Consider the following 111,677-nt stretch of genomic DNA (forward strand, 5'->3'; position numbering starts at 1 on the left):
CATGCGTTCCAGCAGGCGCATCAGGGTATTGGCGCAACCGTGCACATCACCGATCAGGTCATAACCGCGGGACGGATCGAGCTGCATCAGTCGCCTCCGCCGAGTCGGCTACCCCAACCCAGCTTGGTACGGCAGACCTCGTAGTAATTGTGATCCAGTGGATGGATCAGGCACAGCTTCTGGGATTTCTTGCGCACCGTGATGGTGTCGCCCGGCGCGCAGGTGAAATGGTTCTGGCCGTCGCACGACACCTGCGGGTAGAGCTGCAGGTCCTTGGAGACGACGATCTTCAGCTCGCTGTTGCCATCGACCACTATGGGCCGGCTGGACAACGTGTGCGGGTACATCGGCACCACCACAATGGCATCGAGCTTGGGGTGCATGATCGGCCCGCCGGCGGACAACGCGTAGGCCGTGGAGCCGGTTGGCGTGGCGACGATCAGGCCGTCGGCTTTCTGGCTGCAGACGAACTGGCCGTCGATATACAGCTCGAACTCGATCATCCGGTTCGACTTGCCCGGGTGCAGCACCACATCGTTGAGCGCATCGCCCTGGCCGATGGCCTCGGAATGGCGGCGCACTTCGGCTTCCAGCAAAAAGCGGTGTTCGGTCAGGTAGTTGCCTTCCAGCACCTCGGCGACCTTGGATTCCAGCTCGTCCGGGCGGATGTCGGTGAGAAAGCCCAGGTTGCCGCGGTTGATGCCCAGCACCGGCACCTTGTGACGGGCCAGGGCGCGACCGGCACCGAGCATGCTGCCGTCACCACCAACCACGATCACCAGATCGCAGAACTCGCCCAGGTGCTTGCGCGCCGAGGTCTGCAGGCCGTGGCCCGGCAGCACCTCGGCGATGGTGTCGTCGAGAATCACGTGCAGCTGGCGGTCGAGCAGGAACTTCTTCAGGCGGCGGATGGTATCGAGCACCTGGGTGCTGCCCAGGCGGCCGATGATGCCAATATTACGAAACTGCTCCATGGGGCTCCCGCGACGCTCTGGCTCTAATGGCATGGATTATGGGCGAAGGCACCCTGCGCCAGCAAACCCTGACGCCGACGGCCCTGGCAGGCCGTTGAAAAACGTAGGCGAGGCAGCCAGTGCAAGGCCTGGGCGGCCCCACAAAACAGCCGAAAAAGCGGAGTGTACGAGTTGTACATGAGCATTACTCGCTTCGGGCCGCACTGAAGTACGTTAGCTGCGAGCAGCTTGTTGAGGCTGCTTTTAACGCAGCAATGGCAACGTAGGTAGTTTTTCAAGAGCTTGCCAAACGCCTATGCTGCAGCGATGAACCCTTTCACCGCGCTTGCCGACCTGCCCCGCCACCTCAGCGAACCTGCCGTGCGCGACCTGGCCTGGACGCTGCTTTCGCCGCCCCTGCTCGCCCATACGCCCTGGCCGCAGCGCCACCCGCTCATCGCCAGTAGCTGGGCAGCCGAGCCGGGCCTGCTGGCCGACTGGCTGCAGCGTCAGGATGAGTACCCGCAAGCACTGCACGAATGGCTGTCGCGCAGCTCGGTGCGACGCCTGGGGCTCTACTACGAGCGCCTGTGGCAGTTCGCCCTGCAGGCGGCGCCCGGTATCGAAGTGCTGGCGGCCAATCTGCCGATTCGTCAGGGCGGCCATACCCTGGGCGAGCTGGATCTGCTGCTGCGCGATGCCAGCGGCGTGCATCACGTCGAGCTGGCGATCAAGCTGTACCTGGGCCAGCCGCCGGGCGCGCTCGAACGCTGGATCGGCCCGGGCGGTCGTGATCGTCTGGATCTCAAGCTCGATCATCTGGCCACTCACCAGCTCCCCCTGTCGGCTTCGCCCGAAGCGCGGCAAACCTTGCATGCGCTAACCGACGCGCCGATCCAGGCCTCGATGTGGCTGGGCGGCTATCTGTTCTATCCCCACGGTCTGGATCATCCGCCGCCGCCCGGCGCCGAGCCCGCGCACCTGCGCGGGCGCTGGCTGCACCGTCGGCAATGGTCGGCGCTGCAGGCCGAGTACGCAGATGCCCGCTGGCAACCGCTGCCGCGCAGTGCCTGGCTGGCATCGGCTAAACTGCAGGCGACGCAGAGCTGGTCCGAGGCTCAGTTGCAGAGCTGGCTGCAAGCGCTGCCTGCGGACGCCGGCGCCCAGTTGCTGGTCGATCTGCAGCCTGATCGCAATGGCGAACTTGCCGAGCGCCAGCGCATCTTTCTGGTCGCCGATGACTGGCCCACCAGCGGCACCGAACCCGGTGGCGCTCCGCCTTCAGCGCGCTGAATCTGCCATGAGAGCGGCGCGACGGCCCTGCAGGCCGCCGGTGTGCACGAAGATCAAGCGCGTGCCTGCCCTGATGTCGCCTCGCCCAAGGGCGTCAAGCAAGGCCAGGAGCGCCTTGGCGGTATATAGCGGCTCCAGCGGAAAGCCGCTCTGCACCTCGCACTGCGCCATAAAGGCCAGCAACTCGGCATCCTGACGCGCGAAGCCGCCGCGGCAAGCGTCCAGCAACTGGTATCCGATGTCGTCGCGCCCCGCCTCGGTCAGTAGCGCACGCACCTGTTCGGGCACGCCATGGTCCAGCGGCACGGCCAGGGCGCCGTGCACGGTGCGCTCCCCGCCTTCGCCAATCACCAGCCCGGCCAGGGTGGTGCCGGTCCCCGCAGCCAGCCACCAGCCGTGATAGTCGTCCCAACCCAGCGCCGGCAATTGCGCAGCCACCATGCTGGGCAAATCCGCACAGCCCAGCGCACCGGGTAACCCTCCACCGCCCTCGGGCACCGGCATAAAGCCTGGATAGCGCGCCTGCCAGGGTTCCCAGAAATCGGCCCGATGCCGCTCGCGGTAGCCGCCATAGCCCAGCCAGTGCAGCTGCATGCCGAAGCGCTGCAAATCCTGAACGGTCGGAGTGTCCTGGGGGTGGCCGCGCAGCAGGCCGACCGTGGGGAACGAAAAGCGCTGCCCAGCGGCCGCCAGTGCATGCAGATGATTGGAGTGGGCACCGCCGAGACTGAGAATGCCGCCGGCGCCCTGCTCAGCGGCAAGGCGCAGATGGGGCGCGAGCTTGAACCACTTGTTGCCGCTGATCAGCGGATCGATCAGATCCAGACGAAGCACCGCCAGCTCGACGCCTGCCAGCCAGTCGAAATGCAAGCGCTGCAGCGGCGCCTGGGGATGCCAGGTGCTGATAGCAGAGAGTGGAATCGTGGTCATGAACAGGCGGCCCGGAAAAGGCCGCAAGTTTAGCCCACGGTGCGCAGCAGCGCGCTTTTGTGCAGCATGCAGCAGTTGGAGTCACCGGCGACAAAACGCCCGGGCGTCTCGACCCGTTCGAGGGCCGCGCCGCAACGCTCACCATTGCTTTGCAAACCTTCGCAGCGCGGGCGCTGGTAGTGCTCCAGCCACTGGCGATACTGGCTCTCCGGCACGAAACATTTGCTCGCGGCATAGGCCAGCGGGCTGGCCAGGTAGCGGTCGACATCCTGCAGCGGCACGGTCAGGTGCCCGGCGCCTGGGTGGAAGACCACGAACACCACGCCCTGGGCGGCCAGGCGCTCAAGCACCTGACTGGCGCCGCGATGGGCGGCTTCGTTCTCACGGCGGCGTGCTTGTTCCTCGGCAACGGCCTGGGTGGCCAGAATGCGGGCGCGCAGTTCCTCGTCGAACTGCTCACGCAGAATCTCCCGCTCGGTGCGCGCGTGACGCTCGGCGGCGCGCACCCGCACCGCCATCTCCTCGCGTTCGCTCTGCAGCACTTCCAGCTGCTCGGCCAACTGAGCCTTGAGGTTCTGATTGAGCCCTTCCTGCTGGCGCAACGCCTGGCGCAGTGCCTGCATCTGCCCCTGCAGCTCGGTCAATTGCGCTTCGCTGCGGGCGGTCACGCGGGCCAGCTCGGCCTGGTGTTCGGTGGCCAGGGCCGATAGCCGCTCGCGCTGCTGGCGAACCAGCTGCGCGGCCTTCTGGCGGTAATCGTGGGAGAGCCGCTCGGCCAGTTTTTCGGCCATGTCGCGGGCGGGATCGACGGCGTACCACTGATCCTCGGACGCCACCTGCAAGCGTTCCGGCGTCACGGCCGCGGCCTCCTCTTCCTGCAGCACAATGCCGAGGCTGTTGGCGCGTACCGTGTCGCGCAGGGTGGCCAGGTCGTTATTGCCGGGCACCAGGCTCGGGTCCCAGAGGTGCATCTGGTGCCAGGACACCGGGCACTGGCTGCGGCAGGCCAGACGGATTGGCCCGCCACCCAAGTCAGGGCCACGCCCGGCACGCTCGGCCATTTGCTGCAGAGGAATGTTCCAGCCGGCGTCAGGTGCGCCGTGTTCGTCAAAATCCAGATAGAAGAACACTGCCGAGCGAATCTGCAGGCGACCGCTGATCACCACGTAGACCGCGCGCACCTGCTCGTCGGCCAGGGTCGGCATCTTCACCAGGCCATCGAGCAGGGTCTCGAACTCGGTGTAGAACATCTGCTTGCCGATGCTGCCGTCCGGGGCGAAGAACATCACGGCCTCGATCAGTTGCGGCTTGCTCATCGATGTTCTCCACAGCTAATGACGGTTTCGGGCCGCCGCAATAGAGCGGCAGCCAGGCAAGTCTAGGCGAGAACCTGTGACAGGCTGTGTGACCCGGTTGGCAGTCACTCGGCCACAGGACGAACGGTACGACCGAAGTGTGACCGGTTCGGTGGAGATCGGCCGAAAGTGCAAATTAGAGCCTGTTCACGATCGTTCGGCTCGGCTGCAGCGCTTTGACTGCAAAGTGGTGGGGACGACCGATGTGCGGAATACTTTCGTAGGAGCGGCTTTAGCCGCGAGCTCTTTGCGCACACCAATATAGCTCGGGGCTAAAGCCCCTCCTACATGCTCACCGACCGTTTCGGCCTTGCAGCAGCCTCTTTAATGTCGCCCACCAAGACCGCAAACAGGTTCCTAGAGCTCCGCCGCCAACCGCGACCCTTGGTTGATCGCGCGTTTGGCATCCAGCTCGGCAGCCACGTCGGCGCCGCCGATCAAGTGCACGGACTGGCCAGCCGCGACCAGCGCGTCCTGCAGTTCACGCAGCGGCTCCTGGCCGGCGCAGAGAATCACCGTATCTACCGGCAACACCTGGGGCTCACCTTCGCCGACGCGGATATGCAGGCCCTGGTCGTCGATCTGCAGGTACTCGACGGCGTTGATCATCTGTACCTGCTTGTTCTTCAGGCCCGCGCGGTGGATCCAGCCGGTGGTCTTGCCCAGGCCGTCGCCGACCTTGCTTTTCTTGCGTTGCAACAGGAACACCTGGCGTGCCGCCGGCTCGACCTGCGGCTGCACGCCGGCGACGCCGCCGCGGGCTTCAAGGGCGAGGTCGATGCCCCACTCCTTCCAGAACGCTTCGCGATCCAGGCTGGTCGCAGGCCCTGCGTGGGTGATGAATTCGCTAACGTCGAAGCCGATGCCACCGGCACCGATCACCGCAACGCGCGGGCCAACCGGCTTGCGCCCCAGGATGGCGTCCAGGTAACTGATCACCTTGGCATGCTCGACACCCGGAATCGCCGGTGTGCGCGGCACGATGCCGGTGGCCAGGAGAATCTCGTCAAAGCCGCCGGCGATCAGCTCGCTTGCACTCACCCGGGTATTGAGGCGCACATCGACGCCGGTGGTTTCCAGCTTGCGCTTGAAGTAGCGCAGGGTCTCGAAGAACTCTTCCTTGCCCGGAATGCGCTTGGCGACGTTGAACTGCCCGCCAATTTCGACCGCAGCATCGAACAAGGTCACGCTATGGCCACGCTCGGCGGCCACGGTGGCAGCGGCAAGCCCGGCAGGCCCGGCGCCGACCACGGCGATCTTTTTCACCGCCGTGGTGGGAATGTAGTTGATTTCGGTTTCATGGCAGGCGCGCGGGTTGACCAGGCAGGTGGTCAGCTTGCCGCCGAAGGTATGGTCCAGGCATGCCTGGTTGCAGCCGATGCAGGTATTGATCTCGTCGGCGCGGCCTGCGGCGGCCTTGTTGACGAACTCGGGGTCGGCCAGGAACGGCCGCGCCATGGACACCATGTCGGCATCGCCTTCGGCCAGCACCTGCTCGGCCACTTCCGGGGTGTTGATGCGGTTGGTGGTGCACAGCGGGATGTTCACTTCACCCTTGAGCTTGGCGGTGACCTTGGTGAACGCGGCGCGCGGCACCTTGGTGGCGATGGTCGGGATGCGCGCCTCGTGCCAGCCGATGCCGGTGTTGATGAGGGTGGCGCCGGCCGTCTCGATGGCCTTGGCCAGGGTCACGATCTCGTCCCAGGTGCTGCCGCCCTCGACAAGGTCGAGCATCGACAGGCGATAGATGATGATGAAGTCGCGGCCGACCGCTTCGCGCACCCGGCGCACGATCTCCACCGGCAGGCGCATGCGGTTGGCGTAACTGCCGCCCCAGCGATCGGTGCGCTGGTTGGTGTGGGCGACCAGGAACTGATTGATGAAGTAGCCTTCGGAACCCATGATCTCGACGCCGTCATAGCCGGCCTGCTGGGCCAGCGACGAGCAATTGACGAAGTCGGCGATCTGTTTCTCGATGCCCGCCTCGTCCAACTCCTGAGGCTTGAACGGGTTGATCGGCGCCTGGATGGCGCTCGGCGCCACCTGTTTGGGGCTATACGCATAGCGCCCGGCGTGCAGGATCTGCATGCAGATCAGCCCGCCCTCCTTATGCACCGCCTCGGTGACGATGCGATGCTTGTCGGCTTCCTCAGGCGTGCTCAGCTTGGCCGCGCCAGCGTATACGCCGCCCTCCTCGTTCGGCGCGATGCCGCCGGTGACCATCAGGCCGACGCCGCCGCGGGCGCGCTCGGCGAAATACGCCGCCATACGCTCGAAACCACCCGGTTTCTCTTCCAAGCCAGTGTGCATGGAACCCATCAGGGTGCGGTTCTTCAAGGTCACGAAGCCCAGATCCAGGGGTGCGAGCAGGTGCGGGTAGGCAGTCATGGTGTCAGTCCATCGGCGTCGGTCACGGAATTGCCGCAGCCTGCGCGGGCAGCGGTCGTATGGCATAGACGATAGTGAAGCAGACACACCCACTCAATGATCTTAAATGACAAATCAATGATCACGAGTGACAGCACAGCTGGCGCGTTACCAATCGCCAAGCTACGCTGGCGAACCTATTCACATGGCACGCGCCGATGAAACCTGTCGCAGTCCGCCTGGGCGATCTCTCCATTGGCTATTTGCACAGCCTGGCCGATGCCGTCGAGCACTTGGGCCACGCCGCCCAGCCACTGCTCGAGCATTACGGATTCGATGCCGCGCGCCTGGCCGAACCACGGGCGCGACTGTCAATTCCGCGCTACATGCACCTGGGCCACGCCGCCACCGTGCTGACCGGTGAGCCGGCTCTGGGCCTGGTGATGGGCCGCTTCGCCTACCTGCATCGCCTGGGCCTGGCCGGTATCGCGGCCACCCAGGCACCCACCTTGCGCGAGGCTGCCCGCACCTTGATCCGTTTCGAGGCGCTCTACGCCTCGAACTACCGCGGCCGCTCCAGCCTGGCTGAAGACAGCAGCGGCGCCTGGCTGCGCTTCCACTCCATCGGTCCTTACAACGCCTACAACCGCTTTGTGGTCGATTCGGTACTGGCTACCTGGCTGCGACAGCTGGGCGCCCTAGCCGGCACATCGCTGACCGCCCAGGCACTGCAGATAGAATTTGCAGCGCCTGATTACGCCGAGCGCTATGCCCTGGAGTTCGGCTGCGCTCCGGTCTTCGAAGCCGACTTCAATGGCCTGCGCCTCGACCAGCAGGCGCTCAATCTGCGCAATCCCCTGTATTGCCCCGGCACATGGAATGAATTGTTACAACTTTGCGAGCTGGAGCTGCAGAGGCTGACTCGCCCGCAAAACATGCGTGATCGGGTCATTCAACTACTCGGCCCGCGCCTGCATGGGCGTGAGCCGGACATGGCCGATATCGCCCGCCAATTGCAGCTGCCGAGCTGGACGTTACGCCGTCGGCTGGGCGAAGAAGGCACCCGCTTCAGCACCATCGTCAACGAGACGCGCCGCGATCTGGCGGTCGCCTACGTACGTGACACCGAGCTGAGTTTCGGCGAGATCGCCTACCTGCTCGGCTTCGCCTCCGCAGAGGCGTTTCAGCGCGCCTTCAAGCGCTGGCTCAAGCACCCGCCCGGAGAAATGCGCCGCACCCTGCGGCGGAGCAACAGCGTATCTGAATCTATAAAATAACTATTTTCATTTGCGGCTGCGGGTTTTAGGCTTCTCATCCGTCCTAGTAGATAACTGATCCAAGCGTGCCCGCCGCGGCGAGCGCCTCATCGGTTTGCTCATCTCGCTGGCTGATAAGCCGGCGAGGTTTCGCTCGTACCTAAATCGCGCCCCGTGCAACGCCCGAGGCGCTCAGACAAGACTGATATTCATGTCCAAGAAGTCGCGTTCAAAAATCTGGTTCCTGGTGCACAGCTGGCTCGCCCTGCCGATCTGGTTCTTCGTGCTGATCGTCTGCGTCACCGGCACCCTGGCGGTGGTCAGCCAGGAAATCGTCTGGTTGGCCAACCCCGACGTACGCGCCAGCAAGCCCTCCGACGATGCCGAGCTGCTGACCTTTGGCCAGGTGCTGGCCGAGATCAAGAAGGCCGAGCCGGATCTGGTGGTGCAGTCCATCACCCGCCCGGACGAATCGCACTTCGCCCTCACCGCGCGGGTCAGCTACCCGGACGGCAGCAATCCGACCATCTACGTCAACCCCTACACCGGCGCCATCCAGGGCGTCAGCCCGGAGTTCGACTTCCGCCAGTTCACCCGCGCTCTGCACGGCTGGTGGTTGGTGCCCTTCACCAACGGTTTCAGCTGGGGCTGGTACCTGGTGTCGATGATGGGCATCCCGATGCTGCTGTCGTTGATCACCGGCCTCGTGGTCTACAAGAAATTCTGGAAGGGCTTCTTCAAACCGCGCCTGCGCTTCAACCAGGGTGCACGGATCTTCTGGGGCGACTTCCACCGCCTGAGCGGCATCTGGTCGATCTGGTTCATCGCCGTGGTGTCGATCACCGGCATCTGGTTCCTGATCCAGGCGATCCTGTTCGACAATCAGATTTCCATCTCCACCGAAGGCGTGCCCGCCGTGGTCGCCCGCGAGGACGTGCCCATCGTGCGGCCCGGCGAGCCGATCCCGATGCTCGACGTGGACGAAGCCGCGCGCATCGCCATCGGCAAGGTGCCGAGCCTGGACGTCAGCTTCACCCGCCTGCCCAGCAACGCCTACGACCACATCTCCGTGGGCGGGCGCGGCTGGTACCCGCTGATGATGCAGAGCGCCTCGATCAACCCCTACACCGGCGAAGTGGCGCAGCAGCGCCTGCTCGAGGATCGCTCCAAGCTGGAGTTCGTCACCGAATCCATGCGCCCGCTGCACACCGGCGATTTCGGCGGCCTGTGGGTGAAGATGATCTGGTTCTTCTTCGGCCTGGTGCTCAGCATGATGGTGCTCAGCGGCCTGCTGATCTGGACCAAGCGTACCGCCCAGGCCACCGCCAAGGTGATCAAGCGCCCGGCGCGGGTGCGTGAGCTGCAAACCGCAAGCGACAACGGGGAGGTTCAGGCATGAGCAAGGCCATGGCAGCACAACCCGCCTCGCCGCTGAGCCGCTTCTGGCACAAGTGGCGCTTCCACATCAACATCCTGCTGGTGCTCATTCCACTGGGCTTCATGCCTCGCTATTTCCACGACGTGGCACTGTTTCGCGGCACCAGCGGCCTGGGCGAGCGCACGGTCGGCGAAGTACCGGTCGGGCCCTGGTCGATCACCCTGGCCGAATTTCGCGCCGCGCCACCGGAGCTCGACGGCCCGGCCGGCTACATGAAGACCTTCACCGGTGCGCTGTGCAAGGAATGCAGCAGCCAGGTCAAGGCCACCTACCTGCGCATCGGCAAGCCCCGCAGCCTGCGCGCCGCCGGCGGCATCTTCTTCGGCAGCGCCTACCGCATGGGCGCCACCGTGCCGTTACCGCCACGCACCAAGCCCGACGCCGAGCTGTGGATCACCATGGAGGGCTGGGACGGCTCCGTGCACCAGGCCGCCGTACCGCTCGAACAGGCATCCCCATCCACCGTCGCGTGGCTGCAGAAACAACAAGGAGGCAAACCATGATCAAGCCCAACGTACTGCGCAGCGTCGCAAGTATCGCCCTGCTGTCGGTCAGCGGCCTGGCGATGGCCCACAACCCGATGTGCCAGTGCGAGGAAGTCGATGCCGAGAACATCCGCTGCACCGGCGGTTTCTCCGATGGCAGCGGTGCTGCCGGCGTGACCCTGGATGTGATCGGCTATGACGAGAGCATCCTGGTGCCCGGCAAACTGGCCGACGACTCGACCCTGACCTTCAAGAAACCCGAAGGCGAGTTCTACGTGCTGTTCGACGCCGGCCCTGGCCATATCGTCGAAATCGACCACACGGAAATCGAGGCTCCATGACGGTTCAGGTCGTAAGGCCGGCCGGCGCCGGCCATGAAACCCTCTACGTGCTCGTCCTGTGTCTGGTCATCGTGCTGGTGGCGGGCTCGGTGGTCGCCTGGCATGGCGAAACGGACAGCGAAACCGCCATCGCCAGCCACCAGATCGATGCCCGCCGCGACCTGACTGCCGCCGAACAGGGCATCTATGCCGACCTGCGCGTGGCCGCCGACGAAATCCGCATTCGCCGCGACGAAGAGCAGACCCTGCTGAGCCCCGCCGAGCTGGCCGACGAAGGCTTCCCGCCGTTCGTGAACGATGCCAGCGCCACCAGCCGCGGCAGCCACGGGTGGAAATTGCTGCCCGGTGACGAGGCCGCCTACTTCGGTGCCAGCCAGGCGCTGGACGTCGCTGGTTCGCTGCTCATGCGCCTCGACGCCGAGGGTAAGCAGGCCGACGTGTGGCTCAACCGCAACACCGCCAGCGCGCCCGCCAGCCTCGACGCGCCGGCCCTGATCGCTGCCGGCTGGCAGCAGATCGCCTCCCAGTACGACGCGGGTGTGACCCGGCAACATCGCCACTGACACCTCCGACTCATCCGACAGAAGACCGCCCGCCCATGCCCATTTCCCGCCTTTTCCGCGCACGCCACCTGCTGTTACGCCTGAGCATCGGCGCGACCGCCCTGCTGCTGCTCGGCGCTGCCAGCGCGGCCGATGCCAAGCTGCGCATCGGCATCACCCTGCACCCCTACTACAGCTACGTGAGCAACATCGTCGGCGACAAGGCCGAGGTGGTGCCGCTGATTCCGGCCGGCTTCAACCCCCACGCCTACGAGCCGCGGGCCGAGGACATCAAGCGTATCGGCTCGCTGGACGTGGTGGTGCTCAACGGCGTGGGCCATGACGACTTCGCCGACCGCATGATCGCCGCCAGCGAGAAGCCGGATATCGAAGTGATCGAGGCCAATGCCAACGTGCCGCTGCTGGCCGCCACCGGCATCGCCGCCCGTGGCGCCGGCAAGGTGGTCAACCCGCATACCTTCCTGTCGATCAGCGCCTCCATCGCCCAGGTCAACAATATCGCCCGCGAACTCGGCAAGCTCGACCCGGACAACGCCAAGACCTACACCCAGAATGCCCGCGCCTATGGCAAGCGCCTGCGCAAGCTGCGCGCCGATGCCCTCGCCCAGCTCACCGAAGCGCCAAACGCCGACCTGCGCGTGGCCACCGTGCATGCGGCCTACGATTACCTGCTGCGCGAGTTCGGCCTGGAAGTCACCGCGGTGGTGGAGCCGGCCCACGGCATCGAGCCGAGCCCGAGCCAGTTGAAGAAGACCATCGACCAGTTGCGCGAGCTGGACGTCAAGGTGATCTTCTCCGAGCTGGACTTCCCGTCCACCTACGTCGACACCATCCAGCGCGAGTCCGGTGTGAAACTCTACCCGCTGTCGCACATTTCCTACGGCGAATACAGCGCCGAGAAGTACGAGAAGGAAATGGCCAACAACATGAACACCGTGGTGCGCGCCATCCAGGACGCCGGCCAATGACCGCAGCCGAGAACCTGAGCGTGGCGGCCATCGGCCCGACGCTCGACTTCCAGCAGGTCAGCCTGGTGCTGGGGCGCACGCAGATCCTCGACAACGTCAGCTTCCAGGTGCGCCCGGGCAGCGTGCATGCCCTGGTCGGCCCCAACGGTGGCGGCAAGAGTTCGCTGATCAAGACCCTGCTCGGCCAGATGCCCCACCAGGGCACGCTCAGCCTGGCCTGGCAGGGCGAGGTCGGCACCATCGGCTACGTGCCCCAGGCGCTGGAGTTCGACCGCGGCCTGCCGATGACCGTCGACGACTTCATGGCTGCCATGTGCCAGCGCCGACCGGCCTTTCTCGGCCTGTCGAAGCATTACGCCAAAGCGATTGACGACGCCCTGGCCCGCGTCGGCATGCTGGAGAAGCGCAAGCGGCGCATGGGCGCACTGTCCGGCGGTGAGCGCCAGCGCGTGCTGCTCGCCCAGGGGTTGATTCCCGCGCCGCAGTTGCTGGTGCTCGACGAGCCGATGTCGGCCCTCGACGAAGCCGGGATCCAGGTGTTCGAGCGCCTGCTCGGCGACTGGCGCCGCGCTGGCATGACCGTGCTGTGGATCGAGCACGACCTGGAGGCGGTCAAGCGCCTGGCCGATCGCGTCACCGGCCTGAGCCGCCGCGTGCTGTTCGATGCGCCGCCAGGTGAAGCCCTGACCCCCGAGCGCCTGCTCAGTCTGTTCTCCACCCATGCCCGCACCGTGGAGGCCGCCCAGCCATGATCGACTATGAACAGCTGCGTCTGTTGATCCAGGGCTGGGCCTCGGCCGGCTACCTGCCCGCCGCGCTGGCCTATGGTTTCGTGGTCAACGCCCTGCTCGCCGGCCTGCTGATCGGCCCGGTACTGGGTGGCCTGGGCACCCTGGTGGTGGTCAAGCGCTTCGCCTTCTTCTCCGAGGCGGTAGGTCACGCCGCGCTGACCGGCGTGGCCATCGGCATCCTGCTCGGCGAGCCCTACACCGGCCCCTACGGCGCGTTGTTCGGCTACGCGCTGTTGTTCGGCATCCTGCTCAACTACCTGCGCAACCGCACGGGCCTGGCGCCGGATACGCTGATCGGCGTGTTCCTGTCGGTGTCCCTGGCCATGGGTGCCAGCCTGCTGCTGGTGCTGGCCGGGCGCATCAACGTGCACATTCTGGAAAACGTGCTGTTCGGCTCGGTGCTCACCGTCAACGGCACCGACCTGCTGGTGCTGCTGGTGGTCGGGGGCCTGGTCATGGGCCTGGCGCTGCCGCTGTACAACCGCATCATGCTGGCCAGCTTCAACCCGCAGCTGGCCGCAGTGCGCGGCGTTGCCGTGAAGACTCTGGATTACCTGTTCGTGATCCTGGTGACGCTGATCACCGTGGCCGCGGTCAAGGTCATCGGCGCCATTCTGGTCGGCGCCCTGCTGGTGATTCCAGCCGCCGCCGCACGCCTGCTCAGCCAGTCGCTGAAAGGCTTCTTCTGGCTCTCGGTGCTGATCGCCACCGTCAGCACGCTGCTCGGCATCCTGTTGCCCATCGTGCTGGATCTGCCGATCCCCTCCGGCGCAGCGATCATCATGATCGCCGGTATCGCCTTCGCCCTCGCCGCCATAGCGCGCGGCATCGTACCAAGCTTGAAAGGGAACCTGGGATGACCCATCGACTCCATCAACTGGGCCTTGCCCTGCTCCTCAGCCTGCCGGGCCTCGCCCTCGCCAAGGACGTGACCGTGCTGGTTTCGCAGCCAATCACCTTTGGCCTGGCCAGTGATCTGCTCGACGGCACCCAGGTGCACATCGAGCGCGCCGCGCCGGCCAATCTGCCGGCCAGCCGCCAGGTATCGTACTTCGCCGGGCGTGGCGCCGCTGCGCTGCAGAAGGTCGCCGTCGATGCCGACGCGGCCATCGCCCTGCGCTCACTGTGGTCCGAAGACCCGCTCTACCCCATGGCCCGGCGCAGCAACATCCGTATCGTCGAGATCGACGCCGCCCGCCCGGTGGACGGCGCCCTGCCAGGCATCGCCACCCAGGCCGAAAGCGCCGGTGACAACGACCTGGCCAGTTACCCGTGGCTGGCGATCAACAACATGGGGCGCATGGCCGACGTGATGGCTGCCGACCTGGTACGCCTGGCGCCGGACGCCAAGGGCAAGGTCGAGCAGAACCTGGCGGCACTCAAGCAGCGTCTGCTCAAGCTCAACGCCCACAGCGAGCGCGAGTTGGCCAAGGCCGACAACCTGTCGGTGTACAGCCTCAGCGATCGTCTGGACTACCTGATCAGCGGCCTCAACCTGGATCTGGTCAGCAGCGACAGCCGCGATGACCGCGAGTGGGACGCCGAGGCCCTGAAAGCCCTGACCGGCGCCCTGAAAGCCGATGACGTGACCCTGGTGCTGACCCACCGCAACCCGCCCAAGGCGGTGGCTGATGCAGTGCAGGCCGCCGGCGTGCCGCTGCTGGTGCTGGCAACCGACAGCGACGACCCGGTGGCCGAGCTGGAAGGCAATGTCGATGCGCTGGTCAAGGCGCTGAGCCAGTAAGGGGCACCTCTAAAAACTACCTGCGTTGTCATCGCCGCGTTGAAAGCAGACTCAAAATGCTCATTTACAACTCGTAAACTCCGCTTTTTCGTCTGCTTTCGCCTTGCGCTGACTGCCTCGCCTACGTTTTTAGAGGCGCCCTAGGGGGTTGCCGCTGTAACGAAAAAGGCCCGATGCATGTGCATCGGGCCTTTTGTTTTGATCGTGGTCAGGGCTCGCCCCCAACTTTTCAGCGAGCCTAGAGCTCGGTGGCGTCTTCGGCAAACTCGGGCACGTCCTGTTCCAGGGCACGGGACTCGAGCAGCTCTTCCTGATAATCGTCCATCGCTTTCTCCTTTCTCTCTCTTCGGTCTCGTACCGATTCTAGTGGATCCCCGTGACCTTCCTGTGACAGGGATCAGCAACCGCTGCGTTCAGCGCTCGCCTGGGACACATTACTCCCAGGCTCGACACTGCGCGTCAACCAGACGTTACCGCCGATGACAGAGCCCTTGCCGATGGTGATGCGCCCCAGGATGGTCGCGCCGGCGTAGATCACCACATCGTCCTCGACGATCGGGTGACGCGGCTGGCCCTTGTGCAACTGGCCGCTCTCGTCGCTGGTGAAGCGCTTGGCGCCCAGAGTCACGGCCTGGTAGATACGCACGTGGTTGCCGATGATCGCCGTCTCGCCAATCACCACGCCGGTGCCGTGATCGATGAAGAAGCTGTGGCCGATCTGCGCACCCGGATGGATGTCGATACCGGTGGCGCCGTGGGCGGTCTCCGCCGCGATGCGCGCCAGCAACGGCAGCCCTGCGCGGTACAGATGATGCGCCAGGCGGTGATAGATCACGGCCAGCACGCCGGGGTAGCACAGCAGCACTTCGTCGACGCTGCGCGCCGCCGGGTCGCCGTTATAGGCGGCCACCACATCCTGATCGAGCAAGCGGCGCAGCGCCGGCAATGCGGCGGCAAAATCACGCACGTTGGCGACCGCCTGGCCATCCACGTCATCGCCGAACTCACCGCGCTGGCGCGCCGCGTAACGCAACTCCATGCGCACCTGGGTCACCAGGGCATTGAGTGCGCGGTCCAGAGTATGACCGACGTAATAATCCTCGCTTTCCTCGCGCAACTCCGTAGGCCCCAGGCGCATCGGGAACAGCGCTCCACAGAGGCCCGTCAAGATTGCCGCCATGGCCTGGCGCGATGGCAGCTCGCGGCCCCCCAACTCGGGGTGACGGCCCGAGCGGTTGCGCCATTCGGCACGCGCCGCGCGCAGGCCGGCCACGGTCTGTTCCAGGTCCCAGTTGACGGGACGGGAGCAGTAATCAACCTCGGCGCCATCGTCATTGCGGATGGCAAACTCGCCGTTCATCGACACCTCAACTCGACAGGTGGCCGGCGCCAACGGCCGGCCAGAACACGGACAATACGGCGCACCCGCAGGTGCGCTCAACTACTCGCAGGTTATGAGCTTAGTGCGCAAAGGCATATCGCTCAGCCGTCCAGAGGCGCGATACCCGGCGCCATGCTGGCGATACGCAGCGCCAGCCCCTCATAGGGCTCGAGCTGGATGTGCAACTCGCCATCGGCGGACAGATCGCCCATCAACCGTTCGTGGATGATGTCCACCACCGGGCCCGGCTCGACGTGCTCCAGCGTAATCACCTCGCTGAGCGGCTCGGCGCCGAAATTCAGCGCCGTGACCTGGATGCCGCGCCCGGCCGGCAGCTCGTGCACCATGATCAGCAGCGCCGGATGCTCGGTGACCGGCACGGCGATCTGTCGGCTGGAGGCGACACCGTGGGAGCGCCGCGCCGCGAACAGCCGGCGCGCCTGGGAGGCGAACGACTGCGGGTCCTGCAACTGCTCGCTGAGGCTGCCGTACAGCTGGCGTGAACGCGGCAGACCTTCGGCGGACAGCAGCGCTTCGGGGTCGAGGTCGACCAGGTCGTAGCCACCGCGGTTGATCCAGCGCGTGTCGCCATCGGCGATCAGCTCGGCCACCTGCTCGGCCTCCAGCGGCAAGGCGCCGACCAGATCCCAGCCCGACAGCGCCACCACGCCCGGCTGCATGGCGTTGAACATCAGCAGCAACAGGTGCACGCGGCGGATCTGCTCGATGTCGGCGTCGGTAATGGCGTTCAGGTCACGGATGCCCAGCGCCGCGGTGATGATGCTCACCGTGGTGCAGGCCACGCCATTGGTGACGAACTTCAGGTTGTAAGGCGCGTGGTCGCCGGTCAGGCGCTCGTACATCTCGCCGCGAATATGCTCGCGCAGGATGCTGCCCGGCAGGCTCTGGCCACGGAACACGTAGGTGTCGTTGGCATGCAGCGTCCAGAAATGCACCAGTTCCAGGGTCAGTTCGTCGTGGTTCTGCAGGGCGTGGATCAGCGACGCCGGGTCGATGCCGAAATCGTGCATCTGCTGCAGCATCAGGCGCAGGAACTCGACTTCCCCCGTCAGCAAGGCGTGCTGGTAGGCCGGCCGGGTGATGAAGTCGTAGGACAGATCCGCACCGCCCTGGGACATCGACGCGATGTCATCCAAGGTAAGGTTCAGCTCCTGGAAACTGAAGGCGCCGGCCTTGCGAATCATCCCGGCGAGCAACTGGTTGCCGGTCAGCGACAGCGGGTGGCTCTCCGACCAGGCATTGCCCTGGCTACGCCGCTCGACGCCAAGGAAGCCGTTGGCATCCAGACGCAGCACCCGCGAGCCGATCACGTCGATGGCGTGCAGCGACTCACCGGTGACCAGTTGCTGGGCGGCAAAGGTCGGGTCCAGCCAGTTCAGCGACGGCTGGCCTTCCTTGAAGTAATGCAGGTACACCCAACGCCGCACCTTGCCATCGACGCCGGTGATCTCGCCGGTGGCGCTCCAGTCGGTTTCCTTGACGCCCGGCTCGAAGAAGATCACCCGCTGCAACTGGCCGACGATGTAGTGCTTGTCGCGCAGCGCATCGACGGCGGCCGGCGACAGGTTCACCGAATCGCGGCCTTCGGGCAGCGGCGGCAGCAGCTCCCAGTCGGCCTCGGCGATTTCCACCATGTGGTAGAGGCCGGGATAGTCGCCATAAGCCATTTCCGCCAGGCGGAAGTCCGCGCCCTTGCCGGTGTGCGACGGGATCGAGTCATCGATGGTCACGGCGTTGTGGGCCGCAGCCACGCGGCTCAGGTGCACCAGCTCTTCCTCGCTGCCGAAGCGCGGGTCGATCTCCAGGCTGATGCGGTCGAAATTGCCGTCGACGGTGGGCGTGTACTCGCGCCCCTGCAAACCACCCGAACGGCGCAGCGGCCCAGTGTGGATGCCCTGAACGCCAAGTTCGGAGAGTGCCGCCCACAAGCGCTCGTCGCCGAGCGCCTGCAGTACCGAGCCATCGGGCGACGTGATGATCGAGGCGGGATAGACCGCCAGCCACACCGAGGCTACCGCGGTGACGCTGCGCGGCCGGGCCAGTGCATAGGGTTGCTGCCACAAGCGGGCCTGGCCCGAATACAGGCGCATGCGTTGGCGGGCGGTGTGCAGCATGGACTGCTCGACCAGCCAGTTGATCTGTTGTTCATCTGCCATAGCGATCCCGGGGTGCGAAAGGGAGGATCGCGAACGGCCAGGCCGTCCGCTGGTTCAATTTCAGAGCCAGCTGCCGGGCCTTCGTTCAGATTGATTGCTGCCGCTCAGTGATCCTGCTGAGCCTTCAGATATAGCAGCAGGCCATCGATCTTGTCCTGATCGCCAATGCCCCAGAAGCGCATCTTGTTGCCGGGCACCACGCTGTCGGAATCCTTGATGAAGGCGCTCAGGGTGTCGTGATCCCACACCACGTCCGCCTGCTGCATGGCAGGCGAATACTTGTAGTCCTGGGTGGCGCCAGCGTGGCGGCCGAAAATCCCGTTGAGCTGTGGCCCGAAGGCCGCCCGCGCGCCCGGCCCGACGTTGTGGCAGTTGCCACAGACGCGCTTGAACAGTGCCTCGCCGGCAGCGATGTCGGCTTCGGCCAGGGCCGTCTGGGTGAACAGCGCGCTCGCCACGATGAGCAAGCCGTGACGCAGGAGGCGCCGGCCCGGCAGGTGAGTCAGTAGAGAAACGGTCATTGGCACGCAGAAGGTCGATGCGAAGAAGCCGCCAGTATGCACCAGCACCCGCACCGATTCATTGATCTGCGCTAGCGAAAGATCAGCGACTGATGCGCCCCCGCCCCTGCCCGTGCACCAGTGCCCACGGCAAGCGCTACGGAACCGGCAGCCAATGCTGCATCGCCGCAGGCGAATACGCCCGGCACGCTGGTTTCCTGAGTTTCCGAGGTTTGCAGGTAGAGTCCCATCGGCCCTTCCAGCAGCGCGCAGCCCAGCTGGGTGGCCAGCGGATTGTTCTGGTGCGTACGCGGCATCACGAACAATCCGTCCAGTGCCACGCGGCGGCCGTCAGTCAAGTTGAGGTCCACGCGCTCGCCGCTGATCGATTGCACGCGGTCCGGCTCGACCACCACGCCGCGGCGCGCCAGCTGCTGCAGTTGCTCGGCATCGGGCACGAATGCACCGTTGAGAAAGAACGTGGTGCTGCCCCAGTCCGGCAGCATCATGGCGTGGTGAATCGACATGGGCGACACGGCCAGCACGCCGATGCGGCCCTGATCCAGCTCGTAGCCATGGCAATACGGGCAATGAAACACATGACGGCCCCAGCGCTCGGCCAACCCGTCGATGGCGGGCAGCTCGTCGCGCACGCCTCCGGCCAGGATCAGTCGCCGGGTGGCATGGGCCTGACCACCGCGCAGCCTGACCACGAAACCGTCGCCCTCGCGCTGCGCCTCGGCGGCTTCTCCGACCTGCCAGGTGACGCTGGGGTAATCCATCAACTCGGCTCGCCCGTCGGCGGCGATGTCGTCGGGCGCCCGCCCATCCTGGCCGAGAAAACCGTGGGAATGGCTGGCAAAGCGGTTGCGCCGCACGCCGGCGTCGATCACCAGCACGCGGCGTCGGGCGCGGGCCAACTGCAGGCCGGCGGACAAGCCGGCATAGCTGCCACCGACGATGATTGCGTCATAACTCATGGCGTTGCTCCTCCATGCGCGACTCGGGAGAAGACCGAGCCATCATGCAACACCATAAGTTACATACAATCGGAGGGTCAACCTCTCGTAACTTCATTCATTACGAATCATACTCTGCACGACTGCCTCCACCTCGAGACGCCCATGAGAAACGACACCCGGCTGTCCCGCATGCTGCACGTGCTGATCCATATGGACCGCCACGCGCAGCGAACCACCTCGGAGACCATCGCGCGCATGCTGGAAACCAACCCGGTGGTGGTACGGCGCACCATGGGCCTGCTGCGCGACCAGGGCTACGTGACCTCGGACAAGGGTCACAACGGCGGCTGGTCGCTGGCCAGGCCGCTGGCCGAGATCACCTTGCTGGACATCCACCAGGCGCTGGGCTCGCAGTCGATCTTCAGCATCGGCCTGGCGACCGATAACCCTACCTGCCTGGTCGAACAGGCCGTCAACCAGGCCCTTGGTCAGGCGTTCGACGAGGCCCAGGCGCTGCTCCTAAAGCGGCTGGCGTCGATCAGCGTGGCCTCGCTGGCAGAAGATTTCGACGCGCGTTACCAGGCCCTCGGGCAGCCCTGCAAGAACCTGTAGACGAGCTCAAAGATCGCGGAACAGGTCATGGGCGTTGAGCAGTGCGTAGGCGATTTCCGGGCGGCGCTCCAGACCGCGGCGGATGGCGGCCGGGATCGCCTGGCGGGTCTTGCGGCAAAGACCAGGAAAGTTGCGCACCTCGATGGCGATGCCGCGCATGCTGCGCACTTCGTTGAAGCCCGGTGCCACGTCGACGCGAATGCCCAGCTGCTCGAACATGCGCTGCTGCATGCGTTCGAGGTCTTCCAGGTTGGCGAGATTTTCCAGGCGCTCGAGCAGGCGCTTTTCCTCGGCCTTGGTCAGCAGCAGGATGCGCCGATCCGCCTCGGGCTGTTCCAGCAACTGCTCGCGCTCGCAGTCGCAAGCGCCCGGTGGGCAGGGATGACGGATTGGCAGGGAGGCATTCATGGCCTGCATCATAGCCACGCCGGCGGGGGGGGGGGGGGGGGGGGGGGGGGGGGGGGGGGGGGGGGGGGGGGGGGGGGGGGGGGCGCCACCTCGCGGGCCACATGGGCCTGCTGCTCCGAAGCCGTGGCGATCTGCAGGTTGCGCTCGTTGATCATACCGATGGAATCGACGATCTGCCCCAGGGCGACGCGCGCCTCGTCGGCCACTTGCAGGGTGTTGGTGGCCTCCTGACTGCTGCCGCGCATTGCCTGCACGGCCTTCTCGGTGCCGGCCTGGATCGCCGCGATCATCTGCTCGATCTCCTGGGTCGAGGCCGAGGTTCGGTGGGCCAGCCCGCGTACCTCGTCGGCCACCACGGCGAAACCGCGGCCATGGTCACCGGCACGGGCAGCCTCGATGGCAGCGTTGAGGGCCAGCAGGTTGGTCTGCTCGGCGACGTTGCGGATCACGTCGAGCACCTTGCTGATATCGCGCGCCTGATCGGCCAGGCCTTGCACCTGATCGGAGGCCTCCATCACGTTACCGGACAGATTGCGGATTGCCGCTACGGTGCGGGCCACATGCTGGTTGCCGGCATTGGCCGAAACCGTCGACTCGCGGGACGCATCGGAGGCGCCGCTGGCGTTGCGTGACACTTCATCGACAGCCGAGCTCATCTGCGTTACCGCCGTGGCGGCCTGGTCGATTTCGGCGTTCTGGCTCTGCAGGTTGCGAGTGCTTTCCTCGGTGACCGACGCCATTTCCTCGGCAGCAGCGGCCAGCTGAGTGGACGACTCGCTGATCTGACGGATCGCATCATTGAGGTTCTTCTGCATGGTTGCCTGGGCGGCCAGCAGGCGCGAGGCTTCGTCCTTACCGCTGACCAGCACGGCGCGGGTCAGGTCGCCGGACGCGATGGTCTCGGCGCTCTGCAGCGCTTCCCTGATTGGCGCGGCGATGGAGCGGGTCAGCAGGGTCGCCAGCAGCACGGTCAGCAGCACCGCGATACCGATGGTGATCAGTACGCCGTTACGGCCATGGTCGAAGATGGTGCTGGCATTGAGGCCCGCCTGCTTGGCGCCCTGCATGTTGTAGGCGGTCAGCTCGTCGAGCTGGCTCTGTAGCGAATTGCCGTCGTCACGCACCTTGCCGTTGGCCAGTTCAAGCGCCTGGGGCAGCTGCTTCTGGTGCAGAAACTGGACGATCTGCTGCTGCCCGTCGAGGTAGGCCTGAGCACTGGCGCTGATGCGGTTGAACATGGCGCGCTCGGCCTCGGTGGACACCATGTGGCGATCGTACTGACCGAGCACCTGCTGCAGGGCGCCGCGGTATTGCTGGGCGACGCTTTCGTCAATGGCCTGGCCGGTGTTTTCTACCACGGCGAGCATGCGCAAGGTCTCCAGGCGGATATTGAGCAGATCTTTCTGCATTTCGCCGGAGGCCTGGCTGCTGACCATCCAGTTGGTTTCGATGTCCTGCTCGGCGTCGTAGAGATCGGCGAGTTTGAACAGTGAGAAGATGCCCAGCGCCATTACCAGCAGAGTAATGAGCGCGAAGCACAGAGCAGCACGGGGGGCGATATTGAGGCTACGAAGATTCATGGTGGCACCATATAGGGAACGTTTTACCAACCACTCCCTGTTGGCCCAGCACACACTTTCTATGTTCTGGCAGACACGGCCGAACAATATCAAACAGCCATCATCTTGTGCGTTAAATAAATCTATCGCCCACCCACAACAGCCTGCATAACTGCAATCGATCCTGACCAGCTGGCCAATAACTGGGTACTGGCGCTTTGCCGTGCAATCTTTATCATCCGCGACGCGAGTATGGGGAACTCCAGCCCACCGCCCTGGTGTCGAACCCGAGTCCGATGCCAGGCGTGCCGCCACAGCCGCCCGGCCCTTTTACCCCGTCAAAGGAACGATTGATGAGCATCCACAGCACCGCGGGCCAACTTCCCGACGAGCACAGCCTGGTCAACCTGCCTCGCCTGGTGGCGCGCTACTACAGCGAACGCCCGGACCCGAGCGACCCCGCTCAGCAGGTGGCCTTCGGCACCTCTGGCCACCGCGGTTCGTCGCTGAAGAACAGCTTCAACGAATGGCACATCCTCGCTGTTACCCAGGCAATCTGCGATTACCGCCGCGGCCAGGGTATCGACGGCCCACTGTACATCGGCATGGACACCCACGCGCTGTCCGAGCCCGCTTTCGTTTCCGCCCTGGAAGTGCTGGCCGCCAACCGCATCGAAACCCGCATCGATGCCGGCTGCAGCGAAACCGCCGGCGAGCCGGGCTACACCCCTACCCCGGCGATCTCCAAGGCGATCCTCGATTACAACAAGGGCCGCAGCAGCGGCCTGGCCGACGGCATCGTCATCACCCCGTCGCACAACCCGCCGGCCGATGGCGGCTTCAAGTACAACGCCACCAATGGCGGCCCGGCCGACACGGGCGTGACCAAGTGGATCCAGGAGCGCGCCAACGAACTGCTGGTGGCCGGCCTCAAGGGCGTGCAACGCATCGACTACGCCAGCGCCCTGAAAGCCCCGACCACCCAGCGCCACGACTTCATCGAACAGTACGTCGGCGATCTGGAGCAGGTGCTCGACATGCAGGCAATTCGCGGCTCGGGCCTGAAATTCGCGGTCGACCCGCTCGGCGGCGCCGGCGTGCATTACTGGACGCGCATCGCCGAGCGCTTCGGCCTGCCGCTGGAGGTGCTGTCGACCCGTATCGACCCGACCTTCCGCTTCATGCGCGTCGACTGGGACGGCAAGATCCGCATGGACTGCAGTTCGCCCCACGCCATGGCCGGGCTGATCGAGAACAAGGACCGCTTCGACGTGTCCTTCGCCTGCGACACCGACCACGACCGCCACGGCATCGTCGCCCGCTCCGTGGGGTTGCTCAATCCCAACCATTACCTGGCCGTGGCCATCGAGTACCTGTTCACCCACCGTCCGCAGTGGGCCGCCCAGGCTGCCATCGGCAAGACCCTGGTGTCCTCCTCGATGATCGACCGCGTGGCCAAGGGCATCAGCCGCGACGTGGTGGAAGTGCCGGTGGGCTTCAAGTGGTTCGTCGACGGCCTGATCGAAGGCCGTTTCGGTTTTGGCGGTGAAGAGTCCGCCGGCGCCTCGTTCCTGCGCAAGGACGGCAGCGCCTGGTCCACCGACAAGGACGGCATCATCCTCGGCCTGCTGGCGGCGGAAATCACCGCGGTGACCGGCAAGGACCCGGGCGAGCGTTACCAGGCGCTGACCGAGCGTTTCGGTGCGCCGGTCTATCAGCGTATCGACGCCCCGGCGGACCGTGAACAGAAAGCGCGCCTGAGCAAGCTGTCGGCGTCCCAGGTGACCGCCAGCGAGTTGGCCGGCCAGCCGATCACCGCGATTCTCACCGAGGCGCCCGGCAACGGTGCGGCCATCGGCGGACTCAAGGTCGTGACCGACAATGGCTGGTTCGCCGCCCGCCCGTCCGGCACCGAAGACGTTTACAAGATCTACGCGGAAAGCTTCGAGGGCGACGCGCACCTCAAGCGTATCCAGAGTGAGGCCAAGGCGCTGGTCGACAGCGTGCTGGCCGGCTGAGCAGTAGCCCAAACAAAACGCCCGGCTGATGCCGGGCGTTTTGTTTAAGAGCCTGTTCATGATCTTTCAGCCCAGGCTCGTCGACTTTGGCAGCGAAGTGGCGGGAGCGGCCGCTCCTCTATCCCGTGGGAACGGGCGGGGACGCCCAATCCATGCCCGTGATTTTTTCGCGGGCATGGCCCGCTCCCACAATGTATCAGTGACGGCTGCTTCTCCCTTGTAGTTGCCGCTTCATGCGCATAAGGATCGTGAGCAGGTTCTAACTCGCTTCAGCGGGCCTGGACTCAGGATGAATACACCTGCCCCACCTTGACCCGGCGCACGGCCTGCTGTCGGCTCATCTGCCGCTGCACCTGCGCCACCGCGCCCAGCACCTGCTGCGCCCACTGCTGGTCATCGGGGCGCACCACCACCACGCGAAAACCATGGTGCTGGCCTTCTATCTGCACGCCTTCGGAGTCATCGACATGCAGGTCGATATCGAAGGCCGATGGCAGTTTCGAGGGCGCGTGGGACAACCCGCGCGCCGTCAGTGCATGCTTGTGGCGCACGCTGTTCACCACGCCATCGACGTGAATGCCGTGGAGCATCAGCCAACGCCGTATGTATGCAGGCGTGCGCCCTGAGGAGGTGTAGATCCACACGCTGCAGTTCTGCCGACGCAGCTCGCGAATCAGCGAGCGGGTGCCGATGCGCAGCGGCTCGCCGAGCCAGCGATGGACGAACGCCGGCAACCTGCTCGGCTCGGCATCGCTGTGCAGGGCCTGGCAGGCCAGGGTGTCGTCGATATCGAAGGAAATACGCAGGCGCTGGCGCTTGAACGAAGCCAGCGGCACCAGAGCTTTGAAGCTCTGCAAAGTCGGCAGATCAGTGAGGTGAGACAGGCGAGCTGCAAAACGCTTGTTCATTACGCCTCCCACCGCTGCTCGGCAGCGAGCTTCTTCTCGCTGAGGAAGAATTTCTTGCGCTCGGGCGACTGGTCTTCCAGAAAGGCGGCGTATTTCTTCTTGATCTTGGGCAGTTCGTACAAGGCCTTGACCCCGTGCTTGGCGGAGTTGCGGATCACCGACGAGGGGTTGAAGTAGCCCTCGGCATTTTTCAGGGTCAGCACGAAAGGCGGTTGACCATCGCGCATCAGCAGGTAGCTGACGATCAGCGAGCCGGTGCGATTGTTGCCCTCGATGAACAGCTGCGGCTTGCTGAGAATCCGCACATAGACGCCGGCGGCACGCTTCCAGACCGACTCGCTGCGGTGTGCGCAATACCAGTTGAACACGTCTTTGATCCCGCCTTCGATGTTGTTGAAGAAGTGCGCTTCAGTCGCCGCCAGGTGCTGGGCGAACTCCTGCCGATGTGCCGCGTTCTGCCCGCAGAGCACGGTGGCATTGAGCTCCAGCATCAGGTTCAGATTCTGCAACTCGAACAGATCGATACCGCGGGCGACATAATCGTCAATCAGCGCGTAGCCCTCAAGCACGTTTTCCAGCACTTCGTCGGTCAGCGGATCACGGGGCTCGGTGAAGTGCCGGCTGAGCTCGGCGAAGCGGCTCTGCACCTCACGCAGGGCGTGCTCCACAGCAGGTAAATCAAGGCGACGCTTGGCAGGCATTGGCATTCCTGAAAAAAGTCTTGAAACGGTAAAACGGCCGGATACCCGTTCGAGCCTTTCGGGCTCGTGCTGGCATGCGGCCTGCAACGATTGGCGGCGCTTAGCTGAACTTGCCGCTGATGTAGTCCTCGGTCATCTTCTCTTTCGGGCTGCCGAAGATCTGCTCCGTCGCGCCCATCTCGACCAGGTAACCGGTGCGGGTACCCTGGGAGATATCCACCGAGAAGAACGCCGTGGTGTCGGCCACCCGGATGGCCTGCTGCATGTTGTGGGTCACCAGGGCGATGGTGTAATCCTTCTTCAGCTCGACCATCAGTTCCTCGACCCGGCGCGTGGCGATCGGGTCGAGCGCCGAGCAGGGTTCGTCGAGCAGCAATACTTCCGGCTCGGTGGCGATGGCGCGGGCGATGCACAGGCGCTGCTGCTGGCCGCCGGACAGCGACAGGCCGCTGACCTTGAGCTTGTCCTTGACCTCATCCCACAGCGCTGCGCCTTGCAGGGCGTGTTTGACGCGATCACCCAGGTCGCCCTTGTAGCGGTTGAGGCGCAGGCCGAAGGCGACGTTGTCGAAGATGCTCATCGAGAACGGGTTGGGCTGCTGGAACACCATGCCGATGTAGCGGCGCACCACCACCGGATCGACGCCCTTGCCGTAGACGTCCTGGCCGAGGAAGTGCACGTGGCCCTCGAAGCGGAAGCCTTTGACCAGGTCGTTCATGCGGTTGAGGCTGCGCAGCACGGTGCTCTTGCCGCAACCGGACGGGCCGATGAAGCCGGTGATCTTGTTCTTCTCGATCGGCACATGGCTGTCGCGCACGGCCAGGAAGTTGCCGTAGAAAATCTTGTCCAGCTTGCAGTCCATGACCACGGGTGCGTGGGTTTCGGACGGCGCGGCGATTGGTGCGGATAACTGGTTCACTATCAGAGTGCTCCGATTCTCAATACTTGGGCTTACCGAAAATACGGCTGATGACATTCACCATGAGCACGATCAGCACCAGGACCAGCGAAGCGGCCCAGGCGAGCTCAAGCTGGTTGTCGAACGGCATGCCGGAGAAGTTGTAGATGAGCACGGCGAGCGAGGCCGTGGGATTCATCACGGCCAGTTCGCCGTCGTGATAGATCCAGTAGTTGCTGAACAGCGCGGTAAACAGCAGCGGTGCGGTTTCACCAGCGGCGCGGGCCACGGCCAGCATCACGCCGGTCAGGATCGCCGGCAGGCCGGTCGGCAGGATGATCTTCCAGATCACCTGGGAGCGGGTGCAGCCCATGCCGTAGGCCGCGTCCTTCATGACCTTGGGCACCATCTTCATCGCCTCTTCGGCGGTCAGCACGACGATGGGCAGCATCAGTACCGCCAGCGCCACACCACCGGCCGGGGCCGAGTAGGTGCCGGTGGTGACGACCACCAGCGCGTAGGCGAATACCCCGGCGAGAATCGACGGCAGGCCGGTGAGCATCTTGGCGGCGAAGCGTGCGGCATTGGCCAGCTTGCTGTGCGGGCCCAGTTCGGCCAGGAAGATCGCCGCCAGAATGCCGACCGGCACGGCGATGGCCGCCGCGATGCCGACCATCACGAAGGTACCTGCCATGGCGTTACCAAAGCCGCCACCTGTCTCGAAACCGGTGGGCGGCAGTTCGGTGAACACTTCCAGGCTCAGGCGCGCGCCGCCACGGGTGATCAGCATGTAAAGCACCGAGAGCAGCGGCACACTGGCCAGCAGCGCCACGACCCAGACCACGCTGGTCAGCATCAGGCTGCGCAGCGCACGGCCCTCGAAGCGGCGCTGCAGGCTCGGCATTTCAATGGGAGGAACGGTCAGGTTGGTCATTGTTTATTGCCCCGCTGGGCGTAGACCATCAGCATCGAGCCGATGATGTTGACGATCAGGGTGATCAGCATCAGCACCAGGGCGGCGTACATCAGCACCTCGACCTCGCGCGGCCCGGCTTCCGGGAAGTTCAGGGCCAGCAGCGCGGCCAGGGTGTTGGCCGGGGCGAACAGCGACAGGGAGATGCTGTTGGCGTTACCGACCAGCATGGCCAGGGCCATGGTTTCCCCCAGCGCGCGACCAAGGCCGAGCACCAGAGAACCGAAGATGCCGGTCGCGGCGGACGGCACCATCACCTTGAGAATCGCCTCCCAGTGGGTGGTGCCCATGCCGTAGGCGGCCTGCTTGGTCTTCATCGGTACGCTGGAAAGCGCGTCCTGAGAAACCGCTGCGATGGTCGGCAGAATCATGATCGCCAGCACCAGGGCGGCAGGCAGCAGGCCCGGGCCGCTCAGCGAAGTGCCGAAGAAAGGGATCCAGCTCAGTTCGGTGTGCAGCCAGGTGGTCAGCGGGCGGATGGCCGGGATTACCACATAAATACCCCACAGGCCGTACACGACGCTGGGGATGGCCGCCAGCAGCTCGACGATGGTGCGAAACACCGCCGCGAGCTTGGCAGGCAGAAAATCCTGGGTCAGGAAGATGGCCATGCTGATACCGAAGAACCCGGCGATCAACAAGGCGATAAAGGCGCTGTACAGCGTGCCCCAAATGGCAGGAAGAATGCCGTACTTGTTCTGATTGACATCCCAGACGGTGCCGAACAGTACGTCGAAACCATATTCCTGCATGCCGGGCAGCGCTTTGCGCCCAACCTCGAACACCAGGGCGAAGACCACGGCCAGAATCAGAACCACGCCCACTCGGGAGAGTGCGCGGAAGGTCCGGTCAACCAGAAAATCCTTCGTAGAAGGCGGCTGACAGGCAGAGTCGGGGTTGTCTGGAACAACGAAAGGGCTGGTCATTGGCTAATTCCAACGCAATTGCAGGCCCCTTGCGGCTTGCACCGCAAGGGGCCGGGCGAGCATTACTTGATGTTGGCAGACGCTTTGCGAACCTGATCGACGACCGATTGCGGCAGCGGGATGTAGCCCATCGAGTCGGCGATCTTCTGACCTTCGGTCAGGCTGTACTCGACCATGTCACGCAGGGCCTTGGCCTTGGCCGGGTTGCCGTTGTCCTTGCGGAAGATCATCCAGGTGTAGGTGGTGATCGGGTAGGACTTGGCACCGTCCGGGTCCGGCAGCCAGGCCACCAGGTTTTCCGGCATCTTCACGGCGGCGAGCGCCTCGGCACCGCTTTCCGCGTTCGGCACCACATACTGGCCGGCCTTGTTCTGCAGCACGGCGAAGTCGACCTTGGCGAGTTTGGCGAAGCCGTATTCGATGTAGCCGATGGAGCCCGGGGTCTGGCGAACGGTAGCGGTCACGCCATCGTTTTTCGGCGACTTGATGAACTTGTCGCTGCCTGGCCAGTTGACGGTGTTGCCCTCGCCCAGCTCTTTCTTGAAGTCGGCGTTGATGGCCGACAGGTGCTTGGTGAATACGGCGGTGGTGCCGCTGGAGTCAGCGCGCACAACAACGGTGATCGGCAGGTCGGGCAGTTTCAGCTCAGGGTTGGCCGCGGCGATCTGCGGATCGTTCCACTTGGTGATCTTGCCCAGGAAGATGTTCGAGTAAACGTCGCGCGGCAGCTTAACGCCCTTCGGGTTGCCTGGCAGGTTGTAGGCCAGCACGATTTCGCCTGCCGTCATCGGCAGCAGCTGCACGCCTTCGGCGACCTTGGCGATATCGGCGTCCGACATCGCCGAATCGCTGGCAGCGAAGTCGACGGTCTTGTTCAGGAAATCCTGTACGCCGGCACCGCTACCCTTGGATTGGTAGTCGACGGTGACGCCGGGGGTGTTCTTGCTGAAGTCCTTGAACCAGCTCAGGTAGATCGGGGCCGGGAAGCTGGCACCGGAGCCGGTCAGGCGCACGTTTTCCGCGGCGAAGGAGACGGAACTGGCACAAAGAGAAACCGTGACGGCGATGGCGGCAGACTTGAATAGCTTTTTCATTAGGGACTCCTTGTGAGCGGGAGTCCGCACTTTGCATCAATCCTGTGACGCTTTTGTGACAGGTGCTGGCCCATCGCCGCACTCTGCTTTTCAAGAGGTTAGAAGACTGTCGAGACATCACGAAAAAGCCCCGCCGAGGCGGGGCTTTTCTTGAGCCGGTGGTTCAGAGTCAGGCGGTGGCGCGGTAGCTGCCATCACGGCCACGACGGGCCCACATCATCTTGGCGGCGGTCGGGTTAATCGGCGCGCCGGTGAAGGTCGGCAGGCTGCGATCGATCCACTGGGCGCCCTGCCCCTTCCAGTTGATCTCACCACTGATCAGCTTGCTGTCACGCTGAATCTCATGCAGCAGCGCCTGCACTCGGGTTTCACAGAAAACGGTCTGGCGGTCGATGGCTTTGACGAAAGCCACTTCACCATCCTTGCGCAATGTCATCAGCAACATCCCGTCGGGGCGCTTCTTGAAATCGATGGCGTAGTCCGGGAGGCTTTCGATCAGGTGCTGGATGGCGTATTGCATGGCTCGTACCCTCTGAGTGGTGTTCCTTGTACGAGGGATATTGCAGAGTGCATGCCAGCTATTAATAAAAGCTAAGAGCCTGATTTAAAAGGACTATTTAGATTAAAAAAAGAAATGAACTTTGCATCCTGCACGATAACCAGATTCTGGTCGTGCAAGATGCAATGTCGAATAGGAGAAGGATTACTGTATAGATAGGTAATAGGCGCAGAAGTGCCCTGCCTCCCGACACAAGGTAATCCATGACTAAGCCCACCCTGATCATCATCGACATGCAACGCGGCATGCTCGAGCCGGCCGCCGGCGAGCGCAACAACCCCGACGCCCCGGCGCACATCGCCGAACTGCTACAAGCCTGGCGTCTGGCTGGCGCACCGCTGGTACATGTGCGGCATATCTCCAAGTCACCGCGCTCACCGTTCGCGCCTGGCCAGGCAGGCGTGGAGTTTCAGCCCGCGCTACGGCCGCTGCCCCATGAACATGTGGTCGAGAAGAACGTGCCCGATGCCTTTATCAACTCCGGGCTGGAGCGCTGGCTGCGGGTGCGGGACATCCAGTCGCTGGTGATCGTTGGCGTCAGCACCAACAACTCCGTTGAAGCAACCGCACGTTCGGCAGGCAACCTGGGGTTCGCCACCCACGTGGTCGCCGATAGCTGCTTCACCTTCGCCAAGACCGACTACCACGGCGTGCGGCGCAGCGCCGACGAGGTGCATGCCATGGCCCTGGCCAATCTGCAGGATGAGTACGCGCAGGTAATAGAAAGCCAAGCAGCGCTAGCACTACTCAAGCAACTATAAGAAAGGATTGAGGCGGCCATGAACGGCCGCCTCGGCATGAGGATCAGAAGCGTGGCTTGAGCGCCTTCCAGCTCGGATCGTACTTCTGCATCTGGGTCACGTCATTGCGCGAGCGGATGCCGCAGGTCAGGTACTGGTCGTTGAGCTTGGCCAGCTGGTCGTAATCCAGCTCGACGCCCAGGCCCGGCGCACGGGTCAGCGCCACGCAGCCGTCGACGATGGGCAGCTTGCCGCCCTTGATCACTTCTTCGTCCGGCTCCTGCCACGGATAGTGGGTGTCGCAGGCGTAGGACAGGTTCGGCACCGCCGCCGCCACATGGGTCATGGCCATCAGGCTGATGCCCAGGTGTGAGTTGGAGTGCATCGACACGCCCAGGCCGAAGGTGTCGCACATGCGCGCCAGGATCTGCGTTTCGCGCAGGCCGCCCCAGTAATGATGGTCGGCCAGCACGATCTGCACGCTACCCAGCGCCACGCTGCGGCGGAACTCGTCGAAGTCGGTAACCACCATATTGGTCGCCAGCGGGATACCGGTACGCTTGTGCACCTCGGCCATGCCTTCCAGGCCGGGGCACGGGTCTTCGTAGTATTCCAGGTCATCGCCCATCAGCTCGGCCATGCGCAGCGAGGTTTCCACCGACCAGTTGCCATTCGGGTCGATACGCAGCGGCGCCTCCGGGAAGGCCTGGCGCAGCGCCTTGATGCACGCCACTTCATGCTCCGGCCCAAGCAAGGTGCCGGCCTTGAGTTTGATGCTCTTGAAGCCGTTCTCCTCGATCATGGTGCGCGCCTGCGCAACGATCTGTTCGGGGCTGATGCCCTCGCCCCAGCGGTCTGGCTTGTAGGGCGAGCCCACGTGCTCGGCGTACTTGAGAAACAGGTAGGCGCTGAACGGCACGCGATCGCGCACCGCACCGCCAAGTAGATCCACCAGCGGCATGCCCAGGGAACGCGCCTGCAGATCGAGAAAGGCCACCTCGAAAGCCGAATAGGCATTGGCCACCTGCTTGCTCGGGTGCGAGCCCGGCGCCAGTTCGGCGCCCGCGGTGCCTGGCTTGAGCGTGGCCACGGTCTTCACCACACGAGCGCGCAGGCCGTTGAGGTCGAATGGGTCCAGGCCGACCAGCGACTCCTGCATGGCCTGCAACACACTGAGCACCGGCGCATCGCCGTAGCTTTCGCCCAGGCCGATGTAACCGTTGTCGCTTTCCACCTCGATGATCGAACGCAACGCGTAGGGCTCGTGGATGCCGCTAGCATTGAGCAAAGGTGCATCGCGAAAGGCGATTGGTGTGACACGTACCTGTTTGATCTTCACGTTCTGAGCTCCTTGACGCGGCGCAGGGCTATGGCTGGGTACTGACTGAAACGGCGTTGGCGATAGGGCCTTGAGTCAGCTTTTCCAGGGGCGCCTTTTATTGAGGAGACGATCATGTACGGCAGTCATTGATCCCGTCTAATCTATATTGGCATTCGATTGATACCTGGATTAGATCAATGTTCGAGCTTGCTCAACTGCGCTGCTTCACCACCGTTGCCACCGAACTCAACTTCCGCCGTGCCGCCGAGCGGCTGAACATGACCCAGCCGCCCCTGAGCCGGCAGATCCAGCTGCTGGAGCATAGTTTGGGCGTCGAGCTGCTCACCCGCAGCACGCGCAGCGTGGCGCTGACTGCTGCAGGCCGGGCGTTCTTTATCGAGGCGCAGAACCTGCTGGAGCGCGCCCATCAGGCCGCCGCCTCGGCACGGCGCTTCGCCGCCGGCGATATCGGCTCGGTGAGCATCAGCTTCGTCGGCAGTGCGGTGTACGAGTTCTTACCCCGGGTGATCGCCGAAGCGCGCCTCAATCAGCCTCAGGTGAAGATTTCCCTGAGCGAGATGAACACCCACCAGCAACACGAAGCGCTGCGCACCCGGCGCATCGACCTGGGTATCGTGCGCCAGCCGCTGCTACAGACCGGCTACGAAAACGAATGTCTGGTACGCGAACCCTTCGTGCTGGCCATCCCCCGCCAGCACCCGCTGGCCGCGGTCGGTCAGGTGAGCGTCCGGGATCTGGATGGCGCGCCCTTTCTGATGTACTCCCACGCCGCCTACCCACCTTTCAACGAGCTGCTGACCGGCATGTTTCGCTCGGCCGGTGTGGCCCCGGAATACGTGCAATGGCTGGGCTCGTCACTGACCATCCTGGCCCTGGTCAACGCCGGCATGGGCCTGGCCCTGGTGCCACGCTGCGCCACCAACGTGGTGTTCAAGGACGTGTGCTTTCGTGAGATTGATCTGGGCGAAGGTATCCAGAGCGAGCTGCACCTGACCTGGCGCAGCAACAACGACAACCCCGCCTGCCTGATGCTGCTCGAAGCGATCAGGGCGGCGGTGGCGGCGGAGATGCATTGAAGGTCGGGATTTGCTCAGTTGCAGTGGTCAGTGAAGCGTCCACTGGATGCGAAAGAGCAGCGACTGTGGAGTATGCGAAGAATGTGGGAGCGCGCCATGCGCGCGAACTCCCATCAGCTGCCCCAGTTATCTGAACAGGCATACCGAGTCGCTGTAACTGCCTCTCGCGGGCATGGACTGGGCGCCCCCGCCCTCTCCCACAGATAGGACAGAGGTCGCGGACCGCTGAATCCTTCGCCTATGCGAAGCGCGAAGCTCTAAAAGCCTACCGACTCAAATCCACTGATCATTACGCTTACGACGCACGCGCAGCATGGTCGGCAGAATCAGGCCGAGCAGCAGGCCGGCGCCGGCGATGCTGCCGCCGTAGACCATATAGCGCATCAGCACCTGTTTCTGCTCGCTGCCCAGCTGGGCCTGGGCTTCGCGCAGTTCCGAGCGGGCCTGGTTGAGTTCGATATCTTGGGCGCTGCGGCTCGCTTCCAGTTCGTCGATCAGTTTCTTGCGCGAGTCGAGGGTCTCCTGCATGCCCTGCACGCGGGTTTCCCAGGTTTCGTTGATGTTCTTGAGCTCGGTGCTCAGTTCGGTGACCTTCTGCTCCAGCGCCGGCAGTCGCTCGGCCTGGCCGGGCACTTCCTGCAGGTCGCTGTTGGGAATCCACACCGCATCGCCGTTCTCGCCACGCACCTGGCTGAAGTCGCCCTGGGTGCGCAGCAGCTGCACGCGGGTACCGGAGCTCAGGGTGCCGACGATGCGGTAGCCCTCGGTCGGGCCACTGCGTACATAGGTGTTCAGTTTGTCGCTGACCCAGCGCACGTTGTCGCTGGCTTGTTGGGCATGGGCTGGTGCTGCGATCAGCAGCAGGCCGGATAGAACACAGGTCCCCAGCGCGCGAACGGTCGGCAGGGAAAAGGATGCAGAAAAGGGGCGGGCTAGGGACATAAAAACCATCTTCACTCGGCGGTGGAACACAATGCGACGCAGCGCGCGAACGTCGGCCAGGCGAATTGTTGTAACCGGCGCGAAAGTGGCGCAACGCCATGCCTGCCACCGGTTTGGCCGACTGCTGAAAGACCGCAGCAGATCGGTCGGGTTCCTCAGCGCCCAGCAGATTGGCGGCGCACCAGCGGATGATCGGCGCGCCGCCTTCGTCCCTTACTTGCCGACGGCCAGCCCCCGTTCACCAGCCGCGCGCCGCCCGTGCCACAGCGCGAGCAGCAGCGCCAACGCCGGAAACGCTGCGCCTGCCAGCGCCGCGCCCTGCCAGCCGTAGCTCTCGTAGATCGGGCTGGCGATGGCCGAGCCACTGGCACCGCCAATAAAGATGCTGGTCATGTAAAGCGCGTTGAGACGCGCTCGGCTGTTCTGCTCCAGGGCATAGACCTCGCGCTGGCCAAGCACCATGTTCAGCTGCACGGCGAAATCCAGCAACACCGCGCACAGCACCAAGCCGATCACACCTGCCAGCGGGCTGGCCAGGGTCAGCGCGAAGGCCAGCGGCGCCAGCACCAGGGCTACCCGCGTGGCGCGGCGGGTGTGACCGGCATCGGCCAGGCGCCCGGCAATCGGTGCGGCAATAGCGCCGATGGCACCGACCAGGGCGAACAGCGCCACGTGGGTCTGGCTGAAGCCGTAATGGCGCACCAGCTCCACCGGCGCCACCGTCCAGAACAGGCTGAACGAGGCGAACATCAGGCCCTGGTACAGCGCGCGCTGACGCAAGGTAGCGTAACGGCGCAGCAGGCCGAACAGCGACAGCAGCAGATGGCCGTAATGACCGCGGTTATCCGGCGCATGACGGGGAATGGTGGTGGCGATCACCGCCACGATACCGAGCATCAGCGCCGCCGCCATGAAGTACACCGCGCGCCAGCCAAAATATTCGGCGATCAGGCTGGCCACCGGCCGCGCCAGCAGAATGCCCAGCAGCAGACCGGCCATGATGTTGCCCACCACCCTGCCCCGACTCGTCTCTGGCGCCAGGTGCGCGGCCAGGGGAATCAGCATCTGCACCGATACCGAGCTCAGGCCGATCAGCAGCGACAGCGCGAGAAACACGCCGGGTGTGCTCGAAAAGCCTGCCAGTAGCAGGCAGACCATCGCCGCCAGAGTGGTCAGCAGCATCAATCGGCGGCTTTCCAGCAGGTCGGCCAGGGGCACCAGAAACAGCAGGCCGACGGCGTAGCCGATCTGGGTCAGCGAGACGATCAGGCTGGCCTGGTGCATCGACAGGCCGACCGCAGGCGCGATCAGCTCGATGATCGGTTGGGCGTAATAGAGGTTGGCGACGATGGCGCCGCAGCAGAAGGCGAACAGCAGCACCAGCGCCGGCGAAAGGCTGTGGGGCTGGCTGGAGGATGATGTGCTCATGATGACCTCGCGATGAGACGGCCCGGACCGGGCGCGGATCGCTCAAACAGATGAAGAATCAGTGGAGCCCGGGCGCTGCGCTTCGCGATTGCCCAGGGTTGATGAAAGGTTATGACGCCTGCCGCCTCGGCAGAATCCACCAGCGGCGCAACGCTGCGTTGCACCAGGTCGAACACTGCCGCCGCTGCTCAACCTGCCAGCACCTCGCGCAGGAACTCGACGAAAGCAGCCACCCGCCGCGAGCCACGCTGATTGGGCAGATACAGCACGCTGATCGCGCCACTGGCCGAGCCCGGGCTGACAGCGTAGGACTCCAGCACGCGCCGCAGCCGGCCGCTGGCAATATCCTCGCGGACCAGCCAATCGGCCAGCAGCGCCACGCCCTGCCCAGCCAGCGCCGCCTCACGCAGCACGTCGGCGTTGTTGCTGTGCAGGCGACCGCGCACCGCCACCTGCTGTATCTCCCTGCCGGCGCTGAACTGCCAGCTTTGGCCGGCAGCGCCGTAATCGAAGCGCAGGCAGTCGTGCGCCAGCAGGTCCTGCGGCGCGCTGAGCGGCTCATGGCACGCCAGATACTCCGGGCTGGCCACCAGCCAGCGCTGGAACTGGCCGACACCGAGGCTGACCACATCGTCGCTGACCAGCGTGCTACCCAGGCGCACCGCGACATCCACCCGCTCGCCGAGCAGGTCGACCACCTCATCGCTCAGGCGCAGATTCAGCTCGAGCTGCGGATGCCGGTCGAGCAAGCGCCCGAGGCGCGGCGCGATGATCCGCCGCCCGAACTCCACCGGCACGCTGACATTCAACCGGCCCCGCGCCTGGCTACCGCGATCGGCGATGGCAGCATCGGCTTCTTCAAGCGCCTCAAGAATCGCCACCGCTTTGGTGAAATACGCCTGCCCGGCCTCGGTCACGCTGACCTGCCGCGGGCTACGGTTGACCAGCACACTCTGCAGCTCGGTCTCCAGGCTGCTGACCAGCCGGGTCACCGACGAGGTCGCCACGCCAAGAGACCGCCCGGCCGCGGAAAACCCGCCACAGCGCACGGTTTCCACAAAGGCTTTCAAGGCCATCAATTTATCCATACCTGCCTCCCCACCTCGCTCGGCGGCAATTTGCTCGGGCATCGTCCGCCACGGTCACAAGGACTCGACGAGAAAATCGATCAGCGCCTGCAGCCGCGCGGTGCGTCGCTGACGGGCCGGCACCAGCAGATTGATCGGCGCACCGTCGAACGTCCAGTCCGCCAATACGCGCAACAAGCGCTGACTGGCGATGGCCTCGCTGACATCCCATTGCGAGCGCAATAGCAGGCCTTGATCCTGCTCGGCCCACTGGCGGGCGACGCCACCATCATTGCTGAGCATCGCCGGCTCGATCCGCAGGGTGCGCAACGTGCTGCCCTTGCGCAGGTGCCAAAGCGTTACGTCATCGTCGTTTTCACGAATGCAGATGCAGCGATGCTGCGCCAACGCCTCGGGCTCCAGCGGAACGCCGTGCCGCTGGAGGTAGGCCGGGCTCGCACACAGCCAGCGCTGATTGTCAGCAAGCAGGCGAGCGGTCCAGGCCGAATCGTCGACATGGCCGATGTGGATGACTGCGTCACTATCGTGCCGGTCCGGCCACGGCGCCTCACGCAGATCCAGTTGCACCTGCACCTGCGGATGCAGCCGGGCGAAACGAGCCAGCACCGGTGCCACGCGTTTGCGGCCGTAGCCAAAGGGCGCGGCCAGACGCAGGGGGCCAGCCAACTGGGCGTCTGGCTGGCGGAAGGAATCGGGCAGCATGTCGAGGCGTTCGAGCAGCGCCGTGCTTTCCCTGGCAAAGCGCTCGCCTTCCAGCGTCAGGCTCAGGCGCCGCGCGTCGCGATTGGCAAGGGCCACGCCCAGCCGAGCCTCGAGTTTGCGCAAACGCATCGATAGCGCCGGCGCCGAGACGTTGAGCGCACGAGCCGCGGCACTGAGTGAGTCAGCCTTGGCCAGGGTGGCCGCCAGGCGTAGATCCTCGATGGCGATCATTAATCAGCACTTAATGAAAGATGACAGATGATTTAACCACAGGCTTGGCTCACCGCCCTAAAGTGCCGTCACTACCCGCCCGGAGTTCATCATGATCACGCCTCCCGCAACGTTGCAGACGCCCGCCGCCCTTCTCGACGTGCCGCGCCTGGAACGCAATATCCAACGCATGCAGGGGCGCATGAACGCCCTCGGCGTGCGTCTACGCCCCCATGTCAAAACCAGCAAGTGCCTGCCGGTAATCGCCGCGCAGATCGCTGCCGGCGCCACGGGCGTGACCGTTTCGACGCTCGGGGAAGCGCAGCGGTGCTTCGAGCACGGCATCGACGACATTCTGTATGCGGTCGCCATGGCCCCGGACAAGCTGCCTCAGGCCCTTGATCTGGCGCGCCGTGGCTGCCGGCTCGGGCTGCTCACCGACAGCCTGCAGGGCGCCCAGGCCATCTCCCGCTTCGCCAGCGAACAGGGGCAAGCCTTCGACGTCTGGATCGAGATCGATTGCGACGGCCACCGTGCCGGCCTACGCGCCGACGATCCAGCCCTGCTGGCAGTCGCCAGGGTGATTGCCCAGGGCCAGCTGTCGCTCGCTGGCGTACTGACCCATGCCGGCTCCAGCTATGCATTGAGTGATCCCCAAGCACTGGCGCAACTGGCCGAACAGGAGCGCCTGGCCTGCGTCACCGCCGCCGAGCGCCTGCGCGCCGCCGGGCTGCCCTGCCCCGAGGTCAGCGTCGGCTCCACCCCAACCGCCCTGTCGGCTCGCGAACTCGACGGCGTCACGGAAGTGCGCGCGGGCGTCTACGCCTTCTTCGACCTGGTGATGTACAACATCGGCGTCTGCCAGGCCGAGGAGTTGGCGCTGAGCGTCCTGACCCAGGTGATTGGCCACCAGCCGGACAAGAACTGGATCATCGTCGACGCCGGTTGGATGGCCATGAGCCGCGACCGGGGCACTCAGCATCAGCAGCGCGACTTCGGCTATGGCCAGGTGTGCACGCAGGCGGGTCACTGGATCGACGGCATGCTGCTCAGCGCGGCCAATCAGGAGCACGGTATCGTCACGTTGCCAGGGTTGGCCGGTGCCGAGCTGGCCAGGCGATTTCCGCTGGGCACTCGCCTGCGCATCCTGCCCAACCATGCCTGCGCAACGGGCGCGCAGTTTCCCCATTACCAGGCGATCAACGCCTGCAGCGAAGCTCATCGGTGGAGTCGCTTGCATGGCTGGTAAGCTGATAACCCAGGTGCACAGCAACCAGGCGGCGCCTCCCGGAGGCCACTATGCCCAGGCCATCGGCCATGCCGGCCTGCTCTACGTATCTGGGCAACTGCCGGTTAGGGCCGACGGCAGGCACCAGCCCGAGCAGCCGTTCCTGGAACAGGCCCGGCGTGCCCTTGGCAACCTGCTGGCAATCCTCGATGAGGCAGGTTCCGGCCCCGACGACCTGCTGAAAGTCACCGTGTATTTGGTGGGGGTGGAGCACTGGCCGGCCTTCGACCAGCTGTACCGGCAACTGATCGGAAGCCATCGGCCGGCTCGCGCCGTGGTACCGGTAGCCGGTCTGCACCATGGTTACCTGGTGGAAATAGATGCCATCGCCCGCTGCGATACCACCTGAGCTAGCGCAAGGCGAGCTGCATGTGCGTGGTTTGCCAGACTGGATCGGCTTCGACATCCAGTACCTCGAAATCCTGCCGCTCCCAAAAACGGACGGCGCCCGGCAAAAAGGGATGGGTGTGCAGGTAGAGCATTTCTACGCCCTGGCTGACGGCGTGCTCGCGCAGGTGACGACATAGCCGTGCGGCCAGGCCAGTGCGTCTCAAGGCCGGTGCCACGAACAGCCGCACGATCTCCACCGTGCGCACGCCCCGGTAGTCGAGCTGGGCGAAGCGGTGGTCGTATGGCAAGTAGCCCACGGCCGCGACGATGTCGCCTGCGCAGCGTGCCAGCCAGAAAGCGCCCGCCTCGCCCTGCACGTAAGTCTCGGCAAAACGCTGCAGGTCGGTCGGTAGCACGCTGTTATCGAGCATCGGGAAGATCTCGGCGCGGGCTGCCATCACGAAACGAATCGCCTCGTCGATGTCCGCTGTGCTGGCTCGGGCTATCTCTATGCGGGAAGTCGTCATCGTTGAACCTGAAGCAGCCAAACGCCTGCCTTGAAAGGCTGCGCAACATAGCGCGCGCCTCTAGCGCCGCACAAGCACACGCACATTGCAGGCAGCTGGGGCACCAATGGCCCGCCAGCTTGTCACTGCAAGCCTGGCGACGGGAATCGGCGCGACATTTGTCCTTGAGCCCCGCCGCCGTTCTCGTTATAAGTCCCGCTAATTTTCCAAGGCCCATCAGGCAGACCATGAGCCAAGCTGATCTCCTCGACCAAGACCCCGTGTTCCAGCTCAAAGGCAGCATGCTGGCCATCACCGTGATGGAGCTGGCGCACAACGACCTGGCCCGCCTCGATGCGCAACTCGCCGAGAAGGTCGCCCAGGCGCCCAACTTCTTCAGCAATACGCCGCTGGTCCTGGCCCTCGACAAACTGCCGCGCGAGGAAGGTGATCTCGATCTTGGCGAGCTCATGGCCCTGTGCCACAAACACGGTCTGCGCACACTGGCCGTTCGCGCCAGCCGCGAGGAAGACATCGCCGCCGCCAATGCTCTGGATCTGCCGGTACTGCCGCCGTCCGGAGCCCGCGAGCGGGTCATCGACCCGGCGCCCAAACCGGTCGAGCCGCCCAAGCCGGTGGAACCCGAGGTCAAGCCGACCCGCGTCATCACCAGCCCAGTGCGCGGCGGCCAGCAGATTTACGCCCAGGGCTGCGACCTGGTGGTGCTGGCCCCGGTGAGTGCCGGTGCGGAACTTCTCGCCGACGGCAACATCCATGTCTACGCGCCAATGCGTGGCCGGGCATTGGCCGGCGTCAAGGGCAACCGGCAAGCACGAATTTTCTGCCAGCAGATGGGCGCCGAACTGCTCTCCATCGCCGGCCAATACAAGGTTGCCGAAGACCTGCGCCGCGACCCGAACTGGGGCCGCGCCGTGCAGGTCAGCCTGATGGGCGACGTGTTGAACATCACCCGTCTTTAACGGATACTGCCCGGCACTTTTAACTGTCACACAGGGCCCTCGAACGCCTCTGGGCGGGCTGTCAAAACAATCATCGGTCACCCCTGGCGAGCATCACGCACGCCGCAGCCGAGCGATTCTTTCGACAGACCGCCAATAGCGGCAGGTTCCTGCTTTTATTCATTTTTAGGGTGAATCACCTTGGCCAAGATCCTCGTAGTCACTTCCGGCAAAGGTGGCGTCGGTAAAACCACCACCAGCGCTGCCATCGGTACCGGTCTCGCTTTGCGCGGCCACAAGACCGTCATCGTCGACTTCGACGTCGGCCTGCGTAACCTCGACCTGATCATGGGCTGCGAACGCCGCGTGGTTTACGACTTCGTCAACGTCGTCAATGGCGAAGCCACCCTCACCCAGGCCCTGATCAAGGACAAGCGTCTCGAGAACCTCTACGTGCTGGCCGCCAGCCAGACCCGTGACAAGGATGCCCTGACCCAGGAAGGCGTCGAGAAGGTCATCGCCGAGCTGTCGCAGAACTTCGAATACGTGGTCTGCGACTCGCCGGCCGGTATCGAGAAAGGCGCCCACCTGGCCATGTACTTCGCCGACGAAGCCATCGTGGTCACCAACCCGGAAGTTTCCTCGGTACGTGACTCGGACCGCATGCTGGGCCTCTTGGCCAGCAAGTCGCGCCGCGCCGAACAGGGCGGCGAGCCGATCAAGGAACACCTGCTGCTGACCCGCTACAATCCGGAGCGTGTCACCAAAGGCGAAATGCTCGGCGTGGAAGACGTCGAGGAAATCCTCGCCATCCGCCTGCTCGGCGTGATCCCCGAATCCCAGGCGGTGCTCAAGGCTTCCAACCAGGGCGTGCCGGTGATCCTCGATGACCAGAGCGATGCCGGCCAGGCGTACAGCGACGCCGTGGATCGCCTGCTCGGCAAGGAAGTGGCGCACCGCTTCCTCGATGTTAAGAAGCAGGGCTTCCTGCAACGCCTATTCGGAGGTCGCGAATGAATATTTTCGACTTCTTGCGTTCGCGCAAGAAGGAAACCACAGCCTCCATCGCCAAAGAGCGCCTGCAGATCATCGTTGCCCACGAACGTGGCCAGCGCACCCAGCCCGACTACCTGCCTGCCCTGCAGCAGGAGCTGGTCGAGGTGATCCGCAAGTACGTCGCCATCGATTCGGATCAGGTGCAGGTCGCCCTGGAAAACCAGGGCAGCTGCTCGATTCTGGAATTGAACATCACCCTGCCGGATCGTTAAACGAACCAGCAACGAAGCCTGAACGAGATGGCGGCCCTGGTGGCCGCCATTTTGCTGTCACAAGCCTGCCTGTGGGAGCGGATTTATCCGCGAGTTCTTATAGGCCAAGCGCATCGCGGATGAATCCGCTCCCACAGAATCTGTACACGCCTATGCCGCTCAGCCAAATCGAAATCGTCCACCAGGATGCCGCCCTGCTGGTGATCAACAAGCCCACCCTGCTGCTCTCGGTGCCCGGCCGCGCCGAGGACAACAAGGATTGCCTGGTCACCCGCCTGCAGGAAAACGGCTACCCTGAGGCGCGCATCGTGCATCGCCTGGACTGGGAAACCTCGGGGCTGATCGTGCTGGCGCGTGATGCCGACAGCCACCGCGAGCTGTCGCGCCAGTTTCACGACCGCGAAACCGAAAAGGCCTACACCGCACTGTGCTGGGGCTCGCCCGAAGGCGACAGCGGTAGCATCGACCTGCCCCTGCGCTACGACCCGCCGACCAAGCCGCGCCACGTGGTCTGCCACGAACACGGCAAGCACGCCCTGACCTTCTGGCGCGTACTGGAACGCCACGCCGAACACGCCCGTGTCGAGCTGACGCCGATCACCGGCCGCTCCCACCAGCTGCGTGTGCACATGCTGTCCATCGGTCACCCACTGCTCGGCGATGGCCTGTATGCCCACGAACGAGCCCTGGCCGCCTACCCGCGCCTGTGCCTGCACGCCAGCATGCTCACCCTCACCCACCCGCAAAGCGGCGAGCGCCTGCGCTTCGAGTGCCCGGCACCGTTCTGATAAGCACCCGCCAGCCAGGGCAACTCAATGCCCGCGAAAGCATCACGGGCATGGCCTGGGCATCCCGCCTGCTCCCACGGGGGAAATGCACTTAGTCGAGCGACCAACGGTCACGCCGAAGCACTTAAATAGAACACATAAGTCGTGGTGGCACATTGACCAAAAAGTTCAGTAAATAACCCCATATCTTGTGTTTATGCGAACCTGAGAAACCACCCGGCAAAAGCCCTAAAAAAATCTACCTGCGACATAAATGCCCAGCCTTGCGCGAGCCCCAGCAACCATGGGCATTTGCGCCACTTACCCCGGCATAACCCACAGATTTATCCACAACCCAAAGGGCTTGCCTTGCTGCCCACACCGCACTATCTTGTATCCCCAGTTCGCCAGACCCCTATATGTTGGGTTTCTGGCCAAAATGGACCCAAGCACAAATGTGCTGATGAAGTCCATGGCCCAAGCCCTTTTTTGCCAGGGTGGCGGCAACTCGGATACAGCGGCAGCGAACGAGCCGATCGTTCGTGCCACACGCAACACCAGAGGCTGCGCCCACACTACATCTAGTGGCCGCTTGCAGCAGGAAGCACCAGTTAACGCCAGGGATGAAGCGTTCCGGCAATCGAACAGTACCGACCGCCGCTGAGCCGCACGCCAGCCGGTCCATCACCGCCTTTTTGCAACACCCTGCTGCCCACCTCGTGCAGGCGCAGGCTTTGTCGATTGGAATGAAAGCCAGGTACCACGTCGATCAGCGACGGAATGCTACAACCCGAAAATTTCATTGATCATGGAGACCTTCATGCACACCGACACCACTCGTGAGAACCCTCAGGCCAATGTGCCTCAGGGCGACGCCCCTCAGGATCTGGCCGCTACCGCGCCGGGCCAACTGCGTGTGATCAAGCGTAACGGCACCGTGGTGCCTTACACCGGTGACAAGATCACCGTGGCCATCACCAAGGCGTTTCTCGCAGTGGAAGGTGGCAACGCCGCCGCTTCGTCGCGCATCCATGACACCGTCGCGCGCCTGACCGAGCAGGTCACCGCGACCTTCAAGCGCCGCATGCCGTCCGGCGGCACCATCCACATCGAAGAGATCCAGGACCAGGTTGAGCTGGCCCTGATGCGCGCTGGCGAGCAGAAAGTTGCCCGCGACTACGTGATCTACCGCGAAGCCCAGGCCAACAAGCGCAAGAACGCCGACGCCGGCAGCGCCATTGCCGAGCCGCACCCGAGCATCCGCGTCACCCTCGCCGACGGCAGCCTCGAGCCGCTGGACATGGGCCGCCTGAACACCATCATTTCCGAAGCCTGCGAAGGCCTGCTGGAAGTCGACGGCGCGCTGATCCAGAAAGAAACCCTGAAGAACCTGTACGACGGCGTGAACCAGAAGGACGTCAACACCGCCCTGGTGATGACCGCCCGTACTCTGGTCGAGCGCGAGCCGAACTACAGCTACGTCACCGCCCGCCTGCTGATGGACAACATCCGCGCCGAGGCCCTGGGCTTCCTGGGCATCGCCACCAGCGCTACTCACCACGAGATGGCCGAGCTGTACGCCAAGGCCCTGCCGGCCTACGTCGAAGCCGGTGCGAAGTTCGAGCTGCTCGACCCGAAACTCAAGGAATACGACCTGGAGAAGCTGGGCAAGGCGCTGAACCACGAGCGCGACCAGCAGTTCACCTACCTGGGCCTGCAGACCCTGTTCGACCGCTACTTCATCCACAAGGATGGCGTGCGCTTCGAGCTGCCCCAGGTGTTCTTCATGCGCGTGGCCATGGGCCTGGCCATCGAAGAGCCGAAGAACCGTGAAGAGCGTGCGATCGAGTTCTACAACCTGCTCTCCTCGTTCGACTACATGGCGTCGACTCCGACCCTGTTCAACGCCGGCACCCTGCGCCCGCAGCTGTCGTCGTGCTATCTGACCACCGTGCCGGACGACCTGTCGGGCATCTACGGCGCCATCCACGACAACGCCATGCTGAGCAAATTCGCCGGCGGCCTGGGCAACGACTGGACCCCGGTGCGCGCGCTGGGCTCCTACATCAAGGGCACCAACGGCAAATCCCAGGGCGTCGTGCCCTTCCTCAAAGTGGTCAACGACACCGCCGTGGCGGTCAACCAGGGCGGCAAGCGCAAGGGCGCGGTCTGCGCCTACCTGGAAACCTGGCACATGGACATCGAGGAATTCCTCGAGCTGCGCAAGAACACCGGTGACGACCGTCGTCGTACCCACGACATGAACACCGCCAACTGGATTCCGGACCTGTTCATGAAGCGCGTCTTCGAAGACGGCAAGTGGACCCTGTTCAGCCCGAGCGAAACGCCGGACCTGCACGACCTGACCGGCAAGGCCTTCGAAGAGCGCTACGAGTACTACGAAGCCCTGATCGAGTACGGCAAGATCAAGCTGTACAAGACCATCCAGGCCAAAGACCTGTGGCGCAAGATGCTCTCGATGCTGTTCGAGACCGGCCACCCGTGGCTGACCTTCAAGGACCCATGCAACCTGCGCAGCCCGCAACAGCACGTGGGCGTGGTCCACAGCTCCAACCTGTGCACCGAGATCACCCTGAACACCAACAAGGACGAGATCGCGGTCTGCAACCTGGGCTCGATCAACATGGTCAACCACATCGTCGACGGCAAGCTGGACACCGCCAAGCTCGGCCGCACCGTGAAGACCGCCGTGCGCATGCTCGACAACGTCATCGACATCAACTACTACAGCGTGCCGCAGGCCCGTAACTCCAACCTCAAGCACCGTCCGGTCGGCCTCGGCCTGATGGGCTTCCAGGACGCCCTGTACCTGCAGCACATCGCCTACGGCTCCGACGCCGCGGTGGAGTTCGCCGACCGCTCAATGGAAGCGATCAGCTACTACGCCATCCAGGCTTCCTGTGACCTGGCCGACGAGCGCGGCGCCTACGAAACCTTCGACGGTTCGCTGTGGAGCAAGGGCATCCTGCCGCTGGACTCCCAGCAGATCCTCATCGAAGCCCGTGGCGCCAAGTACATCGACGTCAACCTGGACGAAACCCTGGACTGGGCGCCGATCCGTGAGCGCGTCAAGAAAGGCATTCGTAACTCGAACATCATGGCCATCGCGCCGACCGCGACCATCTCCAACATCATTGGCGTGTCGCAGTCCATCGAGCCGACGTACCAGAACCTCTACGTGAAGTCGAACCTCTCCGGCGAATTCACCGTGATCAACCCCTACCTGGTTCGCGACCTCAAGAACCGCGGCCTGTGGGACCCGGTCATGGTCAACGACCTGAAGTACTACGACGGCTCCGTGCAGCAGATCGAGCGCATCCCGCAAGACCTGAAAGACCTGTACGCCACCGCCTTCGAAGTCGACACCAAGTGGATCGTCGATGCTGCCAGCCGTCGCCAGAAGTGGATCGACCAGGCGCAATCGCTGAACCTGTACATCGCTGGCGCTTCGGGCAAGAAGCTCGACGTGACCTACCGCATGGCCTGGTACCGTGGCCTGAAAACCACCTACTACCTCCGTGCCCTGGCCGCCACCAGCACCGAGAAGTCCACCATCAACACCGGCAAGCTCAACGCCGTGTCCAGTGGTGGCGACCAAGGCCTCAGCGCCGCCCCGGCTGCCGCACCGGCCACCCAGGCCTCCCCTGGCCCGGCTCCGGTTCCGAAGGCTTGCGCCATCGACGAGCCGGACTGCGAAGCCTGCCAGTAATGGCCTAGCCGGCTGCAGCCACTGCAGCCGGCACCGATAACCCAAGAGCCGGGGTACAGCCCCGGCCTCTGATAATCAGCCGTAGCGCTCTGCGTGCACCGCAAGCTACCGACCGATTAGCCACAATCCACACAGGCCGGCCCTTCGCCGGCCTCTCGAGCAGGAGCCCCACCATGCTGAGCTGGGATGAATTCGACAAGGAAGACGGCGCCGAAGCCGCCTCCCCCGCCAAGAACACCGCTGCACAGGCCCAGGCCGGTGCCGACATGAGCCTGGAGAAACTCAACCAGGTCGGCGGCAATGCCGCCCTCGAAGCTCGCGCCGTCGACGCCAGCGACTCCGCTGCCGTAGCCCGCGCCAAACAAGCCCTCAACGACCTCGACATCCAGGAAGGCCTGGACGAGCTCGAAGGCAGCTCCGCGCGCGTGGAAGTCGGCGACAAGCAGATGATCAACGCCCGCGCCGACCTCAACCAGCTCGTCCCCTTCAAGTACGACTGGGCCTGGCAGAAGTATCTGGATGGTTGTGCCAACCACTGGATGCCCCAGGAAGTGAACATGACCGCGGACATCGCCCTTTGGAAGTCCGCCGACGGCCTGACCGAAGACGAGCGCCGCATCGTCAAGCGCAACCTGGGCTTCTTCTCCACCGCCGACAGCCTGGTTGCCAACAACCTGGTACTGGCCGTGTACCGCCTGATCACCAACCCCGAATGCCGCCAGTACATCCTGCGCCAGGCCTTCGAGGAAGCGATCCACACCCACGCCTACCAGTACTGCATCGAATCGCTGGGCATGGATGAAGGCGAAATCTTCAACATGTACCACGAGATCCCGAGCGTCGCGAAGAAAGCCTCCTGGGGCCTCAAGTACACCCGCTCGATCTCCGATCCCAAGTTCGAAACCGGCACCCCGGAAACCGATCGCCAGTTCCTCAAGAACCTGATCGCCTACTACTGCGTACTCGAAGGCATCTTCTTCTACTGCGGCTTCACCCAGATCCTCTCCATGGGCCGCCGCAACAAGATGACCGGCACCGCCGAGCAGTTCCAGTACATCCTGCGTGACGAGTCCATGCACCTGAACTTCGGCATCGACATGATCAACCAGATCAAGATCGAGAACCCGAGCCTGTGGGACGCCACCATGAAGGACGAGGCGACCCAGATGATCCTGCAGGGCGCCCAGCTGGAAATCGAATACGCACGCGACACCATGCCGCGCGGCGTACTGGGCATGAACGCCGCGATGATGGAGGACTACCTCAAATTCATCGCCAACCGCCGCCTGACCCAGATCGGCCTGAAGGAAGAATACCCAGGCACCACCAACCCGTTCCCATGGATGAGCGAGATCATGGACCTCAAGAAGGAAAAGAACTTCTTCGAGACCCGCGTGATCGAGTATCAGACTGGTGGGGCTTTGAGCTGGGATTGATGTCAGTTTGAAATCACGCTAGATTCACCCAACACCTGCCATGGATGTTGGGGTTGAAGCTTAATAAGAAGCCCCGCTTAGTGCGGGGCTTTTTATTGGAGCAGAACAATGTCAACTGTGAATCTGGACGCATTAGTACAACGCGAAGATTTCGAGGTACAAACTGATGGCGATGAAGCCCCTATTCAGCAAACTATCCAAGTAAGGGATCTGGAGAAGAGCGCATTCTTCTATGGCGCATTAAGAAAACCAGATTTCCAAAGAGAAACTTCTGAATGGGAGCCGAAAAGGGTAGCAAACCTTATCAAGACCTTTATCGACGGGGAATTAATACCCGCGGTGATCTTGTGGAAAAACCGAGATTTATTGTTCGTCATTGATGGCTCGCACAGACTAAGCGCTCTAATCTCATGGGTTCAAGATGACTATGGAGACGGCAGCAGGTCGCAAGATTTCTTCAGCAACTCAATCCCGGAAGACCAGATAAAAATCGCACAAAGAACAAGAGAGCAAATAAATAAAGAGATAGGCTCTTACGCAGACCACAAACGGGCAATCGAGAACCCCAATGCCTTTGATCCTGAAATTGTGGCTCGAGCAAGAAGGCTCGGCAGCTTGGCTCTCCAATTACAATGGGTTCGAGGCGACGCAACCAAAGCGGAGTCGTCATTCATTCGAATAAATCAACAGGCGGCGATGATTACACCGCAAGAGCTCGAATTAATAAAAAGCCGAAACAAACCAAATGCGATTGCAGCCAGAGCAATTATTCGCAAAGGCACAGGGCACAAGTATTGGTCTTCCTTCTCTGAATCGGCCCGAGGAAAAATTGAGAAACTCGCAAACGAAATCCATGAATTAATATTTGACCCAACGCTTAGATACCCAATAAAAAGCCTTGACCTTCCGCTGGGAGGAGCAGTCTATTCATCCACAGCCCTTCGAATGGTATATGACCTTGTGTGTATCTCCACAAACTCATACACACCTCCAGACGATGATAATGGACAAAAGACCATTGACTATCTCACTCGAACCAAACGAGTCACACAGCTAATTCTGAGCAACCACAGCTCATCCCTTGGCCTACATCCCGCCGTCTACTTTTATAGCTGGACAGGAAAACAACAATCAATATTGCTACTAATAATAGTTCAGCTGGCAATAAAATTAGAACAAGAGAAAAGACTTCCAGAATTCATTTCCGCAAGAAAAAACCTAGAAGAATACTTAATAAACAACCGAGCCCTACTCAACCAAATCATCAGAAAATTCGGAACAAAGACCTCAGGATCAAAGCACTTACTAAGCTTCTATGAGGATATCATCAGACTAATCCATCAAGGCCACACAGAAGAATCCATAACCAATGAGCTTATAAAAAATCCCGCTTACAGCTACTTACAGCCAAGTGAAACCCCTTACGACGGAGTCACCGCCACCAAGTTCTCGACACAGGTAAAGTCCGGACTTCTAATGCGTGAGCTAATTCAAACCGCATCCAAATGCGCAATATGCGGCGGGCTTGTTCCTCATCAAGCCATTTCCATCGATCATAAAAAACGCAGGCGCGATGGTGGGAGTAATAGCGCGAATAATGCACAAGTAACGCACCCATTTTGTAACACGGGCATAAAGGGCTAACAGTCTTATCAGAAAAAAGGGGACAGATTTATTTTCTCCGTCGTCCTCTCCTACCGTTTTCGCCCTTACGGCGAGTCACTTTCTCTTTGCTCGCGCGAAAGAGAAAGTAACCAAAGAGAAAGCGCGCCCGACATCCGGGTTTCGCTACGCTCAACTTCCCTCGCTCCGGCACTGCTCCGAGGGTCGTCACGGTGGGCCTTCCCTGGCCCATCGTTCCTCGTTTGGCATCCATGCCAAACGCCCCTTCCACAGCACCTCCACTCGGCCTCCTGACGGGATTCGGGGATCGCGGTGTTTGAGCGTTGATCGTTCCCACGCTCCGCGTGGTAACGCAGCCCTCGACGCTCTGCGTCGATCACTACCAAGTACGACGCTGAAACTCATATCTGCCACCGGCCAAAAGCTGGACGCGGAGCGTCCCCAAAGGCGTTGCCACGCAGAGCGTGGGAACGATCGTATTCTGCTCTGCTTGGTACTGGGTCACCGATCTCGCAGGCGACATCAAGCGCCCCGTCAGGAGGCCGAGTGGAATCGTTGTGGAGGGGGTTGAGCGGCATGGATGCCGCGAGAGCCGCGATGGGCCAGGGATGGCCCTTCGCGGCGTGCCCCTGGAGCAATGATGGAGCGAGGGAACCCGACGAAGGCGGGCCGGATGCCAGGGGCAAGCCCTCTTGGTTACTTCTGGGGCGCTTGCCAGAAGTGACCCGCTGTAAGAGCGGAACCGGTATCGGCAGCAACATCGAAGCGGCGAGTTCACACCGAAAGAAAGTGTCCGCCCAGCCACCGCAATGGTGGATGAAAAAAGCGTCGGCTACGCGCCCGATCCACCCTACGTATTCAGGCCAGCAAACGGTCAATCAACGCCTGCTCATACTCATTGAGAGGCTGATCCTCATAGAGCTTGTCGGAGGCCGCGACCAAGGCCCGCCCCTCGACTTCACGCCCACTGTCGCCATACACATGGCCAAGGTTCTCCAGCGACTGCAGGTTGCCGTGCTGCGAGAAGGAAATCAGGTACCAGCGCTCGGCCGCCTCCAGCTCGCCCAGGCGGTGATAGGCCACCGCCAGGTTGTGCTGAGCGTAAACGTGGTCGGATTGCAGGGCTTGCAACAACGCCTGCTTGGCCTGCTGGTAATCCTCGAGCTGCAGATACAGCAGGCCGAGGTTGTTGTAGCCATCGAAATTGCCCAGCTCGGCGGCGCGCCGGTAGGCCTGCTCGGCCTGCGGGTAGCGCTCGGCGTGCAGGTGCACATCACCGAGCAGGTTCAGGGCCTCCGGGTGATCGTGGCGCACGGCGTTGTCGAGGTGCTCGACGGCGGCGTCGTAATCGCCGTCTTGGTAGGCCATGCTGCCAAGGTAGAAATGGCTGCGGGGACAATCGTGCTCGGCGGCGGCCTTCTGGAAGTACTGACGGGCGGCGTCGTGATCACCTTCCTGAAAAGCCATGGTGCCAAGGTTGTAATGGCTGCCGGGATAATCGTGCTCGGCGGCTTTCTGGAAGTATCGACGGGCAGCGTCGAGGTCATCTTCCTGGTAGGCCATGATGCCGAGGTTGTAGTGGCTGCCGGGATAATCGTGCTCGGCTGCCTTCTGGAAGTGTCGACGGGCGCCGACTCGATCTTCACGCGCCAGGCTCACCGCGCCAACGCCGTTCATCCAGCGCGGGTCGGCGGGACACGCCTTGGCAAGGGTCTGGAAGCACTCCAGCGCGGTGTCCAGGTCCTGCTCGCGAAACGCGGCCCATGCCTGCTCATTGAGGGCAGTCGCCTGCTCGTCACTGAGCGTCTTTTTCTTCGTGAACCACATGGTGTTTCCTGCCTTGCAAGGGCCGGCCATTCTAAGGGCGCGTATAGAAGCCAAACAAGGCAATGGCTCTGCTGGGCCGGTTTGGGCAATGCCCGCTGGGGCCAGGTGCAGCGGGCAAGCCGCGCCGGCGCAAGCCCCGCCTATCAGCAGCCTGGCCCCGAAGCAGACGCAGCAGCACCGAGGGTGGATGAAAAGAACGCCAGCGATGCGCTCCGTTACACCTATCGGTTAGTCCCGCGTGCAAACCCGCAAACGATGCCCATCGGGATCAAGCGCGACGAAAGTCAGGCCAAACACGGCACGCGCCAGCGGTTGCTCGATACTGACGCCAAGCGCCTGCCAGCGAGCATAGAGCTGCTCCACTTGCGCCTCGGTCTCGACCATATAGCCGACTTCGAAGCGGTGCCCGCTGCCAGCAGAACGAAAATTGGCAGCCTGCTGGGACCAGAGCCCGAGGCTCAATTGGTCATTCAGCGCGAACGCCACATAGTTAGGGAAGCTGTCCGTGGGCGCCTGCTGCAGCACGCCTTGGTAGAAGGTGCTGCTGGCCGCTGGGTCGGCGACATAGAGAATAAGCAAGTTGGGATGACTCATGGCCTGGCTCCTTTTGAATGAAGGCCCAGCCTAGTCGACACTACTGACAGTTCCTGTCAGCATGGTGCCGATGAACCGTACCGAACGATTGATGCATCTACTCCAGCTACTGCGCTGCAAACGCCTGCCGGTCAGCGGGCAGGTGCTCGCCAACGAGCTACAGGTAAGCCTGCGAACGCTGTACCGCGACATCGCCACCCTGCAACGACAGGGCGCCGATATCCAAGGCGAGCCTGGCATCGGCTATGTGCTCAAGCCCGGCTATATGCTGCCAACGCTGATGTTCACGCAGGTGGAACTGGAGGCGCTGATACTGGGCCTGCGCTGGGTGCAGCGCAGAACGGATCCAGCCCTGGCGCAGGCCTCGCAAACGGTACAAGGCAAGTTGCGCACAGTGCTTGGTCAACAGACGCTGCAGCAGCTGGAACAGGCGGCGCTATTCGCCGGCCCCGGACAGGACGACAGCGATGGTGCCACCGCGGAGCTGCTGCGCGAGGCGATCCGTGACGAGCGCAAGGTGCTGATCGACTATGCCGACAGCAAGGGTGCCGTGACCCAACGTACCCTACAGCCCGTCGCCCTCGGTTATTTCGACGGTTTCAGGATTCTCGCCGCCTGGTGCGAACTGCGCGGCGAATACCGGCATTTTCGCCTGACTAACATCAGCAGCCTCAGCTTCTCGTCGCAGCGCTTCGTCGGCCAAGGTGGCTGGCTGCTGGCACGCTGGCGGTCAGACAATCTCAAACGTGGCGTGGTGGTACAGCCATAAGGCGATGCCCATGGCTGCGAGACCGTGGGCAGGGAAACCCTTTCCGCGAGCCTTCCACAACCCCCTCTTTAACGAAACCATTGCACCGATATATCGCTGTGGATGAAAGAGCGTCGGCTACGCGCCCCGATCCACCCTACGTGACTGAGCATGAAAACGATCAATCGGGCTTCTGCCCCTTGCCCTTCTTCTTGGCAATCACCTTCATCCGCGCCGCCGCCTTCTGCACGGTGGCCATCTTCTCCGGCCGCTTCATGCCCCGCCACTTGCGGATTTCCTCCCGCGTGCGCCCGCAGCTCACGCACATTTCACTGTTGAGCTGGCACAGCGACACGCAGGGGTTTTCAATGTCCTTGGCCACGTTTGCCCCTTGCCGGCTGCTCGACCGAAAACGCCACGTGCTCATTGATGCGGGCCACGCTGATGCCTACGGCCTCGAACGCGGCTTGGGTCAGCGCCAGCATCCTGGCCTTGTCAGCGCTGGCCAGGGCACTCACCTTGCTGGCTTCGCTGTCGAACATCCAGGTGACGAGCAGGCTCGATGCCTGCATATTTTCGTTTCGACGCTGCCATAAGGCCCTTCTGGATCAATGCTCGATGCGGCGCCATGTTACCCGAGACGGCACACCCATAGGCCTTCGGCACCAACGCCCGCCGGCCCCACGGGTTACAATGCCGCCCGCCGTTTTTACCAAGAGCCCGCCCGATGTTCACCCTCACCCACCTCGACGCCCCGCCACCCGAGTCCCTCAAAGCCCAGGTGCTGCAGATGGTGGTGGACTACTTCAGTGATATCAGCCCGGTGCCGCTGACGCCCAGCAACCCGCTGTTCCAGCTGTACCAGTACGTGATCGGCTTTGAGGTGCACCTGTACCTGCAGGCCATGAACGGCGAAGCCGATAGCCCGACGCACCTGCTGCTGGCCCTGGACGATCAGGACCCCGCCGTGGTGCTGGGATTCGCCCTGTACCTGCCCAGCCAGGACGACGCCGAGGCCTGCACCCTCGCCTACATGGCGGTGGCCGCCAGTCATCGCCGTCGCGGTATCGCTCGCGCCATGCTGCAGCGCATCAGCGAGCGTCACCCGCATCAGGAGCTGGCCTGCGTCGCCGGCAAGGTGCCGACCTTCGAGGCCATGGGCCTGCAGGTGCTCGCCGCGCAAGGGCCGCAGGTGCTGATGAACACCCGGGACCAGCGCTCCGATGGCCTGGTGGTCGTGCAAGACTTGGCACCGGTGTTTCAGTCCACCGAAGTGCGGCAGATCCACGCCTACCTGCTCAAGCAGCACGGCAAGAAGGCCATGAGCGAGGCCGAGAAGCAGCGCGACTATCACCTGGACCAACTGGCACACCAGGCGCGTCAGCTGGTTGCCGAGCGGCTTACGCCGACGCTGCACTGACGCGCTCACGCACTAAAGGCGCCTTTGTGAAGTGGATCACTCACGCGCTGAGGTGAGCCGTCAGAATCTGCAGCAGTACCTACTTCAGGAAGCAACGATGTTCAACGATGAACGATTTCCATCTCGAGTCTTGGAAAGGATACGGCCTGCTTTGAAGTATGCAGCTGCTTGCGTACTGGTGGTAACACCCCTCTGCTCAGCTATAGCGGGCGATGATCAAATAAAGGGCGAAAGCCAATATCGAGAAGCAGTGAAAATGCTGGAATCAATACAGGGAACGCTTAACTCTGTAGCCATTAAGATGCATGCAGGTGCAGATCCCGCACAGTTCGATGAAGAAAGGGAAGCTGTCAGACCGGTACTCGCCGCCGTCATAGAGAAGCTGCAGGAGGCATCCGACTTTGGCCATCCGGTGGCTCAATATCGCTTCGCCTCGCCAGAGTTCTCGTTCCGACGGGATAGGGAAGGCAACTGCAAATTATTAAGTAAAAGCGCTGACCAGGGCTTTGCACCTGCAGCGGTTCAGTTTGCGGTATGCAGTCCCTTTGAAAGCAAGTCACACCGGGTAGCGCAACTGAAAAAAGCAGCAGCCAATATAGAGCTCTATGCAGCGTACTACCCTCAACCTGCAGTTCAGCTGTTATGCGTATCAAAGCCCCCAGTGCGCTCATTGTCGCAGTTGGGACAGAAAGAGGATTATCTGGCTGAAATTTACCTGATGCTCGCTCAGCTATCAGGTAGACGTACGCCGGAGGGCATTCAATATTTCAAACAGGCTGTAGCTGCCAATGGCTGTGCATATGCCGCAAAGCGCCTTGAGCATCTGCAGCCTTCAACGCGATAACAGAAAGAACGAATACCGCACAGCCAGAATTCCTGCGCACCTAAATAATGCTCAGCATCGGCCTCTATCTACACCGGGCAAGCCAGGGAAATCGCCTATGGACATCCGCTTTCTGACCTTCCCCGATTTTCACAGCGTGTATTTCTATCGCTCGATCACCCTGGCGATTCTGGTGGCGATTGGCGGCCTATTGCTGTTCAAGGCATCGGCCATGCGGCTGCCCGAACTGCTGCTGGTTGGCGGCTGTTTGCTGCTGATGGGTTGGCGATTTGCGCTGGAATGGCGGCGGTTGAGCAAGGCCGCGCCAGCCTCTATTCACAACGATGAACTGGTTATTGGCGGCGAAGGCGATCACCGGCAGATCCCGCTGAGCAGCGTGCGCTCTGTGACTTCGAAGCACAGCCTGTTTATGGTACGGCGCTATCGCTCGTGGACCGAGCATCTGGCCTTCGTGGAATTCACCCTGCACAACGGCGAGCGCCTTTACACGCTCGCCGAAAGTGCGGTGTTCGAGTCGCCGGCTGCGAAACGTAGCCTGGCGGCGATTCAGGCTGCTGTTATGGCGGCCAAGGTGAAAAGTGCAGCGGCTGACAGCTCTGCAGCGCTGGCCAGGTAAACCTGTGCCGCGCGGGTTCCAAGGCGCTCACCCAGACAGCCGTTTCAGCCGCGGATCAGGCTTGAGGCCGGTGAAAGATCGCGGCTGAAGCCGCTCCCACGGATCAGTAGGCGTTCTCGCTAAAGGCGCGCTAGCGCTTCACACAGACGAACAGCGCATTCCCGGCTCCATCGCCGAGCGGCAGGATGCGCTGGTAGTCATGCTCCAGCACATGCACCTCGAAGTGCGGCTCGAGCAGCGCCTCAAGCTCGGCGAAGCTCACCGCGACCATGGGGTGTTCGTCGTGCCAGGTCTGGGTTTCGTCGCCCTCGGTCTTTTCGATGCGCAAGCGCAGGGCCTGGCGCTCGCCCTCGCCGCTGTAGTGCCAGCCGGAGCTGAAGGTGAAGTGCCCGGCATCGCTCTGCACGGCGTGCGAGGCGAACAGGCGGTTGTCGATGCGCGTGCGGTCGACCGCGTTGAAGCAGAACAGTCCGCCGGGCTGCAGGGCGCGGTGCACGCTGGCGATACAGTCGGCAAGCCGCGCGCGAGTGGCGCTGTAGTGCAGCGAGTAGAGAAAGCAGGTGATCAGGTCGAATGGCTCGTCGCTGCTGAACGTGCACATGTCCTGTACGGCGAAGTGCGCCTCGGGACAGCGAATGGCGGCCTTGTCGAGCATCGGCTGGTTGATGTCCAGCCCACCGCTCTGAAAGCCCGCATCGAGAAAATGCCGCACGTGGGGCCCGGTGCCGCAGGCCAGGTCCAGGTGGCGCAGGCCGCCGTTGCCGAACAGTTGCTGCAGGCGCTGGACGGCATCGCTTTGCGCCCGGTAGTCGATATCAGCGCACATCAGATCGTAGTAGTCGGACAGGTCCGTGTAGAGAGCATTGACGGGCATCGGGACCTGACCATGACGGGGGGTGTTTTCGAGGGTGGCGGATCATAGCCGAAATCCCGTCCCATGGTCATTCGCAGGACCAAATGGACGGTTCGATGTGCGGATAAACCAGCGTGATGGCCGCCCCACGCCAAAGGCCATGCAGGGCCGAATGGCAGCATACGCCGCGCTGGCGATCCATTAGACTGCCCGGCAAAATGGCGCCCCGCTGCATATTTCCCCTCGCTCGGTCCCAGTCGATGCCCAAGGCTCACACCTACCTGCTCCGCTACCCGTCTGCCAGCCTGCTGTTCGTGCAGTTGCTGGGCATCGTGCTCTACCCCTTCATGGAACAGCTCTCCGAGGGGCGCGCCATCGTCGGCGCCTTCGGCATCGTGGTGCTGGCGATGTCGCTACGCATGGTGCGCAGCAGCCCGACCATTCAGTGGATCGCCTTTACCCAGGCAGCGTGCATCCTGGCCCTGACCGTGGCCGTGGAGTTCGAGAGCAACACAGCGCTGTCGGTCCTCTTGGCGGGCCTGGAATCGAGCTTCTATTTCTACGCGGCGGGCGGCCTGATCGCCTACATGATGGAAGACGAGCGCGCCAGCACCGACGAGCTGTTCGCGGTCGGCGCCACCTTCACCTTGCTGGCCTGGGCCTTTGCCCACGCCTTTTCGGTGTGCCAGTTGATCAGCCCCGGCAGCTTTGGCGCACAGATCAATCCCGACGCACAGCGCACCTGGGTGGAGTTGCTGTATCTGAGCTTCGCCACGCTTTCGGGCGTTGGCCTGAGCGACATCATCCCGCTGCGCCCTTTTGCCCGCGCACTGGTGATGCTCGAACAATTCGCTGGCGTGATGTACATCGGCCTGGTGGTCACGCGGATGATCAGCCTGACGGTCAGGCCGAAACGCAGCTGACGCCATTAGCTGCATTTTCACAAAGCGTGGCTATGCTCGAAGCCATGCCCCATCACTGCCGCAAGCCGATAGACCGTAACCCAGCACTGCAAGGAAAGGCCGATACCCCGTGGCGCTCGATCCCCTGACGCTGTTGACGATGACCATTGCCCTGGCGCTGGCGGCAGCGCTGTACCTGGCGGTGGAGTGGCGCACCGTGCGTGAGCCGGCGCTGCTGTTGTGGAGCGCCGGCTTCGCATTGATCAGCGTCGGTTCGACCCTGGCGCTGCTACGCAGCAGTGGCCTGCTGGTGATCGGCATCTGGTTCGCCAACGGCCTGCTGATCATCTCGCACGGGCTGTTCTACGCCGGTGTGGCGCGCTTTACCGAAACTAAACTGTCGCGTGCCTGGCTGCTGGTCGCCGCCATCTGGCTGGCGACGCTGCTGTTACCGGAAGGCCCGCAATGGTCGAAGACCATGCTGCTGGTCAATTCGCTGCTGATCGCGCTGATCACCATCAGGGCCAGTTTCTTGCTGCGGCCCAGAGGCAAGTCATTCGGTGCCGGCGCCGCGCAACTGCGGTTCGTATTGCTGGGCCATGGGTTGTTCTATATCGCCAAGGCCATTCCGGTGCTGGTGCCCGGCACGCTGATCGACCTGGCCTCGTTTCACGGCCTGATCATTCAGATTTCCCTGGTCGAGGGCGTGATGGCGCTGATGCTGATCGCCCTGTCGATGACCGGCACCGTGCGCATCCGCCGCGAGCAACGCATCGAACGCCTGGCCGCCCGCGACCCGCTGACCGCCATGTACAACCGCCGCGCCCTGGAGGCCCGGGCCCCGCACCTGCTCAATGCCGCCTCCCCCACCAGGCCGGGCGCGTTGCTGCTGATCGATATCGACAACTTCAAGCTGGTCAACGACCTGCATGGTCATGCGGCTGGCGATCGCCTGCTGGTGGCCTTGGGTGAAATGATTCGTGTGGCGCTGCCCGAAGGCGCGCTGGCAGCGCGCCTGGGCGGTGACGAGTTCGTGATTCTGCTCAAGAACGCCTCGACCGCGCAGATCGTCGAGCTGGGCGAAGCGCTGCGCGAGCGCTTTCGGGTGATTGCCGCCGAGGGTTTCGCAACGCCCGAAGCGGTCACCCTGAGCGTCGGCGCCAGCCTGTTCGATCAGCCGCCGGCCAGCCTGGCGGCGCTGATCGAACAAGGTGATGTAGCGTTGTACGCGTCCAAACGCGGCGGGCGTGACAGCATCCGGCTGGTGGATCGCACCGCCAGCGCTCAACCGCTGGCGGGTTGAGCGCCGTCAGCACCTGGTTCAGCTGAACATACTGTCATCGTCGAAGAAGTCCGAGCTGTCGAAGGCATCGGTGTCGATGTCGCTACTGTTGGAATACGACGTGTCAGCGAAGTTGTCGCCCATGGGCGTGTCGTCCAGGCCGTTGGCGAAGCTGTCCTGCATGGGCGCGTCTTCGCGGATCACCTCGACGATTTCCTGAGGCTGATTGTGGTGGAACATATTGGTGAGCAGATCCGCCACCATCACCCCGCCAGCCACGCCCGCCGCGGTTTGCAGGGCGCCACGCATAAAGCCGCCGCCCTGGGCGGTTGGTGCAGCGCCGGGCATGGCCGCTGGCGCAACCGGTGCGGCTTGTGCAGCAGGCGTGTTCTGGGAAAAGCGCGTTTCCCCCCAGCCAGCTGGACGTTGGCTCGCCTGCGGCACGTTGGCTGGCTGAGCACCGCCGAACAGGCCGGAAAGGAAACCACCACTGCCGGAACGCTGGCGCTGGGCGTCGGCAGCCTGGGCTTCCAGTTCACGCACGCGCTGGTCCAGACGCTTGATGGCCGCTTCCTGAATCAGCAGCGCCTGGGCCATGTAATACGGCGCGGCAGGCTGTCGGGTCAAATGGCTCTTGATCTGCGCTTCGGCTTCGCTGTCGCGCAGCCCGCCCTCGTGCTCGGCCTCTTGCAGGCGAGTGAACAGGCCATCGATCAGGGTTTGCTCTTCGGAATTCATGATTGCCTCGCTTGAGCCACGGAGAAATGCACGTCCCTGTTCAAGGTGCCGCGCGGCGCCCGGCGCCGCTGAAACGAGATATTGGAGTGGATCGCAAAATTACAAGTTCCGGGCTGGCCGCAGAAACGTAGCGCCCGTTCTGCCAGCCTTGAATGGCTCGTAGCGAGGTCGTAAACACCCTCTCAGGCGGCGCGTCTGGGCAGGCCAACGCCCCAAAGTGGGGCGATCATCCAGGCAACGGTTAAATAACGACAAGGAAAGCCGGGATGAAAGATTCAGCGCGCGGCCTGCTGCTGGTCACCAGCGGTATCGTGCTGCTCAGCTTCGATGGCCTGCTGGTGCGTCTGGTACAGGCCGATGGCTGGAGCATCGTGTTCTGGCGCGGGCTGCTGATGTTCATCGCTCTGGGCGCCTTCTCGCTGTCGGCCCACAGCCGCGCGAGCCTGCGGGCCAAGCCGCTGCCCAGTGCCGTGTCGGCGGTGCTGCTGGCGCTGATCTCGCTGTTCTTCGTGCTGGCGATCATCCACACCAAGGTTGCCAATGTGGTGGTCATCCTCAGTACGGCGCCGTTGTTCGCCGCGCTGTTCACGCGCTTTTTCCTTCAAGAAGCCGTGGCAGTGCGTACCTGGCTGGCCATCGGCGTGGCGACGCTGGGCATCGTGCTGGTGTTCGCCGGCTCCTTCAGCGCCAGCGATCTGCTGGGCAACGGTTATGCCCTGCTGTCGTCGGTAGCGCTGGGCGCTAACCTGACCCTGCTGCGCCGCCATTCCAGCCTCGCCCGCATGCCGCTGATCGCGCTGGGCGGGCTGGTCGCCGCGCTGATCGCCCTGCCCAAAGCGCAGCCCTTCGGCCTTGATCAGACGAGCTACCTGGCGCTGGGCATCATGGGGCTGATGCAAATGCCGGTGGCCACCCTGCTGATCAACAGCGCGACGCGCTACCTGCCATCCGCCGAGGTGGCGCTGTTCTATCTCCTTGAAAGCGTGCTGGGCACCCTGTGGGTCTGGTACGTCCTGAACGAGGTGCCGGCCCAGGCCACGCTGTACGGCGGTGCGCTGGTGATCGCAACGCTGGTGGTGCACGCCGGCATCACCCTGCGCGCCCGCCCCGCTCTGCCAGCCTGAGCGTGAATACACACGCCCATGTCGACCCCAGACAACCGGGCCACCCACTCGCCCCCTAAGGTGAACCACCTTCGTCCAACACCAGGAGCCGTTCATGGCCAACAAACCGATTACCGTTCTGCGCGACACCCAGCCCATGCCCGTGGTCGATGCCTGCAAATGGGAACGCATCGAGGGCGACCCGCACACCGTCAACCTCAACGCCTACACCAGCGACGACGGCAGCAAGATCATGGGCACCTGGATCTGCACACCCGGTAAATGGCGGGTCGAGTACGTGAAGTGGGAGTACTGCCACTTCCAGGAAGGCTATTGCATCATCACCCCAGACGGCATGGCACCGATCCATCTCAAGGCCGGCGACATCTTCGTCGTCGAGCCAGGCATGAAAGGCACCTGGGAAGTGGTCGAGACAGTACGCAAGTACTTCGTGTTCGCCTGACCCTACCGTGCGGCCACGGTCAGTGCGGTGGCCGCACACAAGTCATCAGACGACCACTATTTTCTTGACGCTTAGCACCTCAATTCAAGCCAATAAAAAGCATCGAATATCAATCATCTGCAAAATCAGGCAGTCGTCATGCTCGCCTGGAGTACGATTAAATCTTTCATGGTTGTCGTACATCTTGTAGGTTGTTAGCGCCGTTTCGGCCCGACAATAACAAGAAGGGACATGACATGAACGACACGCCGCAACCCGGCAGCTCACGCCGCCGCTTTCTCAAGACTTCGTTGATCTGCTCCGCTGCAGCAACGGGTGTCAGCTCGCTGCTACCACAACTGGCGAGCGCCGCGCAGCCACTCGGCCTGCGTTATCCCGACAGCGCCATAACGGCGCTCGATGACAGCTTCCTGCAACTGCGTCTGTTCAACGCCAGCGTGGAAAAACTCGCCGATGGGCTGCGCTGGGCAGAAGGCCCGGTGTGGTTCGGTGACGGCCGTTATCTGCTGGTCAGCGACATTCCCAACAACCGCATCATGCGCTGGGACGAGATCAGCCAGAGCCTGGACGTTTACCGCCAGCCATCGAACTACGCCAACGGCCTGGTGCGCGACACCCAGGGCCGGCTGATCGCCTGCGAAGGCTCCACCACCCAGGAACTTGGGCGACGCATCACTCGTACCGAGCACGACGGGCGCATCACCGTGCTGGCTGATAAATTCGAGGGCAAGCGCTTCAACTCGCCGAACGACGTGGTGGTCAAGCGTGACGGCTCGGTGTGGTTCACCGACCCACCCTTCCAGACCGGCAATTTCTACGAGGGCTACAAGATCGAACCCGAGCTGCCCCACGGCGTCTACCGTGTCGATGGCGAAAGCGGCCAGGTCACCCGCGTGGCCGACGACCTGGCCGGCCCCAATGGCCTGTGCTTCTCGCCGGACGAGAAAACGCTGTACGTCGTCGAAGGGCGTGCCAAGCCCAATCGCCTGGTCTGGGCCTACGCCGTGAACGACGACGGCACCCTCGGCCAGCGCCGCAAGCACATCGAGGCGACCGACACCGGCGCCCTGGACGGCATCAAGTGCGATGAATTCGGCAACCTGTGGTGCGGCTGGGGCAGCAACGGCTCATCAGAAAGCGAGCCGGAAAAGCTCGATGGGGTGCGGGTGTTCAACAGCGAAGGCAAGGCCATCGGCCATATCGCGCTGCCGGAACGCTGCGCCAACCTGTGCTTTGGCGGTGAAAAAGGCAATCGCCTGTTCATGGCCAGCAGCCACGCGATCTATTCGATCTTCGTCAACGCCCGCGGCGCGACGCTGGTGTGAACGACGCCGATCCTGCCTGGCCAGGCAGGATCGGCAACCCACCTCGGTGCAACGCCAGCCGCAGGACTGTGTTTCAACTCTTCGCTCCCCGTTTTCGAAGAAAACCTCAAGCTGCTGACTGTTGACCCTGGCGCTAAAGCGAAGCGGCACGCCTGTAACGAAATACCACTAGTAGCAGGTGGCCATCTTCGGGCAAAATTGCCCGCAAACTCATCTCTCCAACCAGACGGCGCAATCGCCAGGACGCGCCGGTGATACACGTGTGCCAAGGCGGCCCGAAGGACGTTTCGATGCTGGCCCCAGTCGATCACACCGATCAATCCCGACGCAGGATGTTCAAGACCCTGCTGTGGGTGACCATGTGTTTCGGGGTACTGTTCTCGATCTTCAATGCGACCCGCGGGCTGTGGCTGCTGGTGGGCATCGAGGTGGTCTACACGGCACTGGCGCTCTACATGCTGGTGGTCGTGGAGCGCACACGGCACCTAAAGACCCTGACCATCGTCTATCTGATCCCTTTCCTGGGCGTGATGATGGCCACCCTGGCCAATCCAGACACCTCGGTTGGCATATTCGCCTGGATCCAGACCATCCCGATCATCCTCTACCTGCTGCTTGGCCTGCGCCTGGGGCTGATCGGATCGCTGATCTTCGTCAGCCTGGGCCTGTACCTCTACACCCAGCACTACACCGAAAAGAACCCCAGCGACAGCATCGGTTTTCTGCTCGACATCGGCATGGCAACCCTGGCCATCACCGTCTTCTCACATACCTATGAACACACTCGTGCCCAGACCGAAAAACGCCTGATCGAGCTGATCAGTACCGACTACCTCACGGGCCTGGCGAACCGCTCCAAGCTGACCGAAATCTTTTACCGCGAACGTGCCCACGCGCTGCGCAACCAGTCGCCGCTGGCTCTGGTTTATCTGGATATCGATCATTTCAAGCAGATCAACGACCGCTTCGGCCATGAAACCGGCGACCAGGCGCTGCGCCATTTCGCCAGCGTGCTGTCGCAGCGCCTGCGCAGCACAGACCTGCTATGCCGGCTTGGCGGTGAAGAGTTCGCCGCCCTGCTGCCCGACACCAGCGCCACCCAGGCGGCCACGATTGCCGAAACGCTGCGTGAGCAACTGGCCAGCACACCGATGATAGTGGAGGGCGCCCCCCTGCAGATGACCCTCAGCGCCGGTGTGGCCAGCCTCGGCCAGGACGGCGAACGTCTCGACCAGTTGATGAGCGCAGCGGATAAACGCACCTATGCCGCCAAACGCGCCGGCCGCAACCAAGTGGTGAGCGCCGAAACACCAGCTCTCGGCTGACCGCGTCTGCAGGACGCCGTCCGATCCAGCGAAAAAGCCGGCGCAGTGCCTGGCAAGCGTGATCAGCGCGACTATGCTGAAACTCCATATAGTCCCCGGATTCACCCAGGAGCTTCGTATGGATATAGCCAGCCTGTTTGCCGAGTTGCACACCCTGCCCACCGTTCCGAAAGTCGCCCAGGACCTGATCCAGCAATTCGACAACCCCACCACCAGCCTGGAAAGCGTGGCGCGTAATATCGAGCGTGACCCGGTGATCGCCGCCAAGGTGCTGCGCCTGGCCAACTCGGCGCGCTTTCGCGGCTCACGGGATGCGAGCAGCGTGGAAGATGCCGCCATGCGCCTGGGTTTCAACACCCTGCGTACCCTGGTACTGGCTTCGGCCATGACCGGCGCCTTCAAGGTCGATACCGGCTTCAACCTGAAAAAATTCTGGCTGCGCAGCTTCAGGGTGGCAAGCATCGCCCGCGCCCTGGCCAAGCAGTCGAAATTAGACCCGGACGCCGCCTTTACCTGTGGAATGATGCATAACATCGGCGAACTGTTGATCCAGACCGGCGCCCCGGATTTCGCCCGCCGCCTCAACCGCCACCCGCAACGTGAGGCAGCGGCCCTGGCCGCTGAGGAAACGCTGCAGCTGGGCTTCGGCTATCCAGAGGTTGGCGCCGAACTCGCACGCCGCTGGCAATTGCCGGCGCTGATCCAGAACGCAATTGCCTACCAGAACAAACCGACCCAGACGCCGGGCGACGGCCACTATGCGCGCCTGGTAGCGCAGTCTATCCATGTCGAAGAAAGCCTTGAGGCCCACGGTCTGAGCGATGCAGCCAAACAGGATCTGGAAGGACCACTATTCGAGGGCGTGGACCTGGCCAAACTGTTCGACGCCCTGCCCGCCGTGCTGGAGGCGGACAAAGCGTTTGGCGACCTGCTGAACTGACCTGGCGCCACGGCGGGTCGTAATAGAGCGACCCGCCTTACAGCTTTCTCTTTCCGGGTATCGCTGCGCTCAACCCGAGCTACGGCTCAGCGGCGCACCAGCTATCCGCTCACGCGTTCATGCAGCACTGCTTGTACTTCTTGCCACTGCCGCAGCTGCACGGGTCGTTTCGACCAACCTTGGCCTCGTCCCGGCGCACCGGCAGCAAGGGCTCCAGATGCTCTTGCCAGTATTGATAGAGCGCAACAGCAGCGGGTTCGACCGTGGCGACCGAGGCGTCGTATTGCTCATCAGACATGGCATTGAGCGCTTCCACACCCTCTTCGCTGCCGTGCAGCGTGATGCTCGCCAGCGCAGCCTCGAGCTCCTCGGGCAGCTCCGCATCGATCCAGCCCGCCACCTGGGCGCCGCGCAGATAACCGGCGCACCACTGCGATACGATGAGCTTTTCACCCTTGCCATTGTCATCGGCCAGGAAGATGGCCTCGTAGTCGTCCGGCTCCTCGCCGAGCATGTAGGCGGCTTCGCTCATCAGCTCGACAGCCAGCTTGGTGAAGCGCTCGCCTTCCTTCTCGGTCGGCCACTTGGGCAACTGCTCGGCCCAGATGTGCGGATACCAGATGCCCGGGTCGATCTGCCGAGGCCCGGACACGATGGCCGCGAAATAACCGTCCAGTTCGCTGGCGGAAAGAATCGAGTCGTCGTTGCCATACTTGAGCAACAACTGATCGAGCTTTTCGAGCCCTCTGTTATCCATCGCAAACGCCCTCAGAAAAAAGGCCGCTACTTTCCCACAGATGGCCGGCCGCCGACAGCCTCACCAGCCGTCCGGCACATCGCGGGTGCCGAGGCGACGATGGCCCGGTACAATGCGCGCCAAACCGTGCCCCAAGAGGAGCTCTGCAGCGCCTGCAGTTCCTCGCTGCCCATAAAGAAAAGCCATGTCCTTGCCCAAGAACCACCTGGAACTGCTCAGCCCTGCCCGCGACGTCGAGATCGCCCGCGAGGCCATCCTGCATGGCGCCGACGCCGTCTATATCGGCGGCCCGAGCTTCGGTGCTCGGCACAACGCCTGCAACGAGGTGGCCGATATCGCCAAGCTAGTGGAGTTCGCCCGTCGCTATCACGCGCGCATCTTCACCACCATCAACACCATCCTGCATGACGACGAGCTGGAGCCGGCGCGCGCGCTGATCCACCAGCTCTACGACGCTGGCGTGGACGCGCTGATCGTGCAGGACCTCGGCGTGCTGGACCTGGACATTCCGCCCATCGAGCTGCATGCCAGCACCCAAACCGACATCCGCACCTTGGGCCGCGCGAAATTTCTCGACCAGGCCGGTTTCTCCCAGCTGGTACTGGCCCGCGAGCTGAACCTACAGGAAATCCGCGCTATCGCCAATGAAACCGATGCAGCCATCGAGTTCTTCATTCATGGCGCGCTGTGCGTGGCGTTCTCCGGCCAGTGCAACATCTCCCACGCCCAGACCGGGCGCAGCGCCAACCGCGGCGACTGCTCGCAGGCCTGCCGCCTGCCCTACACCCTCAAGGATGAAAAAGGCGGCGTGATCGCCTACGAGAAACACCTACTGTCCATGAAGGACAACAACCAGAGCGCCAACCTGCGCGCCCTGGTCGAGGCTGGCGTACGCTCGTTCAAGATCGAGGGCCGCTACAAGGACGTGGCCTACGTGAAGAACATCACCGCCCACTACCGCCGCGAGCTCGACGCGATTCTCGAAGACCGCCCGGACCTGGCCCGTGCTTCCAGCGGCCATACCGCACACTTCTTCGTGCCCGACCCGGACAAGACCTTCCACCGCGGCAGCACCGATTACTTCGTCACCGAGCGCAAGGTGGACATCGGCGCCTTTGATTCGCCGACCTTCACCGGGCTCGCTGTTGGCAACGTGGAGAAAGTGGGCAAGCGCGACCTGATCGCCGTGACACATGAACCGCTGTCCAACGGCGACGGCCTCAACGTGCTGGTCAAGCGTGAGGTGGTGGGTTTCCGCGCCAACATCTGCGAACTCAAGGGTGAGTTCGAGGAAGAAGGCGAGAAGCGCTACCGCTACCGCGTCGAGCCCAACGAGATGCCCGAAGGCCTGCTGCGCCTGCGCCCGAATCATCCGCTGTCGCGCAACCTCGACCATAACTGGCAGCAAGCGCTGCAGCGCACCAGCGCCGAACGCCGGATCGGCGTGAACTGGAAGGCCGAGCTGCGCGAAGACGCACTCAAGCTCACCGCCACCAGCGAGGAAGGCATCAGCGTCGACGTCGCCCTGCCCGGCCCGTTTGGCGTGGCCAACAAGCCGGAACAAGCGCTCGATGGTCTGCGTGACCTGCTAACCCAGTTGGGCACCACCATCTACCATGCCCAGGGCGTCACCCTCGATGCACCGCAGGCGTTCTTCGTGCCCAACTCGCAGCTGAAAAGCCTGCGCCGCGAGGCCATCGAGGCACTGACCGCAGCCCGCGTCGCCGCGCATCCGCGTGGCCGCCGCAAGGCCGAGAGCAACCCGCCGCCGGTCTACCCCGAGTCGCACCTGTCGTTCCTGGCCAACGTTTACAACCACAAGGCCCGCGAGTTCTATCATCGCCACGGCGTGCAACTGATCGACGCCGCCTACGAGGCCCACGAAGAAGAAGGCGAAGTGCCGGTGATGATCACCAAGCACTGCCTGCGCTTCTCCTTCAACCTGTGTCCGAAACAGGCCAAGGGCGTCACCGGCGTAAAGACCAAGGTCGCACCGATGCAACTGGTACACGGCGACGAGGTGCTGACCCTGAAGTTCGACTGCAAACCGTGCGAGATGCACGTGGTCGGCAAGATGAAGGGCCACATCCTAGACCTGCCCCAACCGGGCAGCGCGGCAGCCCAGGTGGTTGGCCATATCAGCCCGGAAGATCTGCTGAAAACGGCGCGACGCCAGGCGCCGCACTGAGGCAAATGGCGCGAGCGCCAGCCTTCATTGGCTGACGCTTCGCCACCTCCAGGTGCGCAAACTCCACCCCTGCTGCATCCCCGCCGCTGCCAGCAGGATGGCCGCGACGCCTAGCCACTGCAGCACACTGAGCTGGTGATCGAAGGCGATCCAGTCGACGGCAATCGCCGCGATCGGGTAGATGAAGGACAGCGCGCCGGTCAGGGCCGTGGGCAGTTTCTGGATGGCGCCGTAGAGCAGCACGTACATGCCGCCGGTGTGCACCACACCGAGGGTGAGCAGGATCGACCAGGTCTGCTGGCCCTGGGGCAGCGCGGTGAAGTCGGCCAGCGGCGCCAGCATCAGCACGCCAACGCTCACCTGGATCAGCGCGATCAGGTGCGGCGGAACGCCCTTGAGCTTCTTGATGATCAGTGCGGCCACGGCGTACAGAAAGGCCGCGCCCAAGGCGAAGACGATGCCCGTCAGGTAGTCGCCGCCGCCCTGCCCGGCGCTGCCGTGGGCGCTGACGATGGCCAGCATGCCGAGAAACGAGATCGACAGCCAGGCGAGCTTCTGCAGGGTGAGTTTCTCGCCGAGAAACAGCGCCGCCAGGATCACCAGCATGAACGGCTGCACGTTGTAGACCGCAGTGCCGATGGCGATTGAAGCGCGCGAATAGGAGGCGAACAGCAGCAGCCAGTTGCCGACAATGGCCACCCCGCTGACCACGGCCAGCATCGCGGTATAGCGGCTGAGCAGACCTGGGCGCAGAAAGCCGAGCATGACGCAAACCACCAGCAGGGTCAGCGCGCCGAACAGGCAGCGCCAGAACACCACTTCCAGAACCGGTAAACCCGAGAGCAGTACGAACCAGCCGATGGTGCCGGAAATCAGCATGGCCGCGACCATTTCCAGCGTGCCTTTTTGTAAGTGCTTGTCCATCGGTGTGCTCCTTCAGTGAGGCGCTCAGTATGGCAAGCGGGCAGCGCTGCACTCCATGGCAAAAAAAAGGCTAAAAAGTCATTCAAGCTTTACTATCAAAGGCAAAATTGGAAAACGCCTTTGGAGCCAATATGACTGATGAAATTGACCATCAATTGATCGTCGCCCTGACCGAAGACTCGCGTCGCTCGCTGAAAGCGCTGGCGCAGATCAGCGGCCTGTCCTCGCCCAGCGTGGCGGAGCGGCTGCGCAAGCTCGAAGATAAAGGGGTGTTGAAAGGCTACGGCGTGGACATCGACCCACGCGCGTTCGGCTACCAGCTGCAGGCGATCGTGCGCATCCGCCCGCTACCCGGCCAATTGCATGAGGTGGAACGGCAGATCCAGGCCACACCGCAATTCACCGAGTGCGACAAGGTCACCGGCGAGGACTGCTTCATCGCCCGCCTTCACGTGCGCTCGATGGAGCAGCTGGACGAGATACTCGACCACATCAACGTCTACGCCCTGACCAACACAGCTATCGTCAAGAAGACCACGGTCAAGCGCCGGCTGCCGCCGATGGCGTGATCAAGATGGCGAGATGGCTCGCCATCGCGCCCGGCCTCACTTCAACTGACTGGCAAAACGCTCCACCGCACCAAGCACCTGCTTGGCGCCTTGGCGGATTTCGACGATCACGTCGCCGGCCTGGTTGGCCAGTTCCAGCCCGGCTTCGGCCTGCTGGCGGCTGCTCGCCATGTCGCGCACGGCGGCGTCGACCAGCTTCTGGTTTTCCTGCACCACGCCGACGATCTCCTCGGTGGCCTTGCTGGTGCGGCTGGCCAATTGCCGAACCTCATCGGCGACCACCGCGAAACCGCGCCCCTGCTCGCCGGCACGCGCTGCCTCGATGGCAGCGTTGAGTGCCAGCAGGTTGGTCTGCTGGGCGATGCTGCCGATGGTCTGCACCATGGTGCTGATCAGCACCGACTGCTTGCCAAGCGCCTCGATGCCTTCGGAGGCCGAGCCCACCTGTTCGGAGATGCGCTGCATAGTCTTCACCGTGTCGGTCACCACCTGGGCGCCACGCTGTGCGGTAGTGTCGGTCTGCTGGGAAATGCCGTAGGCAATCCCGGCCGCGTCGTTGACCTCCTCCTCACGGTTGACCTGATCGGTCACCACGGTGGCGAACTTCACCACTTTATAGAGCTTGTCCTGGGTGTCGTGCACCGGGTTATAGGTTGCTTCCAACCACACGACGCGGCCGTGGCTGTCGATGCGCTTGAAGCGCCCGGCGACGAACTCGCCACGATTCAGGCGCTCCCAGAACTGCTTGTAGTCGGCCGAGTGGGTTTCCTGAGCGTCGCAGAACATGCTGTGGTGCTTGCCCTTGATGCGATCCAGGCTGTAGCCCATGCCGTGCAGGAACTGGTCGTTGGCCGTCAGAACGTGGCCACCGAGGTCGAACTCGATCACCGCCGTGGAACGCAGTAAGGCGTTGATGAAATCCTCATTTTCACGGGCGCTGTTCATGGCATCGGTGATATCCGTACCAAAGCAATGAACGCGGCAAACCACTCCACGCTCATCGACCACAGGCTGCCAGCAGGCTCTGGTCCATACCAGTGCACCATCGGCGCCCAGGAAGCGATAACGGTCGCTGATCGACTTACCGGTGCGAATCGCTTCGATCAACTTTTTGAAACACGGCAGGTTCTTTACATAAGCCGGCAAGATGTCGTTCATCGATCGATTGACCAGTTGCTCGGGAGTGTGGCCGATGAAACGCGAAAAATTGGCGTTGGCGTCGATAATTCGAAAATCGGGATCGATGGTCAGTGTGATCATCTCGCTATCGATGCCCTTGCAGAGCTGGCGAAGCAGCGACAGTTCGGCATCCTTGGCCTGCAATTCTTTTTTCCACTGTTTACCGAACATGCTCTCTCTCTCCGGGAAGCAATCACGTTGACATGCCATCGGCTGCCCAGCCGATTTATTGAGGACCGTCCAGCGCTCAGACTGCAGTCCTCTCTGCGCTTAAGCATAGAAGGCGAGCACAAAGCCATCATGGGGTTTGGTCGGAAAATATTCGCTAAATCTGGAGCGCATGTACTGATGTGAGAAAAGCCGCGTCAATGAACGCGGAGCCGGCAGAAAGGCAGACCGGATCAGCGCTGCCTCACAAAAGCCATCACCCACGGCTGGCCTTGTCTTGCCACCGCCCCTAACATGACGCCCGCTGGATGCAGCTGCTGATCTGACCCGCAACAGCCTTGAAGAAGCCGCGCGTCAGAGGCTCATCTGAGCTGACTGTGGGGCAAGCAAGCATTGGCCCCGGTTTCACCAATCCACACACTCAAGGGAATGACCATGGTGTATTACCCCAGGGAGGAACAGCGCGACTTTCTGTTCACACTCTCTTCGCTTTCGATCTGGATGATCCCGGCCTTCGCCTTCATCGCCTTTCTGGCACAAAGCGGCGCCAGCATCGCAGTTATCAAGCTCTGGCCAGCCAGCGCTGAGGGCGTCGTAACCGCCGTAACCACGATGAAGAACAACAGCAGCGTCGAGCTTTACGAATACAGCTTCAGCACGCCCAGCGGGCATACGTTCATCGGTACCGCCGAGCAGTATCGGCAACCCACACAGGCTGGGCACTCGATGGGCCAGCGCATCGAAATCATGTATTCGCCCCTGCACTCCGCCTTTTACGTGCCGCGTGAAATCTACGAGGGCAGCCGCATCAACTTTCTGGTGTTCTCGTTCTGCGTATTGGCGATTTTCGTGCTGCTCGCCGTCTCGCTCTACGCGCTGATCCGGCAATGCAGCCACGCACGCGAAGACCTGCATTACTGATCGACAACTGGGTTACCCTCAGTCCATCTTCAGCCCGGAGCCAGCCATGGCCTATCCACCCCACCTGCAGCCTGGTGATCGCGTTGTCCTGTTCGATGGCGTGTGCAAGCTGTGCAACGGCTGGAGCCGCTTTTTGATTCGCCATGATCGTGACCGCCGGCTCAAGCTGTGCAGCGTACAGTCGCCTCAAGGCCAGGCGATTCTGGCGTGGTTTGGCCTGCCGCTGGACCGTTTCGACACGCTGCTTTATGTCGAAGGCGACAAGGCGCTGCAGCGCAGCGATGCCATTCTCGCCATCCTCGGCCAGTTGCCGACGCCCTGGCGCTGGGCGACGGTGGCGCGCGTGATACCGCGCCGTTTGCGCGACTGGCTATACGATCCCATCGCCCGCAACCGCTATAGGCTATTCGGCCGCCACAACCACTGCCCGGTGCCACGTCCCGAAGACCGCGAGCGCTTCCTGCATGACTGATGCCCTGCTGGCGCGCCTGACGCTGGGCGCGATCTTCATCTACCACGGCCTGGTGCCCAAGCTGCTGTTTCGCGATGCCAGCGAGCTGCAGCTGCTCGACGCCCACGGCCTGCCGCACAGCATGCTTGTGTTGGCAGGTTTAGGCGAAGTGTTGCTGGGGATGCTCATCGTGCTGCTGCGCCGGCAGCGCTGGCCGCTCTACCTGGCGATGGCTGGATTGGTAGTGCTGCTGGTGGATGTGGCGATTTTCGCGCCTGCGGTGCTGGTTCAGGCCTTCAACCCGCTGAGCCTGAACCTGGCCGCTGTGGTGCTCGGTGTGATCGCCCTGCGCGGCCGCCAGCCCGGCTAACGGCTCGCCTGCTCGCGCAAGATGCGCGCGATCTCGGCTTGGCGGCGATAGGCCGGCGCTTCGACAGCGTTGAAGTCGCGGCTGTAGCGCGCCGCGAAGCCTGCCGTGCCCCACTCCCGATATTGCTGCACGTGGAGCAGTTCATGGGCCCACAGCGCGGCATCCTGCTCAGCCATCCGCGCATCGCGAAACACGATGATGTCGATCAGGGTAACCGCCTGGATGTCCGGGTTCTGCATGACGTTGCGGGCGGCGCTCAGCTCGTCCAGATCCCCCACCTTGTAACGCACCGCATCGAGCAGTTCGGCGGCGTAGAACGGCAGTAACTGCTGGCGAATCTGCGGCGGGATAGGCAAGGTGCCCTGGCGCGCCGCCGACTCGCGCGAACGCAGGATCCAGCCTTCCAGCGCACCGGCGGTGATGGTGCCGGCGCGTTCCTGCATCGGTCCGAGCACGCCGTTGGGGTCCGGCACGCAAATGCAGCCGCCCAGGCACACCTGGGTTTCACCCGTCGCGCAGGCCAATGCGGCAGGCACCGGCAAAACCGTCAACAGCACATACAACAGAACGCGTTTGGACATGCATCGCCCTCGATCGAACAAAGAGGCGACCTTGGCGCCAGCCGCTGCAGTTGTCCAGCCCTGCCGCCGGGTAAACCCGTTGCCTATGCGCCGGACGATGACGGGCTGAGCATCTGGATTTCGCGGATATCGAAATCGCGACTCAGGTACTCCATGCGCCGCTCATGGAAGTCGCGCATGTGCGGCAGCGCCGTATGCACCGCCAGATGCTCGCGGGACTGCCAGACCTCGAAGAAGATGAACAGTGCAGGGTCCTTGGCATCGCGCAGCATGTGGTACTCGATGCAGCCGGGCTCGGCGCGGCTGGGCGCGACGTAAGCGCGAAACAGTTCCTCGAAGGCATCGGCCCGCTCCGGGCGGGTATGGGCGTGAAGAATGAAGCCGTACATGGGAATCTCCGCGTTGAATACTGCCGCACGATACCGCAGGTAAAAGCCGAGCATTCATGCATTCAAGTCAAAAGTAATTTGTCCTTGCCGGCATTTTTCGCCTGCGCGTGAAGCCGTAACCTGAGCTCATTCAATCAGTTACGGAGACGCTCCATGAAAAAGATCCTGCTCCTCAACGGCGGCAAGCAATTCGCCCATTCCGACGGCCGCCTCAACCGCACGCTGCACGAAACCGCCGCTGCATTTCTCGACCAGGCCAGTTTCGAATTCAAGACCACCGAGATCGACGCCGGTTACGACGTCGCCGAGGAAGTGCAGAAGATCCTCTGGGCCGATGTGGTGATCTACCAGATGCCGGGCTGGTGGATGGGGGCGCCGTGGATCGTCAAGAAATACCTCGACGAGGTGTTCACCGAAGGCCATGGCAGCCTGTACGCCAACGACGGCCGTACCCGCTCCGACGCCTCGCAGAAATACGGCAGTGGCGGCCTGATCCACGGCAAGCAGTACATGCTGTCGCTGACCTGGAACGCCCCGCAGCAGGCCTTCGACGATCCCAGCGATTTCTTCGAGGGCAAGGGCGTGGATGCGGTCTACTTCCCGTTCCACAAGTCCCAGCAGTTCCTAGGCATGAGCGCACTGCCGACCTTCCTGTGCGTCGACGTGATGAAGCGCCCGGATGTCGAGCGTGACGTGCAGCGCTACCGCGAACACCTGGCCGGCGTGCTGCAGAACGCCTGACACGGCATGACAAACGGGGCGGCGGCCGGCACTATCGGTCGCTCCACTTTGCCATGGACTGCCCCCATGATCCTCCCCAGCCTCCACACACCACGCCTGCTGTTGCAGCCCCTGCAACTGGCCGACGCCGAGCAGATCCAGCCGCTGTTCGGCCAATGGGAAGTGGTGCGCTACCTCAATGCCCAGGTGCCCTGGCCCTACCCGGCCGACGGCGCGCTGGGCTACCTGCGTGATGTCGCCCTGCCCGCCATGGCTGCCGGCCAGGAATGGCACTGGACGCTACGGCCCATCGCCGAGCCGGAGCGGGTGATTGGCGTGATCAGCCTGATGGATACGCCGGGCAACAACCGCGGCTTCTGGATAGCCCCGGCCTGGCAACGCCAGGGGCTGATGGGCGAAGCCTGCGTGGCGGTCAACCGCTACTGGTTCGAGGTGCTACAGCGTCCACTGATGGAGGTGCCCAAGGCGCTGGCCAATATCGCCTCGCAGCGGCTGTCCGAGCGTGAAGGCATGCGCCTGGTGGCGACCGGCGAGAGCGATTACGTGTGCGGCCGGCTGCCTTCCCAGACCTGGGCACTCAGCCGCGAAGAATGGCTAAACCAGCAGACTTAAAATCTGCTGGTGTTTGCATCACAGCGGCTGCGGCTTGAGCGGCCGGGAAAAGCGGTAGGTGGTCGCCCCGCACAGCAGCAGGCCGGCGATGCCAAGCAGGCCGCCGACGATGCCCACATTGGCCACGCCCAATTGGCTGCTCACCAGGCTGCCGAGCAAGGCGCCACCGCCGATGCCGACGTTGAAGATGCCCGAGAACAGCGCCATGGCCACGTCGGTGGCGTCCGAGGCGAGGTTGAGCACCTTGGCCTGCAATGCCAGGCCGAAGCACATCATGGCAACGCCCCAGATCACGCTCAGGGTGGCCATGTAAGCGTGCTCACGGGCGACCGGCAGCAGCAGGAGCATGCACAGGCTCAGGGTGCCGATCGCGGTGATCACGAACCCTCGTGGGAAGCGCGTGCTGTAACGGCTGAACAGAATCGAACCGATGATCCCCGCACAGCCGAACAGCAACAGCAGCACGGTGACCATGTCCGCCGCGATACCGGCGACTTCCAGGGCAAACGGCTCGATATAGGTATACGCGGTGAAATGGGCGGTGATCACCAGGGCGGTGAGTACATACACAGTGACCAGCGCCGGGCGCTTGAACAGCACCGGCAGGCTGCGCAACGAACCGGAGTTCTGGCTCGGCAGCAGCGGCAGGCTCTTGATCAGGCACAGCACCACCACACCGGCCACCACGGCGATGGTGGTGAAGGTCGTGCGCCAGCCCAGCACTTCGCCGATCACCCGGCCCAGGGGAATGCCCAGCACCATGGCCAGCGCACTGCCGGTCGCCAGCAGGCCGAGGGCTTGCGCCTGCTTGCCTGGCGGCGCCACCCGCACCGCCAGGGACGCGGTGATCGCCCAGAACAGCGCGTGGGCCAGGGCGATGCCGATGCGGCTGATCACCAGCACGGTGAAATTCCAGGCGATGCCGGACAGCACATGGCTGGCGATGAACAGCACGAACACGCAGGCCAACAGCTTGCGCCGCTCGATATTGCGGGTCAGCAGCATCAGCGGCAACGAGGCCAGCGCCACCACCCAGGCATAGATGGTCAGCATCAGGCCGACGCTGGCGGTGGTCATCTCGAAGCTGTGGCCGATCTGGCTCAGCAAGCCGACCGGCACGAACTCGGTGGTATTGAAGATGAAGGCGCCCAGCGCCAAGGCGATCACGCTCAGCCAGCTACCGCTGTGCGCTTGTTCCGGTGTGTTCATTTGGCTGATATCCGCCCTTGGGGAACGCCTCGGCTACAACGGCCAATCGCCCGAGGCCGGATGGCAACGAGCGCGGTAGGAAGCGAACGGGAAATAAATAGGCCCACACCTGACGAACACGCAAACGGCAGCTCGCGCTCCCAAAGCGGTGGACGCGGGGAGTGGCGATGCGGAGTGCGGAGATTATAGGTATGGGATGGCCTGCGGCGGCGATTCTACGCACGGCCTGACGGCTGAACAATATGCTCGGGAAAGCGTTATTTGGATGGGCGACGGCCGGTCTTCAGAGCGATCATCGAGTTTCGTTTACCAGTGTGGGGAAAGGCAGCTTCAAGGCAGGGGCTGCCGTTCACTCGTGGGAGAGGCTTTAGCCTCGAGTTCTTTATTGGCCTTGATAAAAACTCGCGGCTAAAGCCGCTCCCACATGATCAATGCACGTCCGCTTGTGCCACTTATCGCGGCCTACTCCGGGATGTCCACACTGTTATGAATCGCATCATGTCGCCAACACTCCAAGTCGCAGTCGATCACCTGGCCGTGCTGGCCCAGAACCGCCAGCCGGGCGCCAGACGACTGGTTATCCAGCTACCCTGCGCGGCCCTTGAGCGCCGTGCCGACACACACCGGATCGACTATTCGAACCCGCTCATTGCACCGTAAAGAACGCGTATTTTTTGCCGCTCATCGCCTGCACACACCCGGCTGAGCGATTAGCATCTACCGCTCCGATCCTCAGCGAAGCGTTGCCATGCTCACACCTTTTACATTTGTCCTTGTCCTTCGGAGGCATGGATGAAGGCGCTGCTGCACCCGGCCAGGGTGGTAGCGCTGGTCTTTCTGCTGGTCATCCTGCTTGGCACGCTGCTGCTGATGCTGCCGATAGCCCACGCCGAGCAGCAGAGCCCCCATTGGGTGACGGCCTTCTTCACCGCTGTGTCGGCGGTGTGCGTCACCGGCCTGGTGGTAGTGGACACCGGCACCTACTGGTCAGGGTTCGGCCAAGTGGTGATTCTGGTGCTGTTCCAGCTCGGCGGCTTCGGCATGATGACCCTGGCGACCCTGCTCGGCCTGGTGGTCAACCGCTCGTTCCGGCTGCGCGCCAAGATGGTCGCTCAGCAAGAATCACGTACCCTGGCCATTGGTGACGTGAGCAGCGTCGCCAAGCTGGTGCTGGTGGTGACCCTGGGCATCGAGGCGCTGATTACCCTGCTACTCACCTTGAGGCTGCACCTGGCCTACGACCTGCCGTGGGGCGAAGCCGCCTGGAGCGGCCTGTTCCACGCCGTTTCCGCATTCAACAATGCCGGCTTCTCCATCCATGCCGACAGCCTGGTGCGCTACGCCAGCGACGCCATGATTCTGCTGCCGGTGATGGCCGCGATCATCATCGGCGGCATCGGCTTTCCGGTGCTGCACGACCTGCGCAACCGCCTCTACGACCCGCGGCACTGGTCACTGCATACCAAACTGACGCTGAGTGGCACCCTGGTGCTGCTGGTGGTGGGCTTCGTCGGCGTGCTGCTGTCCGAATGGTCCAACGCCGCCACCCTTGGGCCCATGACAGTGGGTGACAAGGTGTTGTCGGCCGCCTTCGCCTCGGTATCGGCGCGCACCGCCGGCTTCAATTCCGTGGATATCGGCGCGCTGACCCACGAAACCTGGGCGTTGCATTACCTGCTGATGTTCGTCGGTGGTGGTAGCGCGGGCACGGCAGGTGGCGTAAAAGTCGGCACCGTGGCGATTCTCCTGCTGCTGGTGGTTGCCGAAATCCGCGGGCGCAGCGACACCGAAGCCTTTGGCCGGCGTATCAGCCCGTCGGCGCAGCGCCAGGCCATCACGGTGCTGGTGCTCAGTAGTGCCATGGTGGTGATCGGCACGCTGTTCATCCTGCGCGATACCGATATCGCCACCGACAAGGTGATCTTCGAGGTGGTTTCCGCCTTCGGCACGGTGGGCCTGTCCACCGGCATCACCGCCGACCTTCCCCACGCCAGTCAGTTGATGCTGACGCTGCTGATGTACGTCGGCCGGGTCGGCATCGTCACGCTCGCGGTGTCCCTGGCACTGGGCGAACACCGCATGCCTTACCGCTATCCAGAGGAGCATCCCATTGTCGGCTAAGTTTCTGTTTACCGAGCAATTCGCCTTTTCCAAGGGTGACAGCGTCGTGGTCGCCGGCCTGGGCCGCTTCGGCAGTTCCGTGGCGCAGTCGCTGATGCGCCTGGGCCATGACGTGATGGGCATCGATAACGACCCCGAACCGGTGCACCGCTGGGCCGATCTTCTTACCCATGCCGTGCAGGCCGATACCACCAACGTCATGGTGCTGCGCCAGCTCGGCGTAGCGGATTTCTCCCACGCCATCGTCGGCATCGGCACCGACCTGGCGGCGAGCCTGATGACCATCATGACCCTCACCGAGCTGGGCATTCAGGATATCTGGGTCAAGGCACTGACCGAGGAGCACGGGCGCATCGCCCAACGCATCGGCGCGCACCACGTGGTCTACCCGGAGGCCGACATGGGCGAGCGCGTCGCCCACCTGATCAGCGGGCGGATGATCGACTTCATCGAGTTCGACGACGGTTTCGCCATCGCCAAGATCCACGCGCCGCAGCTGACCCACAACCGCACCCTGGCCGAGTCCGGCATTCGTGAAAGCCATGGCGTCACGGTTGTCGGCCTGAAACGCGCCAATCAGGACTTCCAGCACGCCACGCCCAGCACCCGCGTGCTGCCGGGCGACCTGCTGATCGTCTCCGGCGCCACACACCAGATCCAGAAGTTCGCAGGCCGCTCGAAGACGCGCTGAACCGCGTCAGTCCGGCACCTCCACACTGATGTGGATGGCGTCGTGGCGCCAGTACTCCAAGTCGCAGTCGATCAACCGGCCGTGCTGGTCGCGGTTAACCCGGGTGATTCGCAGTGCCGGGCTGCCGGTGGCGACCTTGAGCGCGGCCGCGGCGTCGGCGTGCAAGGCGGTGGGCACCATGTCGAAGCGCACACGGCCGTAGCGTATGTCGTATTCGCTGGCGTACAGCTCGGTCAGCGAGCAGGTCAGGTCGAAGTCGAGAATGCCGGGAAAGTACTCGGGGGTCAGATAATGCTCGACGTACAGCACCAGGCGCCCGTCGATGCGCCGCGCACGGCGGATCTGGTAGACGCTCGACAGCCCCGAGAGGCCCAGCACCTGGCAGATCTGCGCGTTGGCCGGCATCAGCCGGGCGCTCAGCACCTCGGTGGCCGGCACCCGGCCCTGCTCGGCGACCATGGCATGAAAGTGGGTGCGCACCAACGGGTTGTAGGCCACCCGCGCTGGTGACACGAACCAGCCGCGGCGCTCCTCGCGGTACACCAGCCCCTGGGCCTCCAGCTGCCCGAGCGCCTCACGCAGGGTGATGCGGGTGGTGTCGAACAGCTCGCTCAGGCGGCGCTCGGCCGGCAGCTTGCCGCTGGCGGGCAGCAGGCCGTGTTCGATCTGTTCCTGCAACGCGCGGCAGATGGTGGTAACGGCCCGCGGCGTGTCGTCGCGCATCAACCTGGTTCCTTTTGGACTAGACCAGCCCCATCGCGGGGCACGCTGCGGCCCTGTCTGCGCCGCATCTCTCGCCGGCAAGGCTAGGCAAACAGCATGACCGGCAGATGACAGCCAGGCTGCAAGCAGGGCCCATGCCAGGCAATTCAATGCCTTGGGCTGGTCTACGCTCTTTAGGCGCAACGCCGATGAGTGGCTGGCGGCCCTGCCGACACAAAACTGTCATTGGCAACGCCTACATTGGCTTGGCTCTTGCTGATCTAGACCAACCTCGCAAACGCAAAGGAGTTTCCAATGAAACAACTGCTACTGGCATCGCTGATGGGCAGCGCCATCGCTCTGGCCTCCCACGCCATGGCCGCCGAGACGGATTTAACTGCACTGGAACAGGCCGCACGCAAAGAAGGCGCCGTGAACAGCGTCGGCATGCCGGACAGTTGGGCCAACTGGAAGGACACCTGGCAGGACCTGACCAACAAGTACGGCCTCAAGCACATGGACACCGACATGAGCTCGGCCCAGGAAATCGCCAAGTTCGCGGCCGAGAAAGACAACGCCACCGCCGACATCGGTGACGTGGGCGCCGCCTTCGGCCCCATCGCCGTGACACAGGGCGTGACCCAGCCCTACAAGCCGAGCACTTGGGACCAGGTACCCGAGTGGGCCAAGGACAAGGACGGCCACTGGGCGCTGGCCTACACCGGCTCGATCGCCTTCATCGTCAACAAGCAGCTGGTCAAGGACGTGCCGAAAAGCTGGGCCGACCTCAAGACCGGCAAGTACCGCGTCGCCATCGGCGACGTCAGCGCTGCCGCCCAGGCGGTCAACGGCGTGCTGGCCGCGGCCATCGCCAATGGCGGCGACGAGAAGAACATCCAGCCGGGCCTGGACTTCTTCGCCGAGATCGCCGAGCAGGGTCGCCTGTCGCTGGCCAACCCGACCATCCAGACCCTGGAAAAAGGTGAAGTGGAAGTCGGTATCGTCTGGGACTTCAACGGCCTGTCCTACCGCGACCAGATCGACCCGAACCGCTTCGAGGTGCTGATCCCGTCCGATGGTTCGGTGATCTCCGGCTACACCACCATCATCAACAAGTACGCCAAGAACCCCAACGCCGCCAAGCTGGCCCGCGAGTACATCTTCAGCGACGCCGGGCAGATCAACCTGGCCAAGGGCAACGCCCGGCCGATCCGTGCCGAGCACCTGACCCTGCCGGCCGAGGTCCAGGCCAAGCTGCTGCCCAACGAGCAGTACGCCAAGGTCAAGCCGATCAAGGATGCCGCCGCCTGGGAAGCGACTTCCAAGGCGCTGCCGCAGCAATGGCAGGAAAACGTGATCATCAATATGGAGTGATCCAGGCAACCTATAGCCCGGGTTGAGCGCAGCGACACCCGGGTAACCTGCGCTGGGTATCGCTGCGCTCAACCCAGGCTACGACTCTCTCAACCCAGGATCACCCATGCCGTCCAAGGTCATCCTCGTCCTGCTCGACGGCCTCAATTACGAGGTCGCTCGGCATGCTCTCGGCCACCTGCAGGCCTATCGCGCCGCAGGCCGGGCCGCGCTGTACAAGCTCGAGTGCGAACTGCCGTCGCTGTCACGGCCGCTCTACGAGTGCATTCTTACCGGCGTCGCGCCCATCGACAGCGGCGTGGTGCACAACAACATGGTGCGCCTGAGCAGCGAGCGCAGCGTGTTCCACTACGCCCGCGCTGCCGGGCTGAGCACTGCGGCTGCCGCCTACCACTGGGTCAGCGAGCTGTACAACCGCGCGCCCTTCGTGGCCGCCCGCGACCGGCATACCCATGATGCCGAGCTGCCGATCCAGCACGGGCACTTCTATTACGTCGACCATTACCCGGACTCGCACCTGTTCGACGACGCCGAGAGCCTGCGCCTCGCCCATGCGCCGGACTTCCTGCTGGTGCACCCGATGAATATCGACGACGCCGGTCACAAGCATGGCCTGAACAGCAGCCAATACCGCAACGCCGCGCGCGTCGCCGACATTCTGCTGGCCAACTACCTGCAGACCTGGCTAGACGCCGGTTACCAGGTGCTGGTGACCGCCGACCACGGCATGAACGACGACCGCTCCCACAATGGCCTGCTGCCCGAAGAGCGCGAAGTGCCGCTGTTCGTGCTCGGTGATGCCTTCAGCCTCAGCGAGGCCGCCGCGCCGAAGCAGCTGGAGCTATGCGGCACGATCTGCGAGCTGCTCGGCGTGGCCCATGACAAACCCTCGTGCCGGGAGCTGCTGCGATGACCGCCACCCACAAACCCCGCGGCAAATGGCTGGCAGCGCTGTGCCTGCTGCCCTTCGCGCTGTTCTTCGTCGCCTTTCAGGTCGCGCCGCTGATCTGGGTGGCGATCAACAGCCTCAACACCCCGGACGGCTGGGGGCTGGGCAATTTCGAGAAGGCCTTCGCCTCCAAGTTCTACATGCAGGCGGTCAAACACAGCCTGCAGATCGCCTTCTGGTCGAGCGTGTTCGGCATGCTCATCGCCATCGTCGGCAGCTACTCGCTGCGCCAGGTGGACTCGAAACTGCGCGACTTCGTGATCGCCTTTTCCAACATGACCAGCAACTTCGCCGGCGTGCCCCTGGCCTTCGCCTTCATCATCCTACTCGGTTTCAACGGCGCGCTGACCCTGCTGCTGATCCAGGCGGGGCTGATCGACAGCTTCAACCTGTATTCCAAGAACGGCCTGATCGTGCTCTACACCTACTTCCAGATTCCCCTCGGTGTGCTGCTGCTCTACCCGGCCTTCGACGCCCTGCGCCAGGACTGGCGCGAGTCCGCCGCGCTGCTCGGTGCCGGCACGTGGGCTTTCTGGCGACACATCGGCCTGCCGGTGCTGACCCCGGCGCTGCTCGGCACCTTCGTGATCCTGCTGGCCAATGCCCTGGGCGCCTACGCCACGGTGTATTACCTGACCACCGGCAATTTCAACGTGCTGCCGATCCGCATCGCCGCGATGATTTCCGGGGACATTTCCCTCGACCCGAACATGGCCAGCGCCCTGGCGATGATCCTGGTCGGCCTGATGGCGGCGATCACCCTCGTTCATCAGTTGCTGCTGAGGAGGAGCTACCATGTCCCGCGCTGATGTTCCTGCTGCCAGCCTCTACCACCGCGTGGTGGTCTGGCTGCTGTTCCTGATTCTGCTGCTGCCGCTGGCCGGCACCCTGCTCTACTCCTTGGCCACCAGCTGGTCGGCGACCATCCTGCCGGATGGCCTGACCTTCAAGTGGTACCTGGAGCTGTGGGGCGAGCCGCGCTTTCTCCAGGCCTTCGGCCAGTCGCTGCTGGTCTGTTTCGGCGCCCTGGCCTTGTCGGTGGTGCTGATCCTGCCGTTGCTGTTCGTGGTTCATTACCACTTCCCGAAACTCGACGCGGTAATGAACGTGCTGATCCTGCTGCCGTTCGCCGTGCCGCCGGTGGTGTCCGCCGTGGGCCTGCTGCAACTCTACGGCTCCGGGCCGCTGGCGATGGTCGGCACGCCGTGGATCCTGATCGGCTGCTACTTCACCATCGCCCTGCCGTTCATGTACCGGGCCATCACCAACAACCTGCAGGCGATCAACCTGCGCGACCTGATGGACGCCGCCCACCTGCTCGGCGCCAGCACCTGGAAGGCCGCCTTCCTGGTGGTACTGCCCAACCTGCGCAAGGGCCTGATGGTGTCGCTGTTCCTGTCGTTCAGCTTCCTGTTCGGCGAATTCGTGTTCGCCAACCTGCTGGTCGGCACGCGCTACGAGACGCTGCAGGTGTATCTGAACAACATGAAGAACAGCAGCGGCCACTTCAACAGCGCCCTGGTGATCTCCTACTTCTTTTTCGTCCTGGTGTTCACCTGGGCGGCCAATCGACTGAACAGGGACAAGGCATGAGCTTCCTGAGCATCCAGAACCTGCACAAGAGCTACGGCGGCACCGCGATTTTCAGCGACATCAACGCCGAGATCGAGAGAGGCGAATTCGTCACCCTGCTCGGCCCTTCGGGCTGCGGCAAATCCACCCTGCTGCGCTGCATCGCCGGCCTTACCGAGGTCAACGGCGGCAAGATCCTGCTCGGCGGCGAAGACCTGGTGCCGCTGTCGCCGCAAAAGCGCGGCATCGGCATGGTGTTCCAGAGCTACGCGCTGTTCCCCAACATGACCGCCGCGCAGAACGTCGCCTTCGGCCTGCGCATGCAGAAGGTCGGCAAGGAAGAATCCGCCGCCCGCGTACAGGAAGCCCTGGCGATGGTCGAACTCGGCGATTTCGCCGGCCGCTATCCGCACCAGCTGTCCGGTGGCCAGTGCCAGCGCGTCGCCCTGGCCCGCTCGCTGGTCACCCGTCCGCGCCTGCTGCTGCTCGACGAGCCGCTGTCGGCCCTCGATGCGCGCATTCGCAAGCACCTGCGCGAGCAGATCCGCAGCATCCAGCAGGAGCTCGGCCTGACCACGATTTTCGTCACCCACGATCAGGAAGAGGCGCTGGTGATGAGCGACCGCATCTTCCTGATGAACGCCGGGCGCATCGTCCAGAGCGGCGACGCGGAAACCCTTTACACCGCGCCGGCCGACGCCTTTGCCGCGGGTTTTATCGGCAACTACAACCTGCTCGACGCGCCCAGCGCCAGCCGCCTGCTCGGCCGCCCGGTGAACGGCCAGGTGGCGATTCGTCCGGAAGCCATCGTGCTCGGCCATGGCCCGATCAGCGCAGTCATTCGCAGCCACGCCCTGCTCGGTAATATCATCCGCTACCGGGTGGACGCCGGCGGCGTGGAACTGCTGGTCGATGTGCTCAACCGCAGCGCCGACGACCTGCACGCCAACGGCCACCCCATCTCACTGGATATCGCGGCGAATGCCGTGCGAGAGGTAGCTTGATGGCCCTGGCAATTTTCGATCTCGACGAAACCCTGATCAACGGCGACTGCGCCAGCTTGTGGAGCGAGCACATGGCCACGCTGGGCTGGGTCGACGGCGAGAGCTTTATCGCCAAGGATCATCAGCTGATGGCGGCGTACGCCGAAGGCAAGCTGGCCATGGAGGACTACATGACCTTCAGCCTGTCGCCGCTGGTGGGCCGCACGCCGGAGGAAGTCGCCTTCGTGGTCGAGCCGTTCGTGGAGGACGTGATCGAACCGATCTTCTACAGCGATGCCACCCGCTGCCTGGCCACCCACCGCGAGGCCGGCGACCGCATCCTGATCATCTCCGCCTCGGCGCATTTTCTGGTCAGCGCCATCGCCGAACGCCTCAAGGTCGACGAAGTGCTGGCCATCGATCTGCACGAGGAATACGGCCACTACAGCGGCAAGACCGAGGGCGTGCTGACCTACCGCGAAGGCAAGGTCACCCGCCTGCATGCTTGGCTGGAAGAACACGGCGAAACGCTGGAAGGCGCCTACTTCTACTCCGACTCGCGCAACGACCTGCCGCTGCTGCAGCGGGTCGACAAACCCCACGCAGTTAACCCCGACCCGGTGCTGCGCGAGCATGCCGAGCGTGAAGGCTGGCCGATTTTGAGTTGGAGTTGAGGCAGAGGTCGATAGCAGCAATGTCGCGGTAGCGGGCCGTTCACGATCATGGCAGGGGCTTTAGCCCCGGACTCTTACGCCTAACCTGGCAAATATCGAGGCTAAAGCGGATCGCCGCTCGGCCTCTCCACAAAAGCTCCGTTCACCGTTCGCTAAGAGCGAGCATTCAGTTCCTACTCCAAGGCAACTGATCATCTTAGTACCTACGAATCTCCAGCTTTGCGATGTTACGACCCACCATGCTTTACCAGAGCCAGCTAGCCCGCTACTGTAACGCGAACGCAGTCACAGTTTTGCCGCATGACACCAGGGACGGCTTCAGCAAGTGCGGTAGCGCCTCAGGCGCCTCCTAAGCCCCCGCCCCACCCGCCTGTCCTGACTCGACAAGCTCGGCCTGCATCTGCCTCTACGTTTCCCGATGGATGAATTACATGACGGCGCAATCTCCAGCCAGCCGGCCTTTGACAGTCAATGAAAGGACGCTCGTACAGGACTGGATACTGGATCTGGTACCCGGAGACGGAGCAGCAGTAGGCAACAAGACCCTCAAGCAACGGCTTGAACAGAAAGCAGAACTTCATGACTTCGCCGTTACCGACGAGGACTATTGGTCAATTCGGGAAGAACTGATCGCACGAGGCAAACTGCAGAAAGGCAGCGGTCGAGGGGGCTCAGTATTCCGTTTTGACAGCAGCTGGAAACCTAGCGCTCAACAGACAGCCATCGATGAGCAATACAACTGGGAGGATCTAGATGAGCCGGTAAGCGACAGCCCGGAAAGCCTGGAAAAGCTGCGCAGCCGCCTTTTAGACCTAAGTGCGAGAAACAGGCTTCTGAATTTCTCGCACGCTCGCTCCAAGCGTTTCGCGCGAATTATCGACGAGCTTCCCGACCATCTATTTGAAACGCTGACGGCTGACCAAGCGATGCGTTTCGCGCCGGTTCCCGAGCCGACAGAACGCCAGTTGATTGAGCAGGGCTACCTCAAGTACGACGAGCAAACCGGCAGCGTTAGTGAGCTAAAGAAGCCACCAACGGCGGAGACTTGGGCGCAGCTCCTGGGCATAGAAACCAGCTACGAGCTTCCAACGGGATCAGAGTCTCCCGGCGACAAACATGCTGACGATGCCATTTAAACCCTCTACTACCCCACCGAGCTGGAGTCACGCCTGCAGATACTGCATGCGCAGTCACGTCTATCGCTCGATGAAACTGGCGCCAACATCCTCTATCTGGCACTCGGCTTCCTTGAGTGGGATGAGTCGATAGTCGGGAAGAACAGCACGCGCCTCGCCCCACTCATGTTGCTACCCGTCCGCCTGGAGAAAGGGAAGCTCAACCTTAAAACAGCAACCTTCGACTACGAGGTTCTGTATACCGGCGAAGACATCCTCACTAATCTCTCGCTACGGGAAAAACTACGCCGCGACTTCGGCATTGCACTGCCACGCATCACTGAAGATTTGCTGCCCGAAGAGTATTTCGCTCGTGTACGAGAGACCGTTCTCGAAGTGAAACCTGACTGGAAGCTGCACCGCTTTGCCTCCTTGGGCTTGTTCGAGTTCGGCAAGTTGATGATGTATCTGGATCTTGAGCCTGGCAAAAATCAGGTGCTACTCCAGAGCAGCCTGGTAAAGAGGCTGATTGGCCTAGCAGATAGCGAACGCCCCGAGTCTACTGCCGATGGGTTCAGCAGCGAGCACGCCATCGACGAGCTCCAAGATGTACACCAGAACTACCCCCTGATTGATGACGCGGACAGCTCACAACACAGTGCACTGGTCGATGTGATGCGCGGCGAAGACCTGGTGATCGAGGGGCCACCCGGCACAGGTAAATCGCAGACCATCACCAACATGATCTCCGCGGCCATGGCACAGGGCAAAAAAGTGCTCTTCGTAGCAGAAAAACGCGCTGCGTTAGAGGTTGTTAAAAACCGGCTAACGCGCGCAGGGCTGGGAGAGTTCTGCCTGGAATTACACAGCCACAAAAGTCAGAAGAGCGCGGTGGCCGCAAGCATTGGGCAGCGCATCAGTAACCGAGGCAGCTACCGCCAGCCTGCTCAGCTGAACGACTTGATCAACAATTACGAGCGACTGAAGCAGCAACTCAACGATCATGTCCGACAGCTCCACACTCTCCATTCCAATACCGGGCTGACTGCTCACCAGGTTCTGATGCAAGCCACACGTTTGCGTGAAAGCCTGGCCATCCGCCCTGCCGACTTCCACCCTGCTAGCACAGCCAACCTGGATAGAAACCAAGTTCATGAGCAGGCAGGTTACTTTACTCACATCTACACCAAAACGGTTGAGGAAGCAGGCCAGAGCGGCCAACTTGAAACTCACCCATGGTTTGGCTGCACCAAGACGCAAATAAGCGGGCTAGAGCGATCCGACCTCCTGCTCCAGCTGAAACACGCAATAACAGCACTTGATGAGCTAGGCGCGGCGCGAACCACGGCCTCGACCAGCCTTAAAGCAGCTGAGGTTTCCTCGCTCTCCCCCAAAGCCACCCAGCAGTTGGCAAGCGCCCTCGCGACCATCCCAATGCCCAAAGGCGACGAAGATTGGGACTTAATCAGCCGGCTCGATGCCTCCAGCTGTGAGGCGCTCCAGGCCTGGCTAGAAGGCATGGACCAGCTGATGGAGCAACAAGTCACCCTGAACCAGGCCTTGCACCCTAGCGTCATCGGATCTCCTCAAGCCTTAGAAACAATCAAGAAATCCTGTGCACAGATACGGCAGCACAACGACAGTAACGGTCTGAAACTGGATGACCTTCTGGAGCTGATCCAAGAAGCCCAAGAGCTCATTGATGAAGCCCCCAAAGCTCAACTGCTGATTCAAACCATCGCGAAAGCACCAGCCGCCCAGTCTCTCAAAACTGACAAGCTGGGAATCGAGCAGATGGGTCTGTTGCTTGAGCTCTTGCTACAGATGCCTATTGCCCTGGCGAAGTGGCGCCACAAACGTTTCGAAGATGCTTCGCTGGACAGAGTACTTCCCGAGCTCAGTGAGCTTTTAGCCGACATCAAACAGCTCGAATCACGATCCGCCAGCGTCTTCACCCTTGACCGCCTAACCAATCACACACGGCTTGAAGACCTGCAGCGCGTGCTCGCTGACAGCTCATTGTTCCGCTGGTTCAAAAGTGGCTGGCGAGCAGCCAAGGCCGAAGTTCTTTCCATGGTACGACCAGGTATCAAACTGAAGGCGGCTCTTCAGGCGCTGCCAGACGGCATAGCCTACAAGCGCCAGCAAAACCGCCTGGCGGCCGAGCCCACCTTCCGCGAGGCGCTCGGCGAGCACTTCAGAGATGAAGGAACCAAAACTGCCGAGCTGATTGCCCTACGCAATTGGTACCGCACACTGAGGGACAAGTGTGGGCGCGGCTTCGGTGGCAGCGTCTGGATTGCAGAGTATTTGCTTAAAGAAAGCTCCCAGGTGCTGGAGCACTTGCTGGGCGATGCCAGAGAGTTGAAAGAGTACCTCACGGACGTACTGTCCCATCGCAGTGAGCTGGAAAACACGCTCCTCTTGGATGGCCACCAACTTAAGTCAGAAGACTTATTGGCTCCCCAGGGCCTGTATATGCGGCTCATCAAGGAACTGGGCAGCGCACTCGATGCGCTACTACCGCTGATTAGCGAGCAGGCCCCAACTACTGGCCGCGTACTGGCACTCGCACAAGCAGTTGAGAGCTGGCAGGAGCGCGCCGCAGCCCTGCAGAACAATGCCGAGCTGCTCGCGTGCTTAGCAGGAAAAGAGCTGCCCCGCTTCGATAACCTGGCCGAGGCGCGTGGCCACCTGATCGCCTGGCGCCACACCGTGTCCTTCGTTCGCCCGATCATGGCGCTGTCGATACGCCACCTTCTGGTGCCTCAACTTGCAGCCTGCAATACCAAGCAGGCCGAACAGCTGGTTAGTGACTGGAACACCCTAGGTCAGCAACTGGTGGAGACTCTGCGGGCCTGGGAGCAAGCCTTAAAGGGCTTTATCGAAAAAGCTGAAGTAGAGCCGGCGCATTGGTGGAAGCGCATCGATCAAGATGACATCACAGCCCTCAAACAACGCCTGCAATGGGCAGCGCAGAACGAAGAGTTGCTCGAACACTGGTTGGAATACCGTCGCTTGCGCAAGCGACTTGCTGACTTGGGCTTCGAGGCGGTGATATTCGCCACCGAGAACCAAACACTCGCGGCGGATAGAACCAAAGATGCCTGCCTACTGGGCCTAATTGATCTCTGGGCCAAACAGATACTAGAAAACAACCCAGCACTGGGACAGTTCTCAGGCAAGGATCAGGAGGCCATCCGAGCTCGCTTTGCCGAAATAGATAACCAGCTTACCAAACTGCAACGCGAGCAGTTGGCAGCAAAAATCGACCAACACAAGGTTCCTCAAGGCAACAACTCCGGCAAGGTGAAGGATCGCACTCAGCTCGCCCTGCTCAAGCACGAGGCCGGTAAGAAAACCCGCCACGAATCCATTCGCTCGCTCATGCTGCGTGCACCTGAGGCCCTTCAAGGGCTGAAGCCCTGCTTTATGATGTCACCCATTGCCGTTGCTCAGTACCTACCGGCCGGCAAAGTCCACTTCGACATCATCGTCATGGACGAAGCCTCGCAGATGCGGCCGGAAGAAGCCTTGGGCGCCATCTCCCGCGGCAGCCAGCTGGTTGTCGTCGGCGACCCCAAACAGCTGCCGCCCACCAGTTTCTTCTCCCGCCAAGGCGGTGATAATGACGAAGAAAGCGAAGAGCTCTCTCTGGCACAGGACTCGGAAAGTATCCTCGAAGCGGCCATGCCACTGTTTAAGTTGCGCCGTCTGCGTTGGCACTACCGTTCGCGCCACGAAAGCCTGATCGCTTTCTCCAACAAGGCCTTCTACGACAGCAACCTGGTGGTCTATCCATCACCTCACCGCGAATCGAACGAGTTCGGCGTGAAATTTGTACGTGTGGCTCGAGGCCGCTTCGTCGAGCAACGCAATGTTGAAGAGGCCGATATCGTCGCCAAGGCCATCGAACACCATCTGCTGCACCGCCCTGAAGAGTCGCTCGGCGTCGTCGCCATGAACGTCAAGCAAGCCGAACAGATCGACCGTGCTCTGGAGCAACTCGCGAAGCAGAATCCGGCGCTGCAGGAAGCCTTTAATCGTAACGAAGAAAGCGACGAGCCTCTCTTCATCAAGAACCTGGAGAACGTCCAGGGTGATGAGCGCGACGTCATCTACATCTCCACCACCTATGGCCCGATGGAGATCGGCGGCAGCGTGCCCCAGCGCTTTGGCCCCATCAACGGCTCTGACGGCTGGCGTCGCCTAAACGTTCTGTATACCCGCTCCAAGAAACGCATGCAGGTATTCGCCTCCTTCACTGCCAGCGACGTGGTTGCGACAGGCACATCCAGCCGCGGCGTACTGGCGCTGCGTGACTTCCTACAGTTCGCCGAATCAGGCCTTATGCCGCATATCCGTGAGACCGGCAGAGCCTCAGACAGCGATTTCGAGGTCGCAGTCATCGAAGCCTTGGAGCACCATGGCTATCAGTGCGAGCCGCAAGTGGGCGTTGCCGGCTTCTTCATCGATCTAGCTGTGCGCGATCCCGGCCAGCCTGGCCGCTATCTAATGGGCATCGAGTGCGATGGCGCGGCCTACCACTCGGCCAAGTCGGCCCGCGACCGCGACCGCCTGCGCCAGAGCGTGCTGGAACAACTCGGCTGGCGTATTCGCCGCATCTGGTCAGTGGATTGGTTCCGCAATGCCAAGCTGCAACTCGAACCTATCCTCCAGGAACTCGCCGCCATGCGCACTGAGCCGGCCATTGAGGTAGAGTCAGAACAAGCCGAAGAGCAGATCATCCAGCAAGTCGCCGAAGAGCAGAGCCAGCACGCCGAGCGCATCTCCCAGGAGGGCGGCACAAGTCTGCGCGAGAAACTGCACTACCTGGATCAGCAAATCATTCGCCCCGCCTTACCCAACATACCGGACAACCGCCGCCTACTACGCCCAGCCATGCTCGAAGCTTTGCTGGAGTTCAAGCCGGCCGACCGCAGCGAGTTCCAGCAGCGGCTACCGGGCTACCTGCGTGAGGGAACCGACCCCGCCGAGGGGCAGTTCATCGACGACGTGCTTTCTCTGATCGGTGACTACGCATAAGGCATTCCAGCAACACAGTATCGACGAACAGATCAGCTACACGTGTCCAATAGGCGTGATGGCGACCTATTGCTAACGGTCAAAGGGTGCTTTGCGGGCGAAAGTCATCGGGTTGGTTGGCCGTTTCTGGCCAATAGCTGCACGTGTCAGCGGCTGAATCGCCTTGAAGCGCCACGTGGTGCGTTCAAGAAGATCCTGAACAGCTTCTTAGAAAGTCACCCCAGCGATCAAAGCAATATTGCTGTACGGCCGGCACTCACCCGTACGAATCTGCACCCGCGCGGTGCGGCAGGCGGCCTTGAGTTCCTCGTGGCTGACCAGTTGCCGTTCGCCCAACTCCCCGGCTGCGGTCAGCGCTTCGATGGCCTCGAGCGCCAGGGGCGCAACTTCCAGGGTTTCCCGGGCTAGCAGATGGCCCTGCACCTGCATCTCGCTGAGTACCACCTTCAGGGTGGTGACGAAGTCCGGTACGCCGGCGGTCAGTGCCAGGTCGATGCACGGGGTGCCGGGCGGGATCGGCATGCCGGCGTCGCCGATGACGATCACGTCGCCGTGGCCGAGCCGGGCGATGGCGGCGGAGAGTTCGGCGTTTAGCAGCGGGGTCTTTTTCATACGGGCAACTCGTGACGATAAGGGATCGAAGGTTGTGCACCCGGCCGGGTGACGGCCAGGGCGGCGGCCTGCTGCCCCAGGGCGATGGCGGCTTCCAGCGGCTGGCCGGCGGCCAGGGCCGCGGCGAAGCCGCCGACGAAGGTGTCGCCGGCCGCGGTGGTGTCCACAGCGGCAACCGGCGCCACGGCGAAGTGGGCATGGCGCTCGGCATCGGCGTACAGCACGCCCTGGGCGCCGAGGGTGATCAGTACGCGGCGGGCGCCAGCCTGCAGCAGGCTGCGCGCCGCCGGCAGCGCCGATTGCGGTGAGCTTACCGGCGAGCCAGTCAGCGCGGCTGCCTCGCTCTCGTTGGGAATCAGGTAATCGGCCAGGTCGTACCAGTGGGCCGGCAGTGGCCCGGCCACGGGCGCCGGGTTGAGAATCACGATGCAGCCGGCCTCGCGGCCCAGCTTCATGGCGGCCTCAACGGTGGCGTCCGGCACCTCCAGTTGCACGATCAGTACCTGAGCGTCGGCCAGCAGTTGCGCCTGTGCGCTCAGGTGTTCGGGGGTCAGCGCACCATTGCCGCCGGCAACGATGACGATGGCGTTCTGGCCGGCGTCGTCCACCAGGATCGAGGCAATGCCGGTGGGCACGCCGTCGATTTCGCTGACCGCCGAGCAATCGATGCCTTCGCTGATCAGCCCGGTACGCAGCCGTGCGCCATAGGCATCAGCGCCCACACAGCCGATCATCGCCACCTGGGCGCCGAGGCGCGCCGCGGCCACCGCCTGGTTGGCGCCCTTGCCGCCGGCGGCGGTGGAGAAATCATGCCCGGTGAGGGTTTCGCCGCCGCGCGGCAGGCGTGGCGCACGCACGATCAGGTCCATGTTCAAACTGCCGACCACCACCACTTTGCCTTGCATCTGTACCTGCTCCTCTCGGGCGCCTGCGCCCAGCTGGAAAATATTCAGCCGCCGATGGCCGCGGTGGATTCACGCAGCATCAGGGTCGGCTCGATCAACCGTTGTTCGGCCGCAAGGCCAGGTTTACGGATGCGCGCCAGCAAGCGCTCGGCCGCCTGCTCGCCGAGCTGGCCGATGCGCTGGCCGACGGTGGTCAGCGCCGGGTGCAGGTAGCGGCTCACTTCGATGTCGTCGAAGCCCACCACCGACAGTTGCTGGGGCACCTGCAGGCCGCGTTCGGCGGCAGCGCGCAGCACGCCCAGAGCGATCATGTCGTTGCCGGCGAAGATCGCCGTGGGCCGCTGCTCGCCTGCCAGCAGCACCTGGGCGGCGGCGTGACCAGCCGGGCTGGTAAACGCGCAGTCCACCACCGCCTGGGCCTCGATGCCCGCCTCGTCCAGGGCGCGGCGATAACCGCCGGCGCGCAGCTGCACCACCTGGGTGCTGGCCGGGCCGCCAATGCAGACGATGCGCCGGTGACCCAGCTCCAGCAGATGACGGGTGGCCAAATAAGCGCCCTGCTCGTGGTCGATGCGCAGCTGGTCGGCGCTGACGCCTTCCAGCGAACGGTCGACCAGCACCAGCGGCACCCGCAGGGCCGCCAGGGCCTGGGCGAAGGCGGCGTCGCTGGCCACGGTGGCGACGATCAGGCCGTCGATGCGCCGCTCCAGCAACACGCGCAGGTAGCGCAGCTGCTTGTCGATGTCATCGTCGGAGTTGCACAGGATCACGCTATAGCCGTTGCGCTCGGCGTGATCCTCGATGCCGCGGGCCAACTCGGCGAAGTACGGGTTGCTGGCATTGGGCAGCAGCAGCCCGAGCGTACCGGTGGCGCGCACCCGCAGTGAACGGGCCACGCCGCTGGGCACGTAACCCAGCTCGGCGATGGCCGCTTCCACCTTGCTGCGCACCTGATCGCTGACCGGACGGGTTCCATTCACCACGTGGGACACTGTGGTGTAGGAAATGCCCGCGCGGGCGGCGACGTCCTTGATGGTAGCCACGGCGGCTTAGCCCCGACGCTTGGCGCGGTAGCTGCGGTAGGTGTCGAGAATCACCGCGATGACGATCACCGCACCGGTGATGATGCGTTTGGTCGGTTCGGTGGCACCGATCTGCGCCAGGCCCGCGGCCAGCACGGAGATGATCAGCACGCCGAAGAAAGTGCTGATCACCGAGCCACGGCCGCCCATCAGGCTGGTGCCGCCGATGACCACCGCGGCGATCACCTGCAGCTCCAGGCCGGAACCGGCGTTCGGGTCAGCCGCTTCCAGACGGGAAATCTGGAACAGCGCCGCCAGGCCGGCGAGCAGGCCCATCAGGGCGAACACGGAAATCTTGTAAGGCTTGGGGTTGATGCCGGCCAGGCGCACCGCTTCCTCGTTGGTGCCGATGGCCACTAGGTAACGGCCGAACACGGTGCGGGTCAGCAGCAGGTGGGCGGCGAGGATCACCAGCAGGGCGATCACGAACGACGGCGAAATGCCGGCGGCGAACGGTGTCGACAGCCAGGCATAGGCGTCGCCGATATAGGCGGTGCGCGAGTCGGTGAGCTGATAAGCCAGGCCGCGGGCCATCTCCAGCACGCCGAGGGAGACGATGAACGACGGAATGCCCCAGGCCACGGTGATGATCCCTGTCACGCTGCCAGCCAGCGCCGCGCACGCCATGCCCAGCAGCGCGGCGGGCAGAATGCCCCAGCCGAAACCAAGGGTGGCGACGCTGACCACGGCGGCAGCCAGGGCCAGCACCGAGCCCACCGACAGGTCGATGCCGCCGATGATCAGGATAAGCGTCATGCCCACCGCCAGCACCATCAGATCGGGAATCTGGTTGGCCAGGGTGGTGAAGGTCGCGTAGGACAGGAAATGGCTGCTCAGGCTGGAGAACAGCACGATCATCGCCAGCAGCGCGCCAGCCAGGCCCAGGTAGGTGCCCAGGCCCTGATGGGTGCCGCTGCGCTTGGTCGGCGTGGCGGATGGAGTGGTCATTGGGAAAGCTCCTGTAACGGGGGGGCGACGTCGCCGAGCAAGGCCTCGCGGCTGCGGTAGCCGGCGAAGGCGGCGGCCAGCAGACGGTCCTGGGTCCAGTCATCGCGGTCGAAGGTTTCGATCAGGCGGCCAGCGGACAGCACGCCGATGCGATCACAGATCAGCATCAGTTCGCGCAGGTCGCTGGATACCACCACCAGGGCCTTGCCCTGGCGCGCCAGCTCACCGAGCAGGCCGTAGATTTCGAATTTGGCGCCAACGTCGATGCCGCGGGTCGGCTCGTCGAACAGCAGCACCTGGCAGTCGCGCTCCAGCCAGCGGCCGATCACCACCTTCTGCTGGTTGCCGCCGGACAGCTCGACCACCGCCTGGTGGGCACCATTGCAGCGAATGCGCATGGCGTTGATCTGTCGCTGCGCCAGGGCCTGCTCCGCCGCCGGGCGCATCACGCCGTGCTTGGATACCGCGGGCATATTGCCCAGCGCCAGGTTGGCGGCAATAGGCTGGCCGAGCAGCAGGCCTTCGCCCTTGCGGTCTTCGGTGATCAGCGCGATGCCATGACGCACCGCTTCGGCGGGCGAACGCACCTGCACCGGCACCGGCGGATTGCCGATAGCCACCTCGCCACTGTCGGCGCGGTCGGCGCCGTAGATCAGCCGCAGCAGCTCGGTGCGGCCTGCGCCGATCAGCCCGGAAATACCGTAGATCTCCCCGGCCCGCACGCTGAACGACACGTCGTCGACCTTGCCGCGCCGGCACAGGTTGCTGACTTGCAACAACGGTGCGCCGATCTTTCGCTCGCCCAGGTCGATGGCTTCGCCGACCTCACGGCCGACCATCAGGGTGACCAGCTCGTCGCTTGAGTAGCGATCGATGGGTTCCACCGCCACCAGCTGGCCGTCACGCAACACGGCCACACGCTGCGCCACCTTGGCCAGCTCTTCGAGGCGATGGGAGATGTACACGATGGCCACACCGGCGTCGCGCAGGCGCTGGATCTGCTCGAACAGCAGATCGACCTCGCGGGCGGTGAGCATGGCCGTCGGTTCGTCGAGCACCAGCACGCGGCACTCGCCGATCAGGTTGCGGGCGATCTCGACCATCTGCTGGTGGCCAACGCCCAGCGCGGCCACCGGCGTATCCGGGTCGATGGCCTCCAGGCCGACCCGCGCCATGGCCTCGCGCGCCATCTCGCGCAGGCGGCCACGGGAAATCCAGCCAGCGCGGCTGGGCAGGTTGTCGAGAAACAGGTTCTCGGCCACGGTCAGCGTCGGCAGCAGGTTGAGTTCCTGCAGGACCATGCGCACGCCAAGGCGCTCGGCCTCGCGGCGGCTGGCCGGTGCATAGGGCTGGCCGAGGAAGCTCAGAGAGCCCGTGGTCGGTTGCTCCAGCCCACAGAAAATCTTCGAAAGGGTACTTTTGCCGGCGCCGTTCTCGCCGGTCAGCGCCAGCACTTCACCGGCGCGCAGCTCCAGCTCGACCCCGCCCAGCACGGGCTGGACGTAGGTTTTGCCGATATCGCGAGCGGCGAGAACGGTCTCGCCGCCGGTTACCGCATGGATCACGGCTTGGTCACGAGTTCGACGGGGGTTTCGATCACGCCGTCTTTGGCACCGGTAGGCTCACCCTTGACCAGCTTGAGCGCCGCTTCGATACCGAACACCGCCTGGCGAGCCGCGAACTGGTCGGCGGTGGCGAGTACGCGACCGTCCTTGAGCATCGGCTTGATGGCGTTAATGTTGTCGTAACCGACCACCTGCACCTGATCCTTCTTGCCAGCGGCACGCACGGCGGACACCGCGCCGAGAGCCATGCTGTCGTTGCCGGCCAGCAGCGCCTTGAGGTTCGGGTACTCGTTGAGCATGGCCGAGGCCACGGCGTTGCCGCGGTCGATCTCCCAGTTGCCGGACTGCACGCCGACGATCTTCATGCCGGCCGCTTCCATGGCGTCCTTGAAGCCTGCGGTGCGCTGCTGGGCGTTGGTGGTGGTGGACACGCCTTCGATGATGCCGACTTCGTCACCGGCCTTGAGCTTTTCCTTGGCCAGGTATTCACCGACCAGGCGCGCGCCCTTGCGGTTATCCGGGCCTACGAAGGGCACGTCCAGGCCCTTGCTCTTGACCACTTCCGGGTCGAGGCGGTTGTCGATGTTGACCACCTTGATGCCGGCATCGCTGGCCTTCTTGATCACCGGCACCAGCGCTTTGGAATCGGCGGGCGCGATCACCAGGGCATCGACCTTGGCGACGATCATCTGCTCGACGATGCGGATCTGCGCGGAGGTATCGGTTTCATCCTTGATGCCGTTGGCGACCAGTTCGAACTGGTCAGGATGTTCTTTCTGGTAGGCCTTGGCGCCGTCTTCCATGGTGCGGAAGAACTCGTTGGCCAGGGATTTCATCACCAGCGCAACGCGAGGCGTATCACCTTCGGCGGCATGGGCACTGGAGAAACTGACAAGGGCAGCGGCGCCAAGGGCGATGGCGGCGCAGAGACGGGCAGGACGAAAACCGGACATGGGCGAACTCCGTGGTTATTGTCGTTTTTACGGGCACGCAAACGTTTGCGCATGGATAAAATTATTTAACGCCCGAGCAATTGTCAAATTTTCCGAACGGCCGCTGTCGCTGGATCAGCACGTCCTGAAGAATGTGAGCGTTATCAGGATTCTGAGCACCGCGACGAACTTTTCCCGTCCACACCCGTCAATCACAGCGGCCGCTGCGGCGGCAAAAGTGGGCGCCCCGCGCGCCGGAAGCAACCTGACCAAGGACTGTCACCATGTTCAAGCCTCTCCTCCTGGGCGCGAGCCTCGCTGCCCTCCTCGCTGGCTGCGCCAGCCATTCCCCCCAAGCGCTGGACCAACGTCTACTTGGCGAATGGCAAGGCATGCGCGACAAGAACGGCCCTTGCCAGTTCTTCGCCTGGAACTCCAGCTTTCGCCCTGACGGCCGATTCGAGATCAGCTTCTTCGCCGACGAGGACAGAACTCGCCTGATCCAGACCGAGCGCGGCACCTGGACGGCCAGCAACGGCAAGAACCACCTGACCACCGACGGCCTGAAAACCACCGAGGTGTACGACTACCGCTTCGTCGATGCCGACACTGTCGAGTACGTCAGCACCAAGGCCGACCCGACCGCCGATTGCCAGGCCGACTACCGATTCACCGAGCACCGCGTTGGTCATTAATAAAGCGGGCGCCGCCGGCCAGTCCGACAGCGCCCGCCTCAAGGAGGAACATCATGAAGAACCTGATCGCCCTGTTAAGCGCCGGCGCCCTGCTCGGCGGCTGCATGACGCTGTCCGGCACCTATCAGCTCACGCTGCAGGATGCCAACGGCCAGCCGCTTGCACAGAACGTCAGCATGGTCGCCGAGGGCAGTGGCATCTATAGCGCGCGCAATGCCCTGTGTTCGGCGTATCCGGATGCCACTGTCATCATCCGCGATGCCAAAAGCGGCGAAGAACTGAAGAGCGAAAGCCCTTACAAGTGCTGAGCCAAGGCGGCGGTCACTCGATACGGATGCGGTATTCGACGGCCCGCCGTTCCTGCTGATCGGGGAAGGAGGAGAAGCTGACCGAATCCTCCCCGGGCGTGTCACCGGCCAGGTAGATGTAGCGATCCACCTTGGCCACATCGCCGTCGACCTGATACTCACGCTTCCAGCGCCCCAGCTTCGGCGTGCTGTTGCCGATTTTTTCCACCGGCGTCCAGAGCTCGCTGCGCGTCTTGCGCCCCTCCTCGCTGAGCTGGTCGAGCACCACACAGCGCTCGCCGGGCTTGACCCGCACCGGGATCACGAAATTGCCATGCACTTCATCGCGAAACGCGGCGCCGGTATCCACCTCGCAGGCCAGGCTCTGCAGGCTGACCGAGAGCAGCGCCGCTGCGCACCACAACTTTTTATTCACGGGCTCACCACTTCATTAGCCTGGTAGCGCTGCGCCGGCTGGACAATCTGCTCCTGGGCGCTGACCAGCGGCAGGTCGCGCGAACCTTCAGCGGTGGCCTCTACCAGGGCGTACAGCGTAGCGGTAGCCAGCTCCAGCGCATGGGGCAAGGCATGGCCGGACAGCAAACGCGCCAGCAGGGTCGCCGAGAACACGTCGCCCATGCCATTGGGCAAAGGATGCAGCGCCAGGCGCGGCGTGTTTACCAGCCAGGCGCCCTCGCCATTGACCGCCAGGGTGCACAGCTGGTCCGCGGGAATGTCCGGCGTGGCCAGGCTGGTGATCACCACCACGTCCGGCCCGCGGCCGCGCAACTGACGCGCCACGCGCACCGCTTCGTCGACGCTGCCCAGCTTGCTGCCGGTGAGCAGCTCGAACTCGAACTGGTTGGGGGTGATGATGTTGGCGCAGGGAATCGCCAGGTTACGCAGGAAATCGGGGATCGCCGCATTGACGAACACGCCCCGCCCGACATCGCCCATCACCGGATCGCACAGGTAGCGCACGCCGGGATTGTCGCGGCGGATCTCGTCCACCGCCTCGAGAATCACCGCGCCGATGGCCGCATCGCCCAGGTAACCGGACAGCACCGCCGAAACCCGCGACAACGCACCGCGATCACGCAGGCCGGCGAGCACCTCGCGAATGTGCTCGGCATCGAACACCTGGCCGCGAAACTGGCCGTAACCGGTGTGGTTGGAAAACTGCACCGTGTGCACCGGCAACACTTCGAAGCCCAGGCGCTGCAGCGGGAACACGGCGGCGTCGTTGCCGACGTGACCAAGTGCGACGTGGGACTGGATGGATAGCACCAGAGGTGGGTGGGTAGCGCTCATGGGCGGGCGGGATCCTGTCATGGACGGCGCAAGGCCAGTGGCGGCATTATTCGCCAATCCCCCCTGAGATTCCATGGCAAACGGAGTGCCCAATGCCCTACCCCATCGACCCGGTCATTCAGGAACAGCCCTCGGGTTGCGGCATCGCTGCCTGTGCGGCGCTGGCCGGGGTCGGTTATGAAGAAAGCCGTCGTATCGCCAACGGGCTCGGCATTTACGCCGAAGACCAGGCGCTGTGGTCGGACACCGAATACGTGACCCGACTGTTGCACGCCCAAGGCCTCGAGGCCCAGGCACCAGCACCGTTTTCAGGCTGGGAGCGTTTGCCTGATCGCGCATTGCTGGCCATCCGCTGGCGCCTGGAAAACGGCCAGCCGTTCTGGCACTGGGTGGTGTTCGCCCGCGACGCCGGGCAAGCTCGTGTGCTGGACTCCAAGCGCGCCCTGAAGCATAACGTGCGCACCGACTTCTGGCGTATGCAGCCCAAATGGTTCATGGCCGTCACTGTCGACAAGTAGAGAACGTCACGCCAATGACCGCACGAATACGCGCCATCCAGGCGGATATCACCACGCTCGAGGTCGATGCCATCGTCAATGCCGCCAACTCGTCACTGCTCGGTGGCGGCGGCGTGGATGGCGCCATCCATCGTGCCGCCGGCAGCGACCTGCTACACGAATGTCGCCTGCTCGGCGGCTGCAAGACCGGCGAGGCCAAACGCACCGGCGGCTACCGATTGCCAGCGCGCTTCATCGTGCACACCGTGGGGCCCGTCTGGCGTGGCGGCGAGCAAGGCGAAGAGGCGCTGCTGATCGCCTGCTACCGCAACGCCCTGCGCCTGGCGGCCGAGGTGGCCGCCCATTCCATCGCTTTTCCAAGCATCAGCACCGGTATCTTCGGCTATCCGATCGAGCAGGCAGCTCGTACCGCGGTGAGCACGGTACGGGCCGAACTGGCGCGGCATCCCGGCGTCGACGAGGTGCTGTTCTGCTGTTTTTCGGCTAATGACTTGGCGATCTACCAGAAGGCATTAGCCGAACCACACTGACTCAGCCGGACAGGCATCAGCCAACGGTACGGTCAGGCCCTGGCGATCTCGGGAGCCAGCAGCCACTCGGCACTGTCGTTCCAGACGTCCATCCGAGTGATCTTGCCGTTGCGCACTTCGAAACGATCCAGATAGCGGTTACCGGAAAAACTGCTGCCATCCGGCCACTCGCCATACAGCGTGCCGTTCGAATAGACGACGGTGTGGTCGTCACGCTCGGTCCAGTCGAACTGACCGAGGGCCTTTTTCACCCAGGCGTAACGCGAGCCGTTGAAGGCCGTGATGTCCTGGGGCGTGGGCATGTGCCGCCCGCCAGTGAAGGTGATGCGCACGTCATCACTCATGTAGGTGGCGGCCTTGACCGGGTCCGGCGCCATGGAAGCAGCTAGAAAATCGCTAACAATCTGCACCGCTTCATTCATCTCGCTCATGAATTGCTCTCCTGCTTCATTGATTGGCCGAGACACCTCTCGTGCCTGGATGTGGTGCGACATGCACGCTATTCGTGCATATCTGCCCTGATCTGTGTGGGACAACCCCGGCAGCACCAGTCTGCGCGTTATGGCACCAGGCTTGCTAGCAAATTATATACAAATGCTAGCAATCAGGAGAAAGGTCATGCGCAAACTGTTACCCCCACTACGCCGACTGCTGCCTTGCGCGGCGGCCGCCAGCCTTGCCATGGCGCTGAGCGCTCCGCTGCTCGCCGAGGAGCCGATCAAGGTCGGCTTGGTGGCCGCCCTGTCCGGGCAGTCGGCGAAATCCGGCGAGGCGCTGACCCGCGGCTTGACGGTGGCGATAGATGAAATCAACGCCAAGGGCGGCATCCTCGGCCGACCGGTGCAATTGATTCGTCGCGACGATGAAAGCAACCCGGCCAAGGGCATGCTGGCCGCCCGCGAACTGGCGCAGCGGGAAAAGGTCGCCGTGCTGTTCGGTGGCCTCGACACCCCGGTTTCCCTGGCCATCGTGCCATTGGCCAATCAACTGAAGGTGCCGTTCATGGGCATCTGGGCTGCTGGCACCAAGATCACCGAGAACGGTGCGAAGGACAATTACGTATTCCGCGTCTCGGCGGTGGATGAGCTGGTCGACGAAGCACTGGTCGAGTACGGCGTGAAGAAAGGCATGAAGAAGCCAGGGATGATCCTGATCAACAATCCCTGGGGCGAATCCAACGAAATCGGTTTCAAGGATGCCCTGGCCAAACGCGGCATGGATTACGCCGGCATCGAGCGCATCGAAGACAGCGACCTCGACGTGGTGCCGCAACTGACCCGCCTGAAGAATGCCGGCACCGACACCCTGCTGATGGTCGGCAACGTCGGCCCTTCGGCCCAGGTGGTCAAGTCCCTCGATCGCATGGGCTGGGACGTACCGGTGGTTTCCCACTGGGGCCCGGCAGGCGGCCGCTTCAGCGAGCTGGCCGGCCCCAACGCCAGCCGCGTGCACTTCATCCAGACCTACGTGTTCACCGAGAACAACAGCGCCAGGGGTGACAGCGTGCTGGCGGCCCTCAAACAGCGCTTCCCGGAGATCAAGAGCCTGGCCGACGTGACCCCGGCAGTAGGGATCGCCAATGCCTACGACGCCATGCACCTGGCCGCCGCGGCCATCGAAAAGGCCGGCGACACCCAGGGCAGCAAGGTTCGCGATGGTTTCTATGCAATCGACAGCTACCAGGGCCTGATCAAGGACTACGCCCAGCCCTTCACCCCGACCAAGCACGACGCCCTGGGCCCGGACGACTACGTCTTCACCCATTTCGTCGACGGCCGCATCGTTCCACTCGCCCCCTGAAGCCGTGAACGGGCGGGCCCTGGCGGCCTGCCCGGAGGATTATCGTCATGATCACCGCCGCCATCATCACCGGGCTCGGGCTGGGCAGCATGTATGCCCTGCTCGCCCTGGGCTTTCACATCACCTATGTGGTGTCACGCACGGTCAATTTCGCCCAGGGCAGCGCCATGATGGTTGGCGCCGTACTCGGTTACAGCTTCCACATCACCTGGGGCTGGCCGCTGTGGCTGGCAATTCCGGCCACCCTGGCGCTGTGCGCCCTGTATGGACTGATCATCGAGCGTTTTCTGGTTCGCCCCTTCCATTCGCGCGGCTCCGAAGCCTGGCTGATGGCGACGGTGGCGGCAGGCATCCTGGTCGACAACCTGGCGCTGTTCACCTTTGGCAAGGAGCCACGGCAGTTCACCTCGGCGCTGGCCAACCAGCATCTGGAGCTGTTGGGCAACAATGTCGGCGTGCTGCAACTGCTGATTCCGCTGGTAGGCGGCGGCATCGCCCTGGCGTTGTTTCTGGTACGCCGCCATACCCGCCTGGGCAAGGTACTGGAAGCCTGCGTGCAGAACCCCAGGGCGGCGATGCTGATGGGCATCCGCGTCAACCGGGTGGTGGCCGTGGCCTTTGCGGTGTCGACCGTGTTCGCCGCCATCGCCGGCCTGCTGATCGCGCCACTGTTCAGCGTGAATGCCGAGATGGGCCTGCTGTTCGGCCTCAAGGCCTTCGCCGTGGCGATTCTTGGCGGCATCGCCAGCGCTGGCGGGGTATTCGCCGCCGGCCTGCTGTTCGGGTTGGTCGAGGCGCTGGTGACCCTCTATTTCGGCTCGGCCTTCACCCAGTTGTTCACCTTCGCCCTGGTCATCCTGGCCCTGGCGCTGCGCCCCAATGGCCTGTTCGGCAGCAAGACCCTGGTGAAAGTATGACCCTGAAGAATTCGCTGTTCGCTCCCGCTTCCCTGGCCCTGCTGACGCTGGCCTGCATTGCCGCCACGCTGCTGCTCGACAGCTACTCGCTGCTGGTCTTCACCTTCTGCGCGCTGGCCGTGGTGGTCGGCGTGGGCCTGAACATTCTGATCGGCCTGAGCGGGCAGATCTCTTTCGGCCACATCGCCTTCTACGCCATCGGCGCCTATGTGTCCGCGCTGCTGACCATGGCCGGCCTGCCCCTGGGCCTGGCGGTGATCGCCGCCGGCCTGGCCTGCGCGGCCATCGGCGCGTTGCTGGCGATTCCGGCCCTGCGCGTCAGCGGCCCGTACCTGGCGATGATCACCATCGCCTTCGCCCTGGTGGTGCACCACGGTTTGATCGAATGGCGCTCGCTGACCGGCGGTGCCAACGGCCTGATGGGCATTCCCATGCCGGAAATCGGCAGCCTCGATCCGAGCGTGGGCCTGGCGCTGATCGCCACCGGCCTGATGATCGCCGCCCTGGCGCTGTTCCAGCGCCTGCGTCGCAGTGGCTGGGGCATGGCCATGCGCGCCGTGAAATCCACCGAGATCGCCGCCCGCTCCCTCGGTTTCAACCCGGTGCAGACCAAGACCCTGGCCTTCGCCCTGTCCGCCCTGCTGACCGGCCTGGCCGGTTCCCTGGTGGCGCCGCTGATGATGTTCATCAACCCGGCCTCGTTCCCCTTCTCGCAATCGATCCTGTTCGTGCTGGCCGTGATCGTCGGCGGCAGCGGCACCCTGTTCGGCCCGCTGCTCGGCGCCCTGCTGATCGTGCTGCTACCGGAGATGCTCTCGGATTTCGCCGAATACCGCCTGCTAATCTTCTCGGTGCTACTGCTCTGCGTGCTCTGGGCTGCACCGCGAGGGCTGCTCGGCACCCTGGCCAACCTGTGGCTGCGACCTGCCCATCAGGCCGCCCCGGCGACTTTCGATCAGGCGCGACTGAGCGCCTTCTTCCAGCAGGACAACGCCGCCCCGGAAGGCCTGCAGGTCAAGGACATCGGCATTCGCTTCGGCGGCGTGCAGGCGGCGCAACACGTCAGCCTGCACGCACCGGCGGGCAGCATCACCAGCATCATCGGCCCCAATGGCGCGGGCAAGACCACGGTGCTGAACATGATCAGCGGCTTCTACGCACCCGATAGCGGCAGTATCGACCTGGGCCGCCCCCTGGCCGGCCTGCCGGCCTGGAAGATCGCCCGCGCCGGCATCGCCCGCACCTACCAGACCACCCAGCTGTTCGGCGAACTGTCGGTGCTGGAGAACCTGCTGGTGGCCATGCAGCAGGGGCGTCTCGGCCTGCCCTTGAAGTGCGCCAGCGAAACCCGGCGCCAGTTGGCGCTGCAGTTGCTGACGCTGGTCGGTTATGGCGGCTCGGTGAACACCCCGGCCGATGACCTGGCCCACGTCGACCGCCGCCTGGTGGAAATCGCCCGCGCCCTGGCCACCTGCCCACGCGTGCTGCTGCTCGACGAGCCGGCCGCCGGGCTCAGCCGCAGCGACACCGATCGCCTGGCGGGCCTGTTCAGAACCCTGGCCGGGTTCGGTATCGCCGTCATTCTGGTCGAACACGACATGGGCCTGGTGATGGCCGTTTCCGAACGCCTGCTGGTGCTCGACGCCGGCAAGCCCATCGCCTGGGGCGTGCCGGAAGAGGTGCGCAAGGACGAACGGGTGATCGCCGCTTACCTGGGCGGCACCCGCTATCAGGCCACACCGCGGGCCAAGGCCTGGGATGGCTCGCGTAACGCACGCCTGTACATCAAGGATCTGGTGATCGACTACGGCGCCGCACCGGTGGTCGACAAGGTCAATATCGTGGTCAACCCTGGCGAGCTGATCGCCATCCTGGGCGCCAACGGAGCCGGCAAGTCGAGCATCCTGCAGTGCCTGGCCGGGCTGCACAGAGCCAGTGGCGGCAGCATTCTGCTCGACAACGAGAACATCGAACACGCCGACGCCAGCACCATCGCCACCCAGGGCCTGGCCCTGGTGCCGGAGGGCCGTCAGGTGTTCGCGCAACTCAGCGTGCGTGACAACCTGCTGCTCGGCGGCTACTCGCGCAAGGAAGCCTTCGATGCCGAGGCGGAAATCGACAGCATCCTGCGGCGCTTCCCGCGCCTGCGTGATCGCATCGACAGCGCGGCCGGACTGCTCTCCGGCGGTGAGCAGCAGATGGTGGCGATTGGCCGCGGATTGATGGCCAAGCCGAAGATCCTGCTGCTCGACGAGCCTTCCCTGGGCCTGTCGCCCGCCATGATCGGCGAGCTGTACGACGCCCTGGCCGCCCTGCGCGACGAAGGTGTGACCCTGCTGCTGGTCGACCAGATGGCCAACCTCGCCCTGCAGGTGGCCGATCGCGCCTACGTGCTGGAAACCGGACGCATCGTCAAATCCGGCAGCGCCGAAGCACTGCGCGGCGACCCGGAGCTAGAAGCGGCTTACCTGGGAGGCGCCGCAGCATGAGCGCCCTGACCCTCATCAATGCCCGCCTCGGCGCCGATGCCACGGCACTTGAGACCCTGTACGTGGAAGACGGCCGCTTCGTCAGTGCGCCAGGTGCCGGCGCCGAGACCCTCGACCTGCAGGGCAAGCTGCTGCTACCCGGCCTGGTGGAAACCCATATCCATCTGGACAAGGCCTGCATCATGCAGCGCTGCCAGCTGAGCGAAGGCACCCTGGCCGAGGCCATCGCCCAGACCCGCTCGGCCAAGGCCGAGTTCACCGAGGCGGACGTCTACCAACGCGGTGCCCAGGTGCTCGACAAGGCCATCATCCAGGGCACCACGCACATGCGCACGCACGTCGAGATCGACCCGCAGATCGGCCTGACCGGCTTCAATGCGGTACGCCGCCTGCAGGCCGATTACGCCTGGGCCATCAGCCTGGAAATCTGCGTATTCCCCCAGGAGGGCCTGCTCAACAACCCCGGCACCGAAGCCCTGCTGTGCGAGGCGCTGGCCCTGGGCGCCGAAGTACTGGGCGGCTGCCCCTACACCGACGCGGTCCCCGACGCACAGATCCGCCGGCTGTTCGAACTGGCGGTGGCGTTCGACCGCGATCTGGATTTCCACCTGGATTTCGACCTCAACCCCGAAGGCATGACCATCGGCGAGGTGATCCGCTGCACCCACCAGCACGGCTGGGGTGGCCGGGTGACCATCGGCCATGTCACCAAGCTCTCGACGCTGCCCAGGGAGACCCTGCTGGCGGTCGCCCAGTCGCTGGCCGAGGCCGGCGTGCAGGTCACCTGCCTGCCGAGTACCGACCTGTTCCTCACCGGACGCGAACACTTCCAGAACCGGCCCCGTGGCCTGGCGCCCCTTCAGCACCTGCACGCCTGTGGCGTGACCTGCTCGCTGTCGACCAACAACATCGGCAACCCCTTCACCCCATATGGAGACGCCTCGCTGGTGCGCCAGGCCAACCTGTTCGCCAACGTCAGTCAACTGGCGACCGAAGCCGAACTGCTGCGCTGCATGAGCTGGGTGTCGAGCGAGTCGGCGCGCCTGCTGCGCCTGCCCGACTATGGCCTGACGCCCGGCTGCCGCGCCGACTTCATCGTCTTCGATGCGCCCTCGCCGGCCGCCGTGGTGGCCGAGATCAGCCCGCCACTGATGGGCTACAAGGCTGGCCGCAAAACCTTCGAGCGCGCCCAGGCAAGGCTGCTCAAGCCATGACGGCGCCCATCGTGAAGGTCGCAGGGTCGGCAGCCGAGGCTCGTGCGCCAAGCTGGGGCCTATTCATCCGCGCTGCGCAGATATCGCCGCGATCAAGTTACTGAAAACAGCCAAGTAACTGATTTATATCAATTTATCAACCTGGAACGGCACGTGCTTGCAGCTCTGCATTCGCCACATCTGAAAACAGGGAAAACCGATGAAAGACCGCAAACCTGAAAACCGTTCTCTCCAGCTGGATCGTCGCCAATTGCTGAAGTGGCTGGGCGTGACGGGAAGCGCGCTGACGCTCGGCAGCCTGCTTCCCGCTGGCGCGTTCGCCGACGACGAGGAAATTCGTATCGGTTACTGGCCCATCGTCGGCGGTCTTCCGCTGTATGTCGGCCTGGAGCAGGGCTTCTTCAAGGACGCCGGGCTGAACGTCAAAGGCGTCAAGTTCTCCAGCCCGCAGCAAATCGTCGAAGGCATGATTACCGGTCGCATCCACGGTTGCGCCAACGGCACCGCGACCGGCGCCCTCGGCCTCGGCGCGATCACCATGCCGGGGCTGTTCAAGATCATCTGCTCCAACCCGTCGAATCACCGGCTGGTTCTGGATGAGTTTCTGGTTCCGCTCGACAGCACCGCGCAAAGCATCGGCGACCTGAAAGGCAAGAAAATCGCCTGCGGCCCCGGCATCCAGAACGTCACCATGGCCAAGATCATTCTGGAAAAAAATGGCTTTACCGATCCGTCGGTCATCGAGCTGCCTGTCGGCCAGCACGCGCCAGCCCTCGCGGCCGGCCAGATCGACGGGGTCTAAACCCTGGAGCCGACCGGCACCGTTGGGCGCATGAAGAACCTGTCGCGCACCCTGGAAACCGGCGTCATCTCCAAATACGTGCTCGGCAATGCCGATGCGCCCTGGTTCGGTGGCGCAGCCGCACTCAACAGCAGCTTCATCGAGCGCAAGCCGGAGCAGGCGAAGGCCTTCATCGCCGCCTACCAGAAGGCCGTGGAATTCATCGCCGCGCAGCCTGAGCAGGCACGCAGGAACATCGTCGGCTACACCAGCATCGAAGCGGATCTGGTCAACGAGGTGCCGCTGCCTGGCTTCGTCATGTATTCCGAATTGCAAGGCGACAACCTGCGGTGGTTCCAGAAGTTCTATGACGTGTTCACCGAGCGGAACATCTTCAGCAAACCGATCGATGTGGCTGCGCTGATCTATCAGGGCTGAGGAGAATCGTCATGACATCACCCTGGTCCTCGCGCCTGCTGCCGCTGATCGGCCCGCTGCTGCTGTTCGCGTTATGGCAGCTGGCCGTCAGCGCACAGTGGCTGAATCCGGTTCTGCTGCCCTCGCCGCTCGAAACCCTGGGCTTCATGTTCCAGTCGTTCAGCGAGTCGTCCATGCGCACCGACATCGCTTCGACCCTCTACCGAACGTTGGCCGCGTTCGCCTTCGCGGCTGCGGTGGGTGTGCCCCTGGGGGTCATTCTGGGCAGTAGCGAAAGGGTCTACCGCAGCCTGGAGTTCCTGATCGACTTCTTTCGCTCGACGCCCTCCTCGGCGCTGATCCCGCTGTTCATGCTGATCTTCGGCATCAGCGATGCGAACAAGATCGCCATCGCCGCGTTCGCCGCCGTGCTGGTGATTCTGTTCAACAGCGCCTACGGCGTGATGAACGCCAAGAAAACCCGGCTGATGGCCGCCAAGGTGATGGGCATATCGCGCTGGCACATTTTCAAGGACATCCTGCTGATGGAAAGCCTGGCGCAGACCTTCGTCGGCTTGCGTACCGGGGTGTCCATCGCCCTGGTCATCGTGATCGTCGCGGAAATGTTCATCGGCTCGGAGAACGGCCTGGGCCACCGCATCATCGATGCCCAACAGGTCTTCAACATCAAGGACATGTACGCCTCGATCCTGATCACCGGCGCCCTGGGCTATCTGCTCAACCTGGCGTTCCTGCTCATCGAGAAAAAAACCGTCCACTGGAGTAGCCAGGCATGACGCACGCGCTTTCCCTCGCCACTCTCGGCACCTCGCCAGCAGCCGGAGCAGCACCACGCGCCGACACCCATGTCACCATTCGCGGCTTGAGCAAGGCCTTTGCCGGTCAGCCGCTGTACACCGACCTGGATCTCGATCTGCCGCGCGGCAAGATCGTCTCGACCTTCGGCCCGAATGGCTGCGGCAAGTCGACCCTGATGAACATGATCGCCGGCCTGCTGCCGATGGACAAAGGCGAGATTCTGTTCGATGGCAAGACGCTCGCCCAGACCACCATCGGCTACGTATTCCAGAACTATCGCGATGCGTTGTTCCCGTGGATGAGTGCGCGCGCCAATATCGCCTACCCGCTGGTTCGCCAGGGCATGAGCAAGGCGGATGTGAACGCACGCGTCGATGAGCTGACGCAGATGTTCGATATCCGCTTCGATCTGAATCGTTACCCCTACGAGCTTTCCGGCGGCCAGCAGCAGACCGTGTGCATCATGCGGGCGCTGGCACCGCGCCCGGAGGTGATGTTCCTCGACGAGCCGTTTTCCGCGCTGGACTTCGAGATGACCTTGTTCATCCGCGACAAATTGCAGGAGGTGCAACTGGCGACCGGCGTCACCATGCTGATCGTGTCTCACGACCTGGAAGACGCGGTATTTCTGGCCGATGAGATCCTGTTGCTGACCCGACGCCCCACCCGGGTTGCCGAAATCGTCAGGTTCGACCTGCCCCGCCCACGGGGTGCGGAGATCATGAGCCATCCCGAGTTCGTTCGGGTCAAGGCCCATACGCTGGAGGTGTTCAGGCGCGAGATGGCGCTTTGAGCAGCGGTTCGAGATCGGCCGCGCCGATGGCAGCGCTGTGCGGTGGCGGAAGCCGTCGCCTTACAGTCCCGCCAGGGCCTGGCGCAGGTTGATCTCGGGCTCGGCCTGGTCGTCCAGATCGAGCTGATCCTCGAGTTCGCCCAGGTGTTCGAGCATCACCGCGACCGCCTGCTGCTGGTCACCCTTTTCCAGCGCGGCGATGATCTGCTGGTGCTCGTCCGAGGCGCAGGACGGCACGTCATTGCGCTGGTAGAGGGCGACGATCAGTGAGCTGCGCACCATCAGGTTGGCGAGAATTTCACTGAGCACCGAATTGCCGCTGATCTCGCCGAGCATCAGATGAAACTCGCTCAGCTCGCGAACGATGGCACGGCGGTCGGTAGCGCTGGTGGCCTTGCGCTCGTTGCGCATGTGCGTGGTCACCCGCTGGCGTTGCGCGTGCATGATTGCCGGCGTGATGCTTTCGACGATGGCCCGCTCGATGGCGCGCCTCGCCGCGAATATCTCCCGCGCTTCCTTGGCACTGGGCTGAGCGACCATCGCGCCACGGTTCGGCTCGATGGTGACCACGCGCTGCAAGGCCAAACGTTGTAGCGCCGCCTGAACATGATTGCGATTGGCCTGGAGGGTCTCGACGATCTGCGCTTCGATCAGACGCGTCCCGGGTGGCAAGCGATGCTGCGCGATAGCCTTGAACAACACATCGACGATGCGCTGCACTTCGGCTTGCTTGCTGGTGACGGTCTTCGCGGCCATCTCTTCCTCTGATCCCGGGTAGACGAGCCGTGCTGACTCGTCGCGAACACTACGGCTGGCGCATTATCCGCCAGCTATGTGAGCGAGGTAAATACGCTTGGCTAGCGCTAAGCCAATGCCCGGGCGGCATGCCAAACCCTGGCGTCAGCCGCACACGCCAGCATGGCATACCTACACGATAGCCTGGTGTTGCTAGCCATAAGCGGTAACGATGCTAACGAAGCGATATCTTTTACGTTCGCCGATTCGGAACGAATGCACTACGTCATCGCTCTACCATGCCGCGAGCCCGATGCACTCGGCGGATGCCCGAGAGATTGCGATTCGCATAATTGGCTAAGCACTGCCGCCATGAGCGGCAGCTCAACAGCGTCAAGGAGCTCCTCAAGCATGACGACCCCAACTCCCCAGCAGCAGTGGCAAGCCGCCGTGCTGGACTACGCCCGGCAGGTCAATCGCTATGTCGAGCAGGGCCTAAGCCAGGGCTGGGATGGCCTGAAAGAACCACAACTGGCGCCGACCGAGCATTTGCTGCCGGCTCTGCTGGAGGCGTTGCAGGCCGCCAATGAAACCAACGCGGATGACGCCAGCCACGCCACCTTGCGTACCGACTGGCCACCGGCCCATCTGCCGCTGGTGCCCCTGCTGGATGCCCAGGCCCAGGCGATCAACGCGCTCGCGCTGCTCGATGACGGCAGCCTGCTGGCCCGCGTCGGTAGCGCCTACGAGCGTGGACGCCTGGTGCATATTCACGGCAACCAGTGGCACGACGTGATCGACATCGATTTTTTCGGGCGCTGCCCGGCACGCCGTTATTTCGCGTTCGCCAGAGCATCCGGCATCAGCGTGCACGATGGCTGGAACGGCCCGCAGGTCGCTCAGTTCAAGTGGCCCACCGGCCTGGAAGGCTTGCCGGAGGATGCCGGGTTTACAGCGCTTGAACATCCGCCGACGCCGACCGCACTGACTCCCTTCCCGGATGGCCAACGTGTGCTGCTGGTCAGCTCGGATGGCATTTTCGTGCTGGCCAAGGAGGCCACCACGCGCTTGTTGCCGCGCCCGGCAGATATCCGCGAAGACTTGCGCAGGGGCACGCCCACCGATGACATAAGCCTGGGCCTGTCGATGGAACACGGCGCCATATCGGCGGATGGCCGCTGGATCGCGGTCGGCGAGCAGTGTGGTAGTCATCTGGTATTCGACAGCGACCTGCAGCAGGTCGCCGAGGTCGGTCCGGCAGGCGAGTATCCGCATTTCGCCCTGTTCAACAACCGCAGCGACCGCCTGATCCTCAACGCCTGCCACTTCTACAACGGCGCCACACTGAGCGTCGCCGTGGCCGACTTGCCAGGCCTGCAAACCGATTTCTACAGTGATGATGAGCGCACTCCGGTCGTGCAGGAGGGTGCCCGTGTGTACGCGGGTGTTTCCCGTGGCGATACGTT

110 protein-coding genes and 3 pseudogenes (2 of these 113 cut by a window edge) are annotated in these 111,677 nt (G+C 63.3%); 64 read left to right on the plus strand and 49 right to left on the minus strand.

Translation table 11 applies throughout. The annotated features are described in order from the left end of the window. Both PVA39_RS13105 and PVA39_RS13110 read right to left on the minus strand, forming a co-directional pair. Positions 1-87, minus strand: the 5' end (the start) of a protein-coding gene (locus PVA39_RS13105) for a metallophosphoesterase (RefSeq protein WP_274124422.1). It extends 888 nt beyond the left edge of the window; the window shows 87 of its 975 coding nt (coding positions 1-87); it begins with the start codon at positions 85-87; the stop codon falls past the left edge of the window. Beyond that, positions 87-974 carry an NAD(+) kinase gene (locus PVA39_RS13110; RefSeq protein WP_013790927.1) on the minus strand — a complete coding sequence of 296 codons (888 nt, stop codon included), beginning with the start codon at positions 972-974 and terminating at the stop codon, positions 87-89. Before PVA39_RS13110 ends, PVA39_RS13105 begins: the two co-directional genes overlap by 1 nt. 306 nt (positions 975-1,280) lie before the next feature. On the opposite strand from PVA39_RS13110, the gene PVA39_RS13115 reads away from it, so the two are divergent. Continuing rightward, a complete protein-coding gene (locus PVA39_RS13115) occupies positions 1,281-2,246 on the plus strand; it encodes a DUF1853 family protein (RefSeq protein ID WP_274124423.1) in 966 nt (321 codons plus the stop codon). Here the strand turns inward: PVA39_RS13115 and PVA39_RS13120 are convergent. The 3 genes from PVA39_RS13120 to PVA39_RS13130 all read right to left on the minus strand — a co-directional run bounded on the left by PVA39_RS13120 (position 2,235) and on the right by PVA39_RS13130 (position 6,919). After that, entirely contained in the window at positions 2,235-3,176 is a 942-nt protein-coding gene (locus PVA39_RS13120; RefSeq protein ID WP_274124424.1) for a 1-aminocyclopropane-1-carboxylate deaminase/D-cysteine desulfhydrase, read from the minus strand. The two genes, PVA39_RS13115 and PVA39_RS13120, sit on opposite strands and share 12 nt — an antisense overlap. Before the next feature lie 29 nt (positions 3,177-3,205). Continuing rightward, positions 3,206-4,492: a chromosome partitioning protein ParA gene (locus PVA39_RS13125; RefSeq protein ID WP_274124425.1), complete on the minus strand. Its 1,287-nt coding sequence runs from the start codon at positions 4,490-4,492 to the stop codon at positions 3,206-3,208. A gap of 396 nt (positions 4,493-4,888) precedes the next feature. Beyond that, entirely contained in the window at positions 4,889-6,919 is a 2,031-nt protein-coding gene (locus PVA39_RS13130) for an NADPH-dependent 2,4-dienoyl-CoA reductase (protein ID WP_274124426.1), read from the minus strand. Between the two features lie 197 nt (positions 6,920-7,116). Between PVA39_RS13130 and PVA39_RS13135 the strand changes: the two genes are divergently transcribed. The 9 genes from PVA39_RS13135 to PVA39_RS13175 all read left to right on the plus strand — a co-directional run bounded on the left by PVA39_RS13135 (position 7,117) and on the right by PVA39_RS13175 (position 14,484). Next, positions 7,117-8,175: an AraC family transcriptional regulator gene (locus tag PVA39_RS13135; RefSeq protein ID WP_274124427.1), complete on the plus strand. Its 1,059-nt coding sequence runs from the start codon at positions 7,117-7,119 to the stop codon at positions 8,173-8,175. Positions 8,176-8,365: 190 nt separating this feature from the next. After that, the gene (locus PVA39_RS13140; protein WP_274124428.1) at positions 8,366-9,553 is read left to right on the plus strand and encodes a PepSY-associated TM helix domain-containing protein; all 1,188 of its coding nucleotides are present in this window, start codon (positions 8,366-8,368) and stop codon (positions 9,551-9,553) included. After that, complete coding sequence (locus PVA39_RS13145; RefSeq protein ID WP_274124429.1) at positions 9,550-10,095, plus strand: thiamine pyrophosphate-binding protein; 546 nt, start codon at positions 9,550-9,552, stop codon at positions 10,093-10,095. Before PVA39_RS13140 ends, PVA39_RS13145 begins: the two co-directional genes overlap by 4 nt. Beyond that, entirely contained in the window at positions 10,092-10,418 is a 327-nt protein-coding gene (locus tag PVA39_RS13150; RefSeq protein ID WP_274124430.1) for a hypothetical protein, read from the plus strand. Before PVA39_RS13145 ends, PVA39_RS13150 begins: the two co-directional genes overlap by 4 nt. Further along, the gene (locus PVA39_RS13155; protein ID WP_274124431.1) at positions 10,415-10,981 is read left to right on the plus strand and encodes a DUF6162 family protein; all 567 of its coding nucleotides are present in this window, start codon (positions 10,415-10,417) and stop codon (positions 10,979-10,981) included. The genes PVA39_RS13150 and PVA39_RS13155 overlap by 4 nt, the downstream gene beginning before the upstream one ends. 35 nt (positions 10,982-11,016) lie before the next feature. Further along, on the plus strand, positions 11,017-11,949 hold the full coding sequence (locus PVA39_RS13160) for a metal ABC transporter substrate-binding protein (protein ID WP_274124432.1): 933 nt from the start codon (positions 11,017-11,019) through the stop codon (positions 11,947-11,949). Further along, positions 11,946-12,701: a metal ABC transporter ATP-binding protein gene (locus tag PVA39_RS13165; protein WP_075930762.1), complete on the plus strand. Its 756-nt coding sequence runs from the start codon at positions 11,946-11,948 to the stop codon at positions 12,699-12,701. The genes PVA39_RS13160 and PVA39_RS13165 overlap by 4 nt, the downstream gene beginning before the upstream one ends. Beyond that, positions 12,698-13,600: a metal ABC transporter permease gene (locus PVA39_RS13170; RefSeq protein WP_274124433.1), complete on the plus strand. Its 903-nt coding sequence runs from the start codon at positions 12,698-12,700 to the stop codon at positions 13,598-13,600. Before PVA39_RS13165 ends, PVA39_RS13170 begins: the two co-directional genes overlap by 4 nt. After that, entirely contained in the window at positions 13,597-14,484 is an 888-nt protein-coding gene (locus PVA39_RS13175; RefSeq protein ID WP_274124434.1) for a metal ABC transporter solute-binding protein, Zn/Mn family, read from the plus strand. Before PVA39_RS13170 ends, PVA39_RS13175 begins: the two co-directional genes overlap by 4 nt. A 397-nt stretch (positions 14,485-14,881) precedes the next feature. Here the strand turns inward: PVA39_RS13175 and epsC are convergent, their stop codons facing one another. From epsC to PVA39_RS13195, 4 genes are all read right to left on the minus strand, one after another. Further along, positions 14,882-15,844, minus strand: a complete 963-nt coding sequence (gene epsC / locus PVA39_RS13180) for a serine O-acetyltransferase EpsC (protein ID WP_274124435.1) — start codon at positions 15,842-15,844, stop codon at positions 14,882-14,884. Positions 15,845-15,966: 122 nt separating this feature from the next. Further along, positions 15,967-18,042 (minus strand): maltose alpha-D-glucosyltransferase, encoded by a 2,076-nt coding sequence (gene treS, locus PVA39_RS13185; RefSeq protein WP_443200964.1) that lies wholly within the window; start codon positions 18,040-18,042, stop codon positions 15,967-15,969. A gap of 104 nt (positions 18,043-18,146) precedes the next feature. Next, positions 18,147-18,611 (minus strand): c-type cytochrome, encoded by a 465-nt coding sequence (locus PVA39_RS13190; protein ID WP_274124436.1) that lies wholly within the window; start codon positions 18,609-18,611, stop codon positions 18,147-18,149. Positions 18,612-18,634: 23 nt separating this feature from the next. Beyond that, positions 18,635-19,522 (minus strand): NAD(P)/FAD-dependent oxidoreductase, encoded by an 888-nt coding sequence (locus PVA39_RS13195; RefSeq protein ID WP_274124437.1) that lies wholly within the window; start codon positions 19,520-19,522, stop codon positions 18,635-18,637. Positions 19,523-19,666: 144 nt separating this feature from the next. Between PVA39_RS13195 and PVA39_RS13200 the strand changes: the two genes are divergently transcribed. Then, complete coding sequence (locus PVA39_RS13200) at positions 19,667-20,116, plus strand: Rrf2 family transcriptional regulator (RefSeq protein WP_274124438.1); 450 nt, start codon at positions 19,667-19,669, stop codon at positions 20,114-20,116. A 6-nt stretch (positions 20,117-20,122) separates the two neighbouring features. On the opposite strand, the gene PVA39_RS13205 is transcribed toward PVA39_RS13200, so the two are convergent. After that, positions 20,123-20,524 carry a hypothetical protein gene (locus PVA39_RS13205; RefSeq protein ID WP_274124439.1) on the minus strand — a complete coding sequence of 134 codons (402 nt, stop codon included), beginning with the start codon at positions 20,522-20,524 and terminating at the stop codon, positions 20,123-20,125. An 8-nt stretch (positions 20,525-20,532) separates the two neighbouring features. After that, complete coding sequence (locus tag PVA39_RS13210; RefSeq protein ID WP_274124440.1) at positions 20,533-22,104, minus strand: methyl-accepting chemotaxis protein; 1,572 nt, start codon at positions 22,102-22,104, stop codon at positions 20,533-20,535. A gap of 332 nt (positions 22,105-22,436) precedes the next feature. Between PVA39_RS13210 and pgm the strand changes: the two genes are divergently transcribed. Beyond that, positions 22,437-24,101 carry a phosphoglucomutase (alpha-D-glucose-1,6-bisphosphate-dependent) gene (gene pgm, locus PVA39_RS13215; protein WP_192289705.1) on the plus strand — a complete coding sequence of 555 codons (1,665 nt, stop codon included), beginning with the start codon at positions 22,437-22,439 and terminating at the stop codon, positions 24,099-24,101. Positions 24,102-24,385: 284 nt separating this feature from the next. On the opposite strand, the gene PVA39_RS13220 is transcribed toward pgm, so the two are convergent. The 7 genes from PVA39_RS13220 to PVA39_RS13250 all read right to left on the minus strand — a co-directional run bounded on the left by PVA39_RS13220 (position 24,386) and on the right by PVA39_RS13250 (position 30,121). After that, entirely contained in the window at positions 24,386-25,009 is a 624-nt protein-coding gene (locus PVA39_RS13220) for a hypothetical protein (RefSeq protein WP_274124441.1), read from the minus strand. Beyond that, on the minus strand, positions 25,009-25,710 hold the full coding sequence (locus tag PVA39_RS13225; RefSeq protein ID WP_013790904.1) for a hypothetical protein: 702 nt from the start codon (positions 25,708-25,710) through the stop codon (positions 25,009-25,011). The genes PVA39_RS13220 and PVA39_RS13225 overlap by 1 nt, the downstream gene beginning before the upstream one ends. 100 nt (positions 25,711-25,810) lie before the next feature. After that, on the minus strand, positions 25,811-26,572 hold the full coding sequence (gene pstB, locus PVA39_RS13230; protein ID WP_218571915.1) for a phosphate ABC transporter ATP-binding protein PstB: 762 nt from the start codon (positions 26,570-26,572) through the stop codon (positions 25,811-25,813). A 76-nt stretch (positions 26,573-26,648) separates the two neighbouring features. Further along, complete coding sequence (gene pstA, locus PVA39_RS13235; RefSeq protein ID WP_274124442.1) at positions 26,649-27,542, minus strand: phosphate ABC transporter permease PstA; 894 nt, start codon at positions 27,540-27,542, stop codon at positions 26,649-26,651. Continuing rightward, positions 27,539-28,507, minus strand: coding sequence for a phosphate ABC transporter permease subunit PstC (pstC, locus tag PVA39_RS13240; RefSeq protein ID WP_093503223.1), 969 nt, complete (start codon positions 28,505-28,507; stop codon positions 27,539-27,541). Before pstC ends, pstA begins: the two co-directional genes overlap by 4 nt. A 62-nt stretch (positions 28,508-28,569) precedes the next feature. Then, on the minus strand, positions 28,570-29,601 hold the full coding sequence (gene pstS, locus PVA39_RS13245) for a phosphate ABC transporter substrate-binding protein PstS (RefSeq protein WP_013790900.1): 1,032 nt from the start codon (positions 29,599-29,601) through the stop codon (positions 28,570-28,572). A gap of 169 nt (positions 29,602-29,770) precedes the next feature. Further along, positions 29,771-30,121, minus strand: a complete 351-nt coding sequence (locus PVA39_RS13250) for a DUF3509 domain-containing protein (protein ID WP_027904981.1) — start codon at positions 30,119-30,121, stop codon at positions 29,771-29,773. Between the two features lie 242 nt (positions 30,122-30,363). Between PVA39_RS13250 and PVA39_RS13255 the strand changes: the two genes are divergently transcribed. Then, on the plus strand, positions 30,364-30,921 hold the full coding sequence (locus PVA39_RS13255; RefSeq protein WP_274124443.1) for a cysteine hydrolase family protein: 558 nt from the start codon (positions 30,364-30,366) through the stop codon (positions 30,919-30,921). Between the two features lie 43 nt (positions 30,922-30,964). On the opposite strand, the gene PVA39_RS13260 is transcribed toward PVA39_RS13255, so the two are convergent. Continuing rightward, complete coding sequence (locus PVA39_RS13260) at positions 30,965-32,239, minus strand: glucarate dehydratase family protein (RefSeq protein WP_274124444.1); 1,275 nt, start codon at positions 32,237-32,239, stop codon at positions 30,965-30,967. 179 nt (positions 32,240-32,418) lie between these two features. Here PVA39_RS13260 and PVA39_RS13265 point away from each other — a divergent pair, with 179 nt between their 5' ends. Continuing rightward, positions 32,419-33,318 carry a LysR substrate-binding domain-containing protein gene (locus tag PVA39_RS13265; RefSeq protein WP_274124445.1) on the plus strand — a complete coding sequence of 300 codons (900 nt, stop codon included), beginning with the start codon at positions 32,419-32,421 and terminating at the stop codon, positions 33,316-33,318. A gap of 273 nt (positions 33,319-33,591) precedes the next feature. Here PVA39_RS13265 and PVA39_RS13270 read toward each other — a convergent pair whose 3' ends face one another. The 4 genes from PVA39_RS13270 to PVA39_RS13285 all read right to left on the minus strand — a co-directional run bounded on the left by PVA39_RS13270 (position 33,592) and on the right by PVA39_RS13285 (position 37,709). Further along, positions 33,592-34,260, minus strand: a complete 669-nt coding sequence (locus tag PVA39_RS13270) for a TIGR04211 family SH3 domain-containing protein (RefSeq protein ID WP_093503215.1) — start codon at positions 34,258-34,260, stop codon at positions 33,592-33,594. A 213-nt stretch (positions 34,261-34,473) separates the two neighbouring features. Further along, positions 34,474-35,688 (minus strand): MFS transporter, encoded by a 1,215-nt coding sequence (locus PVA39_RS13275; protein ID WP_274124446.1) that lies wholly within the window; start codon positions 35,686-35,688, stop codon positions 34,474-34,476. Positions 35,689-35,876: 188 nt separating this feature from the next. Beyond that, positions 35,877-36,776, minus strand: a complete 900-nt coding sequence (locus PVA39_RS13280) for a LysR family transcriptional regulator (protein WP_274124447.1) — start codon at positions 36,774-36,776, stop codon at positions 35,877-35,879. Between the two features lie 54 nt (positions 36,777-36,830). After that, positions 36,831-37,709 (minus strand): LysR family transcriptional regulator, encoded by an 879-nt coding sequence (locus PVA39_RS13285; protein ID WP_274124448.1) that lies wholly within the window; start codon positions 37,707-37,709, stop codon positions 36,831-36,833. A 91-nt stretch (positions 37,710-37,800) separates the two neighbouring features. On the opposite strand from PVA39_RS13285, the gene PVA39_RS13290 reads away from it, so the two are divergent. Next, the gene (locus PVA39_RS13290; RefSeq protein WP_274124449.1) at positions 37,801-38,937 is read left to right on the plus strand and encodes a DSD1 family PLP-dependent enzyme; all 1,137 of its coding nucleotides are present in this window, start codon (positions 37,801-37,803) and stop codon (positions 38,935-38,937) included. Then, positions 38,927-39,325, plus strand: a complete 399-nt coding sequence (locus PVA39_RS13295) for a RidA family protein (protein ID WP_274124450.1) — start codon at positions 38,927-38,929, stop codon at positions 39,323-39,325. The genes PVA39_RS13290 and PVA39_RS13295 overlap by 11 nt, the downstream gene beginning before the upstream one ends. Before the next feature lies 1 nt (position 39,326). Here PVA39_RS13295 and PVA39_RS13300 read toward each other — a convergent pair whose 3' ends face one another. Next, positions 39,327-39,833 carry a GNAT family N-acetyltransferase gene (locus PVA39_RS13300; RefSeq protein WP_274124451.1) on the minus strand — a complete coding sequence of 169 codons (507 nt, stop codon included), beginning with the start codon at positions 39,831-39,833 and terminating at the stop codon, positions 39,327-39,329. Positions 39,834-40,060: 227 nt separating this feature from the next. Between PVA39_RS13300 and minC the strand changes: the two genes are divergently transcribed. The 7 genes from minC to PVA39_RS13335 all read left to right on the plus strand — a co-directional run bounded on the left by minC (position 40,061) and on the right by PVA39_RS13335 (position 49,616). Then, positions 40,061-40,792 (plus strand): septum site-determining protein MinC, encoded by a 732-nt coding sequence (gene minC, locus PVA39_RS13305; RefSeq protein WP_274124452.1) that lies wholly within the window; start codon positions 40,061-40,063, stop codon positions 40,790-40,792. A gap of 180 nt (positions 40,793-40,972) precedes the next feature. Beyond that, positions 40,973-41,788, plus strand: a complete 816-nt coding sequence (gene minD, locus PVA39_RS13310) for a septum site-determining protein MinD (protein ID WP_013790889.1) — start codon at positions 40,973-40,975, stop codon at positions 41,786-41,788. Continuing rightward, positions 41,785-42,039 (plus strand): cell division topological specificity factor MinE, encoded by a 255-nt coding sequence (gene minE / locus PVA39_RS13315; RefSeq protein WP_013790888.1) that lies wholly within the window; start codon positions 41,785-41,787, stop codon positions 42,037-42,039. The genes minD and minE overlap by 4 nt, the downstream gene beginning before the upstream one ends. 152 nt (positions 42,040-42,191) lie before the next feature. After that, positions 42,192-42,827 carry an RluA family pseudouridine synthase gene (locus PVA39_RS13320; RefSeq protein ID WP_147178023.1) on the plus strand — a complete coding sequence of 212 codons (636 nt, stop codon included), beginning with the start codon at positions 42,192-42,194 and terminating at the stop codon, positions 42,825-42,827. 799 nt (positions 42,828-43,626) lie between these two features. Further along, positions 43,627-46,536 carry a ribonucleoside-diphosphate reductase subunit alpha gene (locus PVA39_RS13325; RefSeq protein WP_274124453.1) on the plus strand — a complete coding sequence of 970 codons (2,910 nt, stop codon included), beginning with the start codon at positions 43,627-43,629 and terminating at the stop codon, positions 46,534-46,536. Between the two features lie 173 nt (positions 46,537-46,709). After that, complete coding sequence (locus tag PVA39_RS13330; protein ID WP_274124454.1) at positions 46,710-47,972, plus strand: ribonucleotide-diphosphate reductase subunit beta; 1,263 nt, start codon at positions 46,710-46,712, stop codon at positions 47,970-47,972. 108 nt (positions 47,973-48,080) lie between these two features. Continuing rightward, a complete protein-coding gene (locus tag PVA39_RS13335; RefSeq protein WP_274124455.1) occupies positions 48,081-49,616 on the plus strand; it encodes a GmrSD restriction endonuclease domain-containing protein in 1,536 nt (511 codons plus the stop codon). An 837-nt stretch (positions 49,617-50,453) separates the two neighbouring features. On the opposite strand, the gene PVA39_RS13340 is transcribed toward PVA39_RS13335, so the two are convergent. Beyond that, the gene (locus tag PVA39_RS13340; protein ID WP_274124456.1) at positions 50,454-51,422 is read right to left on the minus strand and encodes a tetratricopeptide repeat protein; all 969 of its coding nucleotides are present in this window, start codon (positions 51,420-51,422) and stop codon (positions 50,454-50,456) included. 228 nt (positions 51,423-51,650) lie between these two features. After that, complete coding sequence (locus tag PVA39_RS13345) at positions 51,651-52,016, minus strand: VOC family protein (protein ID WP_274124457.1); 366 nt, start codon at positions 52,014-52,016, stop codon at positions 51,651-51,653. A 91-nt stretch (positions 52,017-52,107) separates the two neighbouring features. Between PVA39_RS13345 and PVA39_RS13350 the strand changes: the two genes are divergently transcribed. Continuing rightward, a complete protein-coding gene (locus tag PVA39_RS13350; RefSeq protein WP_274124458.1) occupies positions 52,108-52,785 on the plus strand; it encodes a helix-turn-helix transcriptional regulator in 678 nt (225 codons plus the stop codon). 160 nt (positions 52,786-52,945) lie between these two features. Here the strand turns inward: PVA39_RS13350 and PVA39_RS13355 are convergent, their stop codons facing one another. Both PVA39_RS13355 and PVA39_RS13360 read right to left on the minus strand, forming a co-directional pair. Further along, entirely contained in the window at positions 52,946-53,146 is a 201-nt protein-coding gene (locus tag PVA39_RS13355; RefSeq protein ID WP_274124459.1) for a DUF1289 domain-containing protein, read from the minus strand. Next, the gene (locus tag PVA39_RS13360) at positions 53,130-53,336 is read right to left on the minus strand and encodes a hypothetical protein (RefSeq protein ID WP_274124460.1); all 207 of its coding nucleotides are present in this window, start codon (positions 53,334-53,336) and stop codon (positions 53,130-53,132) included. The genes PVA39_RS13355 and PVA39_RS13360 overlap by 17 nt, the downstream gene beginning before the upstream one ends. A gap of 155 nt (positions 53,337-53,491) precedes the next feature. Here PVA39_RS13360 and PVA39_RS13365 point away from each other — a divergent pair, with 155 nt between their 5' ends. The 3 genes from PVA39_RS13365 (at position 53,492) to PVA39_RS13375 (ending at position 55,644) form a co-directional block, all read left to right on the plus strand. Beyond that, entirely contained in the window at positions 53,492-54,184 is a 693-nt protein-coding gene (locus PVA39_RS13365) for a GNAT family N-acetyltransferase (RefSeq protein WP_274124461.1), read from the plus strand. Positions 54,185-54,281: 97 nt separating this feature from the next. Next, positions 54,282-55,028, plus strand: a complete 747-nt coding sequence (locus tag PVA39_RS13370) for a hypothetical protein (protein WP_274124462.1) — start codon at positions 54,282-54,284, stop codon at positions 55,026-55,028. Beyond that, the gene (locus tag PVA39_RS13375; protein ID WP_274124463.1) at positions 54,985-55,644 is read left to right on the plus strand and encodes a hypothetical protein; all 660 of its coding nucleotides are present in this window, start codon (positions 54,985-54,987) and stop codon (positions 55,642-55,644) included. Before PVA39_RS13370 ends, PVA39_RS13375 begins: the two co-directional genes overlap by 44 nt. Positions 55,645-55,774: 130 nt before the next feature. Here PVA39_RS13375 and PVA39_RS13380 read toward each other — a convergent pair whose 3' ends face one another. Further along, positions 55,775-56,518 carry a class I SAM-dependent DNA methyltransferase gene (locus tag PVA39_RS13380; protein WP_274124464.1) on the minus strand — a complete coding sequence of 248 codons (744 nt, stop codon included), beginning with the start codon at positions 56,516-56,518 and terminating at the stop codon, positions 55,775-55,777. Between the two features lie 239 nt (positions 56,519-56,757). On the opposite strand from PVA39_RS13380, the gene PVA39_RS13385 reads away from it, so the two are divergent. Continuing rightward, positions 56,758-57,420: an ion channel gene (locus PVA39_RS13385; RefSeq protein WP_274124465.1), complete on the plus strand. Its 663-nt coding sequence runs from the start codon at positions 56,758-56,760 to the stop codon at positions 57,418-57,420. Positions 57,421-57,529: 109 nt separating this feature from the next. Next, positions 57,530-58,702 carry a GGDEF domain-containing protein gene (locus tag PVA39_RS13390; protein ID WP_274124466.1) on the plus strand — a complete coding sequence of 391 codons (1,173 nt, stop codon included), beginning with the start codon at positions 57,530-57,532 and terminating at the stop codon, positions 58,700-58,702. An 18-nt stretch (positions 58,703-58,720) separates the two neighbouring features. On the opposite strand, the gene PVA39_RS13395 is transcribed toward PVA39_RS13390, so the two are convergent. Then, positions 58,721-59,419: a DUF2076 domain-containing protein gene (locus PVA39_RS13395; RefSeq protein WP_274124467.1), complete on the minus strand. Its 699-nt coding sequence runs from the start codon at positions 59,417-59,419 to the stop codon at positions 58,721-58,723. A gap of 266 nt (positions 59,420-59,685) precedes the next feature. Here PVA39_RS13395 and PVA39_RS13400 point away from each other — a divergent pair, with 266 nt between their 5' ends. The 5 genes from PVA39_RS13400 to PVA39_RS13420 all read left to right on the plus strand — a co-directional run bounded on the left by PVA39_RS13400 (position 59,686) and on the right by PVA39_RS13420 (position 64,575). After that, complete coding sequence (locus tag PVA39_RS13400; RefSeq protein ID WP_274124468.1) at positions 59,686-60,543, plus strand: DMT family transporter; 858 nt, start codon at positions 59,686-59,688, stop codon at positions 60,541-60,543. A 94-nt stretch (positions 60,544-60,637) separates the two neighbouring features. Next, positions 60,638-60,985 (plus strand): cupin domain-containing protein, encoded by a 348-nt coding sequence (locus PVA39_RS13405; protein ID WP_027904635.1) that lies wholly within the window; start codon positions 60,638-60,640, stop codon positions 60,983-60,985. Between the two features lie 236 nt (positions 60,986-61,221). Then, positions 61,222-62,310, plus strand: a complete 1,089-nt coding sequence (locus PVA39_RS13410; protein ID WP_274124469.1) for an SMP-30/gluconolactonase/LRE family protein — start codon at positions 61,222-61,224, stop codon at positions 62,308-62,310. Between the two features lie 290 nt (positions 62,311-62,600). Further along, complete coding sequence (locus PVA39_RS13415) at positions 62,601-63,635, plus strand: GGDEF domain-containing protein (protein ID WP_274124470.1); 1,035 nt, start codon at positions 62,601-62,603, stop codon at positions 63,633-63,635. Positions 63,636-63,753: 118 nt separating this feature from the next. Beyond that, complete coding sequence (locus PVA39_RS13420; RefSeq protein ID WP_274124471.1) at positions 63,754-64,575, plus strand: HDOD domain-containing protein; 822 nt, start codon at positions 63,754-63,756, stop codon at positions 64,573-64,575. Positions 64,576-64,684: 109 nt separating this feature from the next. Here the strand turns inward: PVA39_RS13420 and PVA39_RS13425 are convergent, their stop codons facing one another. After that, positions 64,685-65,332, minus strand: a complete 648-nt coding sequence (locus PVA39_RS13425; protein ID WP_274124472.1) for a YecA/YgfB family protein — start codon at positions 65,330-65,332, stop codon at positions 64,685-64,687. A 184-nt stretch (positions 65,333-65,516) separates the two neighbouring features. Here PVA39_RS13425 and PVA39_RS13430 point away from each other — a divergent pair, with 184 nt between their 5' ends. Then, entirely contained in the window at positions 65,517-67,520 is a 2,004-nt protein-coding gene (locus PVA39_RS13430) for a peptidase U32 family protein (RefSeq protein ID WP_274124473.1), read from the plus strand. A gap of 24 nt (positions 67,521-67,544) precedes the next feature. Here PVA39_RS13430 and PVA39_RS13435 read toward each other — a convergent pair whose 3' ends face one another. Continuing rightward, on the minus strand, positions 67,545-68,444 hold the full coding sequence (locus PVA39_RS13435) for a DMT family transporter (RefSeq protein WP_274124474.1): 900 nt from the start codon (positions 68,442-68,444) through the stop codon (positions 67,545-67,547). A gap of 131 nt (positions 68,445-68,575) precedes the next feature. On the opposite strand from PVA39_RS13435, the gene PVA39_RS13440 reads away from it, so the two are divergent. Then, positions 68,576-69,013 carry an Lrp/AsnC family transcriptional regulator gene (locus PVA39_RS13440; protein WP_274124475.1) on the plus strand — a complete coding sequence of 146 codons (438 nt, stop codon included), beginning with the start codon at positions 68,576-68,578 and terminating at the stop codon, positions 69,011-69,013. A 36-nt stretch (positions 69,014-69,049) separates the two neighbouring features. Here PVA39_RS13440 and PVA39_RS23425 read toward each other — a convergent pair whose 3' ends face one another. Both PVA39_RS23425 and PVA39_RS23430 read right to left on the minus strand, forming a co-directional pair. Then, on the minus strand, positions 69,050-69,607 hold the full coding sequence (locus PVA39_RS23425) for a methyl-accepting chemotaxis protein (protein ID WP_443200970.1): 558 nt from the start codon (positions 69,605-69,607) through the stop codon (positions 69,050-69,052). Beyond that, positions 69,587-70,402, minus strand: a pseudogene (locus PVA39_RS23430) (PAS domain-containing protein); the annotation flags it as partial. The pseudogene PVA39_RS23430 and the gene PVA39_RS23425, both read right to left, overlap by 21 nt. A gap of 393 nt (positions 70,403-70,795) precedes the next feature. Here PVA39_RS23430 and PVA39_RS13450 point away from each other — a divergent pair. Genes PVA39_RS13450 through PVA39_RS13460 form a run of 3 tightly spaced genes read left to right on the plus strand, consistent with a single transcriptional unit; the run spans position 70,796 to position 72,102 of the window. Beyond that, a complete protein-coding gene (locus PVA39_RS13450; RefSeq protein WP_274124476.1) occupies positions 70,796-71,281 on the plus strand; it encodes a hypothetical protein in 486 nt (161 codons plus the stop codon). 46 nt (positions 71,282-71,327) lie between these two features. Continuing rightward, complete coding sequence (locus PVA39_RS13455; protein ID WP_274124477.1) at positions 71,328-71,753, plus strand: thiol-disulfide oxidoreductase DCC family protein; 426 nt, start codon at positions 71,328-71,330, stop codon at positions 71,751-71,753. Continuing rightward, entirely contained in the window at positions 71,746-72,102 is a 357-nt protein-coding gene (locus tag PVA39_RS13460) for a DoxX-like family protein (protein WP_274124478.1), read from the plus strand. Before PVA39_RS13455 ends, PVA39_RS13460 begins: the two co-directional genes overlap by 8 nt. On the opposite strand, the gene PVA39_RS13465 is transcribed toward PVA39_RS13460, so the two are convergent. Together PVA39_RS13465 and PVA39_RS13470 are read right to left on the minus strand one after the other, a co-directional pair. Continuing rightward, entirely contained in the window at positions 72,099-72,683 is a 585-nt protein-coding gene (locus tag PVA39_RS13465; RefSeq protein WP_274124479.1) for an eCIS core domain-containing protein, read from the minus strand. The two genes, PVA39_RS13460 and PVA39_RS13465, sit on opposite strands and share 4 nt — an antisense overlap. 83 nt (positions 72,684-72,766) lie before the next feature. Further along, entirely contained in the window at positions 72,767-73,072 is a 306-nt protein-coding gene (locus tag PVA39_RS13470; RefSeq protein ID WP_274124480.1) for a putative quinol monooxygenase, read from the minus strand. 153 nt (positions 73,073-73,225) lie between these two features. On the opposite strand from PVA39_RS13470, the gene PVA39_RS13475 reads away from it, so the two are divergent. Continuing rightward, a complete protein-coding gene (locus tag PVA39_RS13475) occupies positions 73,226-73,813 on the plus strand; it encodes an NAD(P)H-dependent oxidoreductase (RefSeq protein WP_274124481.1) in 588 nt (195 codons plus the stop codon). 66 nt (positions 73,814-73,879) lie between these two features. Beyond that, complete coding sequence (locus PVA39_RS13480) at positions 73,880-74,425, plus strand: GNAT family N-acetyltransferase (protein WP_274124482.1); 546 nt, start codon at positions 73,880-73,882, stop codon at positions 74,423-74,425. 18 nt (positions 74,426-74,443) lie between these two features. On the opposite strand, the gene PVA39_RS13485 is transcribed toward PVA39_RS13480, so the two are convergent. Together PVA39_RS13485 and PVA39_RS13490 are read right to left on the minus strand one after the other, a co-directional pair. Beyond that, on the minus strand, positions 74,444-75,634 hold the full coding sequence (locus tag PVA39_RS13485) for a sugar transporter (RefSeq protein ID WP_274124483.1): 1,191 nt from the start codon (positions 75,632-75,634) through the stop codon (positions 74,444-74,446). Positions 75,635-76,096: 462 nt separating this feature from the next. Further along, positions 76,097-76,177 (minus strand): annotated as a pseudogene (locus PVA39_RS13490) (MFS transporter); the annotation flags it as partial. A 249-nt stretch (positions 76,178-76,426) separates the two neighbouring features. Here PVA39_RS13490 and PVA39_RS13495 point away from each other — a divergent pair. Next, on the plus strand, positions 76,427-77,755 hold the full coding sequence (locus PVA39_RS13495) for a TrkH family potassium uptake protein (protein WP_274124484.1): 1,329 nt from the start codon (positions 76,427-76,429) through the stop codon (positions 77,753-77,755). Then, positions 77,745-78,446 carry a potassium channel family protein gene (locus tag PVA39_RS13500; RefSeq protein ID WP_274124485.1) on the plus strand — a complete coding sequence of 234 codons (702 nt, stop codon included), beginning with the start codon at positions 77,745-77,747 and terminating at the stop codon, positions 78,444-78,446. Before PVA39_RS13495 ends, PVA39_RS13500 begins: the two co-directional genes overlap by 11 nt. Before the next feature lie 6 nt (positions 78,447-78,452). Here the strand turns inward: PVA39_RS13500 and PVA39_RS13505 are convergent, their stop codons facing one another. After that, complete coding sequence (locus PVA39_RS13505) at positions 78,453-79,169, minus strand: UTRA domain-containing protein (RefSeq protein WP_274124486.1); 717 nt, start codon at positions 79,167-79,169, stop codon at positions 78,453-78,455. Positions 79,170-79,463: 294 nt separating this feature from the next. On the opposite strand from PVA39_RS13505, the gene PVA39_RS13510 reads away from it, so the two are divergent. The 8 genes and pseudogenes from PVA39_RS13510 to hhe all read left to right on the plus strand — a co-directional run. Further along, entirely contained in the window at positions 79,464-80,522 is a 1,059-nt protein-coding gene (locus tag PVA39_RS13510; protein ID WP_274124487.1) for an ABC transporter substrate-binding protein, read from the plus strand. Positions 80,523-80,628: 106 nt separating this feature from the next. Beyond that, the gene (locus tag PVA39_RS13515) at positions 80,629-81,435 is read left to right on the plus strand and encodes an alkaline phosphatase family protein (protein ID WP_274124488.1); all 807 of its coding nucleotides are present in this window, start codon (positions 80,629-80,631) and stop codon (positions 81,433-81,435) included. Beyond that, the gene (locus tag PVA39_RS13520; RefSeq protein ID WP_274124489.1) at positions 81,432-82,280 is read left to right on the plus strand and encodes an ABC transporter permease; all 849 of its coding nucleotides are present in this window, start codon (positions 81,432-81,434) and stop codon (positions 82,278-82,280) included. The genes PVA39_RS13515 and PVA39_RS13520 overlap by 4 nt, the downstream gene beginning before the upstream one ends. After that, the gene (locus PVA39_RS13525) at positions 82,267-83,064 is read left to right on the plus strand and encodes an ABC transporter permease (protein WP_274124490.1); all 798 of its coding nucleotides are present in this window, start codon (positions 82,267-82,269) and stop codon (positions 83,062-83,064) included. The genes PVA39_RS13520 and PVA39_RS13525 overlap by 14 nt, the downstream gene beginning before the upstream one ends. Then, on the plus strand, positions 83,061-84,047 hold the full coding sequence (locus PVA39_RS13530) for an ABC transporter ATP-binding protein (RefSeq protein ID WP_274124491.1): 987 nt from the start codon (positions 83,061-83,063) through the stop codon (positions 84,045-84,047). The genes PVA39_RS13525 and PVA39_RS13530 overlap by 4 nt, the downstream gene beginning before the upstream one ends. Next, positions 84,047-84,700, plus strand: coding sequence for an HAD family hydrolase (locus PVA39_RS13535; RefSeq protein WP_274124492.1), 654 nt, complete (start codon positions 84,047-84,049; stop codon positions 84,698-84,700). Before PVA39_RS13530 ends, PVA39_RS13535 begins: the two co-directional genes overlap by 1 nt. A gap of 431 nt (positions 84,701-85,131) precedes the next feature. Continuing rightward, complete coding sequence (locus PVA39_RS23300; RefSeq protein WP_337993286.1) at positions 85,132-85,836, plus strand: DUF4011 domain-containing protein; 705 nt, start codon at positions 85,132-85,134, stop codon at positions 85,834-85,836. Between the two features lie 12 nt (positions 85,837-85,848). Then, a pseudogene (hhe, locus tag PVA39_RS13540) lies at positions 85,849-90,861 on the plus strand (DUF4011 domain-containing anti-phage protein Hhe); the annotation flags it as partial. Positions 90,862-91,068: 207 nt separating this feature from the next. Here the strand turns inward: hhe and rbsD are convergent. From rbsD to PVA39_RS13575, 6 genes are read right to left on the minus strand one after another with little or no spacing between them, the layout of a single operon-like run. Then, the gene (rbsD, locus tag PVA39_RS13550; RefSeq protein ID WP_274124493.1) at positions 91,069-91,473 is read right to left on the minus strand and encodes a D-ribose pyranase; all 405 of its coding nucleotides are present in this window, start codon (positions 91,471-91,473) and stop codon (positions 91,069-91,071) included. Beyond that, on the minus strand, positions 91,470-92,378 hold the full coding sequence (gene rbsK, locus PVA39_RS13555; RefSeq protein ID WP_274124494.1) for a ribokinase: 909 nt from the start codon (positions 92,376-92,378) through the stop codon (positions 91,470-91,472). The genes rbsD and rbsK overlap by 4 nt, the downstream gene beginning before the upstream one ends. Before the next feature lie 44 nt (positions 92,379-92,422). Then, on the minus strand, positions 92,423-93,421 hold the full coding sequence (locus PVA39_RS13560; protein ID WP_147177116.1) for a LacI family DNA-binding transcriptional regulator: 999 nt from the start codon (positions 93,419-93,421) through the stop codon (positions 92,423-92,425). A 6-nt stretch (positions 93,422-93,427) separates the two neighbouring features. Continuing rightward, the gene (locus PVA39_RS13565; RefSeq protein ID WP_274124495.1) at positions 93,428-94,408 is read right to left on the minus strand and encodes an ABC transporter permease; all 981 of its coding nucleotides are present in this window, start codon (positions 94,406-94,408) and stop codon (positions 93,428-93,430) included. Then, complete coding sequence (locus PVA39_RS13570; protein WP_274124989.1) at positions 94,405-95,970, minus strand: sugar ABC transporter ATP-binding protein; 1,566 nt, start codon at positions 95,968-95,970, stop codon at positions 94,405-94,407. Before PVA39_RS13570 ends, PVA39_RS13565 begins: the two co-directional genes overlap by 4 nt. Then, positions 95,970-96,926: a sugar ABC transporter substrate-binding protein gene (locus tag PVA39_RS13575; RefSeq protein ID WP_274124496.1), complete on the minus strand. Its 957-nt coding sequence runs from the start codon at positions 96,924-96,926 to the stop codon at positions 95,970-95,972. Before PVA39_RS13575 ends, PVA39_RS13570 begins: the two co-directional genes overlap by 1 nt. Before the next feature lie 263 nt (positions 96,927-97,189). On the opposite strand from PVA39_RS13575, the gene PVA39_RS13580 reads away from it, so the two are divergent. After that, complete coding sequence (locus PVA39_RS13580; RefSeq protein WP_274124497.1) at positions 97,190-97,600, plus strand: hypothetical protein; 411 nt, start codon at positions 97,190-97,192, stop codon at positions 97,598-97,600. Between the two features lie 53 nt (positions 97,601-97,653). Beyond that, on the plus strand, positions 97,654-97,908 hold the full coding sequence (locus PVA39_RS13585; protein WP_274124498.1) for a hypothetical protein: 255 nt from the start codon (positions 97,654-97,656) through the stop codon (positions 97,906-97,908). Between the two features lie 13 nt (positions 97,909-97,921). Here PVA39_RS13585 and PVA39_RS13590 read toward each other — a convergent pair whose 3' ends face one another. Both PVA39_RS13590 and pdxY read right to left on the minus strand, forming a co-directional pair. Beyond that, entirely contained in the window at positions 97,922-98,323 is a 402-nt protein-coding gene (locus tag PVA39_RS13590; RefSeq protein WP_274124499.1) for a hypothetical protein, read from the minus strand. Then, positions 98,320-99,198, minus strand: a complete 879-nt coding sequence (pdxY, locus tag PVA39_RS13595; protein WP_274124500.1) for a pyridoxal kinase PdxY — start codon at positions 99,196-99,198, stop codon at positions 98,320-98,322. The genes PVA39_RS13590 and pdxY overlap by 4 nt, the downstream gene beginning before the upstream one ends. 92 nt (positions 99,199-99,290) lie before the next feature. On the opposite strand from pdxY, the gene PVA39_RS13600 reads away from it, so the two are divergent. Further along, positions 99,291-99,716, plus strand: a complete 426-nt coding sequence (locus PVA39_RS13600; RefSeq protein WP_274124501.1) for a hypothetical protein — start codon at positions 99,291-99,293, stop codon at positions 99,714-99,716. Between the two features lie 14 nt (positions 99,717-99,730). Beyond that, positions 99,731-100,246, plus strand: a complete 516-nt coding sequence (locus PVA39_RS13605; protein ID WP_274124502.1) for an O-acetyl-ADP-ribose deacetylase — start codon at positions 99,731-99,733, stop codon at positions 100,244-100,246. A 32-nt stretch (positions 100,247-100,278) separates the two neighbouring features. Here PVA39_RS13605 and PVA39_RS13610 read toward each other — a convergent pair whose 3' ends face one another. Continuing rightward, entirely contained in the window at positions 100,279-100,677 is a 399-nt protein-coding gene (locus PVA39_RS13610) for a nuclear transport factor 2 family protein (RefSeq protein ID WP_147177107.1), read from the minus strand. Between the two features lie 187 nt (positions 100,678-100,864). Between PVA39_RS13610 and PVA39_RS13615 the strand changes: the two genes are divergently transcribed. From PVA39_RS13615 to PVA39_RS13655, 8 genes are all read left to right on the plus strand, one after another. After that, the gene (locus PVA39_RS13615; protein WP_274124503.1) at positions 100,865-102,046 is read left to right on the plus strand and encodes an ABC transporter substrate-binding protein; all 1,182 of its coding nucleotides are present in this window, start codon (positions 100,865-100,867) and stop codon (positions 102,044-102,046) included. A 47-nt stretch (positions 102,047-102,093) separates the two neighbouring features. Further along, positions 102,094-102,963, plus strand: coding sequence for a branched-chain amino acid ABC transporter permease (locus PVA39_RS13620; protein ID WP_093503083.1), 870 nt, complete (start codon positions 102,094-102,096; stop codon positions 102,961-102,963). Then, complete coding sequence (locus PVA39_RS13625) at positions 102,960-105,452, plus strand: branched-chain amino acid ABC transporter ATP-binding protein/permease (RefSeq protein ID WP_443200965.1); 2,493 nt, start codon at positions 102,960-102,962, stop codon at positions 105,450-105,452. Before PVA39_RS13620 ends, PVA39_RS13625 begins: the two co-directional genes overlap by 4 nt. Then, positions 105,449-106,666, plus strand: a complete 1,218-nt coding sequence (locus PVA39_RS13635; protein ID WP_274124504.1) for an amidohydrolase family protein — start codon at positions 105,449-105,451, stop codon at positions 106,664-106,666. The genes PVA39_RS13625 and PVA39_RS13635 overlap by 4 nt, the downstream gene beginning before the upstream one ends. A 199-nt stretch (positions 106,667-106,865) precedes the next feature. Continuing rightward, positions 106,866-107,468, plus strand: a complete 603-nt coding sequence (locus PVA39_RS13640) for an ABC transporter substrate-binding protein (RefSeq protein ID WP_274124505.1) — start codon at positions 106,866-106,868, stop codon at positions 107,466-107,468. A 30-nt stretch (positions 107,469-107,498) separates the two neighbouring features. Next, positions 107,499-107,885 (plus strand): hypothetical protein, encoded by a 387-nt coding sequence (locus PVA39_RS13645; RefSeq protein ID WP_274124506.1) that lies wholly within the window; start codon positions 107,499-107,501, stop codon positions 107,883-107,885. 11 nt (positions 107,886-107,896) lie between these two features. Continuing rightward, positions 107,897-108,661 carry an ABC transporter permease gene (locus tag PVA39_RS13650; protein ID WP_147177103.1) on the plus strand — a complete coding sequence of 255 codons (765 nt, stop codon included), beginning with the start codon at positions 107,897-107,899 and terminating at the stop codon, positions 108,659-108,661. After that, entirely contained in the window at positions 108,658-109,476 is an 819-nt protein-coding gene (locus tag PVA39_RS13655) for an ABC transporter ATP-binding protein (protein WP_274124507.1), read from the plus strand. Before PVA39_RS13650 ends, PVA39_RS13655 begins: the two co-directional genes overlap by 4 nt. A gap of 60 nt (positions 109,477-109,536) precedes the next feature. On the opposite strand, the gene PVA39_RS13660 is transcribed toward PVA39_RS13655, so the two are convergent. Then, complete coding sequence (locus PVA39_RS13660; protein ID WP_274124508.1) at positions 109,537-110,232, minus strand: GntR family transcriptional regulator; 696 nt, start codon at positions 110,230-110,232, stop codon at positions 109,537-109,539. A 390-nt stretch (positions 110,233-110,622) separates the two neighbouring features. Here PVA39_RS13660 and PVA39_RS13665 point away from each other — a divergent pair, with 390 nt between their 5' ends. Then, on the plus strand, positions 110,623-111,677 hold the 5' portion of the coding sequence (locus tag PVA39_RS13665; RefSeq protein WP_274124509.1) for a hypothetical protein. Its footprint extends 262 nt past the window's final position; the window shows 1,055 of its 1,317 coding nt (coding positions 1-1,055); it begins with the start codon at positions 110,623-110,625; its stop codon lies off the right edge, out of view.

The organism is Pseudomonas sp. CNPSo 3701, from assembly GCF_028674975.1.
GTDB lineage: Bacteria > Pseudomonadota > Gammaproteobacteria > Pseudomonadales > Pseudomonadaceae > Aquipseudomonas > Aquipseudomonas straminea.

Bases quoted from the DNA above. Each gene is read 5' to 3' on its own strand.
- PVA39_RS13520 (WP_274124489.1), top strand. From the start codon at position 81,432: ATGACCGCCACCCACAAACCCCGCGGCAAATGGCTGGCAGCGCTGTGC.
- PVA39_RS13335 (WP_274124455.1), top strand. From the start codon at position 48,081: ATGTCAACTGTGAATCTGGACGCATTAGTACAACGCGAAGATTTCGAG.
- PVA39_RS13460 (WP_274124478.1), top strand. From the start codon at position 71,746: ATGACTGATGCCCTGCTGGCGCGCCTGACGCTGGGCGCGATCTTCATC.
- PVA39_RS13600 (WP_274124501.1), top strand. From the start codon at position 99,291: ATGCCCTACCCCATCGACCCGGTCATTCAGGAACAGCCCTCGGGTTGC.
- PVA39_RS13340 (WP_274124456.1), bottom strand. From the start codon at position 51,422: ATGTGGTTCACGAAGAAAAAGACGCTCAGTGACGAGCAGGCGACTGCC.
- PVA39_RS13155 (WP_274124431.1), top strand. From the start codon at position 10,415: ATGACGGTTCAGGTCGTAAGGCCGGCCGGCGCCGGCCATGAAACCCTC.
- PVA39_RS13605 (WP_274124502.1), top strand. From the start codon at position 99,731: ATGACCGCACGAATACGCGCCATCCAGGCGGATATCACCACGCTCGAG.
- PVA39_RS13465 (WP_274124479.1), bottom strand. From the start codon at position 72,683: ATGTCCAAACGCGTTCTGTTGTATGTGCTGTTGACGGTTTTGCCGGTG.
- pstC (WP_093503223.1), bottom strand. From the start codon at position 28,507: ATGACCAGCCCTTTCGTTGTTCCAGACAACCCCGACTCTGCCTGTCAG.
- PVA39_RS13350 (WP_274124458.1), top strand. From the start codon at position 52,108: ATGCATCTACTCCAGCTACTGCGCTGCAAACGCCTGCCGGTCAGCGGG.
- PVA39_RS13435 (WP_274124474.1), bottom strand. From the start codon at position 68,444: ATGGACAAGCACTTACAAAAAGGCACGCTGGAAATGGTCGCGGCCATG.
- PVA39_RS13135 (WP_274124427.1), top strand. From the start codon at position 7,117: ATGAAACCTGTCGCAGTCCGCCTGGGCGATCTCTCCATTGGCTATTTG.
- PVA39_RS13285 (WP_274124448.1), bottom strand. From the start codon at position 37,709: ATGATCGCCATCGAGGATCTACGCCTGGCGGCCACCCTGGCCAAGGCT.
- PVA39_RS13125 (WP_274124425.1), bottom strand. From the start codon at position 4,492: ATGAGCAAGCCGCAACTGATCGAGGCCGTGATGTTCTTCGCCCCGGAC.
- PVA39_RS13255 (WP_274124443.1), top strand. From the start codon at position 30,364: ATGACTAAGCCCACCCTGATCATCATCGACATGCAACGCGGCATGCTC.
- minE (WP_013790888.1), top strand. From the start codon at position 41,785: ATGAATATTTTCGACTTCTTGCGTTCGCGCAAGAAGGAAACCACAGCC.
- PVA39_RS13575 (WP_274124496.1), bottom strand. From the start codon at position 96,926: ATGTCCGGTTTTCGTCCTGCCCGTCTCTGCGCCGCCATCGCCCTTGGC.
- PVA39_RS13365 (WP_274124461.1), top strand. From the start codon at position 53,492: ATGTTCACCCTCACCCACCTCGACGCCCCGCCACCCGAGTCCCTCAAA.
- PVA39_RS13615 (WP_274124503.1), top strand. From the start codon at position 100,865: ATGCGCAAACTGTTACCCCCACTACGCCGACTGCTGCCTTGCGCGGCG.
- PVA39_RS13380 (WP_274124464.1), bottom strand. From the start codon at position 56,518: ATGCCCGTCAATGCTCTCTACACGGACCTGTCCGACTACTACGATCTG.
- PVA39_RS13225 (WP_013790904.1), bottom strand. From the start codon at position 25,710: ATGCCTGCCAAGCGTCGCCTTGATTTACCTGCTGTGGAGCACGCCCTG.
- PVA39_RS13515 (WP_274124488.1), top strand. From the start codon at position 80,629: ATGCCGTCCAAGGTCATCCTCGTCCTGCTCGACGGCCTCAATTACGAG.
- PVA39_RS13450 (WP_274124476.1), top strand. From the start codon at position 70,796: ATGGTGTATTACCCCAGGGAGGAACAGCGCGACTTTCTGTTCACACTC.
- PVA39_RS13655 (WP_274124507.1), top strand. From the start codon at position 108,658: ATGACGCACGCGCTTTCCCTCGCCACTCTCGGCACCTCGCCAGCAGCC.
- PVA39_RS13330 (WP_274124454.1), top strand. From the start codon at position 46,710: ATGCTGAGCTGGGATGAATTCGACAAGGAAGACGGCGCCGAAGCCGCC.
- PVA39_RS13565 (WP_274124495.1), bottom strand. From the start codon at position 94,408: ATGACCACTCCATCCGCCACGCCGACCAAGCGCAGCGGCACCCATCAG.
- minC (WP_274124452.1), top strand. From the start codon at position 40,061: ATGAGCCAAGCTGATCTCCTCGACCAAGACCCCGTGTTCCAGCTCAAA.
- PVA39_RS13205 (WP_274124439.1), bottom strand. From the start codon at position 20,524: ATGAATGCCTCCCTGCCAATCCGTCATCCCTGCCCACCGGGCGCTTGC.
- PVA39_RS13480 (WP_274124482.1), top strand. From the start codon at position 73,880: ATGATCCTCCCCAGCCTCCACACACCACGCCTGCTGTTGCAGCCCCTG.
- PVA39_RS13475 (WP_274124481.1), top strand. From the start codon at position 73,226: ATGAAAAAGATCCTGCTCCTCAACGGCGGCAAGCAATTCGCCCATTCC.
- PVA39_RS13250 (WP_027904981.1), bottom strand. From the start codon at position 30,121: ATGCAATACGCCATCCAGCACCTGATCGAAAGCCTCCCGGACTACGCC.
- PVA39_RS13115 (WP_274124423.1), top strand. From the start codon at position 1,281: ATGAACCCTTTCACCGCGCTTGCCGACCTGCCCCGCCACCTCAGCGAA.
- PVA39_RS13470 (WP_274124480.1), bottom strand. From the start codon at position 73,072: ATGTACGGCTTCATTCTTCACGCCCATACCCGCCCGGAGCGGGCCGAT.
- PVA39_RS13660 (WP_274124508.1), bottom strand. From the start codon at position 110,232: ATGGCCGCGAAGACCGTCACCAGCAAGCAAGCCGAAGTGCAGCGCATC.
- PVA39_RS13165 (WP_075930762.1), top strand. From the start codon at position 11,946: ATGACCGCAGCCGAGAACCTGAGCGTGGCGGCCATCGGCCCGACGCTC.
- PVA39_RS13325 (WP_274124453.1), top strand. From the start codon at position 43,627: ATGCACACCGACACCACTCGTGAGAACCCTCAGGCCAATGTGCCTCAG.
- PVA39_RS13505 (WP_274124486.1), bottom strand. From the start codon at position 79,169: ATGCGCGACGACACGCCGCGGGCCGTTACCACCATCTGCCGCGCGTTG.
- PVA39_RS13430 (WP_274124473.1), top strand. From the start codon at position 65,517: ATGTCCTTGCCCAAGAACCACCTGGAACTGCTCAGCCCTGCCCGCGAC.
- PVA39_RS13295 (WP_274124450.1), top strand. From the start codon at position 38,927: ATGGCTGGTAAGCTGATAACCCAGGTGCACAGCAACCAGGCGGCGCCT.
- PVA39_RS13280 (WP_274124447.1), bottom strand. From the start codon at position 36,776: ATGGATAAATTGATGGCCTTGAAAGCCTTTGTGGAAACCGTGCGCTGT.
- pstA (WP_274124442.1), bottom strand. From the start codon at position 27,542: ATGACCAACCTGACCGTTCCTCCCATTGAAATGCCGAGCCTGCAGCGC.
- PVA39_RS13405 (WP_027904635.1), top strand. From the start codon at position 60,638: ATGGCCAACAAACCGATTACCGTTCTGCGCGACACCCAGCCCATGCCC.
- PVA39_RS13370 (WP_274124462.1), top strand. From the start codon at position 54,282: ATGTTCAACGATGAACGATTTCCATCTCGAGTCTTGGAAAGGATACGG.
- PVA39_RS13650 (WP_147177103.1), top strand. From the start codon at position 107,897: ATGACATCACCCTGGTCCTCGCGCCTGCTGCCGCTGATCGGCCCGCTG.
- PVA39_RS23300 (WP_337993286.1), top strand. From the start codon at position 85,132: ATGACGGCGCAATCTCCAGCCAGCCGGCCTTTGACAGTCAATGAAAGG.
- PVA39_RS13410 (WP_274124469.1), top strand. From the start codon at position 61,222: ATGAACGACACGCCGCAACCCGGCAGCTCACGCCGCCGCTTTCTCAAG.
- PVA39_RS13455 (WP_274124477.1), top strand. From the start codon at position 71,328: ATGGCCTATCCACCCCACCTGCAGCCTGGTGATCGCGTTGTCCTGTTC.
- PVA39_RS13360 (WP_274124460.1), bottom strand. From the start codon at position 53,336: ATGCAGGCATCGAGCCTGCTCGTCACCTGGATGTTCGACAGCGAAGCC.
- PVA39_RS13375 (WP_274124463.1), top strand. From the start codon at position 54,985: ATGCCGCAAAGCGCCTTGAGCATCTGCAGCCTTCAACGCGATAACAGA.
- PVA39_RS13440 (WP_274124475.1), top strand. From the start codon at position 68,576: ATGACTGATGAAATTGACCATCAATTGATCGTCGCCCTGACCGAAGAC.
- treS (WP_443200964.1), bottom strand. From the start codon at position 18,042: ATGGCAGATGAACAACAGATCAACTGGCTGGTCGAGCAGTCCATGCTG.
- PVA39_RS13300 (WP_274124451.1), bottom strand. From the start codon at position 39,833: ATGACGACTTCCCGCATAGAGATAGCCCGAGCCAGCACAGCGGACATC.
- PVA39_RS13140 (WP_274124428.1), top strand. From the start codon at position 8,366: ATGTCCAAGAAGTCGCGTTCAAAAATCTGGTTCCTGGTGCACAGCTGG.
- PVA39_RS13645 (WP_274124506.1), top strand. From the start codon at position 107,499: ATGAAGAACCTGTCGCGCACCCTGGAAACCGGCGTCATCTCCAAATAC.
- PVA39_RS13485 (WP_274124483.1), bottom strand. From the start codon at position 75,634: ATGAACACACCGGAACAAGCGCACAGCGGTAGCTGGCTGAGCGTGATC.
- PVA39_RS13195 (WP_274124437.1), bottom strand. From the start codon at position 19,522: ATGAGTTATGACGCAATCATCGTCGGTGGCAGCTATGCCGGCTTGTCC.
- PVA39_RS13150 (WP_274124430.1), top strand. From the start codon at position 10,092: ATGATCAAGCCCAACGTACTGCGCAGCGTCGCAAGTATCGCCCTGCTG.
- epsC (WP_274124435.1), bottom strand. From the start codon at position 15,844: ATGAACGGCGAGTTTGCCATCCGCAATGACGATGGCGCCGAGGTTGAT.
- PVA39_RS13640 (WP_274124505.1), top strand. From the start codon at position 106,866: ATGAAAGACCGCAAACCTGAAAACCGTTCTCTCCAGCTGGATCGTCGC.
- PVA39_RS13110 (WP_013790927.1), bottom strand. From the start codon at position 974: ATGGAGCAGTTTCGTAATATTGGCATCATCGGCCGCCTGGGCAGCACC.
- PVA39_RS13270 (WP_093503215.1), bottom strand. From the start codon at position 34,260: ATGTCCCTAGCCCGCCCCTTTTCTGCATCCTTTTCCCTGCCGACCGTT.
- PVA39_RS13510 (WP_274124487.1), top strand. From the start codon at position 79,464: ATGAAACAACTGCTACTGGCATCGCTGATGGGCAGCGCCATCGCTCTG.
- PVA39_RS13120 (WP_274124424.1), bottom strand. From the start codon at position 3,176: ATGACCACGATTCCACTCTCTGCTATCAGCACCTGGCATCCCCAGGCG.
- PVA39_RS13620 (WP_093503083.1), top strand. From the start codon at position 102,094: ATGATCACCGCCGCCATCATCACCGGGCTCGGGCTGGGCAGCATGTAT.
- PVA39_RS13145 (WP_274124429.1), top strand. From the start codon at position 9,550: ATGAGCAAGGCCATGGCAGCACAACCCGCCTCGCCGCTGAGCCGCTTC.
- PVA39_RS13400 (WP_274124468.1), top strand. From the start codon at position 59,686: ATGAAAGATTCAGCGCGCGGCCTGCTGCTGGTCACCAGCGGTATCGTG.
- PVA39_RS13525 (WP_274124490.1), top strand. From the start codon at position 82,267: ATGTCCCGCGCTGATGTTCCTGCTGCCAGCCTCTACCACCGCGTGGTG.
- PVA39_RS13320 (WP_147178023.1), top strand. From the start codon at position 42,192: ATGCCGCTCAGCCAAATCGAAATCGTCCACCAGGATGCCGCCCTGCTG.
- PVA39_RS13200 (WP_274124438.1), top strand. From the start codon at position 19,667: ATGAGAAACGACACCCGGCTGTCCCGCATGCTGCACGTGCTGATCCAT.
- rbsD (WP_274124493.1), bottom strand. From the start codon at position 91,473: ATGAAAAAGACCCCGCTGCTAAACGCCGAACTCTCCGCCGCCATCGCC.
- PVA39_RS13170 (WP_274124433.1), top strand. From the start codon at position 12,698: ATGATCGACTATGAACAGCTGCGTCTGTTGATCCAGGGCTGGGCCTCG.
- rbsK (WP_274124494.1), bottom strand. From the start codon at position 92,378: ATGCAAGGCAAAGTGGTGGTGGTCGGCAGTTTGAACATGGACCTGATC.
- PVA39_RS13585 (WP_274124498.1), top strand. From the start codon at position 97,654: ATGAAGAACCTGATCGCCCTGTTAAGCGCCGGCGCCCTGCTCGGCGGC.
- PVA39_RS13610 (WP_147177107.1), bottom strand. From the start codon at position 100,677: ATGAGCGAGATGAATGAAGCGGTGCAGATTGTTAGCGATTTTCTAGCT.
- PVA39_RS13535 (WP_274124492.1), top strand. From the start codon at position 84,047: ATGGCCCTGGCAATTTTCGATCTCGACGAAACCCTGATCAACGGCGAC.
- PVA39_RS13385 (WP_274124465.1), top strand. From the start codon at position 56,758: ATGCCCAAGGCTCACACCTACCTGCTCCGCTACCCGTCTGCCAGCCTG.
- PVA39_RS13175 (WP_274124434.1), top strand. From the start codon at position 13,597: ATGACCCATCGACTCCATCAACTGGGCCTTGCCCTGCTCCTCAGCCTG.
- PVA39_RS13345 (WP_274124457.1), bottom strand. From the start codon at position 52,016: ATGAGTCATCCCAACTTGCTTATTCTCTATGTCGCCGACCCAGCGGCC.
- PVA39_RS13160 (WP_274124432.1), top strand. From the start codon at position 11,017: ATGCCCATTTCCCGCCTTTTCCGCGCACGCCACCTGCTGTTACGCCTG.
- PVA39_RS13220 (WP_274124441.1), bottom strand. From the start codon at position 25,009: ATGAACAAGCGTTTTGCAGCTCGCCTGTCTCACCTCACTGATCTGCCG.
- PVA39_RS13625 (WP_443200965.1), top strand. From the start codon at position 102,960: ATGACCCTGAAGAATTCGCTGTTCGCTCCCGCTTCCCTGGCCCTGCTG.
- PVA39_RS13635 (WP_274124504.1), top strand. From the start codon at position 105,449: ATGAGCGCCCTGACCCTCATCAATGCCCGCCTCGGCGCCGATGCCACG.
- pstB (WP_218571915.1), bottom strand. From the start codon at position 26,572: ATGGACTGCAAGCTGGACAAGATTTTCTACGGCAACTTCCTGGCCGTG.
- PVA39_RS13495 (WP_274124484.1), top strand. From the start codon at position 76,427: ATGAAGGCGCTGCTGCACCCGGCCAGGGTGGTAGCGCTGGTCTTTCTG.
- pdxY (WP_274124500.1), bottom strand. From the start codon at position 99,198: ATGAGCGCTACCCACCCACCTCTGGTGCTATCCATCCAGTCCCACGTC.
- PVA39_RS13580 (WP_274124497.1), top strand. From the start codon at position 97,190: ATGTTCAAGCCTCTCCTCCTGGGCGCGAGCCTCGCTGCCCTCCTCGCT.
- PVA39_RS13130 (WP_274124426.1), bottom strand. From the start codon at position 6,919: ATGACTGCCTACCCGCACCTGCTCGCACCCCTGGATCTGGGCTTCGTG.
- pgm (WP_192289705.1), top strand. From the start codon at position 22,437: ATGAGCATCCACAGCACCGCGGGCCAACTTCCCGACGAGCACAGCCTG.
- PVA39_RS13530 (WP_274124491.1), top strand. From the start codon at position 83,061: ATGAGCTTCCTGAGCATCCAGAACCTGCACAAGAGCTACGGCGGCACC.
- PVA39_RS13290 (WP_274124449.1), top strand. From the start codon at position 37,801: ATGATCACGCCTCCCGCAACGTTGCAGACGCCCGCCGCCCTTCTCGAC.
- PVA39_RS13210 (WP_274124440.1), bottom strand. From the start codon at position 22,104: ATGAATCTTCGTAGCCTCAATATCGCCCCCCGTGCTGCTCTGTGCTTC.
- PVA39_RS13265 (WP_274124445.1), top strand. From the start codon at position 32,419: ATGTTCGAGCTTGCTCAACTGCGCTGCTTCACCACCGTTGCCACCGAA.
- PVA39_RS13415 (WP_274124470.1), top strand. From the start codon at position 62,601: ATGCTGGCCCCAGTCGATCACACCGATCAATCCCGACGCAGGATGTTC.
- pstS (WP_013790900.1), bottom strand. From the start codon at position 29,601: ATGAAAAAGCTATTCAAGTCTGCCGCCATCGCCGTCACGGTTTCTCTT.
- PVA39_RS13275 (WP_274124446.1), bottom strand. From the start codon at position 35,688: ATGAGCACATCATCCTCCAGCCAGCCCCACAGCCTTTCGCCGGCGCTG.
- PVA39_RS13395 (WP_274124467.1), bottom strand. From the start codon at position 59,419: ATGAATTCCGAAGAGCAAACCCTGATCGATGGCCTGTTCACTCGCCTG.
- PVA39_RS13425 (WP_274124472.1), bottom strand. From the start codon at position 65,332: ATGGATAACAGAGGGCTCGAAAAGCTCGATCAGTTGTTGCTCAAGTAT.
- PVA39_RS13420 (WP_274124471.1), top strand. From the start codon at position 63,754: ATGGATATAGCCAGCCTGTTTGCCGAGTTGCACACCCTGCCCACCGTT.